The sequence below is a fragment of the Methylococcus geothermalis genome (assembly GCF_012769535.1).
Classification (GTDB): Bacteria; Pseudomonadota; Gammaproteobacteria; order Methylococcales; family Methylococcaceae; genus Methylococcus; species Methylococcus geothermalis.
In genome coordinates this window covers 3,067,501-3,177,391 of record NZ_CP046565.1, presented here as the reverse complement: position 1 = coordinate 3,177,391, position 109,891 = coordinate 3,067,501, and the positions used below count along the sequence as shown (strand labels likewise).

General features: G+C 62.2%; 119 protein-coding genes, 4 tRNA genes and 1 pseudogene (2 of these 124 running past the window's edge). 89 read left to right on the top strand and 35 right to left on the bottom strand.

The features are described 5' to 3' along the window. Positions 1-287, top strand: the 3' portion of a protein-coding gene (locus GNH96_RS14895) for an integration host factor subunit alpha (protein WP_169604361.1). Its footprint begins 46 nt before the window's first position; the window shows 287 of its 333 coding nt (coding positions 47-333); its start codon lies off the left edge, out of view; the stop codon is at positions 285-287. Between the two features lie 1,213 nt (positions 288-1,500). Here the strand turns inward: GNH96_RS14895 and trhA are convergent. Continuing rightward, positions 1,501-2,175 (bottom strand): PAQR family membrane homeostasis protein TrhA, encoded by a 675-nt coding sequence (gene trhA / locus GNH96_RS14890; protein ID WP_169604360.1) that lies wholly within the window; start codon positions 2,173-2,175, stop codon positions 1,501-1,503. Between the two features lie 557 nt (positions 2,176-2,732). Here trhA and argC point away from each other — a divergent pair. Genes argC through GNH96_RS14870 form a run of 4 tightly spaced genes read left to right on the top strand, consistent with a single transcriptional unit; the run spans position 2,733 to position 7,018 of the window. Beyond that, positions 2,733-3,779, top strand: a complete 1,047-nt coding sequence (argC, locus tag GNH96_RS14885) for an N-acetyl-gamma-glutamyl-phosphate reductase (RefSeq protein ID WP_169604359.1) — start codon at positions 2,733-2,735, stop codon at positions 3,777-3,779. Next, positions 3,776-4,741, top strand: a complete 966-nt coding sequence (prmB, locus tag GNH96_RS14880; protein ID WP_169604358.1) for a 50S ribosomal protein L3 N(5)-glutamine methyltransferase — start codon at positions 3,776-3,778, stop codon at positions 4,739-4,741. The genes argC and prmB overlap by 4 nt, the downstream gene beginning before the upstream one ends. Positions 4,742-4,756: 15 nt before the next feature. Then, entirely contained in the window at positions 4,757-5,857 is a 1,101-nt protein-coding gene (gene aroC, locus GNH96_RS14875) for a chorismate synthase (protein WP_169604357.1), read from the top strand. Positions 5,858-5,869: 12 nt separating this feature from the next. Beyond that, a complete protein-coding gene (locus tag GNH96_RS14870; RefSeq protein WP_169604356.1) occupies positions 5,870-7,018 on the top strand; it encodes an MFS transporter in 1,149 nt (382 codons plus the stop codon). Here GNH96_RS14870 and GNH96_RS14865 read toward each other — a convergent pair. From GNH96_RS14865 to adh, 4 genes are all read right to left on the bottom strand, one after another. Further along, complete coding sequence (locus tag GNH96_RS14865; protein ID WP_169604355.1) at positions 6,984-7,454, bottom strand: pyrimidine dimer DNA glycosylase/endonuclease V; 471 nt, start codon at positions 7,452-7,454, stop codon at positions 6,984-6,986. The two genes, GNH96_RS14870 and GNH96_RS14865, sit on opposite strands and share 35 nt — an antisense overlap. Positions 7,455-7,467: 13 nt before the next feature. Next, the gene (locus GNH96_RS14860) at positions 7,468-9,942 is read right to left on the bottom strand and encodes a heavy metal translocating P-type ATPase (protein WP_169604354.1); all 2,475 of its coding nucleotides are present in this window, start codon (positions 9,940-9,942) and stop codon (positions 7,468-7,470) included. A 516-nt stretch (positions 9,943-10,458) separates the two neighbouring features. Continuing rightward, a complete protein-coding gene (locus tag GNH96_RS14855; protein ID WP_223163440.1) occupies positions 10,459-10,824 on the bottom strand; it encodes a DUF779 domain-containing protein in 366 nt (121 codons plus the stop codon). 26 nt (positions 10,825-10,850) lie between these two features. After that, positions 10,851-12,347 (bottom strand): aldehyde dehydrogenase, encoded by a 1,497-nt coding sequence (gene adh / locus GNH96_RS14850; RefSeq protein ID WP_169604353.1) that lies wholly within the window; start codon positions 12,345-12,347, stop codon positions 10,851-10,853. Positions 12,348-12,736: 389 nt separating this feature from the next. Here adh and GNH96_RS14845 point away from each other — a divergent pair, with 389 nt between their 5' ends. After that, complete coding sequence (locus tag GNH96_RS14845) at positions 12,737-13,303, top strand: YqiA/YcfP family alpha/beta fold hydrolase (RefSeq protein WP_169604352.1); 567 nt, start codon at positions 12,737-12,739, stop codon at positions 13,301-13,303. 223 nt (positions 13,304-13,526) lie between these two features. Here the strand turns inward: GNH96_RS14845 and GNH96_RS15920 are convergent, their stop codons facing one another. Beyond that, positions 13,527-13,673, bottom strand: coding sequence for an IS4 family transposase (locus GNH96_RS15920; RefSeq protein WP_223163439.1), 147 nt, complete (start codon positions 13,671-13,673; stop codon positions 13,527-13,529). A 211-nt stretch (positions 13,674-13,884) separates the two neighbouring features. On the opposite strand from GNH96_RS15920, the gene GNH96_RS14835 reads away from it, so the two are divergent. Further along, positions 13,885-15,014 (top strand): IS3 family transposase gene (locus GNH96_RS14835; protein ID WP_169601143.1). Its coding sequence is split into 2 segments (ribosomal slippage): positions 13,885-14,143 and positions 14,143-15,014, totalling 1,131 coding nucleotides; the frame shifts between segments, so codons are not numbered across the junction. 36 nt (positions 15,015-15,050) lie between these two features. Here GNH96_RS14835 and GNH96_RS16410 read toward each other — a convergent pair. Next, on the bottom strand, positions 15,051-15,212 hold the full coding sequence (locus GNH96_RS16410) for a transposase (RefSeq protein ID WP_169604351.1): 162 nt from the start codon (positions 15,210-15,212) through the stop codon (positions 15,051-15,053). An 85-nt stretch (positions 15,213-15,297) separates the two neighbouring features. On the opposite strand from GNH96_RS16410, the gene GNH96_RS14825 reads away from it, so the two are divergent. Continuing rightward, positions 15,298-16,250 (top strand): IS5 family transposase gene (locus tag GNH96_RS14825; RefSeq protein ID WP_228719894.1). Its coding sequence is split into 2 segments (ribosomal slippage): positions 15,298-15,711 and positions 15,714-16,250, totalling 951 coding nucleotides; the frame shifts between segments, so codons are not numbered across the junction. Between the two features lie 164 nt (positions 16,251-16,414). On the opposite strand, the pseudogene GNH96_RS14820 reads toward GNH96_RS14825, so the two are convergent. Further along, positions 16,415-17,733 (bottom strand): annotated as a pseudogene (locus GNH96_RS14820) (IS256 family transposase). Between the two features lie 400 nt (positions 17,734-18,133). Between GNH96_RS14820 and GNH96_RS14815 the strand changes: the two are divergent. The 11 genes from GNH96_RS14815 (at position 18,134) to GNH96_RS14765 (ending at position 27,856) form a co-directional block, all read left to right on the top strand. Beyond that, entirely contained in the window at positions 18,134-18,319 is a 186-nt protein-coding gene (locus GNH96_RS14815) for a hypothetical protein (RefSeq protein ID WP_169604350.1), read from the top strand. Positions 18,320-18,546: 227 nt separating this feature from the next. Beyond that, positions 18,547-19,905, top strand: coding sequence for a Na(+)-translocating NADH-quinone reductase subunit A (locus GNH96_RS14810; RefSeq protein ID WP_169604349.1), 1,359 nt, complete (start codon positions 18,547-18,549; stop codon positions 19,903-19,905). A 5-nt stretch (positions 19,906-19,910) separates the two neighbouring features. Continuing rightward, a complete protein-coding gene (locus tag GNH96_RS14805; protein WP_169604348.1) occupies positions 19,911-21,113 on the top strand; it encodes an NADH:ubiquinone reductase (Na(+)-transporting) subunit B in 1,203 nt (400 codons plus the stop codon). Next, positions 21,106-22,026, top strand: a complete 921-nt coding sequence (locus GNH96_RS14800; RefSeq protein ID WP_169604347.1) for a Na(+)-translocating NADH-quinone reductase subunit C — start codon at positions 21,106-21,108, stop codon at positions 22,024-22,026. The genes GNH96_RS14805 and GNH96_RS14800 overlap by 8 nt, the downstream gene beginning before the upstream one ends. A 5-nt stretch (positions 22,027-22,031) precedes the next feature. Continuing rightward, complete coding sequence (locus tag GNH96_RS14795; protein ID WP_169604346.1) at positions 22,032-22,691, top strand: NADH:ubiquinone reductase (Na(+)-transporting) subunit D; 660 nt, start codon at positions 22,032-22,034, stop codon at positions 22,689-22,691. Beyond that, positions 22,691-23,299 (top strand): NADH:ubiquinone reductase (Na(+)-transporting) subunit E, encoded by a 609-nt coding sequence (gene nqrE / locus GNH96_RS14790; protein WP_017366077.1) that lies wholly within the window; start codon positions 22,691-22,693, stop codon positions 23,297-23,299. Before GNH96_RS14795 ends, nqrE begins: the two co-directional genes overlap by 1 nt. A 16-nt stretch (positions 23,300-23,315) precedes the next feature. Continuing rightward, a complete protein-coding gene (nqrF, locus tag GNH96_RS14785) occupies positions 23,316-24,539 on the top strand; it encodes an NADH:ubiquinone reductase (Na(+)-transporting) subunit F (RefSeq protein WP_169604345.1) in 1,224 nt (407 codons plus the stop codon). A 119-nt stretch (positions 24,540-24,658) separates the two neighbouring features. Continuing rightward, on the top strand, positions 24,659-24,838 hold the full coding sequence (locus GNH96_RS14780; RefSeq protein WP_169604344.1) for a DUF539 domain-containing protein: 180 nt from the start codon (positions 24,659-24,661) through the stop codon (positions 24,836-24,838). Between the two features lie 14 nt (positions 24,839-24,852). Beyond that, positions 24,853-26,289, top strand: a complete 1,437-nt coding sequence (gene sbcB / locus GNH96_RS14775) for an exodeoxyribonuclease I (protein WP_169604343.1) — start codon at positions 24,853-24,855, stop codon at positions 26,287-26,289. 63 nt (positions 26,290-26,352) lie between these two features. Next, positions 26,353-26,880, top strand: a complete 528-nt coding sequence (locus tag GNH96_RS14770; protein WP_169604342.1) for an SRPBCC family protein — start codon at positions 26,353-26,355, stop codon at positions 26,878-26,880. A gap of 7 nt (positions 26,881-26,887) precedes the next feature. Then, complete coding sequence (locus tag GNH96_RS14765; protein ID WP_169604341.1) at positions 26,888-27,856, top strand: YVTN family beta-propeller repeat protein; 969 nt, start codon at positions 26,888-26,890, stop codon at positions 27,854-27,856. Positions 27,857-27,862: 6 nt separating this feature from the next. On the opposite strand, the gene GNH96_RS14760 is transcribed toward GNH96_RS14765, so the two are convergent. Further along, entirely contained in the window at positions 27,863-29,419 is a 1,557-nt protein-coding gene (locus tag GNH96_RS14760; protein ID WP_228719893.1) for a bifunctional aminoglycoside phosphotransferase/ATP-binding protein, read from the bottom strand. Then, complete coding sequence (gene rnd / locus GNH96_RS14755; protein ID WP_228719892.1) at positions 29,412-30,620, bottom strand: ribonuclease D; 1,209 nt, start codon at positions 30,618-30,620, stop codon at positions 29,412-29,414. The genes GNH96_RS14760 and rnd overlap by 8 nt, the downstream gene beginning before the upstream one ends. A gap of 90 nt (positions 30,621-30,710) precedes the next feature. Here rnd and GNH96_RS14750 point away from each other — a divergent pair. The 36 genes from GNH96_RS14750 to GNH96_RS14575 all read left to right on the top strand — a co-directional run bounded on the left by GNH96_RS14750 (position 30,711) and on the right by GNH96_RS14575 (position 52,711). Next, positions 30,711-30,787 (top strand) — tRNA-Arg (locus GNH96_RS14750). Between the two features lie 45 nt (positions 30,788-30,832). Further along, a tRNA-Asn gene (locus GNH96_RS14745) sits at positions 30,833-30,908 on the top strand. A 168-nt stretch (positions 30,909-31,076) separates the two neighbouring features. Beyond that, a complete protein-coding gene (gene rpsL, locus GNH96_RS14740) occupies positions 31,077-31,451 on the top strand; it encodes a 30S ribosomal protein S12 (protein ID WP_169604340.1) in 375 nt (124 codons plus the stop codon). 18 nt (positions 31,452-31,469) lie between these two features. Then, the gene (gene rpsG, locus GNH96_RS14735; protein ID WP_169604339.1) at positions 31,470-31,940 is read left to right on the top strand and encodes a 30S ribosomal protein S7; all 471 of its coding nucleotides are present in this window, start codon (positions 31,470-31,472) and stop codon (positions 31,938-31,940) included. Positions 31,941-31,982: 42 nt separating this feature from the next. After that, entirely contained in the window at positions 31,983-34,079 is a 2,097-nt protein-coding gene (fusA, locus tag GNH96_RS14730) for an elongation factor G (RefSeq protein WP_169604338.1), read from the top strand. A gap of 41 nt (positions 34,080-34,120) precedes the next feature. Beyond that, positions 34,121-35,311 carry an elongation factor Tu gene (gene tuf / locus GNH96_RS14725; protein WP_169604020.1) on the top strand — a complete coding sequence of 397 codons (1,191 nt, stop codon included), beginning with the start codon at positions 34,121-34,123 and terminating at the stop codon, positions 35,309-35,311. Positions 35,312-35,315: 4 nt separating this feature from the next. Beyond that, positions 35,316-35,627 carry a 30S ribosomal protein S10 gene (rpsJ, locus tag GNH96_RS14720; RefSeq protein WP_010961601.1) on the top strand — a complete coding sequence of 104 codons (312 nt, stop codon included), beginning with the start codon at positions 35,316-35,318 and terminating at the stop codon, positions 35,625-35,627. A 36-nt stretch (positions 35,628-35,663) separates the two neighbouring features. Continuing rightward, entirely contained in the window at positions 35,664-36,299 is a 636-nt protein-coding gene (gene rplC, locus GNH96_RS14715; protein WP_169604337.1) for a 50S ribosomal protein L3, read from the top strand. Positions 36,300-36,309: 10 nt separating this feature from the next. Further along, positions 36,310-36,927: a 50S ribosomal protein L4 gene (rplD, locus tag GNH96_RS14710; RefSeq protein WP_169604336.1), complete on the top strand. Its 618-nt coding sequence runs from the start codon at positions 36,310-36,312 to the stop codon at positions 36,925-36,927. Then, positions 36,924-37,217 carry a 50S ribosomal protein L23 gene (rplW, locus tag GNH96_RS14705; protein ID WP_169604335.1) on the top strand — a complete coding sequence of 98 codons (294 nt, stop codon included), beginning with the start codon at positions 36,924-36,926 and terminating at the stop codon, positions 37,215-37,217. The genes rplD and rplW overlap by 4 nt, the downstream gene beginning before the upstream one ends. A gap of 34 nt (positions 37,218-37,251) precedes the next feature. Next, positions 37,252-38,079, top strand: a complete 828-nt coding sequence (rplB, locus tag GNH96_RS14700) for a 50S ribosomal protein L2 (RefSeq protein ID WP_169604334.1) — start codon at positions 37,252-37,254, stop codon at positions 38,077-38,079. Between the two features lie 19 nt (positions 38,080-38,098). Further along, positions 38,099-38,371, top strand: a complete 273-nt coding sequence (gene rpsS / locus GNH96_RS14695; RefSeq protein ID WP_169604333.1) for a 30S ribosomal protein S19 — start codon at positions 38,099-38,101, stop codon at positions 38,369-38,371. Positions 38,372-38,383: 12 nt separating this feature from the next. Beyond that, on the top strand, positions 38,384-38,716 hold the full coding sequence (rplV, locus tag GNH96_RS14690) for a 50S ribosomal protein L22 (protein ID WP_169604332.1): 333 nt from the start codon (positions 38,384-38,386) through the stop codon (positions 38,714-38,716). Between the two features lie 22 nt (positions 38,717-38,738). Beyond that, on the top strand, positions 38,739-39,410 hold the full coding sequence (gene rpsC, locus GNH96_RS14685) for a 30S ribosomal protein S3 (RefSeq protein WP_169604331.1): 672 nt from the start codon (positions 38,739-38,741) through the stop codon (positions 39,408-39,410). Between the two features lie 12 nt (positions 39,411-39,422). Next, positions 39,423-39,836, top strand: coding sequence for a 50S ribosomal protein L16 (rplP, locus tag GNH96_RS14680; protein WP_169604330.1), 414 nt, complete (start codon positions 39,423-39,425; stop codon positions 39,834-39,836). Continuing rightward, a complete protein-coding gene (gene rpmC, locus GNH96_RS14675; protein WP_169604329.1) occupies positions 39,836-40,030 on the top strand; it encodes a 50S ribosomal protein L29 in 195 nt (64 codons plus the stop codon). The genes rplP and rpmC overlap by 1 nt, the downstream gene beginning before the upstream one ends. Continuing rightward, positions 40,027-40,287, top strand: a complete 261-nt coding sequence (gene rpsQ, locus GNH96_RS14670) for a 30S ribosomal protein S17 (RefSeq protein WP_169604328.1) — start codon at positions 40,027-40,029, stop codon at positions 40,285-40,287. The genes rpmC and rpsQ overlap by 4 nt, the downstream gene beginning before the upstream one ends. Before the next feature lie 44 nt (positions 40,288-40,331). After that, positions 40,332-40,700 (top strand): 50S ribosomal protein L14, encoded by a 369-nt coding sequence (gene rplN, locus GNH96_RS14665; protein ID WP_169604327.1) that lies wholly within the window; start codon positions 40,332-40,334, stop codon positions 40,698-40,700. A gap of 19 nt (positions 40,701-40,719) precedes the next feature. Then, positions 40,720-41,037 (top strand): 50S ribosomal protein L24, encoded by a 318-nt coding sequence (gene rplX / locus GNH96_RS14660; RefSeq protein ID WP_169604326.1) that lies wholly within the window; start codon positions 40,720-40,722, stop codon positions 41,035-41,037. A 14-nt stretch (positions 41,038-41,051) separates the two neighbouring features. Further along, the gene (gene rplE, locus GNH96_RS14655; protein ID WP_169604325.1) at positions 41,052-41,591 is read left to right on the top strand and encodes a 50S ribosomal protein L5; all 540 of its coding nucleotides are present in this window, start codon (positions 41,052-41,054) and stop codon (positions 41,589-41,591) included. 12 nt (positions 41,592-41,603) lie between these two features. After that, positions 41,604-41,909, top strand: a complete 306-nt coding sequence (gene rpsN / locus GNH96_RS14650) for a 30S ribosomal protein S14 (RefSeq protein ID WP_169604324.1) — start codon at positions 41,604-41,606, stop codon at positions 41,907-41,909. Between the two features lie 41 nt (positions 41,910-41,950). Further along, positions 41,951-42,346 carry a 30S ribosomal protein S8 gene (gene rpsH, locus GNH96_RS14645; RefSeq protein WP_169604323.1) on the top strand — a complete coding sequence of 132 codons (396 nt, stop codon included), beginning with the start codon at positions 41,951-41,953 and terminating at the stop codon, positions 42,344-42,346. A 21-nt stretch (positions 42,347-42,367) separates the two neighbouring features. Further along, positions 42,368-42,901 (top strand): 50S ribosomal protein L6, encoded by a 534-nt coding sequence (rplF, locus tag GNH96_RS14640; protein ID WP_169604322.1) that lies wholly within the window; start codon positions 42,368-42,370, stop codon positions 42,899-42,901. 10 nt (positions 42,902-42,911) lie between these two features. Beyond that, positions 42,912-43,265: a 50S ribosomal protein L18 gene (rplR, locus tag GNH96_RS14635; RefSeq protein ID WP_169604321.1), complete on the top strand. Its 354-nt coding sequence runs from the start codon at positions 42,912-42,914 to the stop codon at positions 43,263-43,265. 12 nt (positions 43,266-43,277) lie between these two features. Continuing rightward, the gene (gene rpsE / locus GNH96_RS14630; RefSeq protein ID WP_169604320.1) at positions 43,278-43,787 is read left to right on the top strand and encodes a 30S ribosomal protein S5; all 510 of its coding nucleotides are present in this window, start codon (positions 43,278-43,280) and stop codon (positions 43,785-43,787) included. Positions 43,788-43,794: 7 nt separating this feature from the next. Then, positions 43,795-43,980 (top strand): 50S ribosomal protein L30, encoded by a 186-nt coding sequence (gene rpmD, locus GNH96_RS14625; protein WP_169604319.1) that lies wholly within the window; start codon positions 43,795-43,797, stop codon positions 43,978-43,980. Between the two features lies 1 nt (position 43,981). Then, positions 43,982-44,416 carry a 50S ribosomal protein L15 gene (rplO, locus tag GNH96_RS14620; protein WP_169604318.1) on the top strand — a complete coding sequence of 145 codons (435 nt, stop codon included), beginning with the start codon at positions 43,982-43,984 and terminating at the stop codon, positions 44,414-44,416. Next, positions 44,416-45,741: a preprotein translocase subunit SecY gene (secY, locus tag GNH96_RS14615; protein ID WP_188114780.1), complete on the top strand. Its 1,326-nt coding sequence runs from the start codon at positions 44,416-44,418 to the stop codon at positions 45,739-45,741. The genes rplO and secY overlap by 1 nt, the downstream gene beginning before the upstream one ends. A gap of 28 nt (positions 45,742-45,769) precedes the next feature. Then, entirely contained in the window at positions 45,770-45,883 is a 114-nt protein-coding gene (gene rpmJ / locus GNH96_RS14610; RefSeq protein ID WP_010961579.1) for a 50S ribosomal protein L36, read from the top strand. 82 nt (positions 45,884-45,965) lie between these two features. Beyond that, on the top strand, positions 45,966-46,322 hold the full coding sequence (rpsM, locus tag GNH96_RS14605; RefSeq protein ID WP_169604317.1) for a 30S ribosomal protein S13: 357 nt from the start codon (positions 45,966-45,968) through the stop codon (positions 46,320-46,322). Positions 46,323-46,337: 15 nt separating this feature from the next. Continuing rightward, positions 46,338-46,724 carry a 30S ribosomal protein S11 gene (rpsK, locus tag GNH96_RS14600; protein WP_169604316.1) on the top strand — a complete coding sequence of 129 codons (387 nt, stop codon included), beginning with the start codon at positions 46,338-46,340 and terminating at the stop codon, positions 46,722-46,724. Positions 46,725-46,739: 15 nt separating this feature from the next. Beyond that, positions 46,740-47,360, top strand: a complete 621-nt coding sequence (gene rpsD / locus GNH96_RS14595) for a 30S ribosomal protein S4 (RefSeq protein ID WP_169604315.1) — start codon at positions 46,740-46,742, stop codon at positions 47,358-47,360. Positions 47,361-47,383: 23 nt separating this feature from the next. Continuing rightward, on the top strand, positions 47,384-48,370 hold the full coding sequence (locus GNH96_RS14590; protein WP_169604748.1) for a DNA-directed RNA polymerase subunit alpha: 987 nt from the start codon (positions 47,384-47,386) through the stop codon (positions 48,368-48,370). Positions 48,371-48,394: 24 nt separating this feature from the next. After that, positions 48,395-48,754, top strand: coding sequence for a 50S ribosomal protein L17 (gene rplQ / locus GNH96_RS14585; protein ID WP_169604314.1), 360 nt, complete (start codon positions 48,395-48,397; stop codon positions 48,752-48,754). A 296-nt stretch (positions 48,755-49,050) separates the two neighbouring features. Beyond that, positions 49,051-51,741, top strand: coding sequence for a bifunctional [glutamate--ammonia ligase]-adenylyl-L-tyrosine phosphorylase/[glutamate--ammonia-ligase] adenylyltransferase (glnE, locus tag GNH96_RS14580; RefSeq protein WP_267313378.1), 2,691 nt, complete (start codon positions 49,051-49,053; stop codon positions 51,739-51,741). Positions 51,742-51,790: 49 nt separating this feature from the next. Then, on the top strand, positions 51,791-52,711 hold the full coding sequence (locus GNH96_RS14575; protein ID WP_169604313.1) for a branched-chain amino acid transaminase: 921 nt from the start codon (positions 51,791-51,793) through the stop codon (positions 52,709-52,711). 64 nt (positions 52,712-52,775) lie between these two features. On the opposite strand, the gene GNH96_RS14570 is transcribed toward GNH96_RS14575, so the two are convergent. The 5 genes from GNH96_RS14570 to rpmB form a co-directional block, all read right to left on the bottom strand. After that, positions 52,776-54,122, bottom strand: coding sequence for a DegQ family serine endoprotease (locus GNH96_RS14570; protein ID WP_223163438.1), 1,347 nt, complete (start codon positions 54,120-54,122; stop codon positions 52,776-52,778). 205 nt (positions 54,123-54,327) lie between these two features. Continuing rightward, positions 54,328-54,702, bottom strand: coding sequence for a hypothetical protein (locus GNH96_RS14565; protein WP_169604311.1), 375 nt, complete (start codon positions 54,700-54,702; stop codon positions 54,328-54,330). Between the two features lie 4 nt (positions 54,703-54,706). Continuing rightward, on the bottom strand, positions 54,707-55,330 hold the full coding sequence (parA, locus tag GNH96_RS14560) for a ParA family partition ATPase (RefSeq protein ID WP_169604310.1): 624 nt from the start codon (positions 55,328-55,330) through the stop codon (positions 54,707-54,709). Positions 55,331-55,519: 189 nt separating this feature from the next. Further along, positions 55,520-55,675, bottom strand: a complete 156-nt coding sequence (rpmG, locus tag GNH96_RS14555; RefSeq protein WP_169604309.1) for a 50S ribosomal protein L33 — start codon at positions 55,673-55,675, stop codon at positions 55,520-55,522. A 19-nt stretch (positions 55,676-55,694) separates the two neighbouring features. Next, complete coding sequence (gene rpmB, locus GNH96_RS14550) at positions 55,695-55,931, bottom strand: 50S ribosomal protein L28 (protein ID WP_169604308.1); 237 nt, start codon at positions 55,929-55,931, stop codon at positions 55,695-55,697. Between the two features lie 92 nt (positions 55,932-56,023). On the opposite strand from rpmB, the gene gshB reads away from it, so the two are divergent. The 9 genes from gshB to mgtA all read left to right on the top strand — a co-directional run bounded on the left by gshB (position 56,024) and on the right by mgtA (position 64,678). After that, positions 56,024-56,998: a glutathione synthase gene (gene gshB / locus GNH96_RS14545; protein WP_169604307.1), complete on the top strand. Its 975-nt coding sequence runs from the start codon at positions 56,024-56,026 to the stop codon at positions 56,996-56,998. Further along, the gene (locus GNH96_RS14540; RefSeq protein WP_169604306.1) at positions 56,988-57,830 is read left to right on the top strand and encodes an energy transducer TonB; all 843 of its coding nucleotides are present in this window, start codon (positions 56,988-56,990) and stop codon (positions 57,828-57,830) included. Before gshB ends, GNH96_RS14540 begins: the two co-directional genes overlap by 11 nt. Positions 57,831-57,875: 45 nt before the next feature. After that, positions 57,876-58,442, top strand: a complete 567-nt coding sequence (locus GNH96_RS14535; protein ID WP_169604746.1) for a YqgE/AlgH family protein — start codon at positions 57,876-57,878, stop codon at positions 58,440-58,442. Continuing rightward, complete coding sequence (gene ruvX / locus GNH96_RS14530) at positions 58,435-58,890, top strand: Holliday junction resolvase RuvX (protein ID WP_169604305.1); 456 nt, start codon at positions 58,435-58,437, stop codon at positions 58,888-58,890. Before GNH96_RS14535 ends, ruvX begins: the two co-directional genes overlap by 8 nt. A gap of 3 nt (positions 58,891-58,893) precedes the next feature. Beyond that, entirely contained in the window at positions 58,894-59,406 is a 513-nt protein-coding gene (gene pyrR, locus GNH96_RS14525) for a bifunctional pyr operon transcriptional regulator/uracil phosphoribosyltransferase PyrR (RefSeq protein WP_169604304.1), read from the top strand. Next, positions 59,403-60,389, top strand: a complete 987-nt coding sequence (locus GNH96_RS14520; protein WP_169604303.1) for an aspartate carbamoyltransferase catalytic subunit — start codon at positions 59,403-59,405, stop codon at positions 60,387-60,389. The genes pyrR and GNH96_RS14520 overlap by 4 nt, the downstream gene beginning before the upstream one ends. After that, complete coding sequence (locus GNH96_RS14515) at positions 60,386-61,696, top strand: dihydroorotase (RefSeq protein WP_169604302.1); 1,311 nt, start codon at positions 60,386-60,388, stop codon at positions 61,694-61,696. The genes GNH96_RS14520 and GNH96_RS14515 overlap by 4 nt, the downstream gene beginning before the upstream one ends. Before the next feature lie 31 nt (positions 61,697-61,727). Further along, positions 61,728-61,949, top strand: coding sequence for a hypothetical protein (locus tag GNH96_RS14510; protein ID WP_169604301.1), 222 nt, complete (start codon positions 61,728-61,730; stop codon positions 61,947-61,949). A gap of 176 nt (positions 61,950-62,125) precedes the next feature. Beyond that, positions 62,126-64,678: a magnesium-translocating P-type ATPase gene (mgtA, locus tag GNH96_RS14505; RefSeq protein WP_169604300.1), complete on the top strand. Its 2,553-nt coding sequence runs from the start codon at positions 62,126-62,128 to the stop codon at positions 64,676-64,678. Positions 64,679-64,704: 26 nt separating this feature from the next. Here mgtA and GNH96_RS14500 read toward each other — a convergent pair whose 3' ends face one another. Both GNH96_RS14500 and GNH96_RS14495 read right to left on the bottom strand, forming a co-directional pair. Then, the gene (locus GNH96_RS14500; RefSeq protein ID WP_169604299.1) at positions 64,705-66,135 is read right to left on the bottom strand and encodes a sensor histidine kinase; all 1,431 of its coding nucleotides are present in this window, start codon (positions 66,133-66,135) and stop codon (positions 64,705-64,707) included. After that, positions 66,132-66,809 carry a response regulator transcription factor gene (locus tag GNH96_RS14495; protein ID WP_169604298.1) on the bottom strand — a complete coding sequence of 226 codons (678 nt, stop codon included), beginning with the start codon at positions 66,807-66,809 and terminating at the stop codon, positions 66,132-66,134. Before GNH96_RS14495 ends, GNH96_RS14500 begins: the two co-directional genes overlap by 4 nt. On the opposite strand from GNH96_RS14495, the gene GNH96_RS14490 reads away from it, so the two are divergent. Genes GNH96_RS14490 through GNH96_RS14480 form a run of 3 tightly spaced genes read left to right on the top strand, consistent with a single transcriptional unit; the run spans position 66,717 to position 72,729 of the window. Continuing rightward, on the top strand, positions 66,717-68,462 hold the full coding sequence (locus tag GNH96_RS14490; protein WP_228719889.1) for a TolC family protein: 1,746 nt from the start codon (positions 66,717-66,719) through the stop codon (positions 68,460-68,462). The two genes, GNH96_RS14495 and GNH96_RS14490, sit on opposite strands and share 93 nt — an antisense overlap. Next, positions 68,459-69,628, top strand: a complete 1,170-nt coding sequence (locus GNH96_RS14485) for an efflux RND transporter periplasmic adaptor subunit (protein ID WP_169604297.1) — start codon at positions 68,459-68,461, stop codon at positions 69,626-69,628. The genes GNH96_RS14490 and GNH96_RS14485 overlap by 4 nt, the downstream gene beginning before the upstream one ends. Further along, positions 69,628-72,729 (top strand): efflux RND transporter permease subunit, encoded by a 3,102-nt coding sequence (locus GNH96_RS14480; protein ID WP_169604296.1) that lies wholly within the window; start codon positions 69,628-69,630, stop codon positions 72,727-72,729. The genes GNH96_RS14485 and GNH96_RS14480 overlap by 1 nt, the downstream gene beginning before the upstream one ends. A gap of 56 nt (positions 72,730-72,785) precedes the next feature. On the opposite strand, the gene GNH96_RS14475 is transcribed toward GNH96_RS14480, so the two are convergent. Further along, positions 72,786-73,175, bottom strand: coding sequence for a hypothetical protein (locus tag GNH96_RS14475; RefSeq protein ID WP_169604295.1), 390 nt, complete (start codon positions 73,173-73,175; stop codon positions 72,786-72,788). A 132-nt stretch (positions 73,176-73,307) separates the two neighbouring features. On the opposite strand from GNH96_RS14475, the gene GNH96_RS14470 reads away from it, so the two are divergent. The 4 genes from GNH96_RS14470 (at position 73,308) to folP (ending at position 77,630) form a co-directional block, all read left to right on the top strand. Further along, entirely contained in the window at positions 73,308-73,802 is a 495-nt protein-coding gene (locus GNH96_RS14470; protein ID WP_169604294.1) for a hypothetical protein, read from the top strand. Between the two features lie 14 nt (positions 73,803-73,816). Beyond that, positions 73,817-74,341, top strand: coding sequence for a transcriptional repressor (locus tag GNH96_RS14465; RefSeq protein ID WP_169604293.1), 525 nt, complete (start codon positions 73,817-73,819; stop codon positions 74,339-74,341). 245 nt (positions 74,342-74,586) lie between these two features. Beyond that, complete coding sequence (locus GNH96_RS14460) at positions 74,587-76,716, top strand: TonB-dependent receptor (protein WP_169604292.1); 2,130 nt, start codon at positions 74,587-74,589, stop codon at positions 76,714-76,716. A 77-nt stretch (positions 76,717-76,793) separates the two neighbouring features. Further along, positions 76,794-77,630, top strand: a complete 837-nt coding sequence (gene folP, locus GNH96_RS14455) for a dihydropteroate synthase (RefSeq protein WP_169604291.1) — start codon at positions 76,794-76,796, stop codon at positions 77,628-77,630. 4 nt (positions 77,631-77,634) lie between these two features. Here the strand turns inward: folP and panD are convergent, their stop codons facing one another. The 5 genes from panD to pcnB all read right to left on the bottom strand — a co-directional run bounded on the left by panD (position 77,635) and on the right by pcnB (position 81,697). Further along, positions 77,635-78,015 (bottom strand): aspartate 1-decarboxylase, encoded by a 381-nt coding sequence (panD, locus tag GNH96_RS14450; RefSeq protein WP_169604290.1) that lies wholly within the window; start codon positions 78,013-78,015, stop codon positions 77,635-77,637. Between the two features lie 100 nt (positions 78,016-78,115). After that, on the bottom strand, positions 78,116-78,976 hold the full coding sequence (gene panC / locus GNH96_RS14445; RefSeq protein ID WP_169604289.1) for a pantoate--beta-alanine ligase: 861 nt from the start codon (positions 78,974-78,976) through the stop codon (positions 78,116-78,118). Further along, complete coding sequence (gene panB, locus GNH96_RS14440; RefSeq protein WP_169604288.1) at positions 78,973-79,782, bottom strand: 3-methyl-2-oxobutanoate hydroxymethyltransferase; 810 nt, start codon at positions 79,780-79,782, stop codon at positions 78,973-78,975. Before panB ends, panC begins: the two co-directional genes overlap by 4 nt. Continuing rightward, the gene (gene folK, locus GNH96_RS14435; RefSeq protein WP_169604287.1) at positions 79,775-80,272 is read right to left on the bottom strand and encodes a 2-amino-4-hydroxy-6-hydroxymethyldihydropteridine diphosphokinase; all 498 of its coding nucleotides are present in this window, start codon (positions 80,270-80,272) and stop codon (positions 79,775-79,777) included. Before folK ends, panB begins: the two co-directional genes overlap by 8 nt. A 12-nt stretch (positions 80,273-80,284) precedes the next feature. Next, a complete protein-coding gene (gene pcnB, locus GNH96_RS14430; RefSeq protein ID WP_169604744.1) occupies positions 80,285-81,697 on the bottom strand; it encodes a polynucleotide adenylyltransferase PcnB in 1,413 nt (470 codons plus the stop codon). 73 nt (positions 81,698-81,770) lie between these two features. On the opposite strand from pcnB, the gene cmoA reads away from it, so the two are divergent. The 11 genes from cmoA (at position 81,771) to GNH96_RS14375 (ending at position 93,618) form a co-directional block, all read left to right on the top strand. Beyond that, positions 81,771-82,499: a carboxy-S-adenosyl-L-methionine synthase CmoA gene (gene cmoA / locus GNH96_RS14425; RefSeq protein WP_169604286.1), complete on the top strand. Its 729-nt coding sequence runs from the start codon at positions 81,771-81,773 to the stop codon at positions 82,497-82,499. Between the two features lie 102 nt (positions 82,500-82,601). After that, positions 82,602-82,677: transfer RNA gene (locus tag GNH96_RS14420), tRNA-Glu, on the top strand. A 370-nt stretch (positions 82,678-83,047) separates the two neighbouring features. Beyond that, complete coding sequence (locus tag GNH96_RS16120; RefSeq protein ID WP_228719888.1) at positions 83,048-83,386, top strand: helix-turn-helix domain-containing protein; 339 nt, start codon at positions 83,048-83,050, stop codon at positions 83,384-83,386. Between the two features lie 281 nt (positions 83,387-83,667). Continuing rightward, positions 83,668-83,958 carry a co-chaperone GroES gene (gene groES, locus GNH96_RS14410; RefSeq protein ID WP_169604285.1) on the top strand — a complete coding sequence of 97 codons (291 nt, stop codon included), beginning with the start codon at positions 83,668-83,670 and terminating at the stop codon, positions 83,956-83,958. 62 nt (positions 83,959-84,020) lie between these two features. After that, complete coding sequence (groL, locus tag GNH96_RS14405) at positions 84,021-85,667, top strand: chaperonin GroEL (RefSeq protein ID WP_169604284.1); 1,647 nt, start codon at positions 84,021-84,023, stop codon at positions 85,665-85,667. Positions 85,668-85,762: 95 nt separating this feature from the next. Further along, a complete protein-coding gene (locus GNH96_RS14400) occupies positions 85,763-87,655 on the top strand; it encodes a glycosyltransferase (protein ID WP_228719887.1) in 1,893 nt (630 codons plus the stop codon). Then, positions 87,652-89,169, top strand: a complete 1,518-nt coding sequence (locus GNH96_RS14395; protein WP_169604283.1) for a DUF3131 domain-containing protein — start codon at positions 87,652-87,654, stop codon at positions 89,167-89,169. The genes GNH96_RS14400 and GNH96_RS14395 overlap by 4 nt, the downstream gene beginning before the upstream one ends. Positions 89,170-89,212: 43 nt before the next feature. Further along, positions 89,213-89,797, top strand: a complete 585-nt coding sequence (locus tag GNH96_RS14390) for a transglycosylase SLT domain-containing protein (protein WP_169604282.1) — start codon at positions 89,213-89,215, stop codon at positions 89,795-89,797. A 20-nt stretch (positions 89,798-89,817) separates the two neighbouring features. After that, positions 89,818-91,083, top strand: coding sequence for a YhjD/YihY/BrkB family envelope integrity protein (locus tag GNH96_RS14385; RefSeq protein WP_169604281.1), 1,266 nt, complete (start codon positions 89,818-89,820; stop codon positions 91,081-91,083). Positions 91,084-91,099: 16 nt separating this feature from the next. Beyond that, positions 91,100-93,316: a bifunctional 23S rRNA (guanine(2069)-N(7))-methyltransferase RlmK/23S rRNA (guanine(2445)-N(2))-methyltransferase RlmL gene (gene rlmKL, locus GNH96_RS14380; RefSeq protein ID WP_169604280.1), complete on the top strand. Its 2,217-nt coding sequence runs from the start codon at positions 91,100-91,102 to the stop codon at positions 93,314-93,316. A gap of 23 nt (positions 93,317-93,339) precedes the next feature. After that, the gene (locus GNH96_RS14375; RefSeq protein ID WP_169604279.1) at positions 93,340-93,618 is read left to right on the top strand and encodes an acylphosphatase; all 279 of its coding nucleotides are present in this window, start codon (positions 93,340-93,342) and stop codon (positions 93,616-93,618) included. A gap of 5 nt (positions 93,619-93,623) precedes the next feature. On the opposite strand, the gene GNH96_RS14370 is transcribed toward GNH96_RS14375, so the two are convergent. Then, the gene (locus GNH96_RS14370) at positions 93,624-94,385 is read right to left on the bottom strand and encodes a bestrophin-like domain (RefSeq protein WP_169604278.1); all 762 of its coding nucleotides are present in this window, start codon (positions 94,383-94,385) and stop codon (positions 93,624-93,626) included. A gap of 172 nt (positions 94,386-94,557) precedes the next feature. After that, on the bottom strand, positions 94,558-94,953 hold the full coding sequence (locus GNH96_RS14365) for a bacteriohemerythrin (RefSeq protein ID WP_169604277.1): 396 nt from the start codon (positions 94,951-94,953) through the stop codon (positions 94,558-94,560). Between the two features lie 248 nt (positions 94,954-95,201). Between GNH96_RS14365 and GNH96_RS14360 the strand changes: the two genes are divergently transcribed. The 6 genes from GNH96_RS14360 to GNH96_RS14335 all read left to right on the top strand — a co-directional run bounded on the left by GNH96_RS14360 (position 95,202) and on the right by GNH96_RS14335 (position 100,682). Next, positions 95,202-96,989 carry a hypothetical protein gene (locus tag GNH96_RS14360; protein ID WP_169604276.1) on the top strand — a complete coding sequence of 596 codons (1,788 nt, stop codon included), beginning with the start codon at positions 95,202-95,204 and terminating at the stop codon, positions 96,987-96,989. A 76-nt stretch (positions 96,990-97,065) separates the two neighbouring features. Then, entirely contained in the window at positions 97,066-97,869 is an 804-nt protein-coding gene (locus GNH96_RS14355) for a DUF2272 domain-containing protein (RefSeq protein ID WP_228719886.1), read from the top strand. Between the two features lie 57 nt (positions 97,870-97,926). Next, a complete protein-coding gene (locus GNH96_RS14350) occupies positions 97,927-99,330 on the top strand; it encodes an APC family permease (protein WP_169604275.1) in 1,404 nt (467 codons plus the stop codon). Beyond that, positions 99,327-99,785 (top strand): ribonuclease HI, encoded by a 459-nt coding sequence (rnhA, locus tag GNH96_RS14345; protein ID WP_169604274.1) that lies wholly within the window; start codon positions 99,327-99,329, stop codon positions 99,783-99,785. Before GNH96_RS14350 ends, rnhA begins: the two co-directional genes overlap by 4 nt. Positions 99,786-99,795: 10 nt before the next feature. Beyond that, a complete protein-coding gene (dnaQ, locus tag GNH96_RS14340) occupies positions 99,796-100,512 on the top strand; it encodes a DNA polymerase III subunit epsilon (RefSeq protein ID WP_169604273.1) in 717 nt (238 codons plus the stop codon). 82 nt (positions 100,513-100,594) lie between these two features. Then, positions 100,595-100,682: transfer RNA gene (locus GNH96_RS14335), tRNA-Ser, on the top strand. Positions 100,683-101,103: 421 nt separating this feature from the next. On the opposite strand, the gene GNH96_RS14330 is transcribed toward GNH96_RS14335, so the two are convergent. The 10 genes from GNH96_RS14330 to GNH96_RS14285 form a co-directional block, all read right to left on the bottom strand. After that, positions 101,104-101,394: an RES family NAD+ phosphorylase gene (locus GNH96_RS14330; protein ID WP_169604272.1), complete on the bottom strand. Its 291-nt coding sequence runs from the start codon at positions 101,392-101,394 to the stop codon at positions 101,104-101,106. A 9-nt stretch (positions 101,395-101,403) separates the two neighbouring features. Next, positions 101,404-102,954, bottom strand: coding sequence for a hopanoid C-3 methylase HpnR (gene hpnR / locus GNH96_RS14325; protein WP_169604271.1), 1,551 nt, complete (start codon positions 102,952-102,954; stop codon positions 101,404-101,406). A gap of 161 nt (positions 102,955-103,115) precedes the next feature. Further along, positions 103,116-104,003 (bottom strand): RNase adapter RapZ, encoded by an 888-nt coding sequence (gene rapZ, locus GNH96_RS14320; protein WP_169604270.1) that lies wholly within the window; start codon positions 104,001-104,003, stop codon positions 103,116-103,118. Between the two features lie 71 nt (positions 104,004-104,074). Next, positions 104,075-104,371, bottom strand: a complete 297-nt coding sequence (gene hpf / locus GNH96_RS14315) for a ribosome hibernation-promoting factor, HPF/YfiA family (protein WP_169604269.1) — start codon at positions 104,369-104,371, stop codon at positions 104,075-104,077. A gap of 30 nt (positions 104,372-104,401) precedes the next feature. Beyond that, positions 104,402-105,868 (bottom strand): RNA polymerase factor sigma-54, encoded by a 1,467-nt coding sequence (locus GNH96_RS14310; protein ID WP_169604268.1) that lies wholly within the window; start codon positions 105,866-105,868, stop codon positions 104,402-104,404. Positions 105,869-105,955: 87 nt separating this feature from the next. Next, the gene (gene lptB, locus GNH96_RS14305; RefSeq protein WP_169604267.1) at positions 105,956-106,681 is read right to left on the bottom strand and encodes an LPS export ABC transporter ATP-binding protein; all 726 of its coding nucleotides are present in this window, start codon (positions 106,679-106,681) and stop codon (positions 105,956-105,958) included. 4 nt (positions 106,682-106,685) lie between these two features. Then, entirely contained in the window at positions 106,686-107,204 is a 519-nt protein-coding gene (gene lptA, locus GNH96_RS14300; protein WP_228719885.1) for a lipopolysaccharide transport periplasmic protein LptA, read from the bottom strand. Continuing rightward, entirely contained in the window at positions 107,191-107,727 is a 537-nt protein-coding gene (lptC, locus tag GNH96_RS14295; RefSeq protein ID WP_169604265.1) for an LPS export ABC transporter periplasmic protein LptC, read from the bottom strand. The genes lptA and lptC overlap by 14 nt, the downstream gene beginning before the upstream one ends. A 35-nt stretch (positions 107,728-107,762) precedes the next feature. Beyond that, entirely contained in the window at positions 107,763-108,305 is a 543-nt protein-coding gene (locus GNH96_RS14290; protein ID WP_169604264.1) for a KdsC family phosphatase, read from the bottom strand. Positions 108,306-108,345: 40 nt separating this feature from the next. Next, entirely contained in the window at positions 108,346-109,338 is a 993-nt protein-coding gene (locus tag GNH96_RS14285; RefSeq protein ID WP_169604263.1) for a KpsF/GutQ family sugar-phosphate isomerase, read from the bottom strand. Between the two features lie 204 nt (positions 109,339-109,542). Here GNH96_RS14285 and GNH96_RS14280 point away from each other — a divergent pair, with 204 nt between their 5' ends. Further along, positions 109,543-109,891, top strand: the 5' portion of a protein-coding gene (locus GNH96_RS14280; RefSeq protein WP_169604262.1) for a septal ring lytic transglycosylase RlpA family protein. Its footprint extends 59 nt past the window's final position; the window shows 349 of its 408 coding nt (coding positions 1-349); its start codon is at positions 109,543-109,545; its stop codon lies off the right edge, out of view.

The following is a 109,891-nucleotide window of genomic DNA, read 5'->3' as shown; positions in this document are numbered from 1 at the left end:
TTGACATGAACAAGCGCGATGCAAAGGAGCTGGTCGACCAGTTTTTCGAGATCATCAAGGCGTCGCTGGAAAGCGGGCGTTCGGTAAAGCTCTCCGGTTTCGGCAACTTCGATCTGCGTGATAAGCGCCAGCGTCCCGGCCGGAATCCGAAAACCGGCGAAGAGATTCCGATTACCGCGCGACGCGTGGTGACCTTCAAAGCGGGCCAGAAACTCAAGGCCACGGTCGAGGGGCTCCAGGACGAAGGCGAAAATTCGTCCGGCGCATCGCAAAGCGAGGATGTCTGACTCGGGCTCGGTCGCCGGCGGCCCAACGCCTGAAGAGGCTCGGTCATCACCATTCTTGGTGGCTGTCCGGCCCATGCCCACGGGCCACGGCGCAACGCAAGGGCCCCGCCCACAAGGCCTCGTTGGCCGGATGGTCAGGCAGCTGTCCCATGGCGAACGGCTTGCGGTTTGGCATTCGCAAACACAAGCCGGTGGCCTTGCCGCTCTCAAGATATCCCCGTTCGCAAACGGTTTGGATCAAGTGACGGCGTTTTCTTGGGTTTTCATACCGGAGTCGGCGCCAACTCCGGAAAAAAATACGCCGGCTTCGGTCGAGATGAGGCGTTTCAATTCTGCGGATAGGGACTCGATCGCCCATCAGTGCGTTTCGAGACCAATGTGATCCGGGGTTTCGTGGATGTCTTGATTCGCGAATCGCGCCTGCACTCGGGGCAGGCATAGACTTGCATGTCCTGGTTGGCCTTGTAGGAATAGGATATCTGCCATGTGATGTCCACACGGAACACGCACCCGCAGAATCCGCAGGTTTGCCGAAAATTGCTGGCGGTAAGAAGATGATCGCTGAATGCTAGGTTCATAGATGGTATTTCAACCTCTGGAGTTTGAATCGTAGCCCACCTGTCCTTGGATAGCCTATCGAGTGGCGAATAGTCACTTCGAATCGAAGTGGAGTTCATGTCCGACCCCCCCCACCCGGAAAAGCCGAACCGGAAGGATATTGCTCTATCCCGCCGTGTGGGAGAAGGTTTTCCTTACTGGCAAAGGCTTCCTGGCGCCGAGTTAAGCGTGGGATTGCCAAAAAATCGGGTGTCGGAACCAATAATCGTAGGGTTCTTTCGCTGTACAGATAGGCCACACGAATTTCTCCCGTTCTCTTTTCCGCCTTAAGCCTCCGCGAAAGGCGGGGTAGCTGTTATCGAGGGCCAGCGTTCAGGTGTGCGTGAGCTGATGTTTGTTTTCCACCACATCGGACGCCTGCCTTTGCGAAAAGGCCATGAAAGTTGTCCTGTTCGGGGCTGGGCGGGCCGGGGATGGCCGTGTCGGTGATCCGGCCCTGAATGGCCATGGAGCGCCTCCCCGGGGTTCATCCCGCCTTGCACAATGCGCCTTCACCGAAGAAATGTCCATAAGATCGTCTTTCCGCATCCTGGGGAAAGACAAGGGTGATTGATCCGGTTCATCGAGGATCGGGCGTTTTCCCGAGGCGAACCCTTTACGCTCCCCGAGGGGCGGTCCGATTCAACATGCCGAACAGAAACCGGAAATGAAATCCGATCCCCGCCAGCACACTGATATGCAGCAGCTCGTGAGGCCCGATCACCCCCGGGATGAGGATGGGCATCCGGAGAAATTCCAGCACACCCCCGACGGTGTATGACAAGCCACTGAAAACCAGGGGCCTGACCAAAGCGCCGCCGTAGCGTCGCCAAAGTGTGATGCCCGATGCCAGGCCGATCCAGCCAAGGCTCAGATATAACGTCAATCCCAGCCATTCCGGAATGCTGTCGAAGAAGATGACCTTGAGCGTGATGCCCGTCGTGGCGAGAGTCCAGATCAATAGCAACACACCCCAGCGTCCCCACCCCGTGAACAGAATCCCATGGACGGGGGTGAAACTTCCGGCGATCAGCACGAAAATCCCGGCATGATCCAGCCGCTGCAGCACCGTATGGCCAGCTCCGCCCGGGGCGAGCAGATGATAAACGCCGCTCATGGACAGGAGAAAAACGCAGGAAACCACAAAGACTGCCAAGACGACCAAGCGCGTCATGCTCCCCTGGCCTCGGCGCAGCAACAAGACTCCCAGGACGGCGAATAGGCCGGCACTCAACAAATGGCTGATGGAACTGACCGGCTCGGCAAAGCCCGGAATGGAATAGGTGTACATGGTTGGCTTCCCGTGTGGACTCCAAGTGTTTGAACAGGATTTCGGTGACGATAACATGCAGGGAGACGGGCGCGTTCCTCAGGACGGGCGGCAGTTTGCTGCCGGGCGGGCGGCGGCGGTCCACGTTCATGACCCCGACGGCGGCGAGGAGGGTCGAGGTCGCGCCGTCCAGCACGCCCGCTGCTGCGATGCCGCCCCGTCCGATCGTGACGTGAGCCTGCATGGCGAGTTCGTTTGGCATTTCCGCGGCGCCGGGATAGGCTGCCTTGTGGCCGAGTTTCCGGAGTCTGCGCAGGAAGCGGATTTTTCTCCGCGCTCCTTGGCCCTCCGCCGGCGAGATCGGCGCCGAGCTGATTCGGCAGGTCCGCGGCACGCCGCTCGCGACGGAACAGGCGACCGCGACGGACTGGAAGGTCGGGATGCCCAGCTTGCCGCACACCAGTCATGCTTGTGCTCGTTCTCTGGGGATCGGGAAACGAAGGCGGCACGCGGCCTGCCTGGGGCGCAGTTTGTTATAGTATGACAAAATACTCAGTTTTTTGATGTCCGGAACAGACATGGCGTCAGGCAAGCCGATCGAAGTCGGGATTGTAGGCGGCACCGGTTATACCGGTGTGGAATTATTGCGGATACTGGCGCTGCATCCCGGCGTGCACATCCGCGCGGTTACTTCCCGCGCGGATGCCGGGAGGCCGGTGGCCGATCTGTATCCCAATCTCCGCGGCTACGTGGATGCGGTCTTCAGTGAACCCGCGGCCGAGGATCTCGGCGCCTGCGACGTGGTGTTCTTCGCCACGCCCAACGGCATCGCCATGAAGTCGGCGCCGGTGTTGCTGGAGCAAGGCGTCGTCGTCATCGACCTGTCGGCGGATTTCCGCCTGAAGGACGCGGACGAATGGGCGCGCTGGTACGGCGAACCGCATGCCTGCCCCGAGCTGCTGGACGAGGCGGTGTACGGCTTGCCGGAAATCCGGCGCGATTCGATCCGCTCGGCACGCTTGATAGCCAATCCCGGCTGTTATCCCACGGCGGTGCAGCTCGGGCTGATGCCCTTGCTGGAAAACCGGCTGGTGGTAACGGACCGGCTCATCGCCGACGTGAAATCCGGTGTCAGCGGCGCCGGGCGCAAGGCTGAAATGCCGCTGCTGATGAGCGAAACCGGCGAGAGCTTCAAGGCCTATGCCGTGGCGGGGCACAGGCATTGGCCGGAAATCGTGCAAGGTCTGGTGCAGATGGCCGGCGAGCCGGTGGGACTGACCTTCGTGCCGCATCTCCTGCCGATGATCCGCGGCATCCATGCGACTCTCTACGCCGCGGTGATCGACGAACCGGGTGACGTGCAGCAGCTGTACGAGCAGCGTTACCGCGACGAGCCTTTCGTCGACGTGCTGCCGCCCGGCAGCCACCCGGACACGCGCAATGTGCGCGGCTCCAACCGCTGCCAGATCGCGGTGTTCGAGCCCCAGGGGAGCGGGCAGATCGTGGTGCTGTCGGTGATCGACAACCTGGTCAAGGGCGCCGCGGGCCAAGCGGTGCAGAACATGAATCTCAGATTCGGCTTCGAGGAGACCACCGGCCTTCAAGCCATCGGCCTGTATCCATGAAAACCACCCATCCGTCCATTCTCGAGACCTTGACCACGGTGCGCGATTACATCCGCTGGGGTGCGACGCGTTTCGCCGAAGCCGGTGTGTTTTTCGGCCATGGCACCGCGACCGCGCTGGATGAGGCGGCCGCGCTGGTCATGCATGTGATCCGCCAGCCACACGACATGCCCTCGGGCTATTTCTCCGCCGTGCTGACGTTCGAAGAGCGCGAGCGCATCCTGCACCTGATCGACCGGCGGATCGAGGAGCGGGTGCCTTTGGCCTATCTGACCCACGAAGCCTGGTTTGCCGGTCTGAAATTCTATGTGGACGAGCGCGTGCTGGTGCCGCGTTCTCCCCTCGCCGAACTGATCGAAAACCAGTTCCAGCCCTGGCTGGAGCCGGACGCGGTCGACGGCGTGCTCGATCTGTGCACCGGCAGCGGCTGCATCGCCATTGCCTGCGCCAAAGCCTTCCCCCGGGCGCGGGTGGACGCCGTGGACATTTCCGGCGGCGCGTTGGAAGTAGCGCGGATGAATGTCCGTGCCCATGGCCTCGAAGAGGCCGTGCGGCTGGTGCATTCGGACCTGTTCCAGCAGCTCGAGGGGGGCCGCTACGATCTGATCGTGAGCAATCCGCCTTACGTGAATCTGCAGGAATGGCGCGATCTGCCTTCCGAGTACCATGCCGAGCCCAGGCTCGGCTTGGCGTCGGGCGAGGATGGGCTGGACTGCGTGCGCCGCATCCTCGCCGGCGCCGCCGACCGGCTCGAGCCGGATGGCGTCCTGGTGGTGGAGGTCGGCTCCAGCGCCGAAGCGCTGGTGGCGTTCTACCCGGAAGTCGACTTCCTCTGGCTGGATTTCGAGCACGGCGGCGACGGCGTTTTCCTGTTGACCGCCGCCCAGGTCGAAAGGCATCGGGACCTGTTCGAGCGTTCCCTCGATCCGGGAACGGCGGCCACCGGCAAGACCCTCCAATAAGCATAGCGAGAAACCATGTCCGGAAACACCATCGGCAAGCTGTTCACCGTCACTTCATTCGGCGAAAGCCACGGCCCCGCGCTCGGCTGCATCGTCGACGGCTGCCCGCCCGGACTCGCGCTATCCGAGGCCGATCTGCAGCACGACCTGGATCGCCGCCGGCCGGGTCAGTCCCGCCATACCACCCAGCGGCGCGAGTCGGACACCGTCAAGATCCTCTCCGGCGTGTTCGAGGGACGCACCACCGGCACGCCGATCGGCCTCCTGATCGAAAACGAGGACCAGCGCTCCAAGGACTACGCCAGCATCGCCGATCGCTTTCGGCCCGGCCATGCCGACTACACCTACCACATGAAATACGGCTTCCGCGACTACCGCGGCGGCGGACGTTCCTCGGCGCGCGAAACCGCGATGCGGGTGGCGGCGGGGGGCATCGCCAAGAAATACCTGCGCGAGCGTTTAGGAATCGAAATTCGCGGCTACCTGGCCCAGCTCGGCCCGATCCGGCTCGATCCGCTCGACTGGCGCGCCATCGACCACAACCCGTTCTTCTGTCCCGATCCTGCCAAGGTACCCCAGCTGGAAGCCTACATGGATGCCTTGCGGAAAGAAGGCGACTCCGTCGGCGCGCGGGTCAACGTCGTGGCGAAGGGCGTGCCGCCCGGTCTGGGCGAACCGATCTTCGACCGGCTCGACGCCGAACTGGCGTACGCGCTGATGAGCATCAACGCCGTCAAGGGCGTGGAAATCGGCGCCGGTTTCGCCTGCATCGAGGCCAAGGGTTCGGTATTCCGCGACGAGATGAGTCCGGAGGGATTCCTCGGCAATTCCGCCGGCGGCATCCTGGGCGGGATTTCCAGCGGCCAGGACATCGTCGCCAGCATCGCCCTCAAGCCTACCTCCAGCCTCCGCATCCCCGGCCGTTCGGTGAACCTCCAGGGCGAACCGGTGGAAGTCATAACCACCGGCCGCCATGACCCTTGCGTCGGCATCCGCGCCACGCCTATCGCCGAGGCGATGATGGCCATCGTGCTGATGGATCACTATCTGCGCCACCGCGGGCAGAACCAGGACGTCGTGCGCACCCTCGATCCCCTTCCCCCCAGCGCGCTCTAGTCCGGTCCGCCCATGCCCGGCACCGTGCCGTACTGGCGGCTCTCCGGCCTGTATCTTTGGTACTTCGCGGCGCTGGGCACTTTTCTGCCGTACTGGCCGCTTTACTTGCAGGCCCGTGGCCTCGGCCCGCAGGACATCGGCATCGTCATGGCGATCATGGCGGCTACCCGCATCGTGGCGCCCAACTGCTGGGGCTGGCTGGCCGATCATTCCGGGCGCGACCTGTTCCTCATCCGCCTGGCCTGCCTGCTCGCGTTTCTCGGCTTTACCCTGATCTTCGTGCTTCCCGGCTACGGCGGGCTGTTGTCCGTGGTGGCGTTGTCCGGTTTCTTCTGGAACGCGTTCCTGCCCACCCTGGAGTCGCTGAACCTGGCCTTGCTGAAGGGCGATGGCAGGGGTTACAGCCGGATCCGGCTATGGGGTTCGGTCGGGTTCATCCTGGGCGTGCTCGCGGTGGGCGCGGCGCTCGAAGCCCGGCTCGCCATCGGGTGCCTGCCGCAGGTGCTGGTGCTGCTGTTCGCGCTGATGTGGCTGTCCAGCCTCGCCATTCCGGGCGGTGCGCGGGTGGTTCACGAACCTTCGCACGATACCTTGTTCATGATCGTCAAAAGGCCGGAAGTGATCGGTCTGCTGGCGACCTGTTTGCTGATCCAGATGGCCCACGGGCCGTATTACAGCTTCTATTCGGTGCATCTGGAGAACCACGGCTTCGACCGCTCCAGGACCGGCCAGCTGTGGGCCTTGGGCGTGGTGTCGGAGATCGTCCTGTTTCTGATCCTGCCGGTGATCCAGGCCCGCGTCTCGCTGCGCGCCATCCTGCTCGCAAGCATCGCCTTGACCGTCTTGCGCTGGTTGCTGATCGGCCGCTACGCCGAATGGCTGGGAGTCCTGGTTTTCGCCCAAGTGCTGCATGCCGCCAGCTTCGGGGCGTTTCACGCCGTCTCGATCGCCCTGGTGCACCGCTATTTCCAGGGGCGCAACCGCCATCGCGGCCAGGCGCTTTTCACCAGCCTGAGCTACGGTGTGGGCGGCGCGCTGGGGAGCTTCGCCAGCGGCTACGCCTGGGCCGATGTCGGCGCCGAGGCGGTTTATGCCGGCGCTGCGGCGGTATCCTTGATCGCCTTGATCATCGCCTGGCTGTTGGTGGATCGGCGCCGCTAGCGCCTTGACGCGGTATTTCCCAGTCCGCCACCGGTCCCGGCACGATGCGGAAGGAGGGGTGCGGTTCCGGCCGCTCGACCGTCTCCAAGGGTTCAAGCCAGGCGGGGGCGCGCGTCCGTAGCTTCGCTTTGAGATGCGCCCATTCGTAGGCGAGCTGGCCGTCCGTGGCCGTCATTGGCGCCGGCTTCTGGCAGGGGGCGATCTTGCCCGCGTCGAAGCGGTAGCCCCGGCGCTCGGCTTCTGCGTGGACGGCCCGTAGATAGTGCATGATCGCCGCTCCGGGGTCGGGCGTTTCGCGGAACCGGGTCAACTGGGGGTGATGGGTATAGCCGCGCGTCAGCCCTTTCAGCACGGCTTGCGCCAGCAGGGCTTCGCGCCAGAGCGCGACCAGGCCTTTGGCGTCCAGGTAGCAGGGATGCAGGGTCCAAAGCCGCATGGCCGAACCCGGTTCACTCCCGCTGCAGCCGCAAGGCGTTCAGCACCACACCGGCCGAGCTTGCCGCCATCGCGGCGGAGGCGGCCATCGGATGGAGCTTCCCAAAAGCGGCCAGCGGGATGGCGACGAGGTTGTAGCCGAACGCCCAGGACAGGTTCTGGCGGATCACCCGTAGCGTACGGCCGCTCAGTTCCATGGCCTCAGCCGCCTTGGCGATGTCGCCGGTGAGGAGCGTCAGGTCGGCGCTCTGCTTGGCGATGTCGGTGCCGCCGCCGACCGCCAGGCCGACGTCGGCCGCGGCCAGGGCGGGGGCGTCGTTGATGCCGTCGCCGATCATGCCGACCCGCTCGCCGCGGGCCTGCAAATGGCGGACGATTTCCAGCTTGCGGCCGGGGCGTGCTCCCGCCTCGATCCGGTCGATGCCGACCAGGGCGGCGATGTGTTCGGCGGCGGGGACGACGTCGCCCGTCACCATGAGCGTCCGTATTCCCCGCCGGTGCAGGCGGGCGACGGCCTCCGCGGCATCGGGCCGGGGCCGGTCGGCGACGCCGAGCACGGCGGCGGCGTGCCCGTCCAGCGCGACGAATACCGGGGTCTTGCCCTGCCTGCCCAGCTTCCGCGCCGCATCGCGGAGGTTCCGGCCGCTCTCGATCTTGTGCTTATCGAGCCAGCGCTGATTGCCGATCAGTACTTCGTGGCCCTCGACGACGGCGGCGATGCCCGAGCCGGGTTCGACCCGGAACTCGGCCGGTTCGGGCCACGCCAAGCCCAATGTCGCGGCGTGGGCAAGAATGGCGTTGCCGATGAAGTGCTCGGAATGCGATTCCGCACCGGCGGCGAGCCGCAGCAGCGCCGCTTCGTCCAGATCGGAGACCTTGGCGAAGTCGGTGATCCTCGGCCTGCCCTCGGTGAGGGTGCCGGTCTTGTCGAATACGACGACGGTCAGGCCGGCCGCGGTTTCCAGACTCTCGGCGTTACGGATGAAGATGCCGCGCCGCGCCGCCTGTCCGGTGCCGACCATCACGGCGGCCGGCGTCGCCAGTCCCAGCGCGCAAGGGCAGGCGACCAGCAGTACGGTGATGGCATGGCTGAGCGCCGTACCGAAGCCCGCGCCTGCCGCCATCCAGCCGAAGAAGGTAGCGCCGGACACCGCCATGACGGCGGGCACGAAATAAGCCGACAGCCGGTTGACCGTGCGCTGAATCGGCAGCCGGCTGGTCTGTGCCTGTTCCAGCGTGCGCAGGATGCCCGAGAGGACGGTGTCCGCGCCCACCGCGCTGACCCGGATCTGCAGTGCGCCATTGCCGTTGATGCAGCCGCCGGTGACCCGGTGGCCGGTTTCCTTGACCACCGGCAGGCTCTCGCCCGTCACCATGGATTCGTCCACCGCCGACAGCCCGTGGACGATTTCGCCGTCGGCGGGGATACGCTCGCCGGGCCGCACCAGCACCAGGTCGCCGACCCGGACTTCGTCGATGGCGAGGCTCAGGGCCCGCGCTCCCCGGAGGACCGTCGCCGTCTGCGGCTGCAGTTCGACCAGTTGGCGGATGGCCTGGTGTGCCTGGCCGCGGGCCTTCTCCTCCAGATAACGGCCCATCAGCACGAAGGAGATGACGCCCGCCGCCGCCTCGAAGTAATAGCCGCCGCGCCCGGTCGCCAGGGAGAAGAAGCTGTAGGCGTAGGCCGAGCCGACGCCGGCGGCGACCAGCGTATCGGTGCTGGCCGAGCGGCGCCGCGCCAGTTGCCAGGCTTTGTCGAAGAACTCCCGTCCGCTGCCCAGCAGCAGCGGCGCCGACACGGCGAGCTGCATCCAGCCCATCAGCCGGGAACGCGGCGCGAACAGGCCGATCAGGAAGGTCGGCACGCTGAATACCAGCGACCAGAAACAATGCCGCCAGGCCTTGCCGATGCGGGCTTTTTCCCGCGCCAGCAAAGCCCGGCGCTGCGCCACGCTGTCCATCGGCTGGGGCCGATACCCGAGCCGGCGCAGTGTCCCGTACAGATCGTCCCGGCTCATCGACGTCAGCACCTGGGCGGTTTCCGTCGCGAAATTGACGCTGGCCGAAGCCACCCGCGGATCGCGCCGCAGCAGCATCTCGATCAACAGCGCGCAGGACACGCAGCTCATGCCCTCGACCGCGACGTTGAACTCGTGCAGCGGCGGCCTGGGGCTCATCTCCCGGCTGACCGCGGCGGCGAGAGCGGGGGAGGTGGAGGGGGAGGGGGAAGGCCCCAGATTGGCCAGGACCGTTTCGAGGAAAGCCTGAAGCTCTACTGCCGGTATCGCCGCCGGATCGAAATGGACGGTCACCGAACCCAGCGCCGGTACCACCCGGACCCGCTTCACCGCCGGATGCTTGCGCAGCAGCACGCCGAAAATGTGGATACGCTCGGCCTGTTTCCGCAGGACGGGCGCCACGGCGCGCAGGCGGGAGCGGGTCTGGTGGACGATTTGAAAGTGTTCGAGCGTCTTCGATTCGGCGGCCATGCCTGCGGGACCTCGTGGGTAGGCGGGAAGGCCATTATAGTCATGCGAACCCGGATGAACGACGGCGGGCGGCTGGCACATCGGCAGGCTGCACCTGCGTCCTCATGTGCCCCTTGCCTCCCCTGCAATCCGTTTGAGTTTTTCGGTCCAGCCGCGCCTCCTCGAAGCGGGACGTTTTCGTCTTTCACATCGCGTCCATCGATTCTTCCTATCATTGGCCGCCCGAAAGACAGGGGGAGGGTGATGATGAGTTGAAAAGAGAGGAACAGGCAAGAATCGGGTAGAAACGTGAAAGAGATCAGTTGGTGAGAGGGAAAACCGTGCTGAAGCCATGACATGAAAGAACAGGACAAAATGGGAGGTTTCCGTCATGATCCTGCCGCTGCCCGCACGCATCCGTACCGGAGCGGGGCGGTTGCGCGAGCATTTCGGCGGCGAATACGAGGCTTATGGCGCCAGAACGTCGCCGACCGCTCCGGGGCCTTTACTGGGAGCAGCCAGCGACGGTGCGGCGGTTCACTGCCCGCGAATCGGCGAACCCGCCGCTTCCAACGCCGCCAGCTCGGCATCCGAAAACACCCGCGACCGCGTCAGGAAACGAAGGCCTTCCGGCCCTTCCAGCGAAAACATGCCGCCCCGGCCCGGCACGACGTCGATCAGCAGCTGCGTATGCTTCCAGTAGTCGAACTGGGCTGCGGACATGTAGAACGGACATCCTCCGATCTCTCCCAGCCGCACGTCCGAGTCGCCGACCAGGAATTCCCCGAGCGGATAGCACATGGGGGCGCTGCCGTCGCAGCAGCCGCCGGACTGGTGGAACATCAGCGGGCCGTGCCTTGCGGCCAGCCGTTCGATCAAGGCCAGGGCGGCGGGGCTTGCCACCACCCGCGCCGGTGCGTCGGGAGTTGTCAGAACAGGCCCACTGCCTTCGGGCTGTAGCTGACCAGCAGGTTCTTCATCTGCTGGTAATGAGCGAGCATCATCTTGTGGTTCTCGCGGCCGATGCCGGACTGCTTGTAGCCGCCGAACGCGGCATGCGCCGGATAAAGGTGGTAGCAGTTGACCCAGACGCGCCCCGCATGAATGCCCCGTCCCATGCGGTAGGCCCGGTTGATGTCGCGGGTCCAGATGCCGGCGCCGAGTCCGTACAGCGTGTCGTTGGCGATCGCCAGCGCCTCTTCGTCGTCCTTGAAGGTCGTCACCGACAGCACCGGGCCGAAGATTTCTTCCTGAAATATGCGCATGCGGTTGTGGCCCCGGAATACCGTGGGTTTCACGTAGTAACCGCCGCGCAGGTCGCCATCCAGCAGGTTGCGCTCGCCGCCGATCAGGCATTCGGCGCCTTCCTGCTTTCCGATCTCGAAGTAGGAAAGGATCTTCTCGACCTGCTCTTCGGACGCCTGGGCGCCGACCATCGTCTCCGCGTCCAGCGGGTTGCCCTGTTTCATGGCCGCGATCCGTTTCAAGGCATGGTCCATGAAGCGATCGTAGATGGATTCGTGGATCAGGGCGCGGGAAGGGCAGGTGCAGACTTCGCCCTGATTGAGCGCGAACATCGCAAGCCCTTCCACCGCCTTGTCGAAGAAGTCGTCCTCCCGCGCGCAGACGTCGGCAAAGAAAATGTTCGGCGACTTGCCGCCGAGTTCGAGCGTCACCGGGATGATGTTCTGCGAGGCGTACTGCATGATCAGCCGGCCGGTCGTCGTCTCCCCGGTGAAGGCGATCTTGGCGATGCGCCGCGAGGAAGCCAGCGGTTTTCCCGCCTCCAGGCCGAAACCGTTGACGACGTTCAGCACGCCGGGCGGCAACAAGTCGCCGATCAGTTCCAGCAGCACCATGATCCCCATCGGGGTCTGCTCGGCCGGCTTCAGCACCACGCAGTTGCCGGCGGCCAGGGCGGGGGCGAGCTTCCAGGCCGCCATCAGGATCGGGAAATTCCAGGGGATGATCTGTCCCACCACCCCGAGCGGTTCGTGGAAGTGGTAGGCGACGGTGTCGGCGTCGAGTTCGCCGATGGAGCCCTCCTGCGCGCGGATGCAGCCGGCGAAATAGCGGAAATGATCGATCGCCAGCGGGATGTCCGCGGCCCGGGTCTCACGGACCGGTTTTCCGTTGTCCCAGGTTTCCGCCAGCGCCAGGGTTTCCAGGTGGGCTTCCATGCGATCGGCGATGCGGTTCAGGAGGTTGGCCCGGACGGTGGCGGAGGTTCGGCCCCAGGCGGCGGCAGCGGCATGGGCAGCATCCAGGGCCAGCTCGACGTCATCCGCGGTGGAACGGGCGACCTTGCCGAGCGGTTTACCGGTGACCGGCGTCAGGTTCTCGAAGTATTCCCCCCGGACCGGCGGGACCCAGCGGCCACCGATGAAATTGTCGTAACAGGGTTTGAATGGCGATTCGGTCTTCATGGCGTAACTCCTTCCGGCGGGCGTTTGCGGTCGGCGATGGGGCCTGGATTCCCCAGGGGATACCAAGCTGTTCGATGTTTCTTCGGCGACCGGACTGTATCGGCGAATCGGGCGGGCTTCAAGCCCTGGTATCCGCGCCCCTTTCGTTCTCCAGGGCCTTGTCCACGATGTCCTTGTGCAGCTGCAGCGCGCTGGGGTGGATGTCCTGGTATGCCGGTCGACCTTTTCCTTGAGCGCGAAAGCCCTCGGAAGCCTCAGCGTCCTCGCCGGACAGCCCCTGGAAGCCGCTGGTCTGTTACGATGATCCGGGTTTGCGATCGATTCGGGCGACAAGTAGCCCGCAAGTTGAATCGGGTCCGGCGCGCCGGACTTTCCATGACGATGAAGCCATGATCATTTATCTACACGGTTTTTGTTCGTCGCCTTTGTCCGAGAAAGCCCGTCTCCTCGCGCGACGCATGGCGCAGCGCGGGCTGGCGGATCGGTTCTGGTGCGAGCAGCTTCCGGCCGGCCCGCGCCAGGCCATCGAGTTCGTAGCGGGAGTCCTGGCGAAGTGCCGGACGCGTCCCGCTCTCGTGGGAAGTTCGCTGGGCGGCTACTACGCCACCTATCTGGCCGAGAAGCACGACCTGCGCGCGGTGCTGATCAATCCCGCCGCTTTCGCCTATCAAAACCTGGTTCCGGCGGTGGGGCCGCAGCGGAATCTCTACACCGGCGAGCCTTTCGAGTTCACCGAACGGCACCTGGCCGAGCTGGCGCAGCTCGAAGTGACGAGGCTTAGCCGGCCCGAGCGCTTCTGGCTGATGGTGGAAACCGGCGACGAAGTGCTCGATTACCGCGAGGCCGTCGAAAAATACGCGGGCGCAAGGCAGACCGTGATCGAGGGCGGCGATCACAGTTTCCGCCATTTTGCCGATTATCTGGACGCGATCATCGACTTCGCGCTGACGCCTTGAGCTCCAGCGTGCCGGGCACCCGGTCGCGCCGGCGGCGCCTACCGGGCCAGGGAACCCGCTTGGCCGTCTGCGGGTTCGCCCCGCGGCTCGCGTAGGGCGGAACCGGCTCCATCGGGTTCTGCCACCGATACCGGACGCTGATTTTGGCGGATCGCCTTTCGGCATCCGCCCCACGAGGGGCTACGACGGCCGCCGGGTTAGACCCATACCCTATATACCCAAATCACCCGGCCTGAAGCTCGCGGGCTAAGCGCAGTCCGAGGACGGAATCCATGACCCGCTGTAACCCTTGCCGGAGGGTTTTGACGCCGGGTTCACCATCACCCTTGCGTGCGAGAAAGCCACCGTGCCGAGCGGTCAGTCGAATCACCTCGTTCAACCGAGGGGGATGGAGCGGCGGCTTTTTTGTTCAGGAGGTAGGCCGCTTCCCATTCGTCGCGTTCGAACAGGCGAGCGGCCCCCAGGTCGGGAGAGCCGGCCCCGGAAAATAGGACAGCCGCTTAGGTGAGGTTTCTGTTCTAATCACCGGCCCTAGGAAGGGCATCACCGGCCCTAGGAAGGGCTGAAATCGGAGAACAAAGATGAAGAGAAAGAGAAGAAATCACTCGGCGGCCTTTAAGGCCAAGGTGGCCCTGGCAGCGCTCAAAGGCGATAAGACGTTGGCGGAGTTAGCGGAACAGTTTGAAGTTCACGTCAACCAGATCACGCAGTGGAAGAGCCAGTTGCAGGAGCGGGCGAGCGACGTGTTCGCCACAGCCGCGGAACGCAGTGAGTCGAGCGGGCCAGACGTGAAGGAACTCCATGCCAAGATCGGGCAGTTGGCGATGGCGAATGATTTTTGAGTCGCCGCGCTCGGTCGCGTCGGCGATGCGAGCGCAAAACGATGATTGACCGGTCTGACAAGCTCCCTGTGGTGCGCCAGTGTGAATTGCTGGAGCTATCCCGCTCTTCGGTGTATTACGTGCCCCAGCCAGTTTCAGAAAGCGATCTGGCCTTAATGCGTCGGATCGACGAGTTGCACATCAACCATCCGTTTGCTGGCGCCCGCATGCTGCGCGACCTGCTGCGCCTGGAAGGCATTCAGGTGGGCCGCCGGCATGTGTCCACGCTGATGAAGAAGATGGGCATCGAGGCGCTGTATCGACGGCCGAACACCAGCCGGAAGCATCCGCAGAACCCGATCTTCCCCTATCTGCTGCGCGGTCTGGAGATCACCAGAGCGAACCACGTAGGGGCCATGGATATCACCTACATCCCCATGCGCAAAGGCTTCGTGTACCTGGCTGCGGTACTCGACTGGGCGACCCGGCGGGTGCTGTCTTGGCGACTGTCCAACAGCCTGACCACGGACTTCTGCATCGAGGCCGTCGAGGAAGCTCTACAGCGTCATGGCAAGCCGGAGATCTTTAACACCGACCAAGGCAGCCAGTTCACCAGCACAGAGTTTGTCGATCTGCTCCAAGGTCAAGGTCTCCGAGTCAGCATGGACGGCAAGGGCCGCTGGGTCGATAACGTATTTGTCGAACGGCTTTGGAAAAGCGTGAAATACGAGGAAGTTTACTTGCATGCTTACGACTCAGTTTCTCAAGCAAGGCAAGGCTTACAAAGCTATTTCAAGTTTTACAATGAACGGCGGCCTCATTCATCGCTTGACGGCAAGACCCCGGATAGCGTGTACTTTAATTCGCTGCCACTCCAGAAGGCAGCCTAAACCGCAGAAGCCCACTTAAGCCCGGTAAAATCCTGTCTAAAAAACCGGGGCCACCGCAGTAGCCTTGTTCATCCAACCCTTCAAGGTAAAGTAATTCACGTTTAACTCTTGCGCTAAAGACCGGACCGACCGGTCTCCACGATTCAATGTCTTGGCGAGCGCTTGCTCTTTGAAGGCTTCAGAATACGTTGCTTTCATCTGGCTCTCTATCCTCTAAGGAACCTCTGAACAAACCCTGCTGGTAAGCTAACCCCTGCCCAGAACCCATGAACGCGGTGCCCTCATGAAACAGACCACCTTTGCCTCCTTGGCGTTTGACCGGAAGAAGAAGCAGACTCGGCGTGAGAAGTTTCTGGCCGAGATGGAGCAGGCGGTGCCGTGGCCGGAGTTGCTGGCGGTGATCGAACCGCATGACCCGAAAGCGGGTTGGCGCGGTCGTCAACCGTACCCGTTGGCGACGATGCTCAGGCTTTACTTCCTCCAGCAAGGGTATGCCTTGTCCGACCCGGGCCTGGAAGATGCCCTGTACGAGATCGAATCGATGCGGCGCTTTGCGGGTCTGGAGTTGGCCGATGACGCGCTGCCGGATGAAACCACGATCCTCAACTTCCGGCGCCTGCTGGAACGTCACGAGCTGACGGCGAAGTTGATGAACGCCATCAATGACGTGTTGGAAGCGCGAGGGTTGCTGCTCAAGGGGGGGGCACGATGGTGGATGCGACGATTATCCACGCCGCGCCATCGACGAAGAACAAAGCCAAGACCCGCGACCCCGAGATGCACCAGACCAAGAAGGGCCATCAGTGGTTCTTCGGCATGAAGGTGCACGTGGGAGCGGACGTTCACACCGGCGTCGCCCACACGGTCTCGGTGACACCGGCCCATGCCGCCGACATCAGCCAGTTGCCGAACCTGCTGCGCGAGGACGACCGGCTGATCCTCGGCGATGCCGGCTACGTCAACGACACCTATAAGCGCGCTGCGCGGCAGGCCGGGGTCGTGTGGGGCGTCGCCTTGAAAGCCCGTCCGAAACGGCGCTTGGGGGCTGCGCAGAAACGCCGCCATCGGCGAATGTCGTCGATCCGCAGCCGAGTCGAGCACCTTTTTCGGGTGATGAAGCGGCAGTTCGGCTACACCAAGACGCGCTACCGGGGTCTGGCTAAGAACGCCGCCCAGGTGTTGACCCTGATAGGGTTGACCCATCTCTACCTGAAGCGGTACGCATTGATGACCTGACGGGCGAGGTGCGCCCGGAATCCGCCCCGACGGGCGCATCCGGGGGGGATCGCCACGGTAAGTAAGGAATTTCGGTACCCTTCACCCATTTTCAAAGCCTGATTATCAGCGGGATGTGTTTTTACCGGCCAAATCGGGTTTGTTCAGAGGTTCCCTAAAGTTCATCAGTTCTGAAAATTAGAGGCGACAACTATTCTGACGCAGGGGGCCGGTGGGTCGTCGGTCACCGGGATCCCATCTTCAAACACCACAAACACCACGCCGGAAAGTCAAGTCCGGGATGCGTTCGGCGCCGCGAATGCGCCGCCAGGATTTCGCCGCCTCCTCCATCAGCTTGAACGCCAGCCCGAGGAACGTTGACCGCGACAGGCAGTTCTTGGCGCGTGTGGTACGGTGGCGGACCGTCGCGAACGTGGACTCGATCGGGTGGGTGGTCCGTAGGTGCTGCCAGTGCTCCGCCGGCAAGTCATGGAAGGCCAGCAGGGCCGCCCTTCGGCAGGCTCAGGGGCCGCCCGGTTCTTGGTCAATTTCTCGGTGGCCTTCGGGTACGTTGCTTGATAGCTCTGCACGCAGCGGTCAAACGCCTGCTCCGCCTCGCGCCGCGTGGGCGCCATCCAAATCGCCTGGAGCGCGGCCTTGGCTTGGCTCTGTAAGGCTTTCGGCAGGCTGCTCAGGACATTGCCCATCTTGTGAAACCCACACCGCTGATGGCGGGTCTCGGCGTAGACCTCGTCCATTGCGGCCCAGAAGCCCAGCGCTCCGTCGCCGATCGCCAGGCGTGGCCCCTCGGTCAGACCGCGGGTCTTGAGGTCCCGCAGCACGTCGAGCCAGGACGCTTTCGCTTCACGGAAGCCATCCGCCAAGGCAACGAGTTCCTTCCTGCCGTCGCACCGTACGCCGATGATCACCAGCAGACACAGCCGCGGGTCGTCCTCTTCACGGACGCCGGTGTGGACCCCATCGGCCCACCAGTACACGTAGCGCTGTTCGGACAGATCCCGCCGTGCCCACGCCTGATACTCCCGAGCCCAATCGGCCTTCAAGCGACTCACCACATTCGCTGATAGGCCCTTGGCCTGGTCACCGACCAGCACCGTTAGGGCCTCCTGCAGATCCCCGGTCGAGATCCCTTTCAGATACAGCCACGGCAAGGCCGCGCAGATACGACCGGAACGGCGCACATACGGCGGCACCAAGGCCGAGTTGAACTTCACCCCGCTCCCCGAACGGTCCCGGACCTTCGGCACCCGCACCGACACCGGCCCGACCGCCGTCAGCACCTCGCGTTCCGGCAAATCACCGTTGCGGACAATGGCCCGCTGACCGCCCCATGTGCGCACGTTCCCGTACCGGCTCAACAACTCCCCCAACTCCGTCTCGATGGCCTTCTGGATCAACTCGCGGGCACCCTTCGGATCAAATCCTCCAGACCCAGCCCCAGCTCCGTTGCCTTTTTCTCCTCGTCCTGCGTAACCTTGCTCATGGCGTACTCACCTCAATGCTGCTTTTCAGTCTCGACAACCGAATTGTCAGCAGGGTACGCCACCCGTTCAAGCCATCACCCCCCTGGCTCATACACCAGTTCCGACTATAACTCATGGAGCGCGCGGCCGCCGCCTAACATCACTGTCTCAATAGTCTTAAATGCTTGTCTTACCGTCCATCATTGGAAATACGTTCTTTCATAGGAGTGCATGATGCTCCGCTCGGACGGTTGCGCCTTAAGTTGTCTCGGTACGCGGTCTGATGGATCATAAGGCGCGAACCGTTTATGAGTCTCCGAAACACCACGGGAGTTGATGAAAACTTGACGTACATCAAGGCGGGCGGAAGGGACGATCAGGTACGCTATGTCCCAAGGTTGTCACGGAAGTGGCGAACTGATGTTACAGCCGATGTTTTCCTCAAGTTTTATCCTCTGGGATGGTGTTTCCGGGCTCTTCATCGAGCCCGGTTTTTTTTCTCCTTCTCTATTCCCGACCGCCAAAGCGACGCCCCATTCTGCCGCTTCTGGTGCACAAAAGTGGCGCAACAGCTTCAATTGTTGCCTCGATGGTTTTGTGATCTAATACGAAAATCGCTTTGTTTTCGTGGGCTCAGGGTTCATCTGAGGACGCGTCGTTGCGCCCGATCGGGCGGTCCCGCGGGGGACGATCTCCGGCGGGTTGCGGCGTGATCCCGCCATAACAACATCCCTGCACGGTTTCCACGGCTTCCCCTCGGTGTCTCCACGGATCGTCGACAGGCATGCGAGGGGTTGGCGCGGCCGATTTTTGTCTGGAAAGTGGGCTTCACTATGGTAATCAAACTGAAGAAAGGCTTAGACCTGCCCATAACGGGAGCGCCCGAACAGGTGATCCATGCCGACGGCGGAGCCGTGAAATCCGTGGCCCTGATCGGGCCGGATTTCATCGGTCTCAAGCCGACGATGCAGGTCTCCGAGGGCGATCGCGTCAAGTTGGGGAGTATTCTCTTTACCGACAAGCAGAATCCGGGGGTGAATTTCACCTCCCCCGGCGCCGGCGTGGTGAAGGCGATCAACCGCGGCGAGCGGCGGGTGCTGCAGTCGGTGGTGATCGAGCTGGACGGCAAGGACGAGGTGACTTTCGCTTCTTATCAGGCCGCCGCGCTGGCCGGCTTGAGCGATGCTCAGGTACGGGAGAATCTGCTGGCCTCCGGCCTGTGGACCTTTCTGCGGACCCGTCCGTACAGCAAGGTGCCGAATCCGGAAACCAAGCCGCATTCGATCTTCGTGACGGCGATCGACACCAATCCGCTGGCCGCTCGGCCCGACGTGGTGATCCAGGAGCGGGCCGAGGATTTCAAGAATGGCCTTACCGTCATCTCCAAGCTGACCGAGGGCAAGGTTTACCTTTGCAAGGCGTCGTCGCAGACCGTGCCTTCGATCGAAGGCGGCAAGGTCGAGGTCGCGGACTTTGAAGGTCCCCATCCTGCCGGTCTGGCCGGCACCCATATCCATTACCTGGATCCGGTTGGCCCGTCCAAGTGCGTCTGGTATCTGGATTACCAGTCCGTGATCGCGATCGGCGCGCTGTTCACCACCGGCCGCATCAACGTCGAGCGGGTCGTGTCGCTGGCCGGTCCGGGCGTGGCCCGGCCGCGCCTGGTGCGCAGCCGGCTCGGCGCCTGCCTGTGCGATCTCACCGCGGGCCAGACCGTGACGGACAAGGAGGTCCGGGTGATTTCCGGCTCCGTCCTGTATGGCCGCGAGGCAACTGACTGGGGCTGCTATCTGGGGCGTTATCACAATCAGGTCAGCGTGATCGAGGAAGGTCGGGCCCGCGAGTTCATGGGCTGGCTTCTGCCGAGCGCGTCGAAGTATTCCTTCCTCAACGTGACCTTGGCGAGCCTGCCGAAGGAGCGGGGCCGTAAGTTCCCGTTCACGACTTCCACCCACGGCAGCCCGCGCGCGATCGTGCCGGTCGGGGTGTACGAGGACGTCATGCCGCTGGATATCCTGCCGACCCAGTTGGTGCGCTCGCTCTTGGTGGGCGATACCGACATGGCCCAGGCGCTGGGTTGCCTGGAACTGGACGAAGAAGACCTGGCGCTGTGCACCTTCGTCGATCCGGGCAAGCACGATTTCGGTCCGGTTCTTCGCTCGAACCTCACCCAGATTGAGAAGGAAGGCTAAGTCTCATGTCAGCAAGGCAATTTCTCGACAAGCTGCACCCGCTCTTCGCCAAGGGCGGGCGTTTGGAAAAACTGTATCCCGTCTACGAGATGGTGGATACCTTCCTCTATACCCCGCCCGATGTGACCCACGGAGCGACGCATGTGCGCGACTCGGTCGACCTGAAGCGGGTGATGACCTACGTCTGGATCGCGGTGCTGCCGTGCATGCTGATGGCCCTGTTCAATACCGGCTACCAGGCCAATCTGGCGATGACGTCCATGGGGATGGAATCGGCGCCGGGCTGGCGCGGTGCGATCATCAACCTGTTCGGCCATAACCCCTGGAATCCGCTGTCGGATCTGGTCCACGGCGCGCTGTATTTCATTCCGATCTACGTCGTGACCCTGGTCGCCGGCGGCGTGTGGGAGGTGCTGTTCGCGGTGGTGCGCAAGCATGACGTCAACGAGGGCTTCTTCGTGTCGTCGATCCTGTTCGCGCTGACCTTGCCGCCGAACACGCCGCTATGGCAGGTCGCCATCGGCATTTCCTTCGGGGTGGTGATGGGCAAGGAGGTGTTCGGCGGTACCGGCAAGAACTTCCTCAACCCGGCGCTGACCGGCCGCGCGTTCCTGTACTTCGCTTATCCGGCTTCGATGTCGGGCGATATGGTGTGGACCGCGGTGGACGGCTTCAGCGGCGCCACGGCGTTGGGGTTGGGCGCGCTGGGCGGAGTCGATGCAATCCGCGAGGGCGGCATCGGCTGGTTGCAGACCTTCTTCGGCTTCGAGCGCGGTTCGATGGGTGAGACCTCGACCCTGGCCTGTCTCCTGGGGGCGGCTTTCCTGGTCTACACCCGGATCGCCTCGTGGCGGATCATCGCCGGCGTCTTCGTCGGCATGGTGGCGACGTCGACGCTGTTCAACATCATCGGCAGCGAGTCCAACGCCATGTTCGCGATGCCCTGGTATTGGCATCTGACGCTGGGCGGCTTCGCCTTCGGCACGAGCTTCATGGCGACCGATCCGGTCAGTGCGGCGCATACCAACACCGGCCGCTGGATTTTCGGCGCGCTGATCGGCTTCATGACGGTGCTGATCCGCGTGGTCAATCCCGCCTTCCCGGAAGGCATCATGCTGGCCATCCTCTTCTCCAACATCTTCGCGCCGCTGATCGACTACGCGGTGATCAAGGCGAACATCGCAAGAAGGATTAAACGTCATGCCTAACGCAGCAAATTCGACGAATGTGCAGGGCGGTGACAAGTTCGCCGCGCTGAAGGAAAAGGCTCGGCTGTATGCCGAGCGCGTGCTGGCACTGCCCAACGACAGCTTCGAGAAGACCGTCGCGGTCGCGGTGAGCCTGTGCCTGGTCGGCGCCGTGTTGGTGTCCGGCTCGGCCGTGGCGCTGAAGCCGCTGCAGGAATCCAACAAGTCCCGGGACGAGAAGGTCAACATCCTCGAGGTGGCCGGCCTGCTCCAGGACGGCACCGACATCGACGAAGCGTTCAAGAACATCGAACCCAAGATCGTCGAGCTTTCCACGGGAGACTACAGCGACGCGGTGGATCCCAAGACCTACGACCAGCGCAAGGCGGCCAAGGACCCCGCCTTGAGCGAGGCGATTCCGCCCGAGGAGGACATCGCCGGCATCAAGCGCAAGCCCAAGTATGCCAAGGTCTACCTGGTGAAGGAGAACGGCCGGCTCAAGTCCGTGATCCTGCCGGTGAACGGTTATGGGCTGTGGTCCACCATGTACGGTTTCATGGCGCTGGAAGCGGACGGTGAAACCGTGATCGGACTCAATCTCTATGACCAAGCGGAAACGCCGGGACTCGGCGGGGAAGTGGTAAACCCGAAATGGAAGGCCTTGTGGAAGGGGAAGAAGGTCTACAACTACTCCAAGACCACGGTGCACGAAAGCAACCTGTCCGAAAAGGGGCAGGCCATCGAAATCGGCGAAGTGGCGTTAGGGCTGGTCAAGGGCGGCGTCGACCCCAGCAAGCCGGGTGCCGAGTACCAAGTCGACGCGCTGGCCGGTGCGACCCTGACCAGCCGCGGCGTCAGCAACCTGATCCGCTACTGGATGGGCAAGGACGGCTTCGGACCGTATTTGGCGAAAGTTAGAGCTGGAAGAGGTTAATTCCCATGAACGAAGAATCGAAGAAAGTTCTCGTCGAACCCCTGGTCGACAACAACCCCATCACCCTCCAGGTGCTGGGCATCTGTTCCGCCCTGGCCGTCACCTCGCAGCTGTCGACGGCGCTGATCATGAGCCTGGCGCTGACCTCGGTCACCGCCTGTTCCAGCGCGGGCATCGCCTTGATCCGTAACCACATCCCCAGCAGCGTGCGCATCATCGCCCAGATGGTGATCATCGCTTCGCTGGTGATCGTGGTCGACCAATTGCTCAAGGCTTTCGCCTACGAGATCAGCAAGCAGCTCTCGGTGTTCGTCGGACTCATCATCACCAACTGCATCGTGATGGGCCGCGCCGAAGCCTACGCCATGAAGAATCCGCCCTGGGAAAGCTTCCTGGACGGCATCGGCAACGGCTTGGGCTACAGCCTGATCCTGATCACGGTCGCGGTCATCCGCGAACTGTTCGGTTCCGGCAAGCTGTTGGGGATCGATGTGCTGCCCCTGGTCAAGGACGGCGGCTGGTACGTGCCGAACGGCCTGCTGCTGCTGCCGCCGAGCGCGTTCTTCCTGATCGGCCTCCTGATCTGGGCGATCCGCTCCTGGAAGACGCAACAGGTCGAAAAGGCCGATTTCGTGATCGCCACCGCGCACGGGGAGGCACACTGATGGAAGCCTATATCAATCTGTTCATCAAGTCGGTTTTCATCGAGAACATGGCCCTGTCGTTCTTCCTGGGCATGTGCACCTTCATCGCGGTATCGAAGAAGATCGAAACGGCCGTGGGTCTGGGCATCGCCGTGGTGATCGTGCAGACCCTGACGGTCCCGGCCAACAACCTGATCTACACCTATCTGCTCAAGGAAGGCGCCCTGTCCTGGGCCGGCCTGCGCGACGTCGACCTCAGCTTCATCGCCCTGATGGCCTGCATCGGCGTGATCGCCGCCATGGTCCAGATCCTGGAGATGGTGCTCGACAAATTCTTCCCGGCCCTCTACAACGCCTTGGGTATCTTCCTGCCGCTCATCACGGTGAACTGCGCCATCCTGGCCGGTTCGCTGTTCATGATCGAACGCGACTACAACTTCTCGGAGAGCGTGGTCTACGGCGTGGGCAGCGGCTTCGGCTGGGCGCTCGCCATCACCGCGATGGCCGGCGTGCGCGAGAAGCTCAAGTACAGCGACGTACCGGCGGGCCTGCGCGGCCTCGGCATCACCTTCATCTCCGCGGGTCTGATGGCGCTGGGTTTCATGGCCTTCTCCGGCATACAGTTATAAGGATGTAGGTGATCCCATGTTGGAAATTATCTTAGGTGTATTTTTCTTCACGGCCATCGTCGTCGCCCTGGTCTTCGTGATTCTGGGCGCCAAGTCGAAGCTGGTGGCCGAGGGTAACGTGGAGGTGCTGATCAACGGTGAGAAGACCATCTACGTCCCGATCGGGTCCAAGCTGCTGACGGCCCTGGCCGACAACAATCTGTTCGTGTCGTCGGCCTGCGGCGGCGGCGGCACCTGCGCCCAGTGCCGGGTGCAGGTGTTGGAAGGCGGCGGTGAGATTCTGCCGACCGAGCTCTCGCACATCACCAAGCGCGAAGCGGCCCAGGGCGATCGCCTGTCCTGCCAGGTGACGGTCAAGCAGAACATGAAGATTCATGTGCATGACGAAGTGTTCGGCGTCAAGAAATGGGAGTGCAGCGTGCGCTCCAACCACAACGTCGCAACCTTCATCAAGGAACTGGTGCTGGAACTGCCGGCGGGCGAGCAGGTCGATTTCCGGGCCGGCGGCTACATCCAGATCGAGTGCCCGCCCTACGATTGCAAGTTTTCGGACTTCGACATCGAGCCCGAGTACCGCGACGAGTGGGACAAGTACAACCTCTGGCGGATCGAGTCTCACGTCAAGACGCCGGCGATCCGAGCTTACTCCATGGCGAACTATCCGGACGAGAAGGGCATCATCATGCTCAACGTCCGTATCGCCACCCCGCCCTGGGGCAAGGAAGACCAGTTGCCGCCGGGGGTCATGTCGTCGTTCATCTTCAACCTGAAGCCGGGCGACAAGGTCACCATTTCCGGGCCGTTCGGCGAGTTTTTCGCCCGCGACACCGACAAGGAGATGGTGTTCATCGGCGGCGGCGCGGGCATGGCGCCGATGCGTTCGCACATCTTCGACCAGTTGCGCCGCCTGAAGAGCAAGCGCAAGATCAGCTTTTGGTACGGCGCGCGCAGTCTGCGCGAAACCTTCTACGTGGAGGAGTTCGACAAGCTGCAGGCGGAGAACCCGAACTTCAAATGGTTCCTCGGGCTGTCCGATCCGAAGCCGGAAGACCACTGGACCGGTTACACGGGCTTCATCCACAACATCCTGTACGAGCAGTACCTCAAGGACCATCCGGCCCCCGAGGATTGCGAGTACTACATGTGCGGCCCGCCGATGATGAACACCGCCGTCATCAATATGCTCCTCGATATCGGCGTCGACCGCGAGAACATCATGCTGGACGATTTCGGCGGCTGATCGTCGCGGAAACGGCCAGGGAACGGGGAGCCTCGCGCTCCTCGTTCTTTTTTGCGGCGTCTTTAGGGAACAAACAGAGGTAAGCCGGCCCGACCGGCATCATGCTGGAGAAACGCACCATGACTCTATTCCTGATCACTTTCGCCATCATCGGTTTTGTCATCCTGATGATGTCCGTCGGCGTCATTTTCGGGCGGCCGGCGATCAAGGGCACCTGCGGGGGCATCAACGGCAGCGACTGTATCTGCACGCAGAAATGCGAGAAGCGCCTCAAGCTGGAGGCCGAAGGCAAGGCCTAAAGCTTATAGCCGGAATGGCCGTCACGCCTTCGTTCTACTGGTACGACCTGGAGACTTTCGGGACCGATCCAGCCCGCGACCGCATTGCCCAGTTCGCCGGGGTTCGGACCGATTTGAATTTCGAGCCGGTCGGTTCGCCCGAGGTCCTGTATTGCCGGCCCTCGGATGACGTGGTGCCGGATCCCGAGGCTTGCCTCATCACCGGCATTACTCCCCGGCGGGCCACCGAGCTTGGCGTACGGGAAAGCGAGTTCGTCGCCGCCATCTACGGCCTCTTCGCGCAGCCCGGTACCTGCGTGCTCGGCTACAACACCTTGCGTTTCGATGATGAAATGCTGCGCTACGCTTTTTATCGGAACCTGTACGATCCCTATGCCCGCGAATGGAAAGCGGGCAATTCGCGCTGGGACGTCATCGATTTGGTGCGGGTGACGCAGGCGCTGCGGCCGGACGGGATCGAATGGCCGCGAGATGCCGCGGGGGCGCCCGTGTTCAAGCTGGAGCGCCTGGCGGCGGCGAATGGCATCGTGCACGAGTCGGCGCATGATGCCTTGTCCGATGTGTGGGCGACGATAGGTTTGGCTCGGCTGATCAGCGAGCGCCAGCCGCGCTTGTTCAAGTTCGCCCTGGAAAATCGAGGTAAACAGGCCGTCGAGCGGCTGCTGGCGCTGGGCAGTTGGCAGCCGGTGCTGCATGTCTCCGAGAAGTTTCCGGCGTCCCGGAACTGCATCGCCTACGTGCTGCCGTTGTGCCGGCATCCGCGCATGGCGACACGGGTCATCGTGTTCGATCTTGCCTGCGATCCGGCGCAGCTGCTCGATCTGCCGGCAGACGAGATCCGCCAGCGGCTGTTCACGCCGCTGGCGGAATTACCCGAAGGCGCCGAGCGGATTCCGTTGAAGGGGGTGCATACCAACCGTTGCCCAGTGGTCGTCCCGCCGTCCGCGTTGCGACCGGCAGATGCGGAGAGGCTCGGGATCGACGTCGCCGTTTGCCAGGCCAACGCCCGCCGGTTACAGGATCATGCGGACGAAATCCTCCCCAAGGTCGCCGCGGTGTTCGAGGCAGAGTGGCCGCCGGAGGCCGGACTCGATCCGGAGCTGATGCTCTATCGCGGGGGCTTTACGCCGGATGCCGACCGGCGCGCCCTGGAGCGGGTGCATGCGCTGTCGCCCGAACAACTGGCCCGTTACCGTCCGCGATTCGTCGATGGGCGTTTCGATGAGCTTCTGTTCCGGTTCCGTGCCCGAAATTTTCCGGATACCCTGAATGCAGACGAGCGGGCGCGCTGGAGCCGGTTTCGCTCGAGCCGCCTTGCAGGCGAAGGCGGCGGCCTGAGCCTCGCGGAGTTCTTTTCTCGTATCGAGGGGCTTCGCGGCCAGGAACGTGATTCCGGCAAGCTGGCGATCCTGGATGAGCTGGAGGCTTACGGCAGGAACTTATCCGGTTAACCCGGATGAGCTTTGCCCGTATACTTAACGGCTACCTTTCCATCTATCCCTTTCGGAGGAGTAATGAAGAAGATTCTGCTTGTCGCCACCGGATTGCTCGTCGCCTGGACCGGTTCGGCCTTTGCCCACGGTCCTACCCGCCAGAAAGTCACCGAGACCATCGAAATCAACGCCGCTCCCGAGGTCGTGTGGGGCATCATCAAGGACTTCGGTAAGGGCGAATGGATGCCTCAAGTGGCCAGCTCCACCGGCACCGGCGGGAACGAGAAGGGCGCGACGCGCGAATTGAAGCTGAAATCCGGCGGCATCATCAAGGAAGAGCTTAAGAGCTACGACGCCGAAAAGATGAGCTATTCGTACAAGATCACCGAGGTCGATCCGAAAGACCTGCCGGTCGCCAATTATTCGTCCAGCATCGCCGTGACGGCGTCCGGTGCCGGGTCGGTCGTTGAATGGAATGGCGCATTCTACCGCTCCTTCATGAATAACAATCCGCCGCCGGAAGAGAACGATGAGGCGGCGCTGAAAGCCGTCACTTCGCTCTACAAAGAGGGCTTGGCCAACCTGAAGGCCCTGGCCGAGAAGAAGTGATCGCTTCATGGTTGTGAAGCGATCTGTCTTGTCGAGCGTCAAGGCGGCGCTGGCCGCCGCCTTTTTCGCGTCCGCCGCTTCAGCGGCACCGTTCGCGTACGTCACCAATCAGAAAGACGACAGCGTCAGCGTCATCGACACCGCCAGCGGAGAGGTCCGAACTACGCTGAAGGTGGGGAAGGAGCCGGCTGGCGTCGCTGTCAGCCGGGATGGTAGCCGTGTCGTGGTGACCAATGCCGGCGGCAACAGCATCACGCTGATCGACGGGCGGAGCCAGCAGGTGGTCGGTGAGATCGCCTCCGCCGAAGGCCAGGTCGGTGTGGCGGTCGATGCCGAAGGGCGGTTCGCCTACGTGGCGGACTGGTACGGCAGGACCATCTCGGTGGTCGATCTGGAGAGCAGAGCCGCCGTCCGCCGTTTGCCGGCCGGGAACGTCCCGTCGGGGCTGGTGCTTGCGCCCGATGGTTCGCGCCTATACGTCGCCAATCGCGACGACGATGCCATCGCCGAACTGAATCCGGCGAGCGGTGAAATCCTGCGTACGGTCAAGGTCGGCAAGCATCCCTTCGGGATCGGCCTCGATCCTTCCGGTCAACTGTTGTTTTCCGCCAATGTCGAAAGCAACGACGTCTCCATCGTGGATGTCCGCACGCTGTCGGTGATCGAGACGGTGAGCGTTGGCGAGCGCCCTTACGCCGTGGCCTATGTGGCGCCATACAAGCGCCTCTTCGTCACCAACCAGTACGACAACACTGTCTCGGTCATCGATATCGAGGGTCGGAAAGTCGTGGATACCATCGCCGTGGGCGAATACCCCGAAGGAATCGCATTGCACCCCGATGGTGTCCATCTCTATGTCGCCAATTGGTTTGACAATACCGTTTCGGTCATCAACGGCCTGTCGCTGAAGGTGGAGCGGACGATCCGGACCGGCAATGGCAGTCGGGCCTTCGGCGAATTCATCGGCGGTGTCTGAGACGCCTTAGGACTGCGCCCGAGGATCGCTCAGGCGCGCCAGCAGGTCCGGCAGGGTGCTGTCGGGGCCGCAGTTTACCGTGAACCCTGCTTCATCCTCGCTCAGCGGGATGCGGGACCGCAATTGCCGTTCCAGCACATCGAGGTCCGCGTCCGAAGGGTCGGTTCCCGCTCTTTGGCGGGCGCGGATGCGTTCGCGCAATGTCGCCTCCGGCGCATCCATGGCGATGATGGCGAAACCGGCGCCGCAGGTGTCCGCAACCCGACTCGCGTCCTCCCGATACTGCCGTTCGAGAAATGTGGCGTCGAGTATGACGGACAGCCCGGCGTGCAATAAGGGCGTCGCGAGTTCCAGCAGCCGGTCGTAAGTGGCGCGGGTGAATGCGGGGAGGTATATCCGGGCCGGATCGGCGTGGCGGTGCGAGGCCAGGCGTTTGCGTTCGACATCCGAGCGGATCATGATTGCCCCGGTTTCCTCGGCGAGCTGCGCCGCGACGTGGGTTTTTCCGCTGCCGGATACGCCGTGCATGAGGATCAGCCGGGCCGGCCGGTCGGGTACGAGAGAGAGGGCATAGTCGACATAACGGCGGAAACCGGCAAGATGGGCGGCTCTCGCGGCGTCCTGCGCCGTATGCTCCCAAGTCAGTGCGGCGATCTTGGCCCGGACCATGGCCCGGTAGCGCCGGTAGTAGTCCCACAGCACCATGCCGCCGTAGTCGCCGGTGACGGACAAATAGCCGTTCACCAGCTTGGCCGCGAGCCGGGTCAGGCCGCGCGCTTCGAGATCCATGGCGATGAACGCGAGTTCGCTGATGACGTCGATCCAGCGCAGTTCCGGATTGAATTCGATGGCATCGAAGGGAACCGGCTTTCCATCGATCAAGGCGATGTTGGCAAGATGGAGGTCACCGTGGCATTCCCGGATGTAACCTTCGCGTTTCCGGGCGCGGAACACGCCCGCCAGGGTTTCGTGATCCCGCCGTGCTGATTCCCGGAGTCGGGCGATGTCCCGGGCCACCTGCTCCGGCGGCAGGATGGCCTCGATGTGGGTGAAATTATCCATCGTCGCCTTGCGGATGCTCGACAGGCTGCCGTAGTCGTCTTCGCCGCCGGATTGCGGAATCGAGCAGTGGAATTCGGCGATGAGGCGGGCTAATGCGCCGATATGGTCCGCCGTCAGCGCCTGCGCCGCGGCCAGATCCGCGAGCAGCGAGCCTTCCTTAAATTGACGCATCTTCACCGCGTATTCGAACGGCGGGCCTTCGCCTTCGATTCGGGGCGTTTGCGGCGAACCGGCGATCGGGCAGACGGCGAGATAGATGTCGGGCGCGAGCCTCCGGTTCAGCCTGAGTTCCTCCCCACAGAAGCGCAGCCTCAGTTCGAGGGTGGAGAAATCGAGAAATCCGAAATCGACGGGTTTCTTGACCTTGTAGGCATAGGTTCCCGTCAGGAACACCCAGGAAATATGGGTTTCGATCAGGCGGATGTCGGAAACCGGGTGCGGATAGGCCGCGGCGGTCATCAGTCCGGCCGGGAATGCGCCTTGTGCGGCGATTTCATTCACGGTCGGCCAAGGCGAGCTTGTCGCCGCTCATGCGCAGAAGCGCCCTTCCTTCCAGGAAAGCCAGGATGTCACTTCCCGCCAAGTTCCGCCGCCATCCCTGCATGACTTTGGCGTCGGCGGGCGACTCCAATACCTCCTCGAGGTCTTTGCGGCTGGCGACGACGGATGGGTTGATGGTGTGTTCGAGGCAGCGCAGTCGGACTACCGCGGACAGGGCATCGAGGATGGCCTCGGTTTCGGCGCTGCGGCGCTGAACGCGACGAGGCTGCGGCGGCAAGAGCCCACCGTCGTCGGGCGCCTGGATAAGGGCGATCATCGCATCGCCATATCGCTGAACTGCGCGCGATTCGACGCCTCTCAACGTTTGCAGGGCATCGCGGCTGCGGGGTTTCCTCAGCGCAATTTCCAGCAAGGCGTCATCGCGGAGGATCCAGTTGCGGGGCAGGTCGTTCTTCTGGGCGGTGGTTTCCCGCCAGGCCGCGAGGCGCACTGCCAGCGCGAACTGGTCCGGCTTCAGACGTTCCAGCCCGCCGATGCGCTCCCAGGCATCCTCGGGGCGGTTCACATACAGCCGTGGATTTTCGAGCGCGGCGAAATCGTCCGCCAGCCAGGAAGTGCGCTTTAGCCGATCGAGCTGCTCACGGATTTTCGGATACAGGGCGGCGAGATGGATCACGTCATTGGCTGCATACTCCTTCTGCGCCGCCGATAGCGGGCGTTGAGTCCAGTCGGTGCGGGTGTGCTCCTTGTTCACGGCGACGCCCAGCATGGTCGCGACGAGGCTGGCATAGCCGATTTGCTCCGGATGACCGATCAGGGGGGCGGCGAGCTGAGTGTCGAATATCGGGGCCGGAACGGATCGGAAGCGGTGGAAGAAAATTTCCAGATCCTGCCTCGCCGCGTGGAACACCTTGGTGATGGCTCGATTGAACAGCAGGTCCTCCACCGGCCGCAGGTCTTCGATGCCGAGCGGATCGATGCAGGCGGCCTGGCTCTCGTTGGCGATCTGCAGCAGGCAGAATTTGGGATAATAGGTCTTGTCGCGAACGAATTCGGTATCGACAGCGATCCAGGGCGACGCGCTGATCGAATGGCAGAATGTCGCAAGCTCGTTGGGTGAATCGATATAAGTGCTGGCCGATGGCATGACGGTGGGGCTGGGCGTCGCTATGGAAAGATGATTGTAACCGGCTGCCCTCAAGGAAGGAGCCCGAGCTTCCGATTCTGCGGTAGCATTGTCGTGCTAGGTTGACATGACATGTCCCGGTCGTCATAATGCCCTCTCCACAGCGCGCCTGTAGCTCAGTTGGATAGAGTACCTGGCTACGAACTAGGTGGTCGGGAGTTCGAATCTCTCCAGGCGCGCCATTTCGCAAATGGCGTGGGGGTTTTTGGGTTCTTCGTGTTAGTCATTCCCCTGTAGCTCAGTCGGTAGAGCAGCTGGCTGTTAACCAGCGGGTCGGCGGTTCGAGCCCGTCCGGGGGAGCCAAATTCCAAAAAAGGCTTGCAGTGATGTAAGCCTTTTTATTTTGTTGTTCGAGCGTGGATGCGCTTGACATGGCGGCTGCCAGTAATTACTCTGAGCGGCTTTAGTCTTTCCCATATTATCGGCACGGTTCAGCGTGCATGTGGGTTGGAATAGTTTTGGAGCTCGGTAATGACCACAATCAACCAACTGGTTAGAAAGCCGCGAGTAAGCAAGAAAGAAAAGAGCAACGTCCCTGCGCTCGAAGGCTGTCCCCAGCGGCGCGGGGTGTGCACTCGTGTTTATACCACGACGCCCAAGAAGCCGAACTCGGCGTTGCGTAAGGTGGCTCGCGTTCGTTTGACGAATGGCGCTGAAGTGACCTCCTACATCGGGGGCGAGGGCCATAACCTGCAGGAGCACTCGGTGATCCTGATCCGTGGCGGTCGTGTGAAGGACTTGCCGGGTGTCCGTTACCACGTCGTCCGTGGCAGCCTGGATACCGCAGGCGTACAGAAGCGTCGCCAAGCCCGTTCCAAGTACGGCGCCAAGCGGCCGAAGAGCTAATTTTAGAGGCTAGGTGATATGTCCAGAAGAAGAAGGTGTGAGCGGCGCGGAGTCATCGCCGATCCGCGTTTTGGCAGCGAGACGCTCGCCCGGTTCGTGAACATGCTCATGGTGAGCGGCAAGAAGTCCATCGCGGAAAAAATCGTGTATGGGGCGCTCGACCATATCGAAGCGAAGACTTCGCAGGATTCGCTGGAGGTCCTGAATAAGGCGTTGGAGAACGTGCAGCCCGTCGTCGAAGTGAAGTCCCGTCGAGTGGGTGGTGCAACCTACCAGGTGCCGATCGAGGTGCGTCCCGCCCGGCGCATGGCGCTGGGTATGCGCTGGCTGATCGACGCCGCGCGCAAGCGTGGCGAGAAAGGCATGGTGATGAAGCTGGCTGCGGAAGTCATGGAAGCGAAAGAGAACCGCGGCTCGGCGGTGAAGAAGCGCGAAGATACTCACCGAATGGCAGAGGCGAACAAGGCTTTCTCGCATTACCGCTGGTAACCCCGGCTTACCCGCTCTTTAAGAAAATCAGGTTATTTGGCTGTGGCACGCACGACTCCTATCGAGCGCTATCGGAATATTGGGATCATGGCGCATATCGATGCCGGAAAGACCACTACGACGGAGCGTATCCTGTTCTACACGGGGGTGTCCCACAAGATCGGTGAGGTGCACGACGGTGCTGCCATCATGGACTGGATGGAGCAGGAGCAGGAGCGAGGCATCACCATCACGTCCGCAGCGACGACCTGTTTTTGGCGGGGCATGGACGGCTCCTTCCCCGAACATCGTATCAACATCATCGATACTCCCGGGCACGTCGACTTCACGATTGAGGTCGAGCGTTCGTTGCGGGTTCTCGATGGCGCCTGTGCCGTATTCTGCGCCGTAGGCGGCGTCGAGCCTCAATCGGAAACGGTATGGCGTCAGGCCGACAAATACCGCGTTCCGCGTCTCGCTTTCGTGAACAAGATGGATCGCGCGGGCGCGGATTTTCTGCGCGTCGTCGAACAGATCCGCAAGCGTCTGGGCGCCAATCCGGTGCCGATCCAGTTGCCTATCGGCGCCGAGGACGAATTCAAAGGGGTCGTTGACCTTCTGCGCATGAAGGCGATCTGGTGGGACGATTCGACCCAGGGGACTCGCTTTGAATTGGGCGATATTCCGGCTCACATGGTTTCTGCCTGCCAGTCTTGGCGGGAGAAAATGGTCGAGGCTGCCGCCGAATCGTCCGAAGAGCTCATGGAAAAATACCTCGAGGGGGGCGAGCTCTCCGTCGAGGAAATAAAGAAAGGGCTGCGCTCGCGTACGCTCGCCAACGAGATCGTTCCCGTGCTTTGCGGATCGGCGTTCAAGAACAAAGGCGTCCAGGCGATGCTGGATGCCGTAGTCGAACTCCTGCCGTCACCGGTCGATATGCCTCCGGTTGTCGGAATTAGCGAAGGGGGGCTCGAAAGTAGCCGAGAATCGTGCGATAATGCTCCCTTTTCCGCGCTTGCTTTCAAGATCGCAACCGATCCCTATGTGGGGGTGCTGACCTTTATCCGTGTTTACTCCGGGGTGCTGTCTTCGGGGGATACGGTCTACAACCCGGTGAAGGGTCGCCGGGAGCGCATCGGTCGGCTGGTTCAGATGCACGCGAACAACCGTGAAGAGATCAAGGAGGTTCGCGCGGGAGACATCGCCGCGGCGATCGGTCTTAAGGATGTCACCACTGGCGATACGCTGTGTGATCCCAAGGAAATCATCACCCTTGAGCGGATGGAGTTTCCGGAGCCGGTGATTTCGGTTGCCGTGGAGCCGAAGACCAAGGCGGATCAGGAAAAGATGGGGATTGCACTGAGCAAGCTTGCCCAGGAGGACCCGTCCTTTCGGGTCCGGACCGACGAGGAGTCTGGTCAGACGATCATTTCCGGCATGGGAGAGCTTCATCTGGAGATCATTGTCGATCGGATGAAGCGAGAATTCGGGGTGGACGCCAACGTGGGCGCGCCTCAGGTGGCATACCGGGAAACCATCCGGAAGACCGTCGAGCAGGAAGGGAAATATGTTCGGCAGACCGGCGGACGGGGGCAATACGGCCACGTTTGGCTCAGGCTCGAACCGTTGGCCGCTGGGGCCGGCTATGAGTTCGTGAATGGCATCGTCGGCGGTGTGGTTCCCAAGGAATACATTCCGGCGGTGGATAAGGGTATCCAGGAACAGTTGCAGAATGGCGTCTTGGCGGGATTCCCGGTCGTCGACGTGAAAGTGACCTTGTTCGATGGCTCCTATCACGATGTGGATTCGAGTGAAATGGCTTTCAAGATTGCGGGTTCGATGGCATTCAAGGAGGGGGCGCGAAAAGCCTCGCCTGTCCTCCTGGAACCGATCATGAAGGTCGAGGTCGTTACGCCCGAAGAGTATATGGGCGATGTGGTGGGCGACATCAATCGCCGCCGGGGGATCATCCAGGGTCTGGATGATGCGCCGGCAGGCAAGGTTGTTCGTTGCGAAGTGCCGCTCTCCGAGATGTTTGGGTACGCCACTGATCTGCGCTCGGCCACTCAGGGGCGGGCAACATACAGCATGCATTTTGAGAAATATGTCGAAGCGCCGACACACGTGGCGGATGCCGTCATCAAGAAATCGGTGTCGTAGTCGATACACGGGACAGAGCTGAGTTTTGAGAGGAAAAGACAGTGTCCAAAGAGAAATTTACGCGCACGAAGCCGCATGTGAATGTGGGAACGATAGGTCACGTGGATCACGGGAAGACGACGCTGACGGCGGCCCTGACCAAGTGCATGGCGGAGAAGTTCGGGGGCGAATTCAAGGCGTACGACCAGATTGACGCCGCGCCCGAAGAGCGCGCCCGAGGCATCACCATCGCGACCGCGCACGTGGAATATGAGTCGAAGGCGCGCCATTACGCCCATGTCGACTGCCCTGGTCATGCCGACTACGTCAAGAACATGATCACCGGCGCGGCGCAGATGGACGGCGCCATCCTGGTCTGCTCCGCCGCCGACGGCCCGATGCCGCAGACCCGCGAGCACATCCTGCTGGCGCGCCAGGTGGGCGTCCCTTACATCGTCGTGTTCCTGAACAAGGTGGACATGGTCGACGACCCCGAACTGGTCGAACTGGTCGAAATGGAGCTGCGGGAACTGCTCTCCAAGTATGATTTCCCCGGCGACGACATCCCGATCATCCGGGGCTCTGCCCTGAAGGCGCTGGAAGGCGACACCAGCGAGATCGGCGTACCCGCCATCGAAGCCCTGGTGCAGGCCCTGGACGACTACATTCCCGAGCCCGAGCGCGCCATCGACCGTCCGTTCCTCATGCCGATCGAAGACGTCTTCTCGATCTCCGGGCGCGGCACCGTCGTCACCGGGCGCGTCGAGCGCGGCGTCATCAAGGTTGGCGAAGAAATCGAAATCGTCGGCATCAGGCCCACGACCAAGACCACCTGCACGGGCGTGGAAATGTTCCGCAAGCTGCTCGACCAGGGTCAGGCCGGCGACAACATCGGCGTCCTGCTGCGTGGCACCAAGCGCGAAGACGTCGAACGCGGGCAAGTGCTGGCCAAGCCCGGCACCATCACCCCGCACACCCACTTCGAAGCCGAAATCTACGTCCTGTCCAAGGAAGAAGGCGGTCGTCATACCCCGTTCTTCAATGGCTACCGGCCGCAGTTCTACTTCCGGACCACCGACGTCACCGGCTCGGTGACGCTGCCGGAAGGGGTCGAGATGGTCATGCCCGGCGACAACGTCAAGATCGAAGTGAAGCTGATCGCGCCGATCGCGATGGACGAAGGGTTGCGGTTTGCGGTGCGCGAAGGCGGTCGTACCGTCGGCGCGGGCGTTGTCTCCAAGATCATCGAGTGAGTCCATGGCTAAGCAGAGAATTCGTATCCGTTTGAAGGCGTTTGATCATCGGCTCATTGATCAATCGGCGTCGGAAATCGTCGAGACCGCAAAGCGCACCGGTGCGCAGGTGTTGGGCCCGATCCCCTTGCCGACGAAGAAAGAGCGGTTCACGGTGCTGGTATCCCCGCACGTGAACAAGGATGCCCGTGATCAATACGAGCTTCGCACCCACAAGCGACTGATGGACATCATAGAGCCCACGGATAAAACGGTGGACGCACTCATGCGTTTGGATCTGGCCGCAGGCGTCGATGTTCAGATCAAGCTTAATTGATGAAAGGTATTAGAGCACACGACTCGGGGAAGAGAGATGGCCATAGGTTTAGTAGGCCGCAAGTGCGGAATGACCCATATTTTTACGGATGCCGGTGCAGCTGTTCCGGTAACGGTAATTCACGTCGAGCCCAATCGGGTAGTTCAGGTTAAAACCCTGGAGTCGGACGGCTATCGCGCCATTCAGGTGACCACGGGCAGCAAGAAGCGCTCGCGGCTTACGAAATCGGACGCCGGGCATTATTCGAAAGGAGGTGTCGAGGCGGGCCGGGGTTTGTGGGAGTTTCGGCTGGAAGATTCCGATCAGGACTATTCCGTAGGCGCAGAGCTCGGCGTGGACCTGTTCGCGGAAGGCCAATTCGTCGATGCGCGTTCGCGGAGCATCGGTAAAGGCTTTGCCGGTGTGGTGAAGCGGCACAATTTCCGCACGCAGGACGCGACTCACGGTAACTCTCTATCCCACCGTGCGCCGGGTTCCATCGGCCAGAACCAGACCCCCGGCCGCGTGTTCAAGGGAAAAAGAATGGCGGGCCATATGGGTGACAAGAACGTTACCGTGCCCAATCTGCGGATCGTCGGGGTGGACGCCGAGCGTTCTCTGCTCCTGGTAAAAGGCGCAGTGCCCGGTGCCAAGGGTTCGGATGTGATTGTTCGCCCCGCCGCAAAGAAATAGGTAGTTGGTCATGAGCCTTAGCATTCCAAAAATTGAAAACGGATCTGCGGGAAATCTGGAAGTTTCCGATAAGGTATTCGGTCAGGGATTTAACGAATCCCTGGTCCATCAGCTCGTCGTCGGCTATCTCGCCGCTGCGCGTTCGGGAACGAAAGCGCAGAAGAGCCGGTCGGACGTATCGGGCGGCGGAAAGAAGCCGTGGAAGCAGAAGGGTTCCGGCCATGCCCGGGCGGGGACCACGCGCGGTCCGCTGTGGCGGACGGGTGGCGTGACTTTTGCCGCGTCCAATCGGAACTACAGGCAGAAGCTGAACAAGAAGATGTATCGGGCCGCTGTGCGATCCATATTTTCCGAGTTGCTGCGGCAGGGGCGCCTCGTCGTCTCCGACAGCATCGTTCCGGGAACCCCCAAGACGCGGGAGCTTGCGGCGAGGCTGAAAAGTTTTGGCGAAGGATATACGGTCATTCTGGCAGAACAGCTCGATCTGAATCTGGCTCTGTCCTCCCGTAACTTGCCCAACGTCAGTGTTAATACTACCGATACATTGAGCCCGGTCGATCTGGTGCACGCCGAGCGCGTAATCGCCACCAGCTCGGCGATTCGCAAGCTGGAGGTAAGGTTGTCATGAATCAAGTCGAGTTGATGCGCACCCTGCTGGCGCCGGTGGTATCGGAGAAATCCACGGCAGCTGCTGAAAAGGACCGACAATTCGTTTTCCGAGTCAAGCCGGCTGCAAGCAAGCTTCAGATCAAAAGCGCCGTTGAGCTTATGTTTGGTGTGAAAGTCGAGTCCGTGCGTGTGCTCAACGTTAAAGGTAAATCCAAGCGCTTTGGGCGGTTTATGGGCCAGCGTTCAGACTGGAAGAAGGCTTATGTGAAGCTGAAGCCAGGCTTTGATATTGAGCTGGCGGTAAATTAATTCGATATTCGATTGCTTGAGTAAAGATAAGACCATGGCTCTGATTAAACAAAAACCCACTTCTGCCGGCTCGCGCTTTGTGACGCGGGTGCGTAGCGAAGAACTGCACAAGGGCGAACCGTATGCGAAGCTGCTCGAAAAGCAGACGCGCTCGTCGGGCCGCAATAATCAGGGCCGTGTGACCACTCGGCACAAAGGCGGTGGACACAAGCAGTTTTACCGAATAGTGGATTTCAAGCGCGGTAAGCTCGATGTCCCGGCTCGTGTCGAGCGTATCGAATACGACCCGAATCGAACCGCCTATATCGCGTTGGTGTTATACAGGGACGGAGAGCGGCGTTACATCGTGGCGCCGGCGGGTCTGCGCGCCGGGCATGAAATCGTCGCCAGCGAGTTCGCTCCGATCAAGGTCGGCAACAGTCTGCCGTTGCGGAACATCCCCGTCGGTACCCTCGTGCATTGTGTCGAAGGTAAGCCGGGGAAAGGCGCTCAGTATGCACGCAGTGCCGGCACCTCGATCCAGTTGGTCGCGAAAGATGGAGAGTATGCAACCATTCGCATGCGTTCCGGCGAGATGCGCAAGGTGCTGGCGGATTGTAAAGCCACTATCGGCGAAGTTTCCAATACCGAGCACAACCTGGTTTCGTTGGGCAAAGCCGGCGCGTCCCGTTGGCGTGGAGTTCGCCCCACCGTGCGTGGGGTCGCCATGAATCCGGTGGATCACCCGCACGGCGGTGGTGAGGGTAGAACTTCGGGAGGTAGGCATCCAGTATCGCCCTGGGGTATCCCGACCAAGGGCTACAAAACCCGAAACAATAAGCGAACCGATGGTCTGATCATTCGCAGACGCAAGACGCGATAACGAGTAAGAGGAATAGACCGTGCCACGTTCTATCAAGAAAGGCCCTTTTGTCGATCACCACCTGATGAAAAAGGTGGATGAGGCGAATTCGACCGGCGCCAAGAAGCCCATCAAGACATGGTCGCGCCGCTCGATGGTGCTACCCGAGATGATCGGTAAGACCATCGCAGTGCATAACGGGAAACAACATGTACCCGTTTTGGTCACCGATAACATGGTCGGCCATAAACTGGGGGAGTTCGCTCCGACGCGGACTTACAAAGGGCATCAGGCCGACAAGAAGAGTAAGTGAGGCGTGTAGTCGATGGAAGCATTATCGAAACATAAAACGGCGCGCATTTCTCCTCAGAAGTGCCGGCTGGTCGCCGATCAGATTCGCGGCCTCAATGTTGCGGCGGCGCTGGACCTTCTGACGTTCAGCAACAAAAAAGCCGCCGGGCTGGTCAAAAAGGTGCTTCAGGCAGCGATCGCCAACGCTGAACATAATGAAGGCGCCGATGTTGACGAGTTGCGTGTAAAGACGGTGTTCGTCGACGAAGGCCCCGTCCTCAAGCGGATGAGCCCCCGGGCGAAGGGGCGCGCCAATCGGATACTCAAGCGCACCTCGCACATCACCGTGCTGGTGTCGGACAATTAGGCATTAGTAAAGGCATTCCGTCATGGGGCAAAAAGTCAATCCTATTGGAATTCGTCTGGGATATATCAAGGACTGGACGTCGCGCTGGTTCGCCGACAGTAAGTCGTATCCCGTCTTTCTCAACAACGACCTGAAGGTCCGAGAATTTCTGAAGCGGAAGCTGAAGCATGCATCGGTCAGCCGGATCCAGATCAATCGGCTGGCGAACAACGCTCAGATCACCATCCACACCGCGAGGCCCGGCATCGTGATCGGTAAACGCGGCGAGGACATCGATACGCTGCGGCGCGATGTGTCCCGGTTCATGGGGGTGCCTGTTCAGGTCAGCGTCGAGGAAATCCGCAAGCCCGAGCTGGATGCTCAACTGGTGGCCGAAGGCGTGGCTCAGCAGTTGGAGAAACGCATCATGTTCCGGCGTGCGATGAAGCGAGCCGTCCAGAATACGCTTCGCGTCGGCGCCGAAGGCATCAAGATCAGTGTCGCCGGCAGGCTGAACGGAGCCGAAATCGCGCGGACCGAGTGGTATCGGGAGGGCCGCGTGCCGCTGCACACCTTCCGTGCGGATATCGACTACGGTTTTGCCGAGGCGGTGACCACTTATGGGGTCATCGGCGTGAAGGTCTGGATTTTCAAGGGCGAGGTTTTCGAGCCTGTGCATGCGGAGTCGAAAACCCGCAGCGCGGTTGAAGCGTGATGAGGTCGTGCCATGTTGCAGCCAAAAAGAACGAAATACAGGAAACAGCATAAGGGGCGCAATACCGGCCTGGCCATCGCGGGCAGCAAGGTATCGTTCGGTGAATATGGCCTTAAGGCCACGACTCGGGGTAGAATAACCGCCCGCCAAATCGAGGCTGCGCGCCGGACCATTTCCCGTCACGTGAAGCGTGGCGGAAAGATATGGATCCGCGTCTTCCCGGATAAACCCATCAGCAAAAAGCCGTTAGAAGTCCGCATGGGCAGCGGTAAAGGCAGCGTGGAATACTGGGTTGCCGAAATCAAGCCCGGCACCATGCTGTACGAGCTCGAGGGCGTAAGCGAAGAACTGGCCCGTGAGGCGTTCCGGCTGGCGGCGGCGAAGCTGCCGGTCCAGACCACCTTTTCCCTTCGTACGGTGATGTGATGAAAGCCAGCGAACTTAGAACGAAACAGCCAGACGAGCTCAAGTCGACGTTGTTGGACCTCCATCGGGAGGCATTCAGTCTCAGGATGCAACAGGCTACCGGCCAGTTGGGCAAATCTCATCAGATCAAGTCGGTCCGGCGCGATATCGCGCGAGTGAACATGGTTTTAGCAGAGAAGGGCGGGAAGGTATGACGGTCAGCGAAGGTCGCGTACGGAGCGTTACCGGGCGCGTGGTATCGAACAAGATGGACCGAACCATCGTAGTGGCCATCGAGCGGCAAGTGTCCCATCCGTTGTATGGCAAGTATATTCGCCGCACAACCAAGGTGCTGGCGCATGACGAGAACAACGAATGCGGCATCGGAGACTTGGTGACCTTGCACGCCTCTCGGCCGGTCTCGAAGAAAAAGGCCTGGACCCTTGGTGCGGTGGTCGAGCGCGCGGTGTGATCTCGTCCACCAGGGCCTTGAGCATTTAATTGGAGATTTGAACGATGATACAGATGCAGACCTGTCTGGATGTCGCAGACAACAGCGGCGCGCGGCAAGTCATGTGTATTAAGGTCCTTGGTGGGTCCAAGCGTCGCTATGCGAATATCGGCGATGTCATCAAGGTAAGCGTGAAGGATGCAATCCCCCGCGGACGCGTAAAGAAAGGCGAGGTTTACAATGCGGTAGTGGTTCGCACCCGTAAGGGGGTGAGGCGTGCCGACGGATCGCTGATACGGTTCGACAACAACGCGGCGGTCATCCTGAACAATCAGCATCAGCCTATCGGAACGCGCATTTTCGGGCCGGTGACGCGTGAGCTTCGTTCGGAGAAGTTTATGAAGATCATCTCCCTGGCGCCGGAAGTGCTTTGACGTAAGAAGGTGTTGCCCCATGCGTAGGATCAAGAAAGGCGATCAAGTGATCGTCATCGCCGGAAAGGATAAAGGTAAGAGAGGCTCGGTGCTATCGGTGCTGAGCGGAGACAAATTGCTGGTCGAAGGCGTCAATCTGGTTCGTAAGCACCAGCGCCCGAATCCCATGAGGGGTGTGACGGGCGGTATCGTCGAGAAGTCCATGCCGATCCACAGTTCCAATGTGGCGCTGTTCAACGCCGCCACTAACAAGGGTGATCGCGTCGGATTCCGGTTGCTGGCGGACGGCAGGAAAGTCCGTTTTTATAGATCCACCAACGAACTGATTGACGCTTGAGTAGCGGATGTGTCATGGCTAGGTTAGAAGACCTTTACAAAGAGAAAGTCGTACCGGAATTGATGGCGCGATTCGGTTACCAATCCGTCATGGAAGTTCCCCGGTTGGTAAAGATCACCCTCAACATGGGGGTGGGCGAGGCGGTCGCCGATAAAAAGATTCTGCAGCATGCCGTCGAGCACATGCAGGCGATCGGGGGCCAAAAGCCCATCATCACGCACGCCCGGAAGTCGATCGCCGGCTTCAAGATTCGGGAAGGTATGCCGGTGGGCTGCAAGGTCACCCTGCGGCGGGCGCGCATGTACGAGTTTCTGGATCGCCTCATCAGCGTCGCGATTCCCCGTATCCGCGATTTCCGGGGACTGAACCCGAAGGCGTTCGACGGGCGGGGTAACTATTCGATGGGCGTGAAGGAACAAATCATTTTCCCGGAGATCGACTACGACAAGATCGATGCCATCCGGGGCATGGACATTACCATCACATCCACCGCCAAATCTGACGCCGAAGCCAGGGCATTGCTCGAGGCGTTCAAATTTCCATTTCGGACGTAACGGGGTCCAGTCATGGCAAAGAAATCAATGATCGCGCGCGAAGTGAAGCGCCAGAAGCTGAGCAATCGGTATGCGAAAAGGAGAGCCGAACTCAAGGCCATGATCTGCGCGCAGGGCACGCCTGATGAGCAGCGAGAGGCCGCAGTCGTTGCGCTTCAGAAGCTGCCTCGCGACAGCTCCGGTACGCGCCAGCGTAACAGGTGCCAGCTGACGGGGCGCCCGCACGGGTTTTACAGAAAATTCGGGCTGGGACGCAATAAGCTGCGCGAGTGTGTCATGCGCGGCGAAGTGCCGGGCGTAGTCAAGGCAAGCTGGTAAGCCGGGAGCGCGGTTACACGAACGAGTCGGAGTTTATAGTCATGAGTATGTCAGATCCATTGAGCGATCTCCTCACCCGGATACGCAACGGTCAGGCGGCGGGCAAGTCGGAGATCGTCGTTCCCGCTTCCAAGCTCAAGCGGGCCGTGTGCCAGGTGTTGAAGGACGAAGGTTACATCGCGGGTTTCGCCGATGCGACAGAGCAGGGTAAGCCTACTCTCCGCGTGGAACTCAAGTATTACAACGGGGCGCCGGTTATCGACAAGATCCGGCGGGTCAGCAAGCCAGGATGCCGGCGTTATCGAGGCCGCGACGAAATGCCCAAGGTTATGGGCGGCTTTGGCATCGCTATCGTCTCGACGTCCAAGGGCGTGATGTCCGATCGCAAAGCCAGGGTGCTGGGCGAGGGCGGTGAAATCCTCTGTGTCGTTCAATGATGTTTGTGCAGGCTGGCCGATATGTCTCGTGTAGCTAACAATCCAATCTCCATTCCCAAGGGTGTGGAAGTCAGCATCGCCGAAGGCGTCGTAACGGCGAAAGGCAAGAACGGAGTTTTGTCGCGTGCGGTGCCCGCGGGCCTCCGCGTGAACATCGACGCTGGTGCCGTTTCCGTCGACTACGACAAGAACGATCAGAAGCAGAATGCTCTAGCCGGGACCACGCGGGCCAATTTGGCCAACATGATCGTGGGCGTCAGCAGCGGGTTCGAGCGAAAGCTGTCCCTGGTCGGCGTGGGCTATCGCGCGCAAGCCAAGGGCGATGTGCTGAGCCTCAGTCTCGGATATTCCCATCCGGTGGAATTCAAAGTTCCGGCGGGCATTGTGGTTGAGACGCCGTCACAGACCGACATCGTCGTGAAAGGAGCGGACCGGCAGGTGGTCGGCCAAGTGGCGGCCAACATCCGCGCATTCCGGTCACCGGAACCTTATAAGGGCAAGGGCGTCCGCTATGCGGACGAGGTCATCATCCGCAAGGAAGCGAAGAAGAAGTAAGGCAAGAGCAATGGATAAAAAACAGGCCCGCCTCAAAAGGGCAGCAAAAACACGGCATGTCATTCGCGCAACGGGGGCGAATAGGCTGACCGTTCATCGTACTCCCAGGCATATTTACGCGCAGGTCATCGCTCCCGACGGCGGGACGGTTCTGGCTTCCGCGTCGACACTCGAGCCCGCTATTCGCGAAAAGTTGTCGGTGACTGGAAATAGGGACGCCGCCACCGAGGTAGGTCGCCGCATCGCGGAAAAGGCACTTGCCGCGGGTGTGTCCAGCGTCGCGTTCGACCGCTCCGGATTCAAGTATCACGGGCGTATCAAGGCGCTGGCCGATGCCGCGCGCGAAGCCGGACTTCAGTTCTAGCGAGGATTATCAATGGCAAACGTGAGTACTCAGGCAGGCGCTGGAGAAGGGCTGCAGGAAAAGTTGGTCGCCGTGCGGCGTGTCTCGAAGGTGGTCAAGGGGGGACGGCAGTTTGGATTTACCGCCCTGACAGTCGTCGGTGATGGCAACGGGCGCGTCGGCTTCGGCCTCAGCAAGGCGAGGGAAGTCCCGGTAGCGATTCAAAAGTCGATGGAGCAGGCGCGCAAGAACATGCGGAAGGTCGCGCTCAACGGTCAGACCTTGCACCACCCGGTCACCTCTGCGGCCGGCGCGGCGAAAGTGCACATGCAGCCTGCTTCCGAGGGTACCGGCATCATCGCCGGCGGGGCGATGCGCGCCGTTTTCGAGGTCGTTGGCGTCCATAATGTTCTGGCCAAGTGCATCGGAACCAACAACCCGATCAATGTCGTTCGCGCGACCATCAAGGGATTGACGGAATTGCGCGATCCTAAGTCTGTTGCCGCGAAACGCGGAATGACCGTCGAAGAATTGCTGGGGTGATCGTGTGATGACGAACAAAACTCTGCGCGTCACTCAGGTGCGTAGCGCCAACGGACGGCTCGAATCCCACAAAGCCTGTCTGCGCGGGCTTGGATTGCGTAAACCCCATCAGAGCGTCGATGTGCGAGGCACGCCCGAAATTCTGGGCATGATTTCGAAAGTCTCGTACTTGCTCAAGGTCGAGGAGATCTGACATGTTTTTGAATACCATCGGTGCGCGGGACGGTAGCCGTCCGGCAAAAAAGCGGCTGGGACGTGGGATCGGCTCGACGCTCGGCAAGACGAGCGGACGGGGACATAAAGGCCAAAAAGCGCGCGCTGGCGGCTTCCACAAGGTAGGGTTCGAAGGTGGCCAGATGCCGCTTCAGCGCCGTTTGCCGAAAGTGGGTTTCCGTAGCGCGAAAAAGCGCTTCGTCGCCGAGGTGACGCTGACGCAGCTTTCGAAGGTCTCCGGTGACGTGATCGGGCTGGCTGAGCTTAAGGAAGCCGGGCTCGTGCCCGCGGAGGCGAAAACGGTCAAGATCGTTGCGACCGGTTCGGTGCAAGGGCCCGTGAGCGTACGGGGCATCGGTGTGACCCAGGGTGCCCGTGCTGCGATCGAAGCCGCGGGCGGCAAAGTGGAAAGCTGATGAGCGCCATCAACCCTTTGATGGCGGACCGGGGCGGCAGGTTCACCGAGCTTCGCCAGCGTTTGCTGTTCGTCGTTGGCGCGCTCATCGTTTTCCGGATCGGCGCGCACATTCCGATTCCCGGCGTTGATCCGAAGGCGCTGGCGGCGATGTTCAATCAGCAGGGCAGCTCGATCCTGGACATGGTGAACATGTTTTCGGGCGGCGCCCTGAAGCGGTTGAGCATTTTCGCGCTCGGCATCATGCCGTATATCTCTGCTTCGATCATCCTGCAGCTGATGACGATCGTCGTGCCCAAGCTGGAGCAATTGAAGAAGGAAGGAGAGTCCGGGCGCAAGAAAATCAATCAGTACACCCGGTATGCGACGGTGGTTCTGGCCTCGTTCCAGGCCACGGGTGTCGCAATGGCCTTGCAGAATCAGAGCGCCGGCGGAGCGCCGATCGTGGTGTCTCCAGGGTTTCAGTTCGTTGCTCTGACGGCCATTTCTCTCGTGACGGGGACCATGTTTCTGATGTGGCTCGGTGAGCAGGTGACCGAGAGAGGATTGGGCAACGGAATCTCGATCATCATCTTCGCCGGTATTGTGGCGGGACTGCCGTCGGCCGTGGGCGGCACGCTCGAGCTGGCTCGCACGGGCGAACTGAGCGCCTTCAGCGTCGTCGGGATCGGAGTGATCGCCGTCGCGGTGACGTGGCTGGTCGTTTTCGTCGAAAAAGGACAGCGCAGAATCACGATCAACTACGCCAAACGCCAGGAAGGACGGCGGATGTATGCCGCGCAGAAAAGCTTTCTGCCGCTGAAATTGAATATGTCGGGAGTCATCCCTCCGATATTCGCGTCCTCCATCATTCTTTTCCCGGCGACCCTCGCGGGGTGGTTTGGCAATTCCGAAAAGTTGATTTGGTTGCAGGATATAGCGAGCACGCTGTCGCCTGGTCAGCCGCTCTATGTTCTGTGCTACGCGGCCGCCATCATGTTTTTCTGCTTCTTCTATGCCGCTCTGGTTTTTAATTCGAACGAGACGGCGGAGAACCTGAAGAAGTCCGGTGCGTTTATACCGGGGATCAGACCTGGCCAGCAGACGGCTCGGTATGTCGACACCGTCATGACGCGGCTTACGCTGGTGGGCGGCATTTATATCACGGCAGTGTGTCTGTTGCCGGAGTTTTTGATCGTGTACTGGAATGTGCCATTCTATTTCGGCGGTACCTCATTGTTGATTATCGTCGTTGTGGTTATGGACTTTATGGCGCAGATACAGACCTATGTGATATCTCAGCAGTACGAAGGATTGCTGAAGAAAACCAATATTAATATTAGGTGATTCTTTTTATGGTCGCCGAGGAAGCATTATGAAAGTTAGAGCATCTGTTAAGCGCATCTGCCGTAACTGCAAGGTCCTCAAGAGGAACGGCATCGTCCGCATCATTTGTAAGGATGCCCGGCACAAGCAGCGGCAGGGTTGATGTTTTCGTCGTTGTGAGATGGCCGGTGGCTGTGTATAATGGCCGGCTTTCGCTCAGTGGCTTAGAGTTGGAGTTTGTTTAAATGGCGCGTATTGCTGGAGTCAACATCCCAGATCACAAGCATGTAGTAATCTCACTGACCGCGATCTACGGCATCGGGCGTACGCGTGCAGGTTTGATTTGCGAGAACGCCGGGATCGAGACTGACAAGAAAGTCAGAGAGCTGAGCGACGAACAGGTCGAGCGGCTGCGTGGCGAAGTCGCGAAGTTCGTCGTGGAAGGCGACCTTCGGCGTGAAGTCGCCATGAACATCAAGCGGCTCATGGACCTCGGCGCATACCGCGGCATGAGGCATCGGCGCGGGTTGCCGACGCGAGGTCAGCGCACCCGAACCAACGCTCGCACCCGCAAGGGACCGCGTCGCCCGATCAAGAAATAACGGTACGGTGGAAAAATGGCTACTACAGGTCGCCCCGCTAAGAGAATCAAAAGAGACATTTCGGATGGCATCGCTCATGTCAGCGCCTCCTTCAACAACACCATAGTCACCATTACCGATAGAAAAGGTAATGCCCTGTCTTGGGCGAGCGCCGGAGCGTCGGGTTTTCGCGGCTCGCGCAAAAGCACGCCGTTTGCGGCTCAGGTTGCTGCAGAAAAGGCAGGTTCGGTGGCGAAGGAATACGGAATCAAGAATCTGGACGTCCATGTGACCGGCCCCGGTCCGGGGAGGGAATCGGCCGTGCGTTCTTTGAACGCCTTGGGCTTTAAGATTGTAAACGTCGTGGACACCACTCCGCTGCCTCACAACGGGTGTCGTCCTCCGAAGAAACGGCGCGTCTGACGAGGGTTTTGAAAAATGGCTAGATATCTTGGGCCGAAGTGTAAGTTGAGCCGGCGCGAGGGAACCGATCTGTTCCTGAAGTCCCGCGGTAAGTCCCTTGAGTCCAAATGCAAGCTGGATCAGCCTCCCGGCCAGCATGGGCAGAAGCGGCCCCGACTGAGCGATTACGCGGCTCAGCTTCGTGAGAAGCAGAAGCTGCGGCGAATCTACGGCGTCATGGAGCGCCAGTTCCGCAACTACTACGCCGAGGCGTCCCGTTTGAAGGGCTCAACAGGTGAAAACCTGCTTTGCCTGCTTGAATCCCGCCTGGACAATGTGGTGTATCGTATGGGTTTTGCGTCGACACGCGCCGAAGCAAGGCAGCTCGTGTCGCACAAGGCGATCAACCTGAATGGGCGCACCCTGAACATCCCGTCCTACCAGGTGCGCAGCGGCGATGTCGTCGAGCTTCGCGAGAAGGCCAAGTCCCAGGGTCGGGTAAAGGACGCGCTTCAGGTGACGGAACAGTATGGGTTCCCGTCTTGGGTCGACGTTGACGTCAAAGCCATGAAGGGCACCTTCAAGTCAGCGCCGGAGCGTAGCGAATTGGGCTCGGATATTAACGAGCAACTGGTCGTTGAATTGTATTCGAAGTAGCGCGCGTGATGGGGTACACCTATATGCACAACTCGCTTGCCGAGCTGATCAAGCCGCGCACGGTGGAGGTTGTTCCTCACGGGGCGAACTCCGCACGTGTGGTGATCGAACCGCTGGAGAGAGGGTTCGGCCACACTCTGGGCAACGCCCTGAGACGCGTGCTTCTTTCTTCCATTCCAGGAGCGGCAGTGACGGACGTCGTAATCGACGGCGTGCTGCACGAGTATTCGACCATCGAGGGGGTTCAGGAGGACGTGATCGACGTGCTTTTGAACTTGAAGAACCTCGCTATTCGGCTCAACGGGCCTCACGACGTTTATCTGAACATCGACAAACAGGGGCCCGGACAGGTTTTGGCGGGAGACATGGAAATCCCTCACGATGTTGAGGTGCTCAATCCGGATTTGCTGATTGCACATGTGACCGGCAGCAGCCGTTTGCGCATGACGCTCCACGTGCAAAAGGGGCGGGGTTACCAGCCCGTTGCCAATCGCGCCGTGGAAGGTGATTCGGCGATCGGTACGCTGCATGTCGATGCGAGCTTCAGTCCGATCAAAAAGGTGTCTTATGTAGTCGAGAGCGCCCGGGTCGAGCAACGCACCGATCTCGACCGGCTGGTCATCGAGCTCCAGACCAACGGTACGGTTCAGCCCGAGGAAGCGGTCAAGCATGCCGCCAACATCCTGAATCAACATCTCGGCATTCTCGTTGACCTGAAAGGCGAGGACCTGCCGCTGTTCGGGGAGGATGGGCCCCAGTTTGATCCGCTGTTGCTGCACCCGGTGGATGATCTTGAGCTCACCGTTCGCTCCGCGAATTGTCTGAAAGCCGAGAACATCTTTTATATCGGTGACCTGATTCAGCGTAGCGAAGCGGATTTGCTCAAGACGCCCAACCTGGGAAAAAAGTCGCTCACGGAAATCAAGGACGTCTTGGCGACGAAGGGCTTGTCTTTGGGCATGCGCCTGGAGAACTGGCCGCCGGAAGGTCTCAAGAAGCCGAATCAATAGCCTTTTTCAAAGGGTGTAGAAAAAATGCGTCATCGTAAAGCGGGAAGAAAATTCAACCTGACGAGCAGCCATCGCTCTGCTTTGTATCGAAACTTGGCGGCTGCGCTCGTTGAGCACGAGATCATTAAGACGACCTTGCCGAAGGCCAAGGAGATCCGGCGTTACGTAGAACCGCTGATCACCTTGTCCAAGGAGGACAGCGTGGCCGGCCGGCGTCTGGCTTTCGCGAGGCTGCGCAATCGGGATGCAGTGACCAAGCTGTTCAACGATCTCGGTCCGCGTTTCAAGACGCGGCCGGGCGGTTACACGCGCATTCTCAAGTGTGGTTTCCGCGCCGGCGACGCGAGTCCGATGGCTTTTGTGGAGCTCGTGGATCGCGCCTGACAGCGCTTTGGCGGCGGCGCGCGCAGGGCCGCCGACTCTTGCCTATTGGGGCGCGCCCGACGCGCCCGCCTCTCTCCGTCATCCGGTCAGGCCGACCTGCCGGCGCTTGAACCCGGACGAGTCGCTCCCCGAGGACGTCTGTGGCCTCCCTCATCCAAACCCGGTTTTTGACCGCCGCGCTAGCGGAGTGCGAGCGGATATGCGAAGAGGGCGGGCTGCGATTCGGTAGTCTACCGGAACCTCTGCGCCTGTCTTTGGGCTTCGTCGGCGCATGCAGCCCGTTCTTCCTCGGGGTCTTGAAAAAAGATCCCAGTTTAGTCTCGGTTCTCCGCTCCCTGGGCGAGCGAGGCTGTAGGGTTTACGACCCGGACGATGCGCTGCGCAAGTGCGTGGGCGAGGCGGCCGATCGCGATGCGCTGGCTCGGGCACTGCGCCAGTGGCGGAATCGCGAAATGGCGATCATCGCGTGGCAGGACATCTCCGGCCAGCTCGGAATCGACGAGGTTCTGGCAAGAATCTCGCACACGGCGGAGGCGGCCATCAGAGCGGCTTTGAGCTGGCTTTTCGAAGACACCTGCCGACGATGGGGCGTGCCAAGGCGGAGCGATGGCTCCGCACAGAACCTGGTTGTCCTGGGTATGGGGAAGCTCGGTGGCCGGGAGCTCAATTTCTCGTCCGATGTCGATTTGATTTTCGCCTATCTCGAGGACGGTGAATTATCGGACCGCAACGCCACGACCTACGCGGAGTTTTATACTCGGCTCGCGCGGGCGCTCGTTCAGGTGCTCGATGCAGTGACCGAGGACGGTTTCGTATTCCGGGTGGATCTGCGGCTCAGGCCTTTCGGCGACAGTGGCCCGCTGGTGGTCAGTTTCGATTCGTGCGAACGCTATTACCAGGCGCAGGCGCGCGACTGGGAACGCTACGCGATGGTGAAGGTCCGCGCCGTGGGCGGGGATCCGGAAGACGGCGCGGAATTCGAACGCTTTTTTCAGCCTTTCGTATATCGTCGATACCTCGACTACAGGGTATTCGGCGAGCTAAGGTCGCTTAAAGGGAAAATCGTTGCGGAACTCCGGCGTAAGGACAGAGGCGACAACATCAAGCTGGGTCCCGGCGGCATCCGCGAGATCGAATTCATCGGACAGGCATTCCAGTTGATCCGGGGCGGCCGCCATGTCGGACTCCAGGACCGAAGCATCCTAGTCGTTTTGGAGCGGGCTGGCCAACTGGGCCTGCTTGATCGCGAGGCAGCGTCGTTTCTCTGCGAAGCCTACCGGTTCTTGCGCAAGGTCGAGAACCGGCTTCAGGAGTATGAGGACAAGCAGACACATGACCTGCCGACATCACCGGAGCGACGCGAGCTGCTCGCGTATTCGATGGGGTTCGACTGCTGGGATGGGTTTGGCGATGAACTCGAGAGGATTCGCAGGAGAGTTCACGGGATTTTCAGCGAGGTGATCGCCGAGCCTTCGCCTCAGGTAACGGCCGAGCCTATGCTGGACGGCAGCGAGGCGGAACTGGCGCTCGCACTGGCTGGCTTCGGAGGCGCCGCCGATGCCATGGCCGACGCCTTGGTCAAGTTCCGCGCCTCGGCGCCCATTCGGCGGCTCGGTACCGGGGCCATGGGCGAGCTTCATCGCGTCATCGGGAAGCTGTTGGCGGAACTGGGACATTTGGGTGCGGCCGATGCTGCGGCGATTTTGCCGAGAGTGCTCCGGTTGCTCGAGTCGATTGCCGGCCGGGGCGTCTATTTTTCCCTGCTTGCGGAGAACCCCGCCGCGTTGTCGCAGTTGGTCAAACTGGCCGCGGCGAGCCCCTGGATCATGCGGCTCATATCCAGCGCCCCGATCTTGCTTGACGAATTGCTGGACCCCAGGACCCTGTACAGTCCGTTGACGCGGGAGGCTTTGGCGCGAGAGGCGGACATTCTGGTCGGCAGTCTGGCACCGGAGGATGAGGAGCAACTGATGCTGCGGCTCCGGCAGTTCAAGGCCGCGCATCAGCTGCGAATCGCAGCGGCAGATATCATGAAGGTCATTCCGGTCATGGTGGTCAGCGATTACCTGACGGACTTGGCGGAAGTCATGATCGAACGGGCGCTGCGGCTGGCCTGGCGGGCCACGGCGGCGCGCCACGGCGTTCCGCCGGTAGAAACGGGAGCCTCCCCGGACTTCCCCGGATTCGGCGTCATTGCGTATGGAAAGCTTGGCGGCATAGAGCTGGGCTATGGCTCCGATCTCGATCTCGTTTTCCTCTATGACGGCGTCGCCAGCGATGCGGTGACCGATGGGCCGCGGCCGGTCAGCGCCGCGGAGTTTTATGCCCGCGTGATCCAGCGGTTGGTCAGCCTGCTGACGACCGAGATGCTCGGCGGAGCGCTGTACGAAGTCGATCTGCGCCTGCGGCCCAGCGGAAGTTCCGGTCTGCTGGTCAGTAAAGTCGACGCTTATGAAAATTACCAGCTCCAGCGAGCCTGGACCTGGGAGCGCCAAGCGTTGGTGAGGGCGCGGTTCGTGGCCGGCGACCCGCAGGTCGGCGCACGCTTCGATGCCATCCGGCGAGCCGTACTCTGCACGGAGCGGGACAGTCGGCAGGTGCGGCTCGATATTCTGGCGATGCGCGAGAAAATGCGGGAAAGTCTGATGGACAGACGGCCGGGCGTTTTCGATTTGAAGCAGGGCGTGGGCGGTATTGCCGATATCGAGTTTATTGTACAATTCGGCGTCCTTGTCAGCGCTGCAAAGCATTGCGAGATAACTCGCTGGACCGATACGGTCCGCTTACTGGAAAGCCTTCTGACCATACATTTCCTCACGCCTGAACAGGCGGATCGGCTTCGACGCGCTTATTGTGATTATCGCGGGGAGGTGCATCGCCTTGCTTTGCAAGAAATGCCGGCATTGGCGTCATCTTCGGAATTTACCGAGCATCGCATGGCCGTGCAGGCGGCGTGGAAGCATATCATCGAAACGCCGGCGCCTTGATGGCGCCGCGGCTTAAAGCAATTTTCCGCTGACTGAAGGAGATCATTTCATGGCAATGGACGATCGAGACGGGCAGATATGGCTCGACGGGACGTGGCTCCCGTGGCGAGAAGCCAAGGTTCACGTGTTGACCCACACGCTGCATTACGGCTGCGGGGTATTCGAAGGTCTTCGGGCTTACCGCACCGAGCGCGGGACCGCGGTCTTCAGGCTGCGGGACCATACCGACCGTCTGTTCCGCTCGGCCCACATCATGAAGATGTCGATTCCGTTCGACAAGGATGCCCTGGATCGGGCTCAGCTGGAGGCGGTGGCACGCAACAATCTGGAGAGCGCCTATATCCGCCCCATGTGCTTTCTCGGCGCCGAGGGGATGGGCCTGCACGCGCACGGCCTGGCGGTCCACGTCATGGTTGCGGCTTGGCAGTGGGGCAGCTACCTGGGGGCGGAAAACATGGCGCGCGGCATCCGCGTGAGGACGTCTTCCTATGCCCGGAACCATGTCAACAGCGTGATGTGCAAGGCGAAGGCGAACGGAAACTATCTCAATTCCATTCTGGCCGTGCAGGAAGCGATCGAAGCCGGATGCGACGAAGCGCTGCTGCTGGATCATGAGGGATACGTTGCGGAAGGGAGCGGCGAAAACATCTTCATCGTCCGCCGAGGCAGGCTGTACACGCCGGACCTGACGTCGGCGCTGGAAGGCATCACCCGGGAGACGGTGTTCACCCTGGCGCGGGAGCATGGCCTGGAAGTCGTGGAAAAGCGCATCACCCGCGATGAGGTTTATGTGGCCGACGAGGCGTTTTTCACCGGGACTGCGGCGGAAGTCACGCCGATCCGCGAAGTGGATGGCCGCGTGATCGGCGAGGGGGTGCGCGGGCCGATCACGGAAAAACTGCAGACGCTCTATTTCGATTATGTGCATGGACGCCGCGCCGACCATGCCGAATGGCTGAGTTTCGTCTGAGGGTCTTCGAGCACGTTGCTCGGCAGGCGAAAGTGGTGCCTGCCGAGCAGCTCCGTGTTTTCTGCTACCGTAGCATCAGGAAGAACGAGCCGTCACCCCGCTGCACGCTGAGCAGCAGCTCGGAGCGGCCCTTGGTGGCGCGCTTGAGGTCGTCCAGCGTTTCGATCTCCTCGCGGTTCGCCATGACGATGATGTCCCCGGGGCGCAAGCCCGCTTGGAATGCGTAGGAGCCGGTGTGGATCTTGTCCACCTGGACGCCGCCATCTTGGTTGTTCTTGAGTACGACCCCGGACAGTTTGGGGTGGATGTTGCGTCCCTCCTCCTGGACCAACTTGGGAGCGCGGATCGTCACATCGCGTACCACTCTTTGTCCCTTGTGCATGACCTCGAGCCGGACTTCTTCGCCTATCGGCAAGAGGCCGATGGTATTGCGGACGTCCGCGCTGTTCCGGACCGGGCGGTCATTGATGCTGAGCACGATGTCACCGGCTTCCAGCCCTGCCGAAGCAGCGGGAGAGTCTTTTTGAATGCCGGTGACCACGGCGCCTTGGCTTTGGCTCAGGCCGAATGCCTGGGCGAGATCCGGCGTCAAATCCTGGATGGAGATCCCGATCTGGCCGCGGCGGATTTCACCTTTTTCGACCAGTTGGGTCATGATGCTCGCTGCCATGTTGGAAGGAATGGCGAAACCGATGCCGACGTTTCCGCCGGTCGGGGCGATGATCGCCGTATTGATGCCCACCAGTTCGCCGCGGAGGTTGATCAGCGCGCCTCCCGAATTGCCGGGATTGATCGAAGCATCGGTCTGGATGAAGTCTTCGTAGCCTTCAATGCCGAGACCCGAGCGGCCCAGAGCGCTTACGATGCCCGAGGTTACCGTCTGTCCTAGGCCGAAGGGGTTGCCGATGGCGACGACGAAATCGCCGACCTCGAGCTGGCTGGAGTCGCCGATGGGCAGTTCGGTCAGGTTCTTGGGTTCGACCTTGATGACGGCCAGATCGGATTCCGGATCGGCCCCGACCAGCTTGGCGCTTAATTGACGGCCGTCCCGCAGCGTCACGCTTATCTCGTCCGCTTTGTCGATCACGTGGTTGTTGGTGAGGATGTAGCCTCGCCTGCCGTCGACGATAACGCCGGAGCCCAGGCTGGAACTTTCCCGGCGCCGCGGCTGATTGGGAATTCCGAAGAAATGCCGGAAAAACGGGTCCTGCATCAAGGGGTTTTCGGCGATTTCGATTTGAGTTTTCGTCGAAATGTTCACCACCGCGGGCATGGCCTTTTTCAACACGGGTGCCAGGCTCGGCAGCGGCTGGCCGTTGACGCTCGTCGGCAAGTCCGCCCAGGCCGGGGCACAGGGAGAAAGGCCGCTCGCTGCAATAAGCAGGAGGGCGCCGATCGGTTTCATGCGCATGAAATAACCTCCATCAATCGTTTTTTTGCACGGCGGTGGCATGGGCGGTTTCAGTGTAGCAAAAAAAGCATTCACCCAGCGGCGCGCCAGATATGCTGAATATGGGATGCCGTGCGTGTGATAGCAACATCGCAGAGGAATGGCGGCGACCGAAGCGGCGCCGGATATGCCTCGGCGCCTATGCTTGCGCCGAGGCGGAGGCCGATCAGGCTTTCAGCCCGCTTTCGTCCATGCCGGGAGCGGTGACGTCCCGCTGGGTTTCGAACCAGTTCAGTGACTGGCGCGCCGCCATGGTTCCATCCTGGAGACCTTTGGCGATCAGGCGTCGTCCCGGTATGAGTTTGCCCAGTACCAGGGCGCTGAGGACCACGCCGAAAGAAAGACAGTAGACCGATCGGTAAACTGCCTTGGCGAACAAGCCTTCGGCGACGGGCGAGCCTGACTTCGTATAGTCGCGGAAAGCATGGCTCGGGGGAGTTCGAGCCTCGGGAGAGAGCGCAGACTTCTCCTCCGTCGCCGAAACCAGACTCAGGGTCGGGCCGCGCGGTTTGGATGTTATGGGTACGACTTTCTTGGCCATCCTCTTATTCCTCCACGAGTTCACGAACGAGCGCCTTGATCTCCCTGGCTGCCGGCCCTTTGCTGTCGAACTCGAGTACCGAAAGGCCGGAGGCGGCACTTTCGGCATAGGCAACCCTTTGATTTATGGCTGTTTCGGCTACCAGGAACGGGTAATCCCGGAGTGCTTCGGCTACGTCGCGACCGATGGCCGTGTTCACGATTTTCCGGTTGACGACGAACCTGCCCTTCAGCTTCGCCTTATATATCATAACCTCCTGTATCAACTTGACAATGTCATCCGCGGCCCAGACGTCGTAAGGAGAGGGCTGGACCGGGATCAGGACGAGATCACAGGCCATGATAGCGGACTTGGCGAGTTCATTGACGCGGGGAGGGCCGTCGATGATGACGTGGTCATAGCTGGCGGCGAGTTCGGGAACATCCTTGTGCAAGGTCGGTTTCGCCATGCCGACGACCGGGAAGAGAGTATCGCCCTCCCGGGTCGATTGCCAGTCGAGCGCGCTGCCCTGCGGGTCTGCATCGATGAGTAAGGCGCGCTTGCCCGACAAGGCCAGGGCTGCAGCCAAGTTGACCGATAGGGTGGTCTTGCCGACGCCGCCTTTCTGGTTGAGAACGCCGATGATCATGCGGGATGCCATCCCTCCGGGAGTCGGGTATGACTAAGTATCCTAGTCGATTCCGGTGACGCTTGCACCGCTCGCGATGCGCAAGCTGCCCGGAGAGGCCGAAGGCCTGAAGCGTGAGGGGGGGCGGGGAAAGCCGAAGGGGGCGGCGCGCAGGCCTGACTGCGCGCACATCGAGAACGCCGGAGAACGTTATTTGATCTTGGCTTCTTTGTACATGACGTGCTTGCGCACGACTGGATCGAATTTCTTGATCTCCATCTTCTCCGGCATGGTGCGCTTGTTCTTCGTGGTGGTGTAGAAATGGCCGGTGCCGGCGCTGGACACCAACTTGATCTTGTCACGCATGGCTCATCGCTCCTGCCGATTAAACTCTTTCGCCGCGTTTGCGGATGTCTGCCAGGACGGCGTCGATCCCGCACTTGTCGATGACCCTCAAGCCGTGGCTCGAGACCTTGAGGCGAACCCAGCGATTCTCGCTCTCGACCCAGAAACGGCGCTCGTGCAGGTTGGGGTTGAACAGTCTTTTCGTCTTGTTGTTAGCGTGGGAAACGTTATGGCCTACAATACGCCGCTTCCCCGTAACCTGACATACCTTGGACATGGCTTACCTCAATGTCGGCTTGCAGGGTGGAAAAACGTGCTTTATAAGGGTTTGACGGCATTTAGTCAACAGTGGGTGGTTCGGGGGACGCGATGACATTGAAGCTCGGGATCGTGATGGATCCGATCGGCAAGATCAAGATCGGCAAGGACAGCAGCTTCGCGATGTTGCTGGAAGCCCAGGCGCGTGGCTGGGAGCTCTTCTACATGGAGCTGAACGATCTTTACCTGCGCGACGGCCGCGCCCATGCCCGGGTCAGGCACCTTCAGGTCGAGCGCGATTACGTCCGCTGGTTCGAGTTTCTGGATGAGCGGGACATCGCGCTGGACACGCTCGACGTCATCCTCATGCGCAAGGATCCGCCGTTCGACCAGGAATATATCTATGCGACGTATCTGCTCGAATGCGCCGAGAACCGGGGCGTGTATGTCGTCAATCGGCCGCGTTCCCTGCGGGATGCCAACGAAAAGCTGTTCACCGCCTGGTTTCCCCAATGCTGCGCGCCGACCCTGGTTGCCCGCGAGGCCGGGCGCATCCGGGAGTTCCTGCGCGAACACGGCGAGATCGTGCTGAAGCCGCTCGATGGCATGGGCGGCGCATCGATCTTCCGAGTGGCCGAAGGCGATCACAACCTGAGCGTCATTCTGGAAACCATGACCCAGCACAACCGGCGTTTCGTCATGGCGCAGCGCTATCTTCCGGAAATCCGGGATGGCGACAAGCGCATACTCGTGGTCAACGGAGAAGCCGTGCCCTATGCCTTGGCGCGCATCCCGGCCCACGGCGAAAGCCGGGGCAATCTGGCGGCCGGCGGTCGGGCCGAGGGGCGGGAGCTGACCGAGCGTGACCGCTGGATCGTGTCGCAGGTCGGACCCACCCTGCGGGAGCGCGGTCTGGTATTCACCGGTCTCGACGTCATCGGCGATTACCTCACCGAGGTCAACGTCACCAGCCCGACCTGCATCCAGGAACTGGACACGCTGTTCGGCCTGAACATCAGCGCAATGCTCATGGACCACATCGAATCTGTCGTGTCCGCTTCGGACCGCACCCGCCATGTCGCTTGAGTCGCACGACCAGGGCCGCTTGCTGCTCGCGCTGCTGATTGCGTTTGCGGTCCATGTGGCGGCGATTTTCAGCCTGAACGCGAAGCTTGCGGCGACGCCAAGAGAGCCTTCCAGGACCTTTGAGGTGACGCTGCTGCGGCTTCCCGCACGGGAGGCGCCGAAACAGGCGGAACATCTGGCGGCGGAAAATCAGCGCGGAGACGAGAAGCGGGAGCGCGTCGAGCCTTTGCCCAGCCGCGGTGTGGAAAAACCGGCGGAAACGGCTCCGCATAGGGATTCTCGCCAGGCGTCGGCGACGGAGCGACCGCCGCGGAAGCCGGTGCTGAAAAGTCCGCGCATCGAACAGTCCGTCAAGGCGGAGCCCGAACTTGAAGCCGCTCCACCGGCCCATATTTCCGCCGAGTCCTTAAGCCGGCAGATCGCTGAATTCGGCGCGGCCTATGTGCGGCAGCAGGAGGAAGCGCCGCGTCCCAGGATGGTGTATATCAATTCGGTCAATGCCCACAAATACAAGGCGGCGGCTTACGAGCGGGCTTGGCAGGACAAGATCGAGCGTATCGGCAACCTGAATTACCCGGAGGAGGCGCGTCGCAGGAACCTGACCGGCAGCCTGCTGTTGAGCGTAGCCTTGCGGCCCGACGGCAGCGTCTACAAGGTCCAGGTGCGGCGTTCCTCCGGGGAGCAGGCGCTGGACGATGCAGCGGTGAGGATCGTCCACCTCGCGGCGCCGTTTGCCCCGTTCCCGGTGGAACTGCGGGAAGAGGCGGATGTGCTGGTGATCACCCGCACCTGGAAGTTTTTGAACGGCACGCGTCTGGAGACCGCGCCGTAGTTCGCCGCTTGCGGCGCCGTTGCAGGAGCGCCGATACTAATCATGATGAACCAGGAAACAGCATTTCTCGCCAACCATTTTCTGATCGCCATGCCCGGCTTGGCCGATCCGCATTTCGCGAAAACCGTGACCCTGCTCTGTCAGCACAACGCGGACGGAGCCCTCGGCATCATCATCAACCGGCCGTCCGAGCTCAAGCTGGGCGATGTCATGCGGCAGATGGAGATCGAAATGGCAGCCACCGAGATGGGCGATCTGCCGGTTTTTTTCGGCGGTCCCGTGCATCCGGAGCGCGGCTTCATATTGCACGAACCAGCGACGGTGTGGGCTTCCACGCTGGTGGTTTCCGATCGGCTGGCATTGACGACGTCCAGAGACATTCTGGAAGCGATCGGGCGAGGCGAGGGGCCGAGCCGCATGCTGCTGGCTCTGGGCTACGCCGGCTGGGGCCAGGGCCAGCTCGAGCGTGAAATCATCGAAAATGCATGGCTCAACGCGCCCGCGGACAACGCGGTCATTTTCGAGCATCCGCCGCTGCGGCGCTGGAAGGCCGCGGCCGATCTCGTGGGCATCGACATCTCGCTGCTGACCAGCCAGGCTGGTCATGGCTGAAGCGCCGCCCGGCTCGCGCGGTGCCACTTATCTCGGTTTCGACTTCGGCGAGAGGAACATCGGGGTTGCGGTCGGGCAATCGGTCACAGGCACTGCGGCGCCGCTTCGGACCCTGCGGGCGCAGCCGACCGCGCAGTTGTGGGCCGCCATTGCCGAACTGATCGCGCAATGGCAGCCCGCGGGCCTCGTCGTCGGCCTCTCCCATCAGCAGGACGGCAGCGAAAACCCCATCACGGCGCCGACCTTGCGCTTCTGCCGGCAGCTCGAAGGCCGTTACCTGCTCCCGGTGTATACGGTGGACGAGACGCTCACCACGGCCGAGTCGCGCACCCATTTTTATCAGCGCCGCCGCCGCAAATCGGTCGAGTTCGAGCAGGTGAAGGACGAAATGGCGGCGCAACTGATCCTGCAAACCTGGTTTTCACTTGATAAGGCATCACCGAGGTAATACATGAGTCAAGCGGATCTCGACGTCGAAACATTGCTGGCGCGTCTGGAAGCTTCATTGCGGGAGGAACTCGTCCGGCGCCGGCTCGACGATCCGGCCATGATCGGCGTCCACACGGGCGGAGCTTGGATCGCGGAAGTCTTGCATCGGCGTTTGGGGTTCTCCGAGCCGCTGGGGTATCTGGATATTTCCTTCTACCGGGACGATTACCCGCAATCGGGCATGAATCCGGACGTGCGGGCGAGCAAGCTGCCTTTTCGCATCGACGGCCGGAACATCGTGCTGATCGACGACGTGCTGTATACCGGACGCACCGTGCGCGCCGCGTTGAACGAGATCTTCGATTACGGGCGTCCGGCGGAAATCGTGCTCGGCGTGTTGATCGATCGGAACGGGAGGCAGATTCCGATCCAGGCCGATTGCATCGGCGGGCGGGTCGAGCTGGAGCCGGGGCAGCGCATCAAGCTCGTCGGTCCCGAGCCCCTGCAGTTGACGATACGTGCGGGGGGGCGATGAGCGCGACGGCCGCCGCCGATATCCAGCTCGATGCTTCCGGGCGTCTGCGCCATTTCCTGACGGTCGAAGGGCTGAGCCGGGAGCTGCTGGTCCGGATCATGGACACCGCCGAATCCTTTGCCGGCGTGACGGCGCAGAACGTCAAGAAGGTGCCCCTGCTGCGCGGCAAGACCGTGGTCAATCTGTTCTTCGAAAACAGCACGCGGACTCGGACGACCTTCGAACTCGCCGCCAAGCGCTTGTCCGCCGACGTCCTCAACATCAACATCGCCACCTCCGCGACCTCCAAGGGCGAAAGCCTGCTCGACACCGTCCGCAATCTGGAAGCGATGCACGTCGACATGTTCGTGGTGCGCCATGCCCAGAGCGGCGCCGCCCACTTCATCGCCCGCCATGTCGCGCCCCACATCAGTGTGCTGAACGCGGGCGACGGCCGCCATGCCCACCCGACCCAGGCCATGCTGGACGTGTTCACGATCCGGCGTTGCAAGGGCGAATTCGCCGGCCTCAAGGTGGCCATCGTCGGCGACATCCTGCATTCCCGGGTGGCGCGCTCGGAGATCTGGGCGCTCAACACGCTGGGTGTGGAGGAGGTGCGGGTGGTGGCGCCCAAGACCCTGCTGCCGGCCCATGTCGAAGCCTTGGGCGTGGTGCCTTACCATGATCTGAGCGAGGGATTGCGCGATGTCGATGTGGTGATCATGTTGCGCTTGCAGCTCGAACGCATGGGGAGCGCGTTCATTCCGTCCGAACACGAATATTTCCAACGCTTCGGCCTGACCGAGAAGCGTCTGGAGAAAGCCAGGCCGGATGTCATCGTCATGCATCCCGGGCCGATCAACCGCGGCATCGAAATCGATTCGGCGATCGCCGATGGTCCCCGTTCGGTGATCCTGCCGCAGGTGACGAACGGCATCGCGGTGCGCATGGCGGTGATGTCCATGGCCATGCACGCCGGTCCGGACATGGAGGTGGCGGCATGAGCGGCGAACGCATCCTCATCGAAGGCGGCCGCATCGTCGATCCGGCTTCCGGCTTCGACGGACCGGGCACGGTATGCGTCGCGGACGGCGTCATCGCCGGCGTCGGAGCTCCGCCGGACGGATTCGAGGCCGATCGCCGCGTCGATGCGTCCGGTCAAATCGTGTGTCCCGGCTTCGTCGACCTCTGCGCCCGGCTCAGGGAGCCGGGGCAGGAGCACAAGGGCAGCATCGCCTCGGAAAGCGCTGCCGCGGCAGCCGGCGGTGTTACCACGCTGTGCTGTCCGCCGGACACCGTCCCGGTCATCGACACCCCCGCCGTGGTCAAGCTGGTCACGGAGCGGGCCGAGCAGGCGGGTAAAGTCCGGGTGCTGCCCATCGGCGCCCTGACCCGCGGCCTCACGGGGACCGATCTGAGCGAAATGTATGCGCTGAAACGCGCGGGCTGCCTGGCGCTGGGCAACGCCGACCGGCCTCTCGCCCATCCGCTGGTGCTGCGACGGGCCTTGGAGTATGCGGCGAGTTTCGATCTCGTCGTGGTGTTCCGTCCCGAGGACCCCTGGTTGCGCAGCCAGGGCTGCGTACATGAAGGGGTGGTGAGCAGCCGTCTTGGGCTGCCCGGCATACCGGAGACGGCGGAAACGGTTGCGGTCGCCCAGGCTCTCCCACTGATCGAGCAGACGGGGGTGCGCGCGCACTTCGGCCAGCTCAGTAGCGGCCGCGCGGTGGAAATGGTCGCCGAAGCCCGAGCGCGAGGCGTGCATGTCAGCGCGGACGTGGCGGTGCATCACCTGCATCTCACTGAGTCGGATGTCGACGGCTTCGATGCCCTTTGCCACAGCCGTCCGCCGTTCCGCACGATGGCCGATCGTGACGCCTTGCGCGCCGCCGTGGCCGACGGCCGGATTTCAGCTGTGTGCTCGGACCATCAGCCGCATGAACCGGATGCCAAGCTCGATGTGTTTCCCGAAACCGAGCCCGGCCTGTCTTCGCTCCAGACCCTGCTGCCGCTGATGTGCGCCTTGGTGGCGGAGGGGTGGCTGTCGCTGTCCGATGCCATTGCCCGCATGACAGCGGGGCCGGCGGCAATACTCGGCCTGGCTTCCGGCCGGCTGGTGCCGGGGGCGCCGGCCGATATCTGCGTTTTCGATCCGGCGTCCGCCTGGGTGCCGGCGCAGGGCGGCTGGCTCAGCGCGGGCCGCAATACGCCGTTCTGGGAGTGGACGCTGACGGGACGGGTGACGGCGACCCTGGCAGGTGGGCGGCTGGTTTATTCCAGTGGGGACATTGCCTCGGCGAGGATCGGATAAGGCTGCCGACTTAGATTCTTTGGGAGAACCGATGCACACCGATCTGGGAAACAAGATTGCGACATTACTCGAGAATCACAACGCGCTGACGGCTCTGATCGAGAGTGATCGCTTCAACGGGCTGGCCGCCGATACCCAGTTGAAGCTGTTGAATCTGCACAGAGAGGTCGACGCGACGATGAATGCGATCAATGCCCAGGTCGATGCCATCGATTTGAAAATCGCCGATATGTTCTACGCCCTGAACCTGTAGATCCCGCGAAGCCGCCGCTCCTGCCGTCCCATGAAATCCGGAGCGAGTACCCCGGTTCCTCTCCGATTGAGGTTAAGCGGAGAGTCTCTGCTTGACCGCCCATTCCTCCTTTGCCCGCCGGTCTCCGAGGCCAATCGGAACGAGTGGCGAAAGAGGTGAAAAGAAGGCCTTTCCCGATGCGGCCGAAAAACCTCCCGCATGCCGGCGCGACGACCGATTTTCTCTCCCAGCCCCTTTCCCAATTGCTGTCCAATGGTGGCGTGTCGCAGGCAGGATTGACGCAAGCCGAGGCATGGCGACGGCTCAAGGCGCACGGACCGAACGTGCTGAGTCATCACGCCCGGCGTACTGCATTGGTGGCGTTCCTAAGCCGGTTCCAGAATCCGTTGGTGTTGCTCCTGGTTGCAGCGGGCGCGGTCTCCGCTTTCGTGCACGAGCAAGCCAGTTTCGTCATCATCTGCGTGATGGTGCTGGCCAGCGTGACCCTGGATTTCATCCAGGAGCACCGCGCCGACCGGGCGGCGGAGCGATTACGCGAATCTATTGCCAATACCGCGCGGGTACAAAGGGATGGCGTAACGAAGGCGATTCCCGTGGCCGAACTGGTGCCGGCAGACGTGGTGTTCCTGGCGGCGGGTGATCGGGTACCCGCCGATGGTCGTCTCTTGGAAGCACGGGACTTCTTCGTTAGCCAGGCGCTCTTGACCGGCGAGCCATACCCGGTGGAGAAGGCCGCCGTCGAGGGAGGGACCGGTCTCGATCCGCAAACCGCGACTGGCGCCGTCTTCATGGGCTCGTCGGTGATCAGCGGTTCGGCCCGCCTTCTGGTCTGCGCCACCGGAAACCGCACCTATCTCGGCGGCATCGCCGAAACGATCCAGCGGCGGCCACCTCCTACCGCCTTCGAGCACGGCACCCGGCAATTCGGTCTCCTCCTGGTGCGCATCACCCTCTTGCTGGTGCTGTTTGTTCTGTTCGTCAACACGTTCTTCGGCCGCCCCTGGCTGGACACTTTCCTTTTCGCCGTGGCGCTGGCCGTGGGGCTCACGCCCGAGCTCTTGCCGATGGTGGTATCCGTGACCCTGTCTCGCGGGGCGCTGCGTATGGCGGAGAAGAAAGTGATCGTCAAGCGGCTCGCCGCTATCCACGATCTCGGCAGCATGGACGTGCTGTGCACCGACAAGACCGGTACTCTGACCGAGGCGCACATCCGCCTGGAAAAGTATGTGGATGCTGAAGGCAAAGACTGCCGTCGGGTGATCGAGCTGGCCTATCTCAACAGCTATTTCGAAACCGGCCTGCGCAGTCCCTTGGACGAGGCCATCCTGGATCACCAAGAGATTGACGTCAGCGGCTGGACCAAGATCGACGAGGTGCCCTTCGATTTTGAGCGGCGCCGGGTGTCGGTGCTGGTGGCTGACGGCAAGCGCCGGCTGGTGGTAGTCAAGGGGGCGCCGGAGGACATTCTGAGTCTGTCCATCGGCTATTTGGCCGATGACACTGACGGCGTCCAACCTTTGGATGCGGCAGCCCATGCCCGGCTTGCCCGCCTGTTCGGCGCACTGAGCGACGACGGATTTCGTGTCCTTGGCATTGCCTTCCGGGACGTGGACCTGACCCATGGACACGCGGTGGTCGATGACGAAAGCGAACTGGTCTTCGCCGGCTTTGCCGCATTCCTCGATCCACCCAAGGCCACCGCCAGCGAAACCCTGGCAGAACTTGCCGGCGGCGGGGTGGAGGTGAAGATCGTCACCGGCGACAACGAACGGGTGACCCAGCATCTGTGCCGGGAGTTGGGCGTGCCGGTGCGCGGGGTGCTCAAGGGGCCGGAACTCGCGGATATGGATGACCACGCCCTGGCCGCCGTGGTGGACAAGGTGAACCTGTTCTGCCGGGTCACACCCCAACAGAAAAACCGAATCATTTTGGCCCTGAAACAGCGAGGTCGGGTAGTGGGTTTTTTGGGCGATGGGATCAACGATGCCCCGCCCCTGCATACCGCCGATGTCAGCCTGTCGGTGGACGGCGCGGTGGACGTGGCCAAGGAAGCCGCCGACATGATTCTCCTCGAACACGACCTCCGCGTGTTACACCACGGTGTGATGGAGGGGCGCCGCACCTTCGGCAACATCATGAAGTACATCATGATGGGCACCAGCTCCAACTTCGGCAACATGTTCAGCATGGCTGGCGCCTCGCTGTGGCTGCCATTCCTGCCCATGCTGCCCACCCAAATCCTGCTCAACAATTTTCTCTACGACACCTCCGAAGTGCCGATTCCCCTCGACCGGGTGGACGAGGAATTCATGGCCCGGCCGCGCCATTGGGACATGAACTTTATCCGGAACTTCATGCTCACCCTGGGGCCGGTCAGTTCGCTGTTCGACTTTCTGACTTTCTACCTCATGCTCGACGTATTTCAGGCCAGTCAGGCCCTGTTCCAGACCGGCTGGTTCGTTGAGTCGCTGGCCACCCAGGTGCTGGTCATCTTCCTCATCCGTACCCGGCGCGCGCCGTTCCGCAGCCCATCGCATCCGGCGCTTCTGGCCACCGCCGTGGTCGTGGTGGGTGTCGCCGTCGTACTGCCTTTTACACCGCTCGGGCCTTATTTCGGTTTTGAACCGCTGCCCGGGGCGTTCTTTACCGTACTCATGGGGATCGTGGTCATGTACCTGACCGCGGTCGAAGTCATCAAGCGCTGGTTTTTCCGGCGATTCGAGACCTGAGGCTCCGCATGGAGCCGGCGCGGGGATCACGTTTCAGATGCAAGCCGACCCTCTTGGATCGCGGCGGGGAGCCGTACTGCAAAGCGGGCACCGCCGTCCGGAAGATTCGATGCGTCGATGGCTCCGCCGTAACGATGGGCGATGGCTTGCGAAAGCGCCAGGCCAAGACCGGTGCCGGGCATTCCTTCGGCGCGAGCCATGGCGCCCCGGTAAAAGCGCTCGAACAGCCGGGCAGGTTCGTCGGTGCCAATCCCCGGTCCGTGATCGGAGATGCTTACGATGGCGTCTGGCCCGTCAAGCGCGAAGCGGATCGTCACGGTTCCGCCTGGTGGTGAGAATTTCAGGGCATTATCCAGGATGTTGGAGAACACGAGACTGACAGAGTCTCCTGCCACGCGAACCATGACCTCTGGGGAGGGTTCGACGACGATGCGTACCGAACACTCGCGAGCAACCGGTTGATGGCGGCGCACCGCTTCTTCAACAAGCGCGTTTAGAGAGACCGTTTCGATAGGATCGTGTTCCTGGCCCGCATCGATTCGGGCAAGCACGAGAAGTTCTTCCACCAGCCTGGTCAGCCGCTCCACTTCTTCCAAGCAGGAGCGCAAGGTCCGCACGTAGTCAGCAAGTGCACGGGGCCGTCGCAGCGTGATTTCGAGCTCGGTGCGCAGTCTGGATAGCGGTGATCGCAGTTCATGGGAAGCGTCGGCGGTAAAACTTCGTTGGACTTCGAAACTTTGCTCGATGCGATCAAGCATCTCGTTCAGAGTGTCCACCAGGCGGCCGATTTCATCGCGGGTTCCGGGATGAGGCAGCCGTTCGCCGAGGTTCGCCTCACCAATCCGGTGCGCTCGCTGCACCACTTCATCGATTGCTCGAAATGCCTTGCGAGTCAGTGATAGGCTGGCGAGCCCGACCGCCACCAGCAATCCGAGCGTCATGACGACGAATAGCAAATTGGCTGATTTCATCACGTTGCTTACGTCATCCAGAGAGCCGGCGACCTGGATCGCGAGGCGCGAGCCGAGTGCCTGGACTGGCATCGACACCATCCGGACCGGCTCCTCGCCGAAAGCCGGGAGCGTCTCGAAAACGGTTTCTCCTGCGGCAAGGCGTGACAGCAAAGCGGGTGGCGCGGGAAGTCTGGCCGCGCCGAGGTTGAGGCTGCGAGCCAGAACTTGGCCGCTCGCGTCGATGATCTGAACGAGTCTGTCGAGGCGGGCGAAAGAGAGGGGCGCAGGGCCTGGCGTGGTTTCGTGAACCCTGGGAGGTTGCTCCGCCGCCTCTATCAGCATCGCCTTTTCCGTTTCCGCAAGAGCCAGGAGCGCGGCATCGAGCTGGTCGTGGACCGCGTGCCGGAGCATCCAGTATGCGCCGGACGCTCCGCAGGCCAGCACTGCCACGATGATGACCAAATGGGCGAGAACGAGGCGGATTCGGAAACTAAGCACGTTCATTCTTCTCCCCCTATCAAGCAATAACCATGGCCTCTCACCGTTCGAATGAGGGGGGTGGCACCGGGCAGATCGAGTTTTCTGCGTAAATTGCTGACATGAACGTCGATCAGATTGTCGATGCCGATCAAATCGGCCTTCCAAACCAGTTCAGCAAGGCGGGTGCGGCTCACGACTTCGCCGGCGTGCCGCACGAGAATTTCGAGAATCGCATACTCTTTGGGGGTAAGGACCAGGGGGGCTCCTCTTCGCGTCACACGATGAGTCAAGGGGTTGAGCGTCAAATCGGCAACCGTCAACGCTGCCGGCTGCGTCAACTTGCACCTCCGCAGCAACGCACGCATGCGTGCCAGTAACTCTTCGAATGCGAAAGGCTTGGTGAGGTAATCGTCGGCACCGGTGTTGAGTCCCTGCAGCCGATCCATCAGCCCATCGCGGGCGGTAAGCATCAGGATGGGAGTCTGAATGCCGCGTAATCGCAATTCCTTGCAAAATGCGACTCCCTCTTTGCCCGGAAGCAGCCAATCCAGCACGATCAGGCTGTAGTCCACGCCAACGATTTGCTCGTCCCCGTCCTCGGCTGTGTGGGCGACATCAACCACGAAGCCTTCCTCCTGAAGTCCCCTCGCCAGAAGCCCTGCGGCCTTTCTGTCATCTTCGACGAGCAAAATCCTCATAAGCCGCTACGTATTCGGCATGCACTAGAATCGGATTGGGCAAGTTTATCCGGTGGCCAGACGTTTCCACTGATCCTTAAGAAAAATTCAGAACCGATTCGGCGGTTCTTCAGTAAGCTTTCGGCAAGTTGCATAGTCGACATCGAACCGAGTCAGTCGTCCCAAAAATCGCGGCAATCAGAAATGGCGCAGTGCAGCATCGGGTCCAACGGTAACAGTTTCCCAAGCGGCCGTTTGTTGTTGCAGCTTGCTTGTGCCGCCTTGGGTCCCGTCGCCTGCATGGTGCCGGACTATAAGGCGGCACCGCTGCCAGTATTCATGCAGGACGCTGGTCCGACGGGAAAGACGGTCAATCCGGCAACGTCTCCGCTCGCGGCTGCGGCGGTTCCGCTGTCGTCGGCGCCTGGCAGTGCTGCGGGTACGGTGCAGCAAGAGGAGGTTCGCGAGTTCACCCTGGATGCGGCAATAAGCCGCGCATTGGAGGCCGATCCGCAGATCAAGGCCGGTTTTGAAAATGTGCGGCAAGCAGAGGCCGAACTGGTGACGGCCGGACTGCTGCCGAATCCGGAGCTGACTGCCGACTTGCTCATGATCCCTTGGGGACAGCCGTGGCGTCCCACGCGACAGGGCGGCCCGACCCAGACGGATGCCCTCGTGAGTTTTCCCATCGACTGGTTCGTCTTTGGCAAGCGTGCTGCCGCCATCGTCACCGCCCAGAAGGGCGTGGACGTGACTACGGCGCAGTTCTCCGATCTGCTCCGGCAGCGCATCGCCGGCACGATCTCAGCCTTTTACGATGTGCTAGAGGCCCAGGCCTTGCTCGATCTCGCTCGGGTCGACCTCGACAACCTGTCGCAGTTGGAGCAGATCACGGCGAACCGTGTGGAGCTCGGAGGCGCGGGCACCATCGAGCTGGACCGCGTCAAGGTGTTCATTTTCGGAAGCCGCCGCGAGATTCGCGCACGAGAGACCGCATTGGCGACGGCCCTCGCCCGGCTGCGGTCCTTCCTGGGTTATTCCGAGGAAGTGCCGCTGAAAGTGAAGGGTGATTTGGACGTCGACGCGCCGGCGACCCCCTTGACTACCGATGCAGCCTTTGCCCTGGCGGGGGAAAACCGGCCTGATCTGATCGCGTTGCAGCGCCAGATCGTGATGGCGACAGCCAACGTGGAGCTGGAAGAGCGCCGCGCTTACCCGGAGGTCAAGCCTGCCTTCGGCTATACCAATCAGTTCCAGCATGAGATGGATCAGGCCAATGCCGATTCGTGGAACGTCATCCTGCAAATGAGCCTACCGGTGTTCGACCGCAATCAGGGTCATATCGCCAAAGCACGTTCCTTGCGGACCCAGGCCGAACACAATCTGAACATGCAGCTCGTGAATCTGCGCGCGGAGATAGTGCAGGCGGTAAAAACCTTCGAGGCCGCGCGGGATGCCTTGCTGATCGACGATCCGGGCCAGCTTGATGCGGCGCGAAACGTTCGCGACAAGATCCGCGCTGCCTACGAACTGGGGGGTAAACCGCTGATCGACGTGCTGGATGCCCAGCGCGCCTACCGTGAGACCTTCCGTCTGCATATTGCCGCCCGCTCCAGCTACTGGCATTCACTTTATGCCCTCAACGCCGCTATCGGAAAGCAGGTGCTTCGATGATCCCTCGTGCCACTTCCTCTGCGGTGTCGTTTCGTCACGCGGTCCTGGTGGCCGGCGGAGTCCTGATCCTGGCGGTGGGGGGCTGGCGGTTCTGGCCTGCTTCGCCGCCGCCTGCGGTCGACCGTGCACCGAACTCCGCAACGGCGGCCGTGGCCGGCCCCTTGCTCATTTCCGTCAAGCCCGGCAGCCTGCTGGAGCAGAAATTCGAGATCCCGACAGTGCGGAAGGAACACATCGTCACGCCGCTGGTCATGGTGACCGGCGCAGTAATGGCGCGGCTTCGCCCCGGGAAGGAGGCACTGGAAGACCGCTGGCAGTTCAGCAACGTGGAGCTGTCGGGCATTTACGCGGATTGGGAAAAAGCACGCACGGAAATGGATTTCGATGCCAAGCGCTTGAAGAAGACCCGTGAACTGACGGCAGCGCAACTGCAATCGCAAGAACGGGTGGTTGAACGCCTGCGCAAGTTGGTGGCTACAGGTACCGAGGCGGTCCGTGACCTCGCCATGGCGGAAGCGACGCTGCTAGAGATTCAGTTGGAGGGGCAGAAGGCTGTGTTCGAGGCCGAGAGCGCACTCACCCAGGCCACTCATAGCCATGCCGATCTGGAGCGCCAGTTGCTGCAGGCAGGGGTAGATCCGGCGCTGCTGGAGCACGCGGACGCCGATTCGGCCATGATGATGGCGGACGTGCCGGAAGTGCGGATTAGCCTGGTCAAACCGGGCCAGGCCTGCGAAGCGCATTTCTTCGGCCTGCCTGGGCAAACCTTCCACGGGACGGTGCGCAGCCTGGCGCCAGCGTTGTCATCGGAACGCCGGACCCTGCGTGTGTTCTTCGAGCTCGACGACAGCCGGGGCCAGCTCAAGCCCGGCATGTATGCCGAAATCGGCCTGGGCACGGACCCGCGCGAGGCGGTATTGGTGCCGTCGGATGGCGTCTTACATATCGGCGGCACCGACTTCGTGTTGACCGATGCCGGTGTCGGCCTGTGGCGGGTCACCCCTGTCCAGGTCGGAGAACGGGCCGGCGAACGAGTCGAAATCCTGGACGGTTTGAAAGGCGGCGAACGGCTGATAGGTAATGGCGCGATTCTGCTGAAGCCCCTCGTGGTTGAAGCGCTGCTCAAATCGAAGCAGGCGCCGGTGGATGAAGGAGACGACCCTTAATGGTACCGCGCCTTATCCGCGGGGCATTGCGCTACCGCTGGATCGTTCTGATCGTTGCCGGAGCCCTGATGCTGCTCGGGGTTTGGCTGTTCACACGGATGAAGATCGACGCCTATCCGGACATCTCTGCCCAGATGGTGCAGGTGATCACGACCTATCCCGGCCGGGCGCCGGAGGAAGTGGAGCGACAGGTGACGCTGCCGGTTGAGATCGCCATGCGCAACGTGCCCAAGGTGGAAACCATCCGCTCGCGCACGATCTTCGGCCTGTCGCAGGTTCAGCTGATCTTCGAGGAGGGGACCGAGAGTTACTGGGCGCGCCAGCGAGTGCAGGAGAAGTTGGCCGGACTCGCATTGCCGGAGGGAGCCCGGGCCGAAATGGGCCCTCTGGCCACGGCCTATGGCGAGGTGCTGCGCTACGAGCTGGTGTCGGACGGCCGCCAGGACTTGATGGAGCTGCGTACCCTCAACGATTGGGTCGTCATACCCCGGTTGCTCCGGGCGCCCGGCGTGGCCGAAGTCTCCAATTTCGGGGGCTATGCCAAACAATTTGCGGTGCTGCTTCATCCGGCCCAGCTTCAGCGCTACGGTCTGTCGGTCAATGACGTGGCGGACGCCATCCAGACCAACAATGCCAGCGCGGGCGGCAGCGTGCTTTCGCGAGGCAGCATGTCGTTCGTCATCCGGGGCCGTGGGTCGCTCCAGAACGAACGTGAAATCGGCGCTATCTTCATCAAGTCTCTGGGCGGCACCCCGATCTATATCCATGACGTCGCCGATGTGCAGCTCGATGCCAAGGTTCCCGCGGGCATTTTCAGCAAAGACCTCAAGGATGAGGCCGTCGAAGGCATCGTGCTGCTGCGCAAGGGCGAGAACCCTTCCGACGTCCTGGCCGCGGTGCGAGCAGCGATCAAGGAGCTCAACGCCGAGGGGCTGCCGGCCGGTGTGCGCATCGAGCCTTACTACGACCGCAGCAACCTGATCGAAAGTACGCTGCACACCGTGGGCCATAGCGTTTTCCTGGGCATCGGGCTGGTGATCTTGGTTCTACTGGCCTTTCTTGGGCGCCCTTTGCTGGCGGCGTTGGTGGCCCTCACCATTCCGTTCGCCCTGCTGTTCGCGCTGGTACTGATGTATCTTGCGGGAATCCCCATCGGCTTGCTGTCGATCGGGGCCATCGACTTCGGCATCATCGTCGCCGGTGCCGTCATCATGGCGGAAAACATCGCCCGGCGGCTGGATGAGCGCGAGCGGCGTGACGAGGAGCCAACAAGCGTCACTCAAACGGTGTTGGTCGCTGCCCTGGAAGTCGAGCGGCCGGTTTTCTTTTCCCTCCTGATGATCCTCGGCGCGTTCCTGCCACTGCTCACCCTCACCCACATCGAAGGGCTGCTGTTCCGGCCCATGGCGCTGACCATCGTGTTTGCGCTCGGCGGTGCGCTGCTTTCGGCATTGTTCGTGGTACCCGTTCTGGCGACTTTTTTTTTCAAGCAAGGCTTCCGGGAAAGGGAAAACCCCGTTCTGCATGGGCTCACCGGGCGCTACAAGACGCTGCTGACTGCGCTTATTCACCGCCGCAACACCGTATTGGCGGCCACAACCGTGGTCCTGGCTGTGGTCCTAGGATTCTTGGTGCCGCGGATGGGCATGGAGTTCCTGCCGTACATGGACGAAGGGGTCATCTGGGTGCGCGCCAATTTCCCGGAAGGGACGTCGTTGCAGCAGACCGCACACTTCGGTCGGCGGCTGAGGGAAATCGCGCTGGAATTTCCGGACATCCAGTTCGCCGCGGCTCAGACCGGCCGCAACGACAGCGGCACCGATCCCTATCCGCCCAGCCGCATCGAAATGATGGTGGGGCCGAAGCCGCGAAATACCTGGACTCAGTTCAGGAGCAAACACGAGCTGCTGGCGGCCCTGGGTGCCCGCTTTCGCGAGGAGTTCCCGACCACCCGCTTCAACTTCACCCAGCCCATCATCGACAGTGTCACCGAGGATACCAACGGCACTTCGGCTAACATGGCCATCGAGTTCTCTGGGCCCGATTCGGACGTCCTGCTGGCTTTGGCCCGGCATGCCGAAACGCTGTTGAAACAGGTGCCCGGCGCCACCGACGTGAACATCGAGCAGGAAGGCCCGCAGCCGCAATTGCTCATCGAGCCGGACCGCTCGCTGTGCGCCCGCTACAACGTCAGGATCGAAGACGTCACCCGGATGATCGATACCGCCATCGGCGGGGCGCCGGTGGGCACGCTGTTCGAGGGCGAGAGGCGTTTCGATATCGTCTCGCGGTTTTCACCCGAACATTTGCTTTCGCCCCAGGCGCTGGGTCGGCTGCCGGTCTATAACATAGACAATATTCCCATCCCGCTGGCGCAGGTCGCCCGCATCGAGATCGTCGACGGGCAGACCATGATTGCCCGCGCCGATGGACGCCGCCGTCTGACGGTGCGCAGCGACATCGTCGGGCGCGACCAGGGTGGATTTGTCGCCGAGGCCCAAGAGCGATTCGAGCAGGCGATCCGGATGCCGCCGGGTTACCACGTGGCGTGGCTGGGTATGTTCGATAACTTGAAGCGCGCAAAGGCCCACTTCGCCTTGCTGGTCCCGGTGACGATCGGCGTGATCTACCTTCTGTTGCTGGTCACTTTCAAATCCCAGCGGGCAGCGCTGATTCTGCTGACGGCCATTCCCTTCGCCTTTGTCGGCGGCGCAATGGCACTGTATCTGCGCGACATGAACATGAACGTTTCGGCAGGCGTCGGATTCGCTGCGGTGTTCGGTGTATCCATCATGGACGGCGTCCTCTTGCTGCGCACCATCGCCAGCCACCGGCTGGCCGGCGTTCCGCTCGAACAAGCCATCATCGACGGCGCCACCCGTCTGCTTCGCCCCATCCTGATCACTGCTTTGGTCGCCATCCTCGGCCTGGTGCCGGCATCGCTTGCCACCGGTCTCGGCTCGGACGTGCAGAGGCCCCTGGCCACGGTGATCGTCTGGGGATTATTCAGCGCGACGATGATGACTCTGCTGCTGGTTCCGGTGCTTTATCGCCTGGCAGCACCCTCATTGCCCATTTCGTCTGAGGACGGAGCCGGTTAGGAAGTGTCACGACGAAGCCGGTGAGTCAACCGCCATGCGGTCCTTTCGCGCATCGGCTATTTCAGCTCCGGCAGATCGGTTTCCAGCATCCAGCGCTCCTTGTCGTTGTCGTAGCGCCACATTTCCTCCTCGACCATGCTGCGTTCGGTGAGTTCGTCCGGGCGCAGGTAGCGGATTTCGACCGTCTGGAACAGCAGCGCGGAAGGTTCTTCGCTGCGTCTGTACCGTACCTGGTAGCCCGTGACCTTGAAGCCTTTCAAGCGGTCGAGACGCTGCTCGGGGCGGGGCCGTCTTGCCTGATAGCCGGCGGCTTTCTCCCACAGTCCCCAGCGAATCGCCGACTCGTATCCCGTCAGGGTTTCGTCCTGCCGCATCAGGCCGATGTCGTGGCTGCAGCCGGCCAGCAGCGCCACCGCAAGCGGAAGTAGATGGAAATTCTTGAGCATGGCGGCGCTTCCTTGTGATGCAGGCGATTTCGGGATTATATAATGCACCGTTGGATTTGCTGGGATGGCAGGGGTCGTACCAGCGTCCAGCATCCGGTTCCCTCCTGCGGGAACGATCAATGGAGAAATCATATGGGCCAATCGGTATCGGAGAACGACAGCGGGTTCTCGAGCAAGGCCATGCGCATCCTCGCCGTGGTGATGGTGGTGCTCGCGGTCATCTATTTCCTTCCGGCATTCATGTCGAGGACATCGGAAATCAACGGAGTTTCCAAAGCGGCGGCGTACAAGTCGGCGATGAAGGTCAAGCGTTACCTGTCGACCAACGATCGCGTGATCTTCGATACGGCCTTCGGCCTTCTGGACAAGATCAAGTCTCAGGAGGGCCCGGATGCCTTCGCCAAGGCGGTCGACGGGATGACGCCGGAAGAGGTCATCGACCTGGCAAGGACGGAAGTCAATGCCAAGATCGCGGCGGGCGATCCGGAGTTCAAACAGTATGCCTCCTGGGACGACATGATCACCAAGCTGGTGGACACCAGCCTAGGCTCTTCGCGTTCGCGCCAGGGCGGGGCACAGCAGCCGGCGCCGTTGCGCCAATCGGAGCGCCCCGGCCGTCCGCAGTGAACCTTGGAGCGACCGTGGCCGCAGATTCGGCCAGACCGGCACCGGCCGGCGAGCACGACCATCAGGGATGCATCGACCATGCCTTGAGCCGCGCCGACAAACTCTGCGCCGAGCGCGGTGTGCGCTTCACGCCGCTGCGGCGCCAAGTGCTGGCGCTGATCTGGGAGAACCATGAGGCGGTGAAGGCCTACGACCTCCTCGAACTGCTCAAGCCGTTCGATCCCTCCGCCAAGCCCGCAACGGTCTACCGGGCCCTGGATTTTCTGATGGAACAGGGCTTCATACACCGCGTCGAAAGCCTCAACGCCTTCATCGGGTGCAGCGACGTCGGACGTCAGCACGAGCTGCTGCTGCTGATCTGCGACCGCTGCCACACGGTCGAAGAGCGCGCCGCGTCGTCCGTCATGGCCGCGGTGGCCGCGGAAATCGTCTCGGCCGGTTTTCAGGTTCGCTACAAGGCTCTGGAAATACACGGCCTTTGTACCTCTTGCGCCTCGCGACAGGGCCCCGCCGGAGCTTCCGGCTCCGAAGGATCGTAATCCTACTCAGGTATCCTCATCGGGCGGCGAAATCGTCCGCCCTATCTCCCCGAAGTCGACCTCCCGGTTGGCGGAGTTGTCCGGCTTGTTAATGTTACTTTATAACATCTATAATTCGGACGGGCGCCACATTTGCCGTCCGGGTTGACCAGCGAACGACGGTATGCCCGAAGATTGCGGAACGACTGGCGTCGAACGAGAGATGATATAACATCGGTACGGTTCCCTGAGGCTCCGGAAGCATCATGCTCAGACGATTTTCCCTATCCCTGCTCGCCATGGCTCTCGCTGCGCCGCTTCGCGCCGAGGATGTTCCGCAATCGGCGGACATGCTCCCCGGCAACGGAAAGGACCCAGCGGTCCCCAAGGCGGAGCCGGCTCCGGTGCAGCTCGAACCGGTCGTGGTCAGCAGTCCGCTGGAAGAGAAGGTCTCGGAAATGGCCCGGCCGGTGACGGTGCTGACGGACCAGCAGCTACGGCTGAAGATCGGCAATACGATCGGTGAAACCCTCAAGCAGGAAGCCGGCGTGACCAGCGAATCCTTCGGTCCGGGCGTGGGCATACCGGTGATCCGCGGCCAGACCGGGCCTCGCGTCCAGGTGATGACCAACAGCATCGGTACCGGCGACGTGTCGCAGATCAGCCCGGACCATGCCAATGCGGTGGAACCGGTGCTGGCCGACCGCGTCGAAGTACTGCGCGGTCCGGCGACCCTGCTGTACGGGAGCGGGGCGATCGGCGGCATCGTCAACGTCATCGACAACCGCATTCCCTCGCTGGTGCCGGACAAGCTGATGACGGCGACGGGAGAGCAGCGCTTCAATTCGGTCTCGGGCCAGACCACGACCAATCTCAAGGTCGAAGGCGGCCAGGATCTGGTGTCCTATCATCTGGACGGGTTCTACCGCGACGGCAACAACCTGCACATCGGCGGTCCCGCGATCGCCGAGACCCAGGCCCGCAAGACCGACCTCGCGCTGGAAGGCAGTCCAATCCAGAATGCCTATGGTGTCATCCCCAACACCGAAAATCGCGCCAAGGGCGGTTCCGCCGGATTTTCGCTGGTGGGCGAGCCTGGCTTCGCCGGGGTGTCGATCAACTACCTCGGCAACAACTACGGCATTCCGCCCGACGGTTCGCCCGGCGCGGGCGACACCCGGATCAACCTCAAGGCGTCGCGCTACGACTTCAAGAGCGAGCTGAACGCGCCGGTGGATTTCGTCCAGACCGTCCGCATGCGCTTCGGCCACATCAACTACACCCACACCGAGCTGGATGATAGCGTGGCGGCCGCCCGTTTCGACAAGACGACCAACGAAGGTCGTCTGGAGGTGGTGCACCAGCCGATCGGCATCGTCAAGGGCGTGGTCGGCCTGCAGATGAGCTCGGCGGATTTTGAGGCGATCGAGATCGGTTCCCCCGACGCGCTGGTACCCAAATCGCAACTCGGCAGCTACGGCGTGTTCGCCGTCGAATCCTTCGAGCTGGGCGCGGGGCTGTACGAGCTCGGACTCCGCGGAGAATCCAATTCCGTCGACCCGCAAGGCGGCCCCAACCGCAGCTATGCGCCGATCAGCGCCTCGGGCTCCGGGCAGTGGAAGCTCGATGATGTGAACACCGTCAGTTTCGCGGCGACCCGCTCGCAGCGGGCGCCGCAAGTGCAGGAGCTGTTCTCGCACGGGGTGCACGACGCGACCCACAGCTACGAGCGGGGCGATCCCAATCTGATCCCGGAGACTTCCTACAACCTGGATTGGGGCTACCGCTTCAAGGGGAGCAGCGTCAGCGCCGAGCTCAACGTGTTCCAGAACTTCGTGAACGACTACATCTACCAGCAGATCACGGACCAGGTGTTCAACGAAGATACCGAACAGTTCGAAAACGTATGCACCCGTCCGGGCGCCTGTTTCCCTGTGGTGCAGACCACTCAGGCAGGGGCCTATTTCCTGGGCTACGAAGGCAACGTCAAATTTCCGCTGATGGAAAACCGTTACGGGGTGCTGGACCTCACCCTGTTCAGCGACTTCACCCGCGGCCAGTTCGTCAACGGCGGCAACGTGCCGCGCATGCCGCCGCTGCGCTACGGCTTCCAGCTCGACTATGCCTACGACGAGCACTGGAGCGGCAACCTGCGCCTGACCCGGGGCGAGAAGCAGATCTATCCCGGTCCGAACGACGCCATGACCAACGGCTACGTGCTGCTCAATCTCGGCGTGCAGTACGAGGTGAAGGCGTTCAAGGACGCCGACGTGCTGGTCTTCGCCCAGGGCAACAACCTGCTCAACGACAACCTCCGCAACTCCACCTCCTACCTGCGCTATTTCGCGCCGGAACCGGGGCGCGGGGCGGAACTGGGGATCCGTGTCACCTATTGAAATTCGGATCGCCCTGCAGGGTCTGTGATCCGGCGCAATCGCATAAAATGGCGGCTCACTGAATGTTCGGACCGCTCATGAACCGATTGCTCGCCTTGCTCGCCCAGGATCGCCCCTTGATCATGGGTATCCTCAACGTCACGCCCGACAGTTTCTCCGATGGCGGCTTGTACGACGACGTCGAGCAGGCCGTCCGCCGCGGCGTGTTCATGGCGGGAGAGGGTGCCGACGTGATCGACGTGGGCGGGGAGTCGACCAGGCCGGGGGCGGAACCGGTCGAGGCCGAGGTCCAGATCGCCCGCGTGGTTCCCGCCATCGAGCGCCTGCGGGTGCTGCTCCCCGAGCGGGTGGCGATCAGCATCGACACGACGCTGGCGGAAGTGGCCCGTGCGGCCCTGGCGGCGGGTGCGGACCTGATCAACGACGTTTCGGCCGGTCGGGACGATCCGGCCATGCTGTCGCTCGCGGCGGCGGATGGGGTGCCGATCGTGCTGATGCACATGCAGGGTAGCCCTAAGACCATGCAGGAGCGGCCGCATTACGACGACGTCGTGGGCGAAGTGTTGGAATTCCTGCTGGAGCGGGCGGAGGCGGCCGGGCGCGCCGGCGTCCCGCGCGAGTCCATCCTGGTCGACCCGGGCATCGGCTTCGGCAAGCGCCGGGATGACAATCTGAAGCTGATGGCCCATCTGGACCGCTTCGTGGCGGCCGGTTTTCCGGTATTGCTGGGCGCTAGCCGGAAGCGCTTCATGGGAGCGGTCTGTGGCGAGACCGAGCCGGCGGCCCTGGTGCCCGCGACGGTTGCCACCACGGCGCTGGGCGTCTCGGCCGGCGTGAAACTCTTCAGGGTTCACGACGTGAAGGAAAACCGGCAGGCGGCGGATGTCGCGGCCGCGATCCGCCGCGCGCGGTAGGGCTTCAGGCCGCCTGCACCGGAATGGCGTGGCTGGTCCGGGTGATTTCGTTGTTTTCGTTGACGTAGACCAGATTGGGGCGGTAAACGGCCAGTTCGGCCTGGTTCAAGCCGACATAGGCGCAGATGATGACGATATCGCCCACGGCGGCGAGGCGGGCGGCGGCGCCATTGACCGAGATGGTGCCGGAGCCGTCGGTGGCGCGGATGGCATAGGTGGTGAAGCGTTCGCCGTTGTTGACGTTGTAGATATGGATTTGCTCGTATTCGCGAATGCCGGCACAGTCGAGCAGGGCGCCGTCGATGGCGCAGGAGCCTTCGTATTCGAGCTCCGAATGGGTCACACGCGCTCGGTGCAACTTGGCTTTCAACATCGTGGTTTGCATTGAGCGTACCTGTCAGGTCTGATCAGGGCGTGGGATTATGCCGGATGGGCCGAAGTGTAGCAATCCGGCGACTGTGGCGAATTGGAAACAATTCATTTCGTCAATGGCTTGCGTCCAGAAAAATCAGGAGGTTGTCGATCAGCCTTGCTTTGCCCAAACGCGCAGCCGCGAGAATCACTAAGGCGTCGTCGGCCGCCGAAGGCGCGGCGAGGTCTTGCTGTCGCCGGATGCTGACATAGTCGACCGAGAAACCGCCGGCTTCGAGCGCATCGGTGGCTTCCCCCTCGATACGCGAGTAGTCCCGCGCGCCCCTGCGCATCGCATCAGCCGCTTGGGTCAGTGTGTGGTAGATCAGCGCTGCGCGTTCCCTTTCCTCGGGGGTGAGATAACCGTTGCGGGAACTCATGGCCAGGCCGTTGGGTTCGCGCACCGTTGGGACACCCAGAATCCTCACCGGGATGTCCAGATCGCGTACCATCTGGCGGATGATGGCCAGTTGCTGGAAGTCCTTTTCGCCGAACAGGGCGATGTCGGGCCGGACCCGGTTCAGCAGCTTGCAAACGACGGTGGCGACGCCGCGGAAATGGCCAGGCCGGAACTGCCCACAGAGTTGGTCCGACAGGCCGGGCACTTCAACGAAAGTCGCCGGCTGGTCGCTCTCAGGGTATACGTCGGAAGCTTCCGGGAGGTACAGCAGGTCGGCCCGGCGGCTGCGGAGATGGTCGATGTCCTGCTCGGGGGTGCGGGGATAGGCGGCCAGGTCCTCGCCGGGCGCGAACTGGGTCGGATTGACGAAGATGCTGACGACGACCCGGTCCGACTGCGCCCTGGCCGTGTCCACCAGGTGGAGGTGCCCCGCGTGCAGATTTCCCATGGTCGGGACGAAGGCGATCGTTTCGCCCGCGGCCCGCCAGCGCGCCACGACAGGTTCCAGTTCCGTTTTGGTACGGACGATGATCATGTCTCGTCGCGGCCGAAGCTGTGCTCGTCGCCCGGAAAAAGGCCGGTCTTCACTTCGCGCACATAAGCCGAGACTGCTTCTCTTATGCCTTCGTTGCCGGCGAGGAAGTTCTTGGAGAAGCGCAGGTTCCGCGCGCTCATGCCCAGCATGTCCTGCCAGACCAGCACCTGGCCGTCGCAATGCCGCCCGGCGCCGATGCCGATGGTGGGGATGTCCACGGTCGCGGTGATTGCCTGGGCCAGCTCCCATGGGATGCATTCGAGCACCAGGAGCGATGCGCCGGCTTCACTCAGCAGGCAGGCGTCCTCCATGATGCGCTTCGCCGATTCGGCATCACGGCCCTGCACGGCATAGCGGCCCAGCCGGTGGATGGATTGCGGCTGAAGCCCGAGGTGGCCGCATACCGGAACGTTCTGGTCCGTCAGGAACCTGACGATATCGAGCCGCTCCCGTCCGCCTTCCAGCTTGACCGCCTGAGCGCCGCCTTCCCGGACCAGCCGGGCGGCGCTGTGGGCAGCCTGTTCCGGCGTGCAGTAGCTCATGAAGGGCAGGTCGGCCAGAATCAGCGCGCGCCGCGCCGCCCGTTGCACGCAGGCGGTGTGGTACACCATGTGGTCGAGCGTGACGCCGAGGGTGGTGGGCTGGCCCTGGATGACATTGCCGAGCGAGTCGCCGACCAGGATGACCTCGATGCCGGCTTGATCCTGCAAGGCCGCGGCGGTGGCGTCGTAACAGGTGAGGCTGGCAATTTTCTCGCTCCGCCGCTTCATGGCGAGGAGGCCAGGCAGCGAAACCGGATCAGTCATGGGCGATGACCGTCAGGCCCCTGCGCGGGCAGTTTTGCACCAGTTCGCGCAAGGGGCCGTGGTGGGGGATGTAGACGTCGGGTGCGATTTCGGCCAGCGGATACAGCACGAACTCCCGTTCCGCGATGCCGGGATGGGGAATCGTCAAGATTTCCGAGTCGAGCACGAGGTCGTCATAGAGCAGAAGATCGAGGTCGAGCGTCCTGGGGCCCCAGCGCTCGCCGGTGCGGACCCGGCCGCTCGTCTGCTCGATCTGCTGCAAGGCGCGCAGCAGATCCAGCGGTGCCAGCGTGGTGACGACGGCCATGACGGCGTTGACGTAATCCGGCTGGTCGCTCGGGCCCATGGGCGCGCTGCGGTAAAGGCTGGAAAAAGCGAGTTCCCTCACCCCAGGCACGGCTCGCACCGCTCGCCGGGCCTTCCGCACGGTTTCGGCCGCGTCGCCGAGATTGCCGCCGAGACCGATGTAAGCCTTGCTTTCGCTGCTCATTCCCAGAAAGGGTCAGGCCGTCGCTACCGGGGGGCGCTTGCGCCGTTTCCGGGGCCTGGATTTTCCGCCGGGTTTGCGGCCGGTGCGGGTCATCGCTTTCTGCTCGGCCTCGTCGGCGGATTGGAAGCGGGTCCACCATTCCGCCAGTTCGGGTTCGGCTTCGCCGGTTTCTGCGCGCAGAACGAGGAAGTCGTAGGCGGCGCGGAAGCGTGGATGGCTCAGCAGGCGGAAAGGGCGTCCGCCCTGCGTTTTATCGAAGCGGGACTGCAGCACCCAGATTTCCCGCATCGGAATTCCGATCGTCTTGGGAAAGGCCGTGTGGCGGGCTTGCCGGGAAATGACTTCGGACGCCGCCTCCTGATAGGCCACGACGGCGTTTTCGCCCTGAGCGATCCTGGCCTCGGCGCGGCTGCGCACCGGCTCCCACAGCAATGCCGAGAAAAGGAAATAGGGCGCGACCGCCTTGTCTTCCTGCACGCGCTGGTCGGTACGCTCCAAGGCCTTGGCCACGAAGATCAACGGGAAGCCACCGCTTTCGCGGGCCAGGCAGCTTTCCGTTTCCGGGAACAGCGAACCGAACAGCCGGAAATGACGAAGCTGCTCGAAGGTTTGTACCGCGTACCCGCCCAGGAACAATTTGACGATTTCGTCGTAGAGCCGGGCCGCCGGGATGTCGCGCAGCAGCTCCGCCAGCCGGTGGATCGGCTCGGCGCAACTCGGATGCAGGGTGAAGCCGAGCTTCACCGCGAAACGGATCGCCCGCAGCATCCGCACCGGATCTTCCCGGTAACGCTGTTCGGGATCGCCGATGAGCCGCAGCGATGCCTTGCGGTGGTCGTCCATGCCGCCGACGTAATCGATCACGGAGAAGTCGCTGATGTTGTAATACAGCGCATTGACCGTGAAATCGCGCCGGAAGGCGTCTTCTTCGATGGTGCCGTAGACGTTGTCGCGCAGAATGCGTCCGCCTTCGGTAACATGCTCGTCATGCGGCTCGCGCGTCAGGGCCCGGAAAGTGGCGACTTCGATGATTTCCTCGCCGAAGTGCACATGGGCGAGGCGGAAGCGGCGCCCGATCAGGCGGCAGTTCCTGAACACGGCCTTGATTTCCTCCGGGTGGGCATCGGTGACCACGTCGAAATCCTTCGGCTCTCGGCCCAGCAGCAGGTCCCGCACGCAGCCGCCGACCAGATAGGCCTGATAGCCCGCTTTGCGCAGCCGATAGAGCACCTTCAGCGCATGGTCGCTGATCAGCGTGCGCGAGATCGAGTGTTCGGAACGGGAATAAATCCGCGGGCCGGGAGCAACGGGAACCGGGGCTGCCGTGGCGGCGGGGCGTAGCGCACCGATCAACCGTTTGATGAAGGTGAAGAGTTCCAGAGGATTTGTTGGTTGTTTGGTTATAGGAAGTTGCGCATGAATCATAACCCAGGTGAAAGACGGGCTCAATCGAGAGTCCGTCGCGCCCATGAGGGAACCTCGGAAGCTCCGGCATACGATGTCTAAAGACGATATTTACAGGCAATCGAAGTCGTTCATCGACGACTTCGATTTCGGCGAAAACGTCGCGACCGTATTCGACGACATGTTGGAGCGCTCGGTGCCGTTCTACCGCGAGCTGCAGCGCATGATCGCCGAGATGGCCGTCGACTTCGCCGCGCCCGACACCCGCATCTACGATTTCGGCTGTTCCACCGGCACCACACTGATTGGCCTGGACCGTGCGATCGGGCCGCGCCGGCTCACCCTGGTCGGCGTCGACAATTCGGAGGAGATGCTGGCGAAATGTCGCGCCAAGATGGCCGGGCATGCCTTTTCCAATGCCGTCGAACTGGTCCGCGCCGACTTGAACCAGGGGATCGCCATGGATGACGCTACGCTGGCGGTCATGATCCTGACCCTTCAGTTCGTCCGCCCGCTCTACCGCGACCGGCTGGTCAAAACCATACACGAGGGGCTGGAGCAAAACGGGGCGCTGATCTTGGTCGAAAAAGTGCTGGGTGAGAGTTCCTTGTTCAACCGCTCCTTCATCCATTACTACTACGAATTCAAGAAGCGCAACGGCTATACCGAGCTGGAAATCGCCCAGAAGCGCGAAGCCCTGGAAAACGTGCTGGTGCCGTACAAGCTGGCGGAAAACCTGGAAATGCTCAGGGTGGCCGGCTTCCGCTACATCGACGTGTTCTTCAAGTGGTACAACTTCGTCGGCATCGTGGCGGTCAAGTGAGGGATATATGGAGATGCGTGCAGTTTTGTAGTATTCTTCACCTTCCTCAAGACAGTTGAGCGGCATCCGGGCACATCCGGGGGCTGCAAGACTCCGCCATGTGTCCCCATCGTCTAGAGGCCCAGGACACCGCCCTCTCACGGCGGCGACGGGGGTTCGAATCCCCCTGGGGACGCCATAGAATCAATAGCCTTACCATGCGGCGGCCGGACGCGAAAAGGCGGAAACACGCCTGCGGCTTCATGCGGAACATGATGGGCGAATTCGCCGCTTTAGTCTGCCACCTCCATCCCATTTTTCCCCATCCGACCGCTTCGTGAGTTCGTAGAGGGGTACCGGGAGGTGGGCAAAGAAGCACTTTCGTATCTGAAAGCCTCGGGCATCCGCAACCTTCCTGAGCATCTGCGCTGTCCACTCCGAAAACGGCAGCCGCTCGCACACCGTGGGCCATTGGCGGGGGATCGGCATTCGCTGAGGGGAAAGCCGGTGACGATTGAACCGGAGAGATGGGGGGCTTGCGATACTCACGCATTGGGTCAAGTCGGGCCGTGGGCGATAAACAAACCTTGCGGGCGCGTATCGTCCTGATGACGGCGGCGGGTCGTTCGACCCGGGAGATCATGGAGACGCTCAAGGTGAGCAATCCGACGCTGAGTCTCTGGCGCCGGCGCTATCGGGCGTGCGGTATCGAGGGCTGGAAGAAGGGGAACACGCGCCCGTCGCGGGTGCCGCCTTTGCCGGATATGGGGAAGTCGAACCCTCGGATAGCCGGCACGTTCATTCAAGTTGCTGACGAGAACCCCAAGAAGGTCCCGGCGGAATCCGACGACGGCAAGAAGTACACCGTCGAGACGATCAAAGAGCACATCAAGGCGGCTTGGAGATAGAAGATTCGCTCCGCCCACTCATGCCAGTTCATGCTTCATCTGCAATCCGTTTGCGTTTCTGCGGCTATCCGCGCACCGGATCGGGCTGCTTTGGTTTTTCAAACCGTGAACCGCGATTTTTCAAATCATGTGCGGCGCGACAACGGCCCGGATAGCCCGAACGCTTGACAGCTCGCCGTCCGTGGCTATCATTTGGCACTCACTTCAAGGGAGTGCTAACAGCCCGGTCGGAAGCGCCCTTGGTCTTTCAGTCGACTTCATCAGGAATTCAGGAGGTTACCGTGAAAATTCGTCCTTTGCATGATCGTGTCATCGTCAAGCGTCTGGAAGAGGAACGCACCAGTGCAGGCGGCATCGTGATTCCCGACAGCGCTGCGGAGAAGCCGATGCGGGGCGAGATCCTGGCCGTCGGCAATGGCAAGGTTCTCGACAACGGTGAGGTGCGCGCCCTGCAGGTCAAGGTGGGTGACAAGGTCCTGTTCGGCAAATATGCCGGCACCGAGGTCAAGGTCGACGGAGAAGATGTGGTGGTGATGCGTGAGGACGACATTCTGGCCGTACTCGAGAGCTGATGCTCCGCTCACCCGCAGCTTTCCAAGCCTTTCCTAATCATCAATATCGCAGGTAAATCCAAATGGCAGCTAAAGAAGTCAAGTTCAGCGACGACGCACGGGCCCGCATGCTGCGCGGCGTCAACATCCTGGCGCATGCGGTGAAAGTCACGCTGGGTCCCAAGGGCCGCAACGTGGTGCTGGAAAAGAGCTTCGGCGCTCCCACCGTCACCAAGGACGGCGTGTCCGTGGCGAAGGAAATCGAGCTGTCCGACAAGTTCGAGAACATGGGCGCCCAGATGGTGAAAGAAGTCGCTTCGCAGACTTCCGACGTGGCCGGCGACGGCACCACCACCGCCACCGTGCTGGCTCAGTCGATCCTGACCGAGGGCCTGAAGGCCGTTGCCGCCGGCATGAACCCGATGGACCTGAAGCGCGGCATCGACAAGGCCGTGACTTCGGCGGTCGAAGCGATCCACGCGATGTCCGTGCCTTGCACCGAAAGCAACGCCATCGCTCAGGTCGGCACCATTTCCGCCAACTCCGACGAATCCATCGGCAGCATCATCGCCGAAGCGATGGACAAGGTGGGCAAGGAAGGCGTCATCACGGTTGAAGACGGCTCGGGTCTGGAAAACCAGCTCGACATCGTCGAAGGCATGCAGTTCGACCGTGGCTACCTCTCCCCGTATTTCATCAACAACCAGCAGAGCATGAGCGCCGAGCTGGAGAATCCGTTCATTCTCATCAACGAGAAGAAGATATCCAATATCCGCGAACTGCTGCCGGTGCTGGAAGGTGTGGCGAAAGCCGGCCGTCCGCTGCTGATCATCGCCGAGGACGTCGAGGGCGAAGCCCTGGCCACCCTGGTGGTCAACAACATGCGCGGCATCCTGAAGGTTGCGGCCGTGAAGGCGCCGGGCTTCGGCGACCGCCGCAAGGCCATGCTGGAAGACATCGCCGTGCTGACCGGCGGCACCGTGATTTCCGAAGACATCGGCCTGAGCCTGGAAAAGGCGACCCTGGCCGAGCTGGGCTCCGCCAAGAAGATCCAGATCACCAAGGAAAATACCACCATCATCGATGGCGCCGGCAGCACGGACAAGATCCAGGGCCGGATCGCCCAGATCCGCAAGCAGATCGAAGACACCACCTCCGATTATGATCGCGAGAAGCTGCAGGAACGGTTGGCCAAGCTGGCCGGCGGCGTGGCCGTCATCAAGGTCGGCGCCGCCACCGAAGTGGAAATGAAGGAAAAGAAAGCTCGCGTCGAGGACGCGCTGCACGCCACCCGCGCGGCGGTCGAAGAAGGCATCGTTCCGGGCGGCGGCGTGGCTTTGGTCCGTGCGCTGAGCAGTCTGCGCGACCTGAAGGGCGTCAATCACGATCAGGATGTGGGTATCAGCATCGCCCGCCGCGCCATGGAAGAGCCGCTGCGCCAGATCGTCGCCAATGCCGGCGACGAGCCGTCGGTGGTGTTGAACAAAGTTTCGGAAGGTTCCGGCAACTTCGGTTACAACGCGGCGACCGGCGAGTTCGGCGACATGATGGCCATGGGTATTCTCGATCCGGCCAAGGTGACCCGGACCGCGCTGCAGAATGCGGCTTCCGTGGCTTCTCTCATGATCACCACCGAGGCCATGGTGGCCGAAGAGCCGAAGGACGAGTCCCCGATGCCGGGCGGTATGGGTGGCATGGGCGGTATGGGTGGCATGGGCGACATGATGTAAGCCAAGGCTCGCAAGCCGTTCCAAGGTCTTAGGAAAGGCCCCACCCGCGACGGGTGGGGCCTTTCCTTTTATGTGCGGCAGCCGGTGAGCTTCCGGTGCCGGCGGTTCTGCCTTACTATCTCGGCCTCGGCAGGCCGCACCGCCGGGCCGATCTGTCATTGCGGGGCAAGATGATGGGGCAATATTTCGAAAGGTTCGAGGAGCGTCCGGCGCCTGAGCCGCTACCCTGGTCGCTGTGGCGCGAGTCGCTTTACCAGTATCTGGCGACGGTGGCGCTGGTGCTGGGGGCTTGGTATCTGGCCTGGCGCTGGAGTTCGTCCCTGAACGAGCGTGCGTTGTGGTTGTCGGTGCCCCTGGCTTTCGCCGAAAGCTGCGCCTATCTGGCCTGGGCCTTGCTCGCCTTCAACCTGTGGCGGATAGCCGACCGGCCTTCGCGTCCGGCGCCCTACTGGATTTCCGAGTGCGTTTCCGATCTTGCCGCTCCTCATCGTCCGCTCGCCGTCGATGTGTGTGTCGCTACCTGCGACGAGGATGCGGCTCTGGTTCGCCTGAGTCTGGAAGATGCGAAAAAGCTGAATTACCCCTATCCGATCGACATACGGCTGCATCTGTACGATGCAGCCCGCCGCCCCGCCATGAAGCAGCTTGCGGAGTCCCTGGAGGTGGCCTACCTCGTGCCGGAGGAGCAGGATGGCCTGGGGACGCACAATCTGCGCCGGATCGTCGAGCAGACGCAAGGGGATTTCATCGTGTTCTGCGACGCCGATACCCGGCTGTTTCCCTCCTTCCTGGAGCATACCCTGGGCTACTTCCGGGACCCGGACGTGGCCTGGGTGCAGACGCCGCATTGGTATTGCGACATTCCCGAAGGCGCTCCCCTGGGCGATGTGCTGGGCCGTCGTTTCGGCCCCACGGGTTTCGCCTTGGGACGAGCCTTCGAGGCGGTGGCCGGGCCGGTACGGGTCGGCAGGGATCCGTTCGGCAGTGATCCGTCCTTGTTTTTCGGGGTGATCCAGCGCCGGCGCAACCGGGCCGACGCGGCGTATTCGTGCGGCGCAGGCGCAGTCTACCGCAGTGACGCCCTCATGGATGCCGTGGATTTGGCGCGGGCCCGGCGCGTCGGCAAAGAGGTCGGGCGGCTCGCGAAGGGAATCAGCGACCAGGAGTGCCGAGCCGATTTCGTCGAGACCGTGACGCGTCAGGCGGCGGCCGATGCCGGGGTGGCGCCGTATCATCTGCGCGAGTCCGAACATTTCTACGCCTCGGTGGTGCTGCATGGCTGCCGTGACCGGAACTGGAGTTCAGTGCTGCATCCGCGCATCGAGTCGAAAATGCTTTCGCCGCAGAGTCCGCGCGACGCCGTCGTCCGCCGTTTCCGCCGCACCCTCGGCCTGCAGGAAATCGCATTGCGCGACAATCCCGTTGTTTCCCGCGGCCTGAGTCTGACGCAACGGCTGATGTATGCCCAGACCCTGTGGTCCTCCTTCGGCTGCCTGTGGCACTCGGCCTTTCTATTGGCGCCGATGGTTTTTCTGTATACCGGCATCGCGCCGGTCGAGGCCTATTCGTCGGCCTTTTTCAGCCATCTCCTTCCGTTTCTATTGGCCGCGGAACTGGCCATGATGGTGGGCACCTGGGGTGTGCCCTGCTTCCGGCAGCGGGCGGCCTCGCTGGCCTTGCTGCCGGTGGATCTGCATGCCTTATGGTCGGTGCTGCGCGGGCGGCGCTTCCCCGCGGCATCCAGAAGCAACCGGGCGCGCGATTTGTCCCGGCTGGCGGAATTCCGCATCGCGGCGACGGCCTTGACCCTCGGAGGGATGTTTTTCGCCCTGGCGCGTTTGATGTTCGGCAGCCATGCGGACCCCGGCGGCCTGCTCGCCAATGGCATGTGGGGACTTTACAACGTCGTTCTGTTGTCGGGCACCGTGAGCCTTTCGGCGCGGAGCGTTCCCATCGAGTCATCTGACACGCAAGAGGCTCAGGCATGAGTTTTCCGAACGCTTTACTCGCCGCCCGCCACCACCTCGTGGTGATCCTGGGGCTCCTGACCGCCGCGGTGCTGGCATCCCGGCTGGAATTGCCGTCCCGCGAGGCTTCCCCGCCGCTCCCCAGCGGAGAAATACCCGCTCCCCGCCGCGGCGCATTGTTGGAGGAAGAAACCCGCTGGGCTCGGGCCGCCTGGCGCTATTTCCAGCGCAACTGTCAGGACGAGACGGGTCTGGCCAATGCGGCCGATGGCCGTCCCGTCACCACGCTGTGGGATACCGGCTCCTACCTGCTCGCCATGATTTCGGCCTATCGCCTCGGTGTGATCGACAGAGTGGAGTTCGATCAGCGTCTGGGTCGGGCTCTGAACGCTCTCGCAAGGATTGCCTTGTTCCAGGGCGAACTTCCCAACCGTTTCTATCACACCGAAACGCTGGCCATGGCCGATGCCGAAGGCCAGCCGTCGGAGCAGGGTGTCGGTTGGTCCGCGGTCGACATTGCCCGTTTACTGGTTCCGTTGCACATCATCGTCTGGAACTATCCGGGGCATGCCGCCGAGGCAAGCGCGGTGGTGCGGCGCTGGCGGCTCGACCGCCTGGTTCGGGAGGGCGTACTCACTGGCGCAGCCGTCGACGCACCGGGGCAGGTCGACTATCCGCAGGAAGGGCGGGGCGGTTACGAAGCCTATGCGGCGAAAGCCATGGCGCTGCTCGGGAGCGGCGTGTCCACGGGGCCTTACGGGTACGCCAAGGTCCAGGGCGTGCGGGTTCCGATCGACCAGCGGCCGCCGGAAAAGTCTTCCTCCCGCAACTACACCGTCGGCGAACCCTATATCCTCGAAGGGCTGGAATTCGGCTGGGATCGTTCCGGGCGGGAGGACGCCTGGCGGATTTTCCGCGCCCAGGAAAACCGCTTCAAGGCCACCGGAAAATTGACGGCGGCCAGTTCCGGCCAGGTCGACGAGGCGCCGTATTTCGTCTACAACACCGTGTATGCGAAGGCTAAGCCATGGCAGACGCTCACGGTGGATGCCAAGGACGCCGCCCCCTTCCGCTTTCTGAGCGCCGGCGACGCCGTCGCCTGGTATGCCTTGTACGATGCGGACTACAGCCGGCAACTGGCGGACAAGGCGGCCAGCCTGTTCGATCCCGAACAGGGTTGGTATGGTGGCTGGTATGAATCCATGGAACGCCCGAACAGGGCGATGAGCGTCAACACCAACGCCATGGTGCTGGAGGCTCTGCATTACCGGCAGTTTGGCGCGCTGGTGGCGGTTTACGCTCCGACCGAACACGCCGAATCTCCCGCGGCCGCGCTTCCGTCGGCGGAGCGCGGCGGGGATGCCAAGACGGCCCGGCTCAAGCCGGCAGTCCAGTCCGGCCCAGGCCGTCAAGCCAAGGACGGGCATGCCAGAACCAGGAAGGTAAAAGGGAGTTCCTCCGCCTCCAGGGCGTCCGCTAAACAGGGCTCGAAATCCCGGGAATCGGGCGCCAAACCGGCAAAGAAACACCGCTGACGGCGGCCATTGACCGGACTCCTCCGGCATTGCCGAAAGACTCATGAGGAAGAGGCTCGTGCTGGGATTGCTCGTCATGGCGGGTTGCGCCACTGCGCCACCCCGCGACCCCGCCGACATCTGCTCGATTTTCAGGGAAAAGGACGACTGGTACGAAGGGGCGCGCCAGGCGGAGCAGAAATGGGGGCTGCCCATTCCCGTGCAGATGGCGATCATCAAGCACGAGTCGGCCTTCGAGGAAGATGCCAGGCCGCCGCGGGTCCGGTTCCTGGGGATCCCGCTGTGGCACCCGACCTCGGCCTACGGCTATGGCCAAGTCCTGGACGGCACTTGGGACCTTTACACCCAGAAGAGTGGCCATTCGGGCGGCGACCGGGACGATCTGGCGGACGTCGCCGACTTCATCGGCTGGTATGCGCATCAATCGCAGAGCCGTCTGGGCATCCCCAAACACGACGCCTACAACCTGTATCTCGCCTATCATGAAGGCTGGGGAGGCTGGCGGCGCCGGAGCCATGTGTCCAAGCCCTGGCTGTTGAGCATCGCCCGCAAGGTGGCGGCGACGGCCCAAAATTACGAACGGCAACTGTACCGCTGCCGGCCCGAACTGGAGGCGGCAGCGGAGTGACACATTCGATTTTTTTTAAGATGAACCTATCCCACCGGACCTTGGTCCGCGAGGCGTACCAGACGGTGCGCCGCGGCCTTGCCCTCGTTCTGCGCTGGGTCCTCGCGCTGCTTGGCGAAATTCGCGCAGGCGGGCTGGACTACCGCGCCATGAGCCTGGTGTACACCAGCCTGCTGGCCCTCATTCCACTGCTCGCCGTGGCATTTTCCGTACTGAAGGCCTTCGGTGCGCATACCGAGCTGGAGCCGCTGCTGTCGGAACTGCTCGAACCCCTGGGTGTCAACGCCGACCAGGTGAAGGATGCCATCATCGACTCGGTCAAGCGGCTGAAGGTGGGGGTGCTCGGCTTTCTGGGTTTCCTGTTCCTCTTCTACGTCAGCATCACCATGCTGGACAAGATCGAGGAGTCCTTCAACCATGTCTGGCGCACGCGCACTTCCCGCAACCTCTGGCGCCGGCTCGGCGACTACCTGAGCTTCACCCTGGTCGGCCCGCTGCTGCTGTTTTCAGCCTTCGGCAGCATGACGGGACTCTTGGGCCGCCACAGCGGACGCGGCGCGGCCGGATGGGCCTGGAGCCTGGCGGATCATGTGCTGCCGTATGCGGCGATCATCCTGGCCTTTACCCTGTTCTACCGGGTCATCCCCAGTGCACGAGTCAAGCTGCGCTCCGCGCTGTTCGGCGGCGTCGTCGCCGGGGCGATGTGGGAAGTGGCCGGCTGGGTGTTCGGAGAGTTCGTCGCCGGTTCGTCGCAATATCATGCGGTCTATTCCAGCTTTGCCATCCTGGTGCTGTTCATGGTGTGGCTGTATGTGAGCTGGCTCATCGTGCTGCTGGGTGCGCAAAGCAGTTTTTTCTTTCAGAATCCCCAATGCCTCGGCCAGTCGGCCGGAAGGGCGCGGGCGGACAATCGCCTGTGGGAACGTGGTGGCCTGGCGATCCTGTACCTGATCGTCCAGCGCTTCCTGGCCGGACAAAAGCCCCCGAGCCTCGCCGATCTGGCCGAATCGCTCCATTTGCCCGAAGTCCTGACGGGGGAACTGCTGGCGCTGCTGCAGCAGGCCGGCTTCATCGTCGCCATCGACCACGGCCGTCCGGGCTTTCTGCCCGCCCGTGATCCGGGCGCTATAGCCGTGCTCGAGGTGCTCGAAGCCCTGCGCGGAGGCGAGGGCACCTTGCCGCTTCCGGCGCCGGTGGCGCTCGGAATGGCTGCCGCCGAAACCTCACTGTCCGCCCAGCTGGCCGGGACGAGCCTGCGCGACTGGGTGGCCTCGGCCCAATCCTGAGTTCGATCGATTCATCATGCCAACGACCCGTGATTTTTTCGCCACGGCCCCCAAGGGCCTGGAGCCTCTGCTTGCCCGTGAACTGGACGGCCTTGGAGCCGAGTCCGTCAAGGAAACCCGCGCCGGGGTCGAATTCCGCGGCACGCTCGAGACGGCCTACCGCGCCTGCCTGTGGTCGCGGCTGGCCAACCGGATACTGATGCCGCTGGACCGCTTCGCCGCCGCGACGCCGGAGGCGCTGTACGACGGCGTGCAGCGCACCGATTGGGCCCGGCATTTCGAGCCCGAGGCGACCATCGCCATCGATTTTTCCTCCCGCCGCTCGGCCATCACCCATACCTTGTTCGGCGCCCAGAAGGTCAAGGATGCGATCGCCGACCAGTTCCTCGACCGCCTCGGCCGGCGGCCCTCGGTGCAGCTCGAACAGCCGGACATCCGCATCAACCTGCATCTGGACGCCGACCAGGCCGTGCTCAGTCTCGACCTCTCGGGCGACAGCCTGCACCGGCGCGGCTACCGCACCGAGGCGGGGCCGGCGCCGCTCAAGGAGAACCTGGCGGCGGCGGTGCTGCTCCGCGCGGGTTGGCCGGAGGTCGCCGCCCAGGGTGGCAGCCTGATCGATCCCATGTGCGGTTCCGCCACCTTGCTGATCGAGGGCGCAATGCTCGCCGCGGATCTCGCGCCCGGCCTGCTGCGAGGCCACTACGGCTTCCTGGCATGGAAAGGGCATGACATCGACCTGTGGCAGAAGTTGCTGGACGAGGCCCGGGAGCGGGGCGTTGCCGGGCTGGCGCGCCTCCCGCCCATCCTCGGCTACGACCTGGACCGCCGCGCCATCCATCTGGCCCTCAACAACATCGACAGGGCGGGGCTGCGCGGCAAGATCCACGTCGAACGCAGGGCCGCTGCCGATGCGCGCCCGAAGGGGACGAAGGGGCTCGTCGTGGTCAATCCGCCCTACGGCGAGCGGCTGGGCGATCTCGAGAGCCTGAGTCCGGTCTACCGCGCATTCGGCGAGACGCTGCAGCAGCACTTCCAGGGCTGGAAAGCCGCCCTGCTGACGGGGAATGTCGAGCTGGCCTTCCAGATCGGAGTACGGGCAAGCCGTTACTACACGCTCTACAACGGCGCACTGGAGTGCCGATTGTTCCTGTTCGAGATCGAGCCCGAACGATTCTTCACCCCGCGCTCCGGCGCCCCGGAGACCGAAGGCCAGAAGAAGCTGAGGCAGATCATGGGAAAAGCCGGGCGCGGCGCATTTCCGGCGGAACAGGCCGAGATGTTCGCCAACCGGTTGCGCAAGAATTTGCGCAGCCTGGGGAGCTGGGCGCGCAAGAGCGGGGTGAGTTGCTACCGGCTGTACGACGCCGATCTGCCCGAATTCGCCGTCGCGGTGGACCTCTATCAGGGCGAGAAGCTCTGGGTCCATGTGCAGGAATACGAGGCCCCTTCCAGCGTCGACCCGGCCAAGGCGGAGGCCCGGCTGGCCGGGGCCATGGCCATGATCCCGGAGGTACTGCAGGTGCCGCGCGAGCAGATCTACCTCAAGGTGCGCAGACGCCAGAAGGGCGAGGCGCAGTACGGCAAGCAGGACCAGACTGCGCATTTCCACGTGGTGGAGGAGGGCGGCTGGCGATTCTGGGTCAACTTCGAGGACTACCTGGACACCGGATTGTTCCTGGACCACCGCATCACGCGGGGCCTGATCCAGCAGGCCGCCCGCGGCCGCCATGTCCTCAACCTGTTCGCCTATACGGGCACGGCGACGGTGTATGCGGCCGGCGGCGGCGCGGCCTCGACCACCACGGTGGACATGTCGCACACCTATCTCGACTGGGCCGGCCGCAACCTGGCGCTGAACGGACTCGCCGAACGCGACAACCTGCGCATCCAAGCCGACTGCCTGGAATGGCTGGATGCAGCCACGAGCCGCGCCCGTCGCTATGGACTGATCTTCCTCGACCCGCCGACCTTCTCCAATTCCAAGCGCATGGCCGGCAGTTTCGACATCCAGCGAGACCAGGGCCCGCTGCTGAAAAAAGCCGTGTCTCTGCTCGAACCCGGTGGCCTCCTGATCTTTTCCACCAACTACCGCAAATTCAAACTGGATGAAACGGTGCTGGCAGGCTGTGCGGTCGAGGACATCAGCCGCCTCACCTTGCCGAAGGACTTCGAGCGCAACCCTAAAATCCATGTGTGCTGGCGCATCCTCGCGCCGACTGGCCAGCGTTGAAAGATGAGGAGCGAGCGGAAAAGATGAAACGGGTTCATGTCCATGTCGCGGGCCGGGTGCAGGGGGTCTGGTACCGGGCGTCGGCGGCCAGGAAGGCGTCGGAACTGGGCCTGACCGGCTGGGTGCGCAACCTGCCGGACGGGCGGGTGGAGCTGGTCGCCGAGGGGGATGTGGCGACGGTCGAAGCGCTGCTGGCCTGGTGCCGGCGTGGCCCGCCTCTGGCCCGGGTGGCGCGGCTCGATGTCCGGGAAATGGCGGCCACCGGAGAGTTCGCCGAGTTCGCGGTATTGCGCGACGATTGACGGTCTCAGGCCGGGGACGCCAAATCGTGCAGCAGGTTGACGAACGGCTCCGGCCGCGCGCCGAGATCGCCCGACAGGGGATTGTTCATGGATAACACCAGGATCAGGACCAAGGACAGCATGCTGGTCACGATGCCGGTCAGCATGAGCTGGACCCTTTGGTTTTCCGCGCCGAAGAACCAGAGGAAGGCGATGGTGAAAGCGGCGCCCACCCACAGCACGAATCTGAGCAGTTCGCTCAGATCGTCGTTCGCGGCGGAAATGCGCTCGTAGCGGGCTTCGGCCAGGTTTTCCAGCATGGATACGGTCGTATCGTAGAGCGCTTGGCCGCGCGGCTCGGTCGGGTCGATCGCCTTGCTGACCCGCCATAGCTGTTCCAGCGGCGCCCGTTTGATCCGCGCGCCCTGATGTTCGGCCAGCAAAGGCCATTCCTGCTCGATGACGGCGTTCGCGTAGCCGATCGCAGCGGTGTGCACGGCATGTCCGACTTTGTCGTTGTAGGCTTCCGCCACATTGACGAGGTCCATGAGGATGGCGGCTTCGTGCACGGTGGCGGAGGAAAGGTCGGCCAGCCGCTCCTCGCCCTGGCCGACCAGGATGCCCAGGATCAGGCTGAACAGAACGCCGAAATTGGTGTAGACCGCCGCCGCCACGTCGTTGTGGTTGCGCAGCTTGCGCTGGTCGACCCTGCGCTGGATCAGGCCGTGGATGCCCATGCTCGCCAGCCCGGCTAGAGCAGTGATCAGAATGATGCTGAGGATGGTCATGTCGGGTGATCCGGTCGATGTGTGCGGCGGACTTGGGCAAAGCCGCGCAATCATGCCATCAAGCGGACTCGGGAGATAGAGGCGAGCGAGGGATGGCCCGGCGTGGAGGCGTCCATGCCTCCGGGCAGGTGTAGGCAGCCCCGTCGGGGCGGGGCTGGGGAGACTGCGCTCGTTATGCGCTCAGGCAGGGTCCGTAGAGTTTGTCGACTTTGGGAATGTGGTTGACGAGCCAATCCCGGACGAAGCGCGTGGTGTCCTGGTTCACCTCGGCCTGGCCGGCATGGAACTTTTTCTGCAGATCGGCGCAGACACCGACGAGCTTGTCGTGCTCGGCCTTGTGCGCGGTGAAGTCGGCGTAGCCCTTCTTCTGCATCTCGGTTTCTTCCGCTTGGAAATGCATGACGACGTAATCGATCAGCGCGTCCAGTTGCTTGCCGATTTCGGCGCGATTGCCGGCGGCGGCGGTGTCATGCAGCTTGTTGACCATGTCGAAAATGGTCTTGTGCTGGTCGTCGGCAAAGCCCACGTTGGTGCCGTATTCTGCAGCGGTCCAGGTCATTAATGCCATGGATTCGTTCCTCCTCGTTTTAGTGTGTATGGTTCTGGACGCGGGCCTCGTGCGCCAGATGGGGGCGCCAGACCCAGAGGTTGACTATACGGATTCTGGCCATGGACAATTTGATCTGCATCAAAACTTTAACGATTCGGTCGCAAGGGGGCTCCGGCGCCGTGGGGTTTGCGGCGCCCGATCCCTGCTATGATCGCGGCGGAAAGCGGCGGCGGATGGAGCCGCCCATTGAGAATGGCGGGTGGCCGATGTTCGTACCGTTCTGGTGCCGTGTGGTTGTTGCTTTGAGTCTGGCCGGGCTGTCCTGGGGCGAGGCGGCGGCCGAGCCTTCCGGTTCGTCGGCGTGCGAACCCACGGTGCCCGGCGCCTCGATCCGGATTTTGCCGCGCGTTCCCCTGCCGGGGGAGCCGCTGAAGATGCTGGCTGTCTCCGCCGATGCGCCGATCCGGAGCCTCTCCGTGCGCGCGCCGGACGGAAACGAGTTGCCGCTGGAGGCCGAGAGCCGAGGCGGGCCGCCCTGGAGCTTGGCGGCGGAGATCGACCGGGCTGCGCGCGGAAACTATCGGGTGGAGGCGCGAGGGGCGGATGGAGCGCTCGCGTGCTTGGATTTGAGCGTGGGGAGTGGCGCGGCGGCCGGCGGGGCGGGGCGTTGGGACCGGGCCACCGAGGCCTTCTTTTCCGCCTGGATCGAAACGCTGTTCGACTATCCGCTCGATGAAAGCGTCAACCTCCCTTCGCTCAAGCCGGTGCTGACGGACCCCTCCCGCAATTTTCTGTACGACTATTTCGGCGCGGGCGAGGACCGCCATATCCCATCGGACCCCGATTGCGCGGACCTGCCGTATTACCTCCGCGCCTATTTCGCCTGGAAGGTCGGCTTACCCATGGCTTACCGCAGCTGCAGCCGCGGTTCGGCCAGCCAGCCGCCGCGCTGCGGGGCGGCGATCATCGCCGATGTGTTCGCGCGGGGACCGGTGGCGCCGGGCGTTTTCACAGGGGTGATCCGGAAGGTGATGGATACGGTGCACTCCGGCAGCGCCCGCACCGGCCTCCACGACAGCGCCACGGATTTCTACCCGGTGCCGCTCAAGCGGGAATACCTGTGGCCGGGTACGGTTTACGCCGACCCCTACGGCCATGTGCTCGTCATCGCCAAATGGGTCCCTCAATCTGCGAACCGGAACGGCATGCTGCTCGCCGTGGATGCTCAGCCCGACAACTCCATCAGCCGCAAGCGGTTCTGGGAGGGGACGTTTCTCTTCGCCGACGACGTGAGGGGCGCGGGTCCGGGCTTCAAGGCTTTCCGGCCGCTCGTGTCCGCCAGTGCGCCGGTTCGGATTCCCGGCAACGCGGCGTTGACGGCCTCGGCCCTGACCGCGCCGTTTTCGGACGAGCAGGGCGAGCTGTCGCCCGAGGACTTCTATGCCGACATGGGGCGGCTGATCAATCCCCAGGGGCTGGACCCGCTGCAGGCTTACGAGGCCATGTTCGAGGCCTTGATGGAACAGTTGGAGACGCGGGTGGCTTCGGTCGACAACGGTGAGGCCTATTTCCGGAAGCATGCGCGCGCCGTGATCGCCATGCCGTCCGGCAGCGCGGTCTTCGAGACCATCGGCCCCTGGGAGGACTATTCGACGCCTTCGCGGGACATGCGCTTGATCATCGCCCTCAACGTGATGTCGCAGCTCCCGGAACAAGTGGTGCGGCATCCGGAACTGTTCGTCCTGCACGGCCAGTCCCCGTCCGAGGTCAAGGCGCGGCTGGAGCGGCTGGATTCCGAACGCCTCCGCGACGCGCACATCGTCTACCACCGCAGCGACGGTAGCCCTTGGCAGCTTTCGCTTGCCGAGGTATTCGCCCGCCGGAAAGCCTTGGAAGTTGCGTATAATCCGAACGATTGCGCGGAGGTACGCTGGGGCGCCGAGCGCGGAACCGAAGAGTATTCCACCTGCACCCGGCATGCGCCGGCGGATCAGGTGGCGCGCATGGAGCAATACCGGCCCTGGTTCCGCGAGGCCAGGCGCCCGCCGCGCTGATGGGGCTTCTTTCGGCAGGCGGTCGCGGGAAAACAGGTCTGTCGGGAAACAAAGCTGGAAAGTCGGGAGGCATCGCTTGAATCAGGGAACCAGTCTGGGGGGCGCCATACGGCGGAGTGTGCGCCTTTGCGCTTTGGCCATTGGCGTCGCCGCCGCCGGTTGCGGCGGTGCGAAGAAGGTGCCAACTCAGCCGGTTCAGCCCGCCGGGCCGGTATCCTCGGCCGAAAAGCCCGCAGCGAAGGAACCGACGCTGACGGCGATCAAGCGCCGGATACTGTCGCTGGCGAACGCCGAATGGGAGTTTTTCGGCTCCCAGCGCGTCATCTACGACGGAGGCCAGGAGAGCATTCCGCATGTCGGCTATTGGGAGGACGAGGATGAGTCCCACATCCAGCGCGTCAGCTACTACTGGCAGGCCGTAAACAAGCCGGGCCTGTCCGGTCTCAACTGTTCGCAACCGTGGTCCGCGGCCTTCGTGAGCTGGGTGATGGAAATGGCTGGCGTGCCGGAAAGCCAGTTTCCTCCCGCCAGCGCCCACTGGGTTTATCTGAGCCAGATCATCCGCAAGTCCGACGGCAGGTATTCGGCCTTCGTGCCCCACTCGATCAAGGAGTACAGCCCCCGCCCCGGCGACCTGATCTGCGCCAGCCGCGAGCGCTACGGTCTGCCGAGCGTCACGCGGCCGCTGGAAACCTACATGCTGGAAGACACCAAGCTGCATTGCGACATCGTGGTCGAACGCAACGACGGTAGCGTGGATGCGATCGGCGGCAACGTGCGCAACTCGGTTTCGCGCAGCACCGTTGCCCTGAACAAGGACGGTCTGCTGCAGCCCACGCGGCAGCGTCCGTGGTTTCTGGTCCTGGAAAACCGGTTATGACCCGTCCGGCATCGCGCCGGAGGGCCTTCCCTCGTTTGAATCACAAGGAATAAAGCCATGCAGTCGCCGGATTCGGGCGTACCCGAGTTGAAGCGCGCCCTGGGCTGGGCCAGCGCGGGCGCCATCGTGGCGGGTTCCGTGATCGGCACCGCCATCTTCCTGGTGCCTTCGACCATTGCCCGCGAACTCGACTCGGTGGGCTGGTCGTTTTTCGTCTGGGTGTTCGGCGGCCTGCTGTCGCTGGCCGGCGCGCTCAGCTATGCGGAATTGGGCGCGGCCTTCCCCGAGGCCGGAGGCGAATACGCCTTCCTTCGCCGGGCCTATGGGCCGCTCTGGGGTTTCCTGTTCGGATGGCAGCAGGTCGTGATCGGAAAGACCGGCTCCATCGCCACGATCGCGACCGGCTTCGCCCTATTCCTCGGCTTTTTCGTCGGCGGTTTGCAGGAGGAATGGCTGCGGTTGCCGCGGGGCGAGGGCGGTTGGGGAATCACGGGGCTGCAGATCGTCGCGATGACTGCCGTCGCGCTGTTCTCCGCAATCAACTGTTTCGGCGTCGGCACGGGCGGTGCGGTGCAGAGCTTCCTGACCGTCCTGAAAGTGGCGGCCATCGTCGCCTTGGCCGCGCTGGTGTTCGGTGTTGGAAAGGGCTCGTGGGAGCATTTTCGGCCCGTGCCGGCAAGTCCCTCCGGCGCCGCATGGGGCCTGGGCGGCTTCGCCGCCGCGCTGGCCGCGGTGCTGTGGGCCTACGACGGCTGGAACAACCTGACCCTGGTGGGCTCGGAAATCCGCGATCCGGAACACACCATCCCCAAGGTGTTCCTGTTGGGACTGGTGGGCGTGATGGGTGTCTACCTGCTGGCCAATCTGGCCTATTTCTATGCCTTGCCGCTGGCTGCGGTGAAGGATTCCCAGCGGGTAGCGCAGGACGTGGCGCAGATCGTCTTCGGCGATCGGGGGAGCGCCGCGATCACCGCCGCGGCCGTGGTGTCGACCCTGGCGGCCCTCAACGGCTCCATTCTGTCGGGCGCCCGGGTTTCCTACGCCATGGCGCGGGACGGACTTTTCTTCAGCCCGCTGGCCAGACTCAATCCGACCCATCGCACGCCCGTCAATGCACTGGTGATCCAGGCGCTGTTCGCCTGTTTCCTGATCCTCCTTTTCGGCCAGGACCGCGCCGGCTTCGACCGGCTGTTCAACTATGCGATCTTCGGCTTGTGGGCGTTCTACGGCATCACCGCGCTCGCCGTCATCGTGCTGCGGCGCAAGTCGCCCGACGTTCCCCGACCCTATCACACCGCGGGTTATCCCTGGGTGCCGATGGTGTTCACCGGCGTCGCCGGTTTGTTCTGCATCAGCATGATTTTCCACAACCCCGGCGAAACCGGCATCGGCCTGGCCTTCCTGCTGCTGGGCATTCCTTTCTACCTCTACTGGCGCGCGAAAGGCCAAGACGAAGAATGAGCGAAACCGTATACGCCTACACCGACGGCGCCTGCCGCGGCAATCCCGGCCCCGGCGGCTGGGGCGTGCTGCTTCGCTACGGCGACAAAACCCGCGAACTGTACGGAGGCGAGCCCCAGACCACCAACAACCGGATGGAGCTCATGGCCGCCATCCAGGCACTGGAAACGCTCAGCCGGCCCTGCGCGGTGAAGATCATCACCGACTCGCAATACGTGAAGAAGGGCATCACCGAATGGGTCGCCCAGTGGGAGAAGCGCGGTTGGAAGACCGCCGCGCGCACCCCGGTCAAGAACGTCGATTTATGGCGGCGGCTGATCCAGGCGGAGCAGCGCCACCAAGTGAGCTGGGGCTGGATCAAGGGACATGCCGGGCATCCGGAAAACGAAGCCGCGGACCGCCTCGCCAACCGCGGCATCGACGAACTGCTGCAATCGAACACGAACCCCGCTTGAGAGGCAGACCATGCGCCAAATCGTACTGGACACCGAAACCACCGGCCTCGATCCCAAGGCCGGTCACCGCATCATCGAAATCGGCTGCGTGGAGCTGCTCAACCGGCGGATCACCCAGAATCGATTTCACGTCTACATCAACCCCGAACGGGACATCGACGCCGGGGCGATCGAAGTGCACGGCCTGACCAACGAATTCCTGGCCGGCAAGCCCGTATTCAAGAGCATCGCTGACGATTTCCTGAACTTCGTCGGCGGCGCCGAACTCATCATCCACAATGCCGCCTTCGACGTCGGCTTCCTCGACCACGAGCTTTCGCTCCTGGGCGACAACCGGGGCCGGATCGCCGACTACTGCGGCATCTGCGACACCCTGGCGATGGCGCGCAAGAACCATCCCGGCCAGCGCAACAGCCTCGACGCCTTGTGCAAGCGCTACAACGTCGACAACAGTCGCCGGGAACTGCATGGCGCCTTGTTGGACGCCGAAATCCTCGCCGACGTCTATCTGGCGATGACGGGCGGCCAGATCGCCATGCTGCTGGAGGCCGACGGCGAAGCCGGCGGAGTTCAGCTCGAACGGGAGCAGGCTGCGCCGAGATCGGTCAATACCAGCCGTCCGCCGCTGCGGGTCATCCGCAGCACGCCCGAAGAGGCCGAAGCCCATGCCGCCCGCCTGGAAGCCATCGCCAAGGCGAGCTCCGGCAACTGCCTGTGGTCCCGCTAGCGTGAGGCCCCTGCATCGGGTATCCTACGCCGCCTGATCGGAGTGGCGGCTCAGGCCCGCGGATTCCGATTCTCGTCTCTCAGGAAGCGTGGCCGAGTGGTTGAAGGCACCGGTCTTGAAAACCGGCAACGGGAAACCGTTCGTGAGTTCGAATCTCACCGCTTCCGCCAATTGAACTCCCTACGAATTCCAGCAAACCCGTGAGCAACAAGGCTTGGCGGGTTTTTTGTCGTCCAGGATCGGGCGCCGGTAGACAGACGCCTGACGAGCGACAAATAGGGCGTCCAACGCTCCGCGCGAAAAGCTGGGCAAGGACTGGAAGCAGTGTGAGGCGGGGCGTTGGGAAAACTGATCCGGGATCGCTCAATGTTCCCGTCGTCGTCGGCCACGATGATGCTGCATGATGAGGCGTGGGGGAGTGCCCGAGGTGAGCAGGCCGCGGGTGCCGATCCTTCGCTAGAATTCGGACACCCAGCTCTCCCTTTCCAATTGCCTTTGCCAGATCCGGCTGGGAGGTTGAATCAGCAGGTTCCAGGTCCGCTGGTTGTTCCGATAGGGCGCCGGGGGGGACCGATTTGAAGACCGCCGGCGTCAGCAAGGCCAGCAGAATCCATCGGGATCGCGGACCGATTGGTAACGGATGGTTGTGATGCCGGCATGTCGCGCCTGCTCGGCAAGGGCCTGGGTCGCCGAATCGTCGGATGGGTGCGTCCAGGCAGCCCGGTCGGACGACAGCGGCGGGCGGGACAGGTCGATGGCCTTGTCGGCCGCGGCGGCGAATTCGAACAGGGTCAGCTCGACGGTGGCGGAGCGGCCCGAGAGTCCTTCGCTGTCCAGACGGAGCTTGTGGCTGAACTGGGAATCGATCGGCGTATCTCGCAATGGGTGTTGTCAACCGACTGCCGTTGCTCCCATCCGCCCCTCGTCCACGAACTTTTCCGTGGCATCGTCCAGGGCGCGGCTCTGGCGGCCCCGGCTTCGGTGAACGTAGAGCGTTTTTGCCTCGATTTTGCGTTCCGTCGGTGAAGGCGGCAGAGCCATCTGGTACTTGACCGGCTGGCTGTGGTCCGACAGTTGCAATGCCGGGTTGAACACGCTGTTGAACTTCCACAGGCTCCGGAGGAAATTGGTCTGCCCGCGCAGCAAATGGCCGCCGAGGATTTTCAGGGTGTCGCGTGCCGCGGCCCAGCCCATGTGCTTCTTGTAGAGCACTTGCTGGGTTTTCACCAGTTCGCCGTAGAACTCGCGCAGGGGAAGCCTAGTGGGGAGGACGGCGTGCTGGATGTCGAACAGGCGGTAATCACGGGTGGTGAGCTGGCGCGATTCGGTGTGCCAGCTTTCCGTGCCGGGGTAGGGCGTGTTGACGCTGATGTTGACGATCTCCGGGATTTCCATGCACCACTGGCGGATCACCTCGAAGCGCTCTTTGTCCCAGTCGGGGTCGGCGATGAGGTTGATGGCCACCGTGATCCCCAGGGAGCGGGCGAATTCCAGTGCCTCGAAGTTCTTGCCGAGGCTGACGCGCTTCCGGAATTTCTGCAGACCTTCGGCATCGATGGACTCGACGCCCAGGAACATGTATTCCATGCCCAGCGTCTTCCAAAGCTTGAACACTTCCTTGTTGCGCAGCAGCACGTCGCCGCGGGTCTCCAGGTAGTACTGCTTTTTGATGCCTTCGCGGGCGATGGCTTCACCGATCGCCATGCCGTGGTGGGCCTGGATGAAGGCGACGTCGTCGACGATGAAGACGCCGGGTTCCTTGATGCGGCGGAGATCTTCCATGATGCGCTCGGTGCTCATCACGCGGTAGCTACGCCCGTAGAAGGTCCAGGCGCTGCAGAAGCTGCAGTCCCAGGGGCAGCCGCGACTGAACTCGATGGAGGCGCAAGGGTCCAGGGTGCCGAGGAAATAGTTGCGGCGGTGCTTCAGCAGGTCGCGGGCCGGGAGGTGCTCGTCCAGGCTTTCGGTGAAGGCGGGCGGCGGGCCTTCGCCCTGCAGGCTGACCACGCCCGGAACCTCGTCGATATTGCCGCCGCGGGCGACGGCCTCCAACAGCTTGGGCGCGCCTGCTTCGCCCTCGCCCCGTAGCACGCAGTCGAGCAGGCCCTCGCCGTGTTCCAGCAAGTCCTTGGCAATGAAGGAGGCGCTGTGGCCGCCGACGAAGGTGAAACACTTCGGCAACCGGGTCTTGGCAGCCTTGGCCAAGTCGACGATTTCCGGAACGTTGGCGAGGTAGTTGAGGGAAAAACAGACGACGTCCGGGTTCCAGGCGTCCAGTTCGCGCAGGAAATCGGCATGGGACTCCACCTGCAGGTCCATCAGCCGGATGTCGTGTCCGGCGCGCCTCAAGGAGGCCGCCACCAGTTCCAGGCCCAGGGGTTCCAGGCGCAGGAAAACCTTGGTGTACATGAGAGGGCTGGGGTGGACGCAGAAGACCTTCATGGGATTCGGCTCCTTCCTTTTCTGGGACTCATCGAACCGGACGCCGCCTGACGGGGAACATCACGGCGGGTAGCCGAATCGTCTCACATGACTCGGATTCTGGCTACCTGAGCGGTAAGCCGGCAAGCCCTGAGAAGCCCTTTGCGATCGGTATGGACGGCTTATCGTGCGGCTTGGCTGTCGTCGAGCGACTCCGGAAGCTCCCTATGCCGGACCAGTAGATGGTAGCGGTCGCTGTCCAGCCGGCTGGCCAGCGCTTCGACCAGATACACGGAGCGGTGCTGGCCGCCGGTGCAGCCGATCGCGACGTTGAGATAGCTGCGGTTCTCCGCCAGGAAGCAGGGTATCCAGCGTTCCAGAAATGCCGTGAGGTGGTCCAGGTAGTCGTGAACGTCGGCGCTTTCCGACAGAAATGCGACGACTTCCGGATCTTTGCCGGTCTTGGGCCGCAGGCTGGCCGTCCAGTGCGGATTGGGCAGGCAGCGGGCGTCGAAGACGAAATCGGTATCCATCGGAACGCCGTGTTTGAAGCCGAAGGACTGGAGACAGAGCGACATGAGGCGGCCGCTCGGGATGCCTACGCGCTGGCGGACCAGTTCGCGCAGTTGGTGGATGGTGGTATACGTGGTGTCGATATTGAGGTCGGCCCGGCTCAGCACCGGTTCCAGCACGCGTCGTTCCAGCTCGATGGCCTCGGCCAGCGGAACCGAGGCGTCGGTGAGCGGATGCTTGCGGCGGGTTTCGCTGAAGCGCTTCAGCAGGGTTTCCGGCTCGGCCTGGAGAAACAGGATTCTGCAATCGACGCCCAGCCGCCGGGCCGTGTCCACGATGTCCGGGAAGCCGGTCAGATGTGCACTCTGGTTTCGGGCGTCGATCCCGATGGCGATTTTTTCGAACGCGCTCGACTGGGAGGCGATGGCCTGCTGGAGGAAAGGCTCGATCAGAGGCGCGGGCAGATTGTCGATGCAGTAATAGCCGCAGTCCTCCAGCGTGTCCAGGGCGATGCTTTTGCCCGAGCCCGAGAAACCGCTGACGATGATGAGCTGCATCTTGAGACTACCCGGTGTTGTTGCCGTGGTCATGCCATCGCAGACGGTATCACCCGGCGGTGACGGTCCGGTTACGGGCGGCCGTGATCGTTGAGTTTTTCCTTGTGTTTGATGATCTGCCGGTCCAGCTTGTCGACCAGGCCGTCGATGGCGGCGTACAGGTCTTCCTGGACGTCCTCGGCGAACAGGTTCGCACCCGTCACCTGTACCGTGGCCTCGGCCTTTTGCAGCAGTTTTTCGACCGACAGGATGACGTGGACGTCGAACAGCTGGTCGAAATGGCGTTGCAGTTTCTGGAACTTTTCGGTCGTGTAATTTTTCAGGGCGTCGGTGACGTCGATGTGATGTCCGCTGATGTTGAGCTGCATGAGGTTCTCCAGGGGGTAACGGCGTAAGGTTTAGAACAACTGTTTTCTTTCGTTGGAAGGCGGAATGCCCATCGCTTCGCGGTATTTGGCGATGGTTCGCCGCGCGACGTTGATGCCCTTGTCTTTCAGCATGCCGGCGATGGCATGGTCGCTCAGCGGCTTGGTGGCCTCTTCCTTGCTCACGATTTCCCTAAGGAACGCCTTGATCGCGGTGGCCGAGCATTCTCCGCCGGAATCCGTGGAAACGTGGCTCGAAAAGAAATACTTGAATTCGTAGATGCCGTTGGGCGTATGCATGTACTTCTGGGTGGTGACCCGTGAGATCGTGGACTCGTGCATGGAGACTTCCTCGGCGATGTCGCGCAGCACCAGCGGTTTCATGGCGGTTTCGCCCACGTCGAGAAATTCGCGTTGGCGGTCCACGATGGCGCGCGCCACTTTGAGCAGGGTTTCGTTGCGGCTCTGCAGGCTCTTGATGAACCAGCGCGCTTCCTGCAGGTGATTCCGCATGGTGACGTTGTCCGGACTGCTGTCCGCCCGTCGGATCAGGCCGCTGTAATAGGGGTTGACGCGCAGCTTGGGGGCGATTTCGGGATTGAGCGCGACGGCCCATTCGGCGCCCTGCCGATAGACGAAAACGTCCGGAATGATGTACTGGTAGTCGTCGAGTTCGATCGAGCGACCCGGTTTCGGGTCCAGGGACCTGACGAGGCGGATCGTTTCCGCGAGGTCATCGTCGTCCAGTTCCAGGGCTTTCTTGAGCCGGACCAGGTCCTTCTTTGCGAGCAGGTCGACGTGATGGCAGACCAGTTCGATGGCTTGGGCTCGGTAGGGCGTGTTCTCAGGCATCTGCTGCAACTGGATGCGCAGGCAGTCGGCCGGATTTTCGGCCGCGATGCCGGGCGGATCGAAGTTTTGTATGCGATGCAGCACCGCTTGGACTTCGTCCTTTTCGAGATTTTCGAGCTGCGAACTTAGCCCTTGGTGTATGCCTTCCAGATTGGTGTCCAGATAGCCGTCGTCGTCGATTGCATCGATGATGGCGGTCGCAATGGCATGATCCCGCTCAGTGAAGGGCGTGAGTTCCATCTGCCAGCGCAGATACTCCTGGAGGCTTTGCCCCTTGCCGCGTTGCCCGAGGAAATCCTCGTTTTCCGGCTCCGCCGCGCCGCTCGGCGCATAGCTGTGCACCCCGTCGAAGACGTCCTCCCAGGAGGAGTCGACCGGCAGCTCGTCGGGGATCGTGGTTTGGGCGTCGAGGTCGGGAAGCTCGGCGTAGCTGGGTTCGGTGTGGGTGATAGGTATCTCGTCGGCGCCGGCGTCGCGGATATGCTGCTCTTCCTCATCGGTGACTTCCAGCATCATGTTGGAATCCAGCGCCTGCTGGATTTCTTGCTGCAGTTCGAGGGTGGACATCTGCAACAGCTTGATGGCCTGTTGCAGCTGGGGGGTCATGGCCAGTTGCTGCCCCAGCCGAAGTTGCAGTGATTGTTTCATGATCGGTCTAGCGTGCCGTCTTCCAATATGGTGCGATAATTGCTTGTATTTTAACGCGAAGCAGGCGCAACGATAAGGCCGTTTCGCTCAAAGCGAGAAATTGTCTCCCAAATAGACCTGACGGACCTCGCGATTGTTCACGATTTCGGTCGCGTTTCCTTCCGCGATGACTCGCCCCGCGGCGAGGATATAGGCGCGGTCGCAAATCCCCAAGGTTTCGCGCACGTTGTGTTCGGTGATCAGGATTCCGATTCCGCGGTTTTTCAGGTGTTCGATGATATTGCGGATGTCGATGATGCTGATCGGGTCGACGCCGGCGAAGGGTTCGTCCAGAAGCATGAAGCGAGGCTCGCAGGCCAGGGCGCGGGCAATCTCCACACGCCGCCGTTCACCGCCGGACAGGCCGACGGCCCGCTGGTCCCGCAAGTGGGAAATGCTGAACTCGTCGAGTAATTCTTCGATGATCAATTCCTGTTGCCCGCGCGTCAGGTCCGGGCGGAACTCCAGCACCGCCCGCAGATTGTCGGCAACCGTCAGCTTGCGAAAAATCGACGGCTCCTGAGGAAGGTATCCCAGGCCCAGTCTCGCCCTCGCATGCATCGGCATGTGGGTGATGGGACGCTGATCGATTGAGATGGTTCCATGGTCCGGGCGTATCAGTCCGACGATCATGTAGAAGCTGGTCGTCTTGCCGGCGCCATTGGGGCCGAGCAGGCCGACGATTTCTCCGGTATTGATCGACAGATTGACGTTGTCGACGACGGTGCGCCGGTGATAGCGCTTGCCGAGATTTTCCGCGCAAAGTGTGGTCATCGGCTTACTTCGGGCTCTTGGTTTCCGCCTTGGGCGCCAGCTTGACGTGCACGCGCGATTTGTTCGACTGCGGATCGCCCGCCTTCACGAAATTCTTGCGGCTGTCGTATTCGATCCGGTCGCTCTCGGTAGAATCGCCGCCTTGCCAGACCACAGCCTTGTCGTAAAGGATGAGAATGCCGGTTTCGGGGAAATATTCGGCGCGCTGGCCCGTGCCGTGAATGTCCTCTTTGCCGCCATCCGGCGTCTGCTTCAGGCGGACCGGATTTGCCGTGGCCACGACTTTTTCGGTTTTCCCACCTTTCTGGTAGACGATCATCTTGTCCGAGTCCACGATCAGGCTGCCCTGGGTCGAGCGCACGTGGCCGATGTAAATGGTTTGCCCGGTGGCCTCGTCGTAGGTGGCGGTGTCGGCCTCGATGTAGATCGGCTGCTTGGCGTCGCTGGACAGTCCGAACGTCAAGCCCGGCCAGAGGCAGAACAGGGCGAGGAAGCCTAGCGTTCTCGTTCTAGCGCACGTCATGTTTTCTGCGGACATTGGAAAGGATGGTGATTTTGAGTTGATCGCCGAAATGAACCTGGGCGCCGTCGCCTGACAGGAAGTCCGGATCGCTGAAGACTTCGACATGGTCGGCCGTCTCCGCATAGTCCCGGCTGGGATCGACCAGGGCGTTGCTCGTTATCACCCGGATCGCCCGGCCATTCCGGTCCGTGTCCCGCTGGATCAGTACCGCGCCTTCCAAGGCGATGGTCCCATCCGGGCGGATGGTGCCATGTTCGGAAGAAATGACCCAGGGAGGATTGTCCTCTTTCGAAAACATGGTGTACACCGGCATCGTCAGATCGGTGTGGTCATCGTCGATGTAGTGTGTGAGTACCGGTGCCACCAGCAAGTTCTTGGCCTTGCCGCCCTCGTCCAGAGCGGTCCGCCGGATGTCGAGGGAGAAGTAGTCGACAGTGCCGTGTTCGGCAGTCGCACCGGCATCTTCCGTGGGCTTGATCCGCTGCGCGTACCACGTGCTGCCCAGCGCCGCTACGGCGAGCATGGCGATCGCGACGATTTGCTGGCGCGTCAGGGTGATCAGAGGAACCTCGCTATCGCCGCATCGAGCGTACCTTGGGCGTGCATGATCAGATCGCAGACTTCACGGGCGGCGCCGGCGCCTCCGGCTCGGCTGGTCAGCCAATGCGCCTGTTCGGCGGCGCAGGGATGGGCGTCGGCTACCGCCACCGCGAGGCCTGCGCGTCTGAACAGGGGGACATCCGGCAGGTCGTCGCCGACATGGGCAATTTGAGCGTCGCACAGGCCGAGTTCGGTCTTGAGCCGGCCGAAGGCCTCGAGCTTGTCATCGAAGCCCTGAAAACAGTGCTTCACGCCAAGGCTTTCCATGCGGCGCTGCACGATCTCCGACTGGCGGCCGGAAATCACTGCGACCTTGACGCCGCTTTCGTGCAGCAGCTTGATGCCGAGGCCGTCCTGGGTATGGAAACCCTTGTATTCGCGGCCTTGGATGTCGAAGAACAAGGTGCCATCGGTCAGCACGCCATCGACGTCGAAGATCGCCAGGCGAATGGCCGCGGCCCGATTCAGGATGTCCTGGCTTGCCCCGAATGGGGGTTTCATGAGCAGCGCCGAGTAGGGCAGGGGTAGGCGCGCGATCCTCTCACAAGACCCCCGCGAGCAGGAGATCATGCATGTTGATCGCTCCGACCAGCCGTCCGTCCTCCACCACCGGGAGGGCGTTGATCCGCTTCTCTTCCATGATCCTGACGGCTTCGGCGGCGAGCAGGCGACTTTCGATGGTGACACAAGGCCGGGTCATGACGGCCGCGATGGGGGTGGCATGGATGTCCTGGGCTTTTTCCAGCAGGCGGCGCAGATCGCCGTCGGTGAAGACCCCCTGAACTTTGCCCGAGGCGTCGACGATCGCCGTCATGCCGAGTTTCTTCGCCGTCATTTCCAGCAGCGCATCCCGAACGCGGGCTTCCAGGCCGACGAAGGGCATGGCGTCGCCCGTATGCATGATGTCGCGGACAAAGGTCAGTAGGCGTCTGCCGAGGCTGCCGCCGGGATGGGAAAACGCAAAATCTTCCCGCGTGAATCCGCGCGCCTCGAGCAGCGCGACCGCCAAGGCATCTCCCATGGCCAAGGTGGCCGTGGTGCTCGAGGTCGGCGCCAGCCCCAGCGGACAGGCCTCCTCCCGGACGCCGGTGTTGAGGTGGATGTTGGACTGGCGGGAGAGCGTGGAAAGGCTGTTGCCGGTCATGGCGATGAGCGGAGTCCCGAGTCGTTTGATCAGTGGCAGTATGGTCAGAAGTTCTGCGGTTTCACCGGAATTGGACAGCGCCAGCACGACATCGTTGCGGGTGATCATGCCCAGGTCGCCATGACAGGCTTCGCCGGGATTGACGAAGAATGCCGGAGTGCCGGTGCTGGCGAGCGTCGACGCGATTTTTCTGCCTATGTGGCCGGATTTGCCCATGCCGGTCACGACGACGCGGCCGCGGCAGTCAAGAATCAGCCGGCAACCAGCGGCGAAGTTCGCGTCGATGCGGTCGGCCAGGGCGCTTATCGCTGCGGCCTCGGTCTTGATCACGTTGACGCCGAGCGCACAGAGCGTGCGATCGTCAAAGGTCGGATGCTGTGGGTTCCCCATCGTCGTGATATCTGCTGCGTGCATCAGGAATTATGCCATATCCTGCAGGGTGTGCCGTTTGCGGGCCGGGTCCGGGGGGTGCAATTCCGCCTCCCCGACGTCATAGACGTCATAAAGGATTTCCTCGGAAGTTGCTCTGAGCTGTGAGTCTTGTTTATCATGAGGCCGCAATATCCCAACGAAGCTCTTGCAGGAGGGTGACTGATGCAAGTGAACGGCAAGATAACGCAGGGCGTTCTATCGCTCGTGCTGGCGGCCAGCTGTCATTTTGTTCAAGCCAAACCGCTTCATGAGAAGCATGAAAAGAAAGACCGTAGCGTAGGCTTTGCGTCCTACTATAGCGATCGGTTTCATGGGCGACGGACCGCAAGTGGCGAACGCTACAACCGCGATGCGCTGACTGCGGTGCACAATTCCTTCCCTTTCGGTACCCTCCTGAGGGTAACGAATCTCAAAAACCAGCGCAGTGTGCTGGTTCGTGTCAATGATCGGTCATCGCGCCGTCATGGGCGGCTTCTCGATCTTTCAAAGCGTGCCGCGAGAGAATTGGGTT

Excerpts from the sequence above, each read along its gene's own strand:
- trhA (WP_169604360.1), bottom strand. The coding sequence starts at position 2,175 with ATGTACACCTATTCCATTCCGGGCTTTGCCGAGCCGGTCAGTTCCATC.
- argC (WP_169604359.1), top strand. The coding sequence starts at position 2,733 with ATGGCGTCAGGCAAGCCGATCGAAGTCGGGATTGTAGGCGGCACCGGT.
- prmB (WP_169604358.1), top strand. The coding sequence starts at position 3,776 with ATGAAAACCACCCATCCGTCCATTCTCGAGACCTTGACCACGGTGCGC.
- aroC (WP_169604357.1), top strand. The coding sequence starts at position 4,757 with ATGTCCGGAAACACCATCGGCAAGCTGTTCACCGTCACTTCATTCGGC.
- GNH96_RS14870 (WP_169604356.1), top strand. The coding sequence starts at position 5,870 with ATGCCCGGCACCGTGCCGTACTGGCGGCTCTCCGGCCTGTATCTTTGG.
- GNH96_RS14865 (WP_169604355.1), bottom strand. The coding sequence starts at position 7,454 with ATGCGGCTTTGGACCCTGCATCCCTGCTACCTGGACGCCAAAGGCCTG.
- GNH96_RS14860 (WP_169604354.1), bottom strand. The coding sequence starts at position 9,942 with ATGGCCGCCGAATCGAAGACGCTCGAACACTTTCAAATCGTCCACCAG.
- adh (WP_169604353.1), bottom strand. The coding sequence starts at position 12,347 with ATGAAGACCGAATCGCCATTCAAACCCTGTTACGACAATTTCATCGGT.
- GNH96_RS14845 (WP_169604352.1), top strand. The coding sequence starts at position 12,737 with ATGATCATTTATCTACACGGTTTTTGTTCGTCGCCTTTGTCCGAGAAA.
- GNH96_RS16410 (WP_169604351.1), bottom strand. The coding sequence starts at position 15,212 with ATGAAAGCAACGTATTCTGAAGCCTTCAAAGAGCAAGCGCTCGCCAAG.
- GNH96_RS14815 (WP_169604350.1), top strand. The coding sequence starts at position 18,134 with ATGTTACAGCCGATGTTTTCCTCAAGTTTTATCCTCTGGGATGGTGTT.
- GNH96_RS14810 (WP_169604349.1), top strand. The coding sequence starts at position 18,547 with ATGGTAATCAAACTGAAGAAAGGCTTAGACCTGCCCATAACGGGAGCG.
- GNH96_RS14805 (WP_169604348.1), top strand. The coding sequence starts at position 19,911 with ATGTCAGCAAGGCAATTTCTCGACAAGCTGCACCCGCTCTTCGCCAAG.
- GNH96_RS14800 (WP_169604347.1), top strand. The coding sequence starts at position 21,106 with ATGCCTAACGCAGCAAATTCGACGAATGTGCAGGGCGGTGACAAGTTC.
- GNH96_RS14795 (WP_169604346.1), top strand. The coding sequence starts at position 22,032 with ATGAACGAAGAATCGAAGAAAGTTCTCGTCGAACCCCTGGTCGACAAC.
- nqrE (WP_017366077.1), top strand. The coding sequence starts at position 22,691 with ATGGAAGCCTATATCAATCTGTTCATCAAGTCGGTTTTCATCGAGAAC.
- nqrF (WP_169604345.1), top strand. The coding sequence starts at position 23,316 with ATGTTGGAAATTATCTTAGGTGTATTTTTCTTCACGGCCATCGTCGTC.
- GNH96_RS14780 (WP_169604344.1), top strand. The coding sequence starts at position 24,659 with ATGACTCTATTCCTGATCACTTTCGCCATCATCGGTTTTGTCATCCTG.
- sbcB (WP_169604343.1), top strand. The coding sequence starts at position 24,853 with ATGGCCGTCACGCCTTCGTTCTACTGGTACGACCTGGAGACTTTCGGG.
- GNH96_RS14770 (WP_169604342.1), top strand. The coding sequence starts at position 26,353 with ATGAAGAAGATTCTGCTTGTCGCCACCGGATTGCTCGTCGCCTGGACC.
- GNH96_RS14765 (WP_169604341.1), top strand. The coding sequence starts at position 26,888 with ATGGTTGTGAAGCGATCTGTCTTGTCGAGCGTCAAGGCGGCGCTGGCC.
- rpsL (WP_169604340.1), top strand. The coding sequence starts at position 31,077 with ATGACCACAATCAACCAACTGGTTAGAAAGCCGCGAGTAAGCAAGAAA.
- rpsG (WP_169604339.1), top strand. The coding sequence starts at position 31,470 with ATGTCCAGAAGAAGAAGGTGTGAGCGGCGCGGAGTCATCGCCGATCCG.
- rpsJ (WP_010961601.1), top strand. The coding sequence starts at position 35,316 with ATGGCTAAGCAGAGAATTCGTATCCGTTTGAAGGCGTTTGATCATCGG.
- rplC (WP_169604337.1), top strand. The coding sequence starts at position 35,664 with ATGGCCATAGGTTTAGTAGGCCGCAAGTGCGGAATGACCCATATTTTT.
- rplD (WP_169604336.1), top strand. The coding sequence starts at position 36,310 with ATGAGCCTTAGCATTCCAAAAATTGAAAACGGATCTGCGGGAAATCTG.
- rplW (WP_169604335.1), top strand. The coding sequence starts at position 36,924 with ATGAATCAAGTCGAGTTGATGCGCACCCTGCTGGCGCCGGTGGTATCG.
- rplB (WP_169604334.1), top strand. The coding sequence starts at position 37,252 with ATGGCTCTGATTAAACAAAAACCCACTTCTGCCGGCTCGCGCTTTGTG.
- rplV (WP_169604332.1), top strand. The coding sequence starts at position 38,384 with ATGGAAGCATTATCGAAACATAAAACGGCGCGCATTTCTCCTCAGAAG.
- rpsC (WP_169604331.1), top strand. The coding sequence starts at position 38,739 with ATGGGGCAAAAAGTCAATCCTATTGGAATTCGTCTGGGATATATCAAG.
- rplP (WP_169604330.1), top strand. The coding sequence starts at position 39,423 with ATGTTGCAGCCAAAAAGAACGAAATACAGGAAACAGCATAAGGGGCGC.
- rpmC (WP_169604329.1), top strand. The coding sequence starts at position 39,836 with ATGAAAGCCAGCGAACTTAGAACGAAACAGCCAGACGAGCTCAAGTCG.
- rpsQ (WP_169604328.1), top strand. The coding sequence starts at position 40,027 with ATGACGGTCAGCGAAGGTCGCGTACGGAGCGTTACCGGGCGCGTGGTA.
- rplN (WP_169604327.1), top strand. The coding sequence starts at position 40,332 with ATGATACAGATGCAGACCTGTCTGGATGTCGCAGACAACAGCGGCGCG.
- rplX (WP_169604326.1), top strand. The coding sequence starts at position 40,720 with ATGCGTAGGATCAAGAAAGGCGATCAAGTGATCGTCATCGCCGGAAAG.
- rplE (WP_169604325.1), top strand. The coding sequence starts at position 41,052 with ATGGCTAGGTTAGAAGACCTTTACAAAGAGAAAGTCGTACCGGAATTG.
- rpsN (WP_169604324.1), top strand. The coding sequence starts at position 41,604 with ATGGCAAAGAAATCAATGATCGCGCGCGAAGTGAAGCGCCAGAAGCTG.
- rpsH (WP_169604323.1), top strand. The coding sequence starts at position 41,951 with ATGAGTATGTCAGATCCATTGAGCGATCTCCTCACCCGGATACGCAAC.
- rplF (WP_169604322.1), top strand. The coding sequence starts at position 42,368 with ATGTCTCGTGTAGCTAACAATCCAATCTCCATTCCCAAGGGTGTGGAA.
- rplR (WP_169604321.1), top strand. The coding sequence starts at position 42,912 with ATGGATAAAAAACAGGCCCGCCTCAAAAGGGCAGCAAAAACACGGCAT.
- rpsE (WP_169604320.1), top strand. The coding sequence starts at position 43,278 with ATGGCAAACGTGAGTACTCAGGCAGGCGCTGGAGAAGGGCTGCAGGAA.
- rpmD (WP_169604319.1), top strand. The coding sequence starts at position 43,795 with ATGACGAACAAAACTCTGCGCGTCACTCAGGTGCGTAGCGCCAACGGA.
- rplO (WP_169604318.1), top strand. The coding sequence starts at position 43,982 with ATGTTTTTGAATACCATCGGTGCGCGGGACGGTAGCCGTCCGGCAAAA.
- secY (WP_188114780.1), top strand. The coding sequence starts at position 44,416 with ATGAGCGCCATCAACCCTTTGATGGCGGACCGGGGCGGCAGGTTCACC.
- rpmJ (WP_010961579.1), top strand. The coding sequence starts at position 45,770 with ATGAAAGTTAGAGCATCTGTTAAGCGCATCTGCCGTAACTGCAAGGTC.
- rpsM (WP_169604317.1), top strand. The coding sequence starts at position 45,966 with ATGGCGCGTATTGCTGGAGTCAACATCCCAGATCACAAGCATGTAGTA.
- rpsK (WP_169604316.1), top strand. The coding sequence starts at position 46,338 with ATGGCTACTACAGGTCGCCCCGCTAAGAGAATCAAAAGAGACATTTCG.
- rpsD (WP_169604315.1), top strand. The coding sequence starts at position 46,740 with ATGGCTAGATATCTTGGGCCGAAGTGTAAGTTGAGCCGGCGCGAGGGA.
- GNH96_RS14590 (WP_169604748.1), top strand. The coding sequence starts at position 47,384 with ATGCACAACTCGCTTGCCGAGCTGATCAAGCCGCGCACGGTGGAGGTT.
- rplQ (WP_169604314.1), top strand. The coding sequence starts at position 48,395 with ATGCGTCATCGTAAAGCGGGAAGAAAATTCAACCTGACGAGCAGCCAT.
- GNH96_RS14575 (WP_169604313.1), top strand. The coding sequence starts at position 51,791 with ATGGCAATGGACGATCGAGACGGGCAGATATGGCTCGACGGGACGTGG.
- GNH96_RS14570 (WP_223163438.1), bottom strand. The coding sequence starts at position 54,122 with ATGCGCATGAAACCGATCGGCGCCCTCCTGCTTATTGCAGCGAGCGGC.
- GNH96_RS14565 (WP_169604311.1), bottom strand. The coding sequence starts at position 54,702 with ATGGCCAAGAAAGTCGTACCCATAACATCCAAACCGCGCGGCCCGACC.
- parA (WP_169604310.1), bottom strand. The coding sequence starts at position 55,330 with ATGATCATCGGCGTTCTCAACCAGAAAGGCGGCGTCGGCAAGACCACC.
- rpmG (WP_169604309.1), bottom strand. The coding sequence starts at position 55,675 with ATGCGTGACAAGATCAAGTTGGTGTCCAGCGCCGGCACCGGCCATTTC.
- rpmB (WP_169604308.1), bottom strand. The coding sequence starts at position 55,931 with ATGTCCAAGGTATGTCAGGTTACGGGGAAGCGGCGTATTGTAGGCCAT.
- gshB (WP_169604307.1), top strand. The coding sequence starts at position 56,024 with ATGACATTGAAGCTCGGGATCGTGATGGATCCGATCGGCAAGATCAAG.
- GNH96_RS14540 (WP_169604306.1), top strand. The coding sequence starts at position 56,988 with ATGTCGCTTGAGTCGCACGACCAGGGCCGCTTGCTGCTCGCGCTGCTG.
- GNH96_RS14535 (WP_169604746.1), top strand. The coding sequence starts at position 57,876 with ATGAACCAGGAAACAGCATTTCTCGCCAACCATTTTCTGATCGCCATG.
- ruvX (WP_169604305.1), top strand. The coding sequence starts at position 58,435 with ATGGCTGAAGCGCCGCCCGGCTCGCGCGGTGCCACTTATCTCGGTTTC.
- pyrR (WP_169604304.1), top strand. The coding sequence starts at position 58,894 with ATGAGTCAAGCGGATCTCGACGTCGAAACATTGCTGGCGCGTCTGGAA.
- GNH96_RS14520 (WP_169604303.1), top strand. The coding sequence starts at position 59,403 with ATGAGCGCGACGGCCGCCGCCGATATCCAGCTCGATGCTTCCGGGCGT.
- GNH96_RS14515 (WP_169604302.1), top strand. The coding sequence starts at position 60,386 with ATGAGCGGCGAACGCATCCTCATCGAAGGCGGCCGCATCGTCGATCCG.
- GNH96_RS14510 (WP_169604301.1), top strand. The coding sequence starts at position 61,728 with ATGCACACCGATCTGGGAAACAAGATTGCGACATTACTCGAGAATCAC.
- mgtA (WP_169604300.1), top strand. The coding sequence starts at position 62,126 with ATGCGGCCGAAAAACCTCCCGCATGCCGGCGCGACGACCGATTTTCTC.
- GNH96_RS14500 (WP_169604299.1), bottom strand. The coding sequence starts at position 66,135 with ATGAACGTGCTTAGTTTCCGAATCCGCCTCGTTCTCGCCCATTTGGTC.
- GNH96_RS14495 (WP_169604298.1), bottom strand. The coding sequence starts at position 66,809 with ATGAGGATTTTGCTCGTCGAAGATGACAGAAAGGCCGCAGGGCTTCTG.
- GNH96_RS14485 (WP_169604297.1), top strand. The coding sequence starts at position 68,459 with ATGATCCCTCGTGCCACTTCCTCTGCGGTGTCGTTTCGTCACGCGGTC.
- GNH96_RS14480 (WP_169604296.1), top strand. The coding sequence starts at position 69,628 with ATGGTACCGCGCCTTATCCGCGGGGCATTGCGCTACCGCTGGATCGTT.
- GNH96_RS14475 (WP_169604295.1), bottom strand. The coding sequence starts at position 73,175 with ATGCTCAAGAATTTCCATCTACTTCCGCTTGCGGTGGCGCTGCTGGCC.
- GNH96_RS14470 (WP_169604294.1), top strand. The coding sequence starts at position 73,308 with ATGGGCCAATCGGTATCGGAGAACGACAGCGGGTTCTCGAGCAAGGCC.
- GNH96_RS14460 (WP_169604292.1), top strand. The coding sequence starts at position 74,587 with ATGCTCAGACGATTTTCCCTATCCCTGCTCGCCATGGCTCTCGCTGCG.
- folP (WP_169604291.1), top strand. The coding sequence starts at position 76,794 with ATGAACCGATTGCTCGCCTTGCTCGCCCAGGATCGCCCCTTGATCATG.
- panD (WP_169604290.1), bottom strand. The coding sequence starts at position 78,015 with ATGCAAACCACGATGTTGAAAGCCAAGTTGCACCGAGCGCGTGTGACC.
- panC (WP_169604289.1), bottom strand. The coding sequence starts at position 78,976 with ATGATCATCGTCCGTACCAAAACGGAACTGGAACCTGTCGTGGCGCGC.
- panB (WP_169604288.1), bottom strand. The coding sequence starts at position 79,782 with ATGACTGATCCGGTTTCGCTGCCTGGCCTCCTCGCCATGAAGCGGCGG.
- folK (WP_169604287.1), bottom strand. The coding sequence starts at position 80,272 with ATGAGCAGCGAAAGCAAGGCTTACATCGGTCTCGGCGGCAATCTCGGC.
- pcnB (WP_169604744.1), bottom strand. The coding sequence starts at position 81,697 with ATGATTCATGCGCAACTTCCTATAACCAAACAACCAACAAATCCTCTG.
- cmoA (WP_169604286.1), top strand. The coding sequence starts at position 81,771 with ATGTCTAAAGACGATATTTACAGGCAATCGAAGTCGTTCATCGACGAC.
- groL (WP_169604284.1), top strand. The coding sequence starts at position 84,021 with ATGGCAGCTAAAGAAGTCAAGTTCAGCGACGACGCACGGGCCCGCATG.
- GNH96_RS14395 (WP_169604283.1), top strand. The coding sequence starts at position 87,652 with ATGAGTTTTCCGAACGCTTTACTCGCCGCCCGCCACCACCTCGTGGTG.
- GNH96_RS14390 (WP_169604282.1), top strand. The coding sequence starts at position 89,213 with ATGAGGAAGAGGCTCGTGCTGGGATTGCTCGTCATGGCGGGTTGCGCC.
- GNH96_RS14385 (WP_169604281.1), top strand. The coding sequence starts at position 89,818 with ATGAACCTATCCCACCGGACCTTGGTCCGCGAGGCGTACCAGACGGTG.
- rlmKL (WP_169604280.1), top strand. The coding sequence starts at position 91,100 with ATGCCAACGACCCGTGATTTTTTCGCCACGGCCCCCAAGGGCCTGGAG.
- GNH96_RS14375 (WP_169604279.1), top strand. The coding sequence starts at position 93,340 with ATGAAACGGGTTCATGTCCATGTCGCGGGCCGGGTGCAGGGGGTCTGG.
- GNH96_RS14370 (WP_169604278.1), bottom strand. The coding sequence starts at position 94,385 with ATGACCATCCTCAGCATCATTCTGATCACTGCTCTAGCCGGGCTGGCG.
- GNH96_RS14365 (WP_169604277.1), bottom strand. The coding sequence starts at position 94,953 with ATGGCATTAATGACCTGGACCGCTGCAGAATACGGCACCAACGTGGGC.
- GNH96_RS14360 (WP_169604276.1), top strand. The coding sequence starts at position 95,202 with ATGTTCGTACCGTTCTGGTGCCGTGTGGTTGTTGCTTTGAGTCTGGCC.
- GNH96_RS14350 (WP_169604275.1), top strand. The coding sequence starts at position 97,927 with ATGCAGTCGCCGGATTCGGGCGTACCCGAGTTGAAGCGCGCCCTGGGC.
- rnhA (WP_169604274.1), top strand. The coding sequence starts at position 99,327 with ATGAGCGAAACCGTATACGCCTACACCGACGGCGCCTGCCGCGGCAAT.
- dnaQ (WP_169604273.1), top strand. The coding sequence starts at position 99,796 with ATGCGCCAAATCGTACTGGACACCGAAACCACCGGCCTCGATCCCAAG.
- hpnR (WP_169604271.1), bottom strand. The coding sequence starts at position 102,954 with ATGAAGGTCTTCTGCGTCCACCCCAGCCCTCTCATGTACACCAAGGTT.
- rapZ (WP_169604270.1), bottom strand. The coding sequence starts at position 104,003 with ATGCAGCTCATCATCGTCAGCGGTTTCTCGGGCTCGGGCAAAAGCATC.
- hpf (WP_169604269.1), bottom strand. The coding sequence starts at position 104,371 with ATGCAGCTCAACATCAGCGGACATCACATCGACGTCACCGACGCCCTG.
- GNH96_RS14310 (WP_169604268.1), bottom strand. The coding sequence starts at position 105,868 with ATGAAACAATCACTGCAACTTCGGCTGGGGCAGCAACTGGCCATGACC.
- lptB (WP_169604267.1), bottom strand. The coding sequence starts at position 106,681 with ATGACCACACTTTGCGCGGAAAATCTCGGCAAGCGCTATCACCGGCGC.
- lptA (WP_228719885.1), bottom strand. The coding sequence starts at position 107,204 with ATGACGTGCGCTAGAACGAGAACGCTAGGCTTCCTCGCCCTGTTCTGC.
- lptC (WP_169604265.1), bottom strand. The coding sequence starts at position 107,727 with ATGCTCGCCGTAGCGGCGCTGGGCAGCACGTGGTACGCGCAGCGGATC.
- GNH96_RS14290 (WP_169604264.1), bottom strand. The coding sequence starts at position 108,305 with ATGAAACCCCCATTCGGGGCAAGCCAGGACATCCTGAATCGGGCCGCG.
- GNH96_RS14285 (WP_169604263.1), bottom strand. The coding sequence starts at position 109,338 with ATGGGGAACCCACAGCATCCGACCTTTGACGATCGCACGCTCTGTGCG.